This is a genomic window from Streptomyces sp. CB01201 (assembly GCF_002803085.1).
Taxonomy (GTDB): Bacteria; Actinomycetota; Actinomycetes; order Streptomycetales; family Streptomycetaceae; genus Streptomyces; species Streptomyces hundungensis.
In genome coordinates, this window is the sequence record NZ_NNBJ01000011.1 from 317,543 (window position 1) to 430,078 (window position 112,536).

Below are 112,536 nucleotides of genomic sequence, written 5' to 3' on the forward strand. Positions count from 1 at the left end.
GGCGGCACGTCATCGGTACCGCTCTTGGGCGCCAGCCGATGAATGTCATCGGGGACAGGCAGCTGGTCAATTGGCAGAAGGAGCTGCGCGCGCGTGGGTTGGAGGCCTACACGATCGAGGTGATCTGGAATCACCTCAGCTCCATCTTCAAGTCGGCCACCGGATCGCGGATCGCGAAGAATCCGTGCAGGGAGGCCGGCTCCGAGACTAGGCCGCCGAAGGCCGGAGAAACCAAGGCGCGCGCCTGGTTGCCAGAGGAGGTGCTGGCGATCCGCAACGGCCTGGCCGACCGGTACCAGGTCGTCGCCGACCTTGGCATGGGCGCAGGCCTGAGGCAGGCTGAGGTGATCGGGTTCAGTTTGGACGACATCGACGAGAGCCGGATGCTGATCACGCTGCGGCGCCAGCTGCTGTGGGAGAACTCCTCCCGCCCCTATTTCAAGCTGCCTAAGGGCAAGAAGGAGCGGAACATCCCTCTCTCCGCCGGGCTGCTCAAGGCGATCAAGGCCCACGCGGAGAAGTACCCGCCGGTCACCGTCACCCTGCCGTGGCAGGGGCCTGGGAACGACGGGCGAAAAGAAGCATCGGTCGGCCTGTTGGTCACGACGGCCTATGGGAATCGGATCAACCCGAGCGTCTACAACAACAAGAACATGAAGCCTGCCCTCGTGTCCGCCGGCCTTCTGGCGCCGCGGAGCGAGGATGGCAAGGAGGGCTGGGGCTGGGAGCCGTCGCGGGAGAGGATGCATCACCGCTTCCGCCACACCTACGCGAGTGTTCAGTTGCAGGCTGGTGAGGATCCGGTGTCGCTGTCACACTGGATGGGTCACGCCTCGCCAGAGACGACCTTCCGGATTTACGCGCACTTCATGCCTGACCGGGGGCAGCGGGGGCGGACCGCGATTGACGCCTGGTTGCAGGCGAGCACCCGCTGAAACTCCCTGAGAACTCCCTGGGCTTGTTCTGGATCTTGTTTGGGCCGCCAGTCAACTCGTGACTGGCGGCCCTTTGTTGTGCCTGCGGGAGAGTCGGCGAGACCCGGGAATCTTGCGTTTCAGCAGGTCAGGCGTAGGAGTAGAAACCGGACCCGGTCTTGCGGCCGAGGCGCCCGGCGTCGACCATCCGCTGGAGCAGCGGGGGAGCGGCGTACAGGGGCTCCTTGAACTCGTCGTACATCGAGTCCGCGACGGAGGCCACGGTGTCCAGGCCGATGAGGTCGGACAGCTTCAGCGGGCCCATCGGGTGGGCGCAGCCCAGCTCCATGCCGTTGTCGATGTCCTCACGGCTGGCGATGCCCGACTCGAACATCCGGATCGCCGAGAGCAGATACGGGATGAGCAGCGCGTTGACCACGAACCCCGAGCGGTCCTGGGCGCGGATCGCGTGCTTGCCGAGGACCTTCTCGACCAGGACCTGGGCGCGGCTGATGGTGCCCTCGGACGTGGTGAGCGCGGGGATCAGCTCGACCAGCTTCTGCACCGGGGCCGGGTTGAAGAAGTGGATGCCGATGACCTGGTCGGGCCGCGAGGTGGCGACCGCGAGCTTGACCAGCGGGATCGAGGAGGTGTTGGACGCCAAGATCGCGTCCGGGCGGGTCACCACCTGGTCGAGCACCTGGAAGATCTCGGTCTTGACCTGCTCGTTCTCCACGACGGCCTCGATCACGAGGTCGCGGTCGGCGAACTCGCCCAGGTCGGTGGTGAAGCTGAGCCGGCCGAGCGTCGCGTCGCGCTCCTCCTCGGTGATCTTGCCGCGCTCCGCGGCCTTCGAGAGGGAGTTGTGCAGCCGGGTCCGGCCGATCTCCAGGGCCTCGCCGGTGGTCTCGGCGACCATGACGTCCAGGCCGCTGCGGGCGCACACCTCCGCGATGCCCGCGCCCATCTGGCCACAGCCCACAATTCCGACGCGTTCGATGTCGGTCACATCGTGCCTTTCGCTTCGCTCTACTGCCGTCCCCGGCGGGTCCCCCGTGTGATTCCGGCGCCCGCCTTCGGCCCCTGACGTTACTCCGGACGCGCGTGTGCCAGTGGGGCCGGGGCGGGCATGCTGTCCGGTACACCTGGGCCGATGGGATCCGAGCGAGGGGTGTGACGTGGGGCGAATCACGCGCAGGAGCTTTGTGGCGGGCACGGCGGGGGCCGTCAGCGGCCTGATCACGGCGGGCGGCGCGGCGGCCGCCGACCGGGACGGGACGCTGGAGCGGGCGGTGCGGGAGGTGGCGGGCAGGCGGCCCCGGCGCGAGTTCCGCGGAGTGTGGCTGGCCACCGTCGCCAACCGGGACTGGCCCTCGCGGCCGGGCCTGACCGCCGACGCCCAGCGCACCGAGCTGCTGGCCCATCTCGACAAGGCCGTCGAGCGGCGGCTGAACGCGGTGGTCCTCCAGGTCCGCCCGACCGCCGACGCGCTGTGGCCGTCCCCCTACGAGCCCTGGTCGCAGTGGCTCACCGGGACGCAGGGCCGGGATCCCGGCTGGGACCCACTGGGCACCGCCGTGCGCGAGGCGCACCGGCGCGGCCTGGAGCTGCACGCCTGGTTCAACCCGTACCGGGTCGCCAACGACACCGACCTGTCGCGTCTGGCGCCCACCCACCCGGCGCGGCTGCACCCCGACTGGGTCGTCCCCTACGGCGGGAAGCTCTACTACAACCCGGGGCTGCCCGAGGTCCGCCGGTTCGTCGAGGACGCGATGCTGGACGCGGTGCGCCGCTACGCCGTCGACGGCGTGCACTGGGACGACTACTTCTACCCGTACCCGGTGGCGGGCCAGAGCTTCGACGACGACGCGGCGTACGTGCGGTACGGGTCCGGCTTCCCCGACCGCGATGCCTGGCGGCGGCACAACATCGACCTTCTGGTGCGCGAGACCGGCGCCCGGATCAAGCGGATCCGGCCCCGACTCCGGTTCGGCATCAGCCCGTTCGGGGTGTGGCGCAACAGGTCGAGCGACCCGCGGGGCTCGGCGACCACGGCCGGCGTCCAGACCTATGACGACCTGCACGCCGACACGCGTGCCTGGGTCCGCGAGGGCATCCTCGACTACATCTGTCCGCAGCTGTACTGGAACATCGGCTTCGCCGCCGCCGACTACGCGGTCCTGGTGCCCTGGTGGGACGAGGTCGCCCGGGGCACCGGCGTGGACCTGTACATCGGCGAGGCCCTGTACAAGGCGGGGGATCCGGCGCAGCCCGCCGCCTGGCAGGACCCGGCCGAGCTGTCCCGCCATCTGACCCTGGCGGCGCGCCACCCCTCGGTGCGCGGGCACTGCTTCTTCGCCGCGAAGGAGGTGGCCGAGGACCGCATCGGGGCCATGGCCCGCGTCGTCGCCGACCACTACCCGGGCCGGGCCCGCTGAATGGGCTCGGTCCCCTGAACGGGCTGCGTCCGCCGAACGGGCCGGAAGCGCCGAACGGCCCGGGCCCGCCGAACGGGCCGGAAGCGCGGTCTCTCAGGACCGGGCCCGCTGGGTCACCGCGATGCACACCAGGACCCCGGCCGCGGCGAGCGGAGCGGCCGGCGAGAGGTGCTCGCCGAGCAGCAGCACCGACCAGAAGAGGGTGAGCAGCGGCTGGGCGAGCTGGAGCTGGCTGGCCCTCGGCACGCCGACCGCGGCGAGCCCCCGGTACCAGACGTACAGGCCGAAGCAGTTGGACCCGGCGGCCAGCCACAGCAGGCCGGCCACGCCGTGCCCGGTGAGCCGCCAGGGCTCGTGGACCAGCGCCACCGCGGCGCCGGCCAGGGCGAGCGGCAGGCACAGGACCAGCGACCAGGCGACCACCTGCCAGCCCGGCATCAGCGCGGCGAGCCGGCCGCCCTCGACATACGCGGCGGCGCAGACGAGCAGCGCCGCGAACAGATAGACATCGCCCGAGGACAGCGCCCCGCCGCTCTGCTGCACGGTGAAGACGGCGACCACGGCGGCCCCGGCGAGCGAGGCCGCCCAGAACGCGGGGGAGGGGCGGCGCCCGGTGCGTACCGCGCCGAGGGCCGCCGTGGCCAGCGGAAGCAGCCCGATCACCACGGCGGCGTGCGAGGTCGTCGAGGTCTCCAGGGCGAGCGTGGTGAGCAGCGGGAACCCGACGAGGGAACCACCCGCGACCACGGCGAGCCCGGCCCAGTGCGCCCGCGCGGGCAGCGGCACCCGCCGCCCGGCCAGCAGTGCACCCGCGATCAGCGCGGACAGCACGATCCGCAGGCACACGAGCGACCAGGGCCCGAAGCTCTCAAGTCCCCAGGCGGTGCCGGGGAAGGTGAGCGAGAAGGACACGACCCCGAGCGCGGCGAGCAGGGCTCCGCGGGGCAGGGGGGCGGGGGCGGCGGGGGTGGCGCCCGGCCCGGCGGCCCGGACCCCGACGGTGCCGGTCCCGGGCCTTGCGCCGACATCCCCGGCGGTGCCGTCCGTACCGGGCCCGGTACGGCCGAGGCCGGTGCCGGTGCGGCGGCCGATGCCGGTCGGGTCGGCGCCCGCAGTGGTCCGGCCGGGTCCGGCGGCTTTGGGCCGGCTGCGCCTGCCGCCCGCGGCGGTGCCGGTGGTGGGTCGGCCGGCCGGGTCGCCCCCGACCGCGGTGGATCCGGGTCCGGTGCCGTCGGCCGCGCCGACCGCTATCGGGCCGAGGGGAGTAGCGCTATCCTGTGCTGTCATGCACGAGCGTAGCAGCGTGGTTGAACTGGCGGAATCCCTGCGGAGTGAGCTCAACCGCTACTCGGTGGGTGGGAAGTTGCCGTCGAGCCGGGTGCTCGTCGAGCGGTACCGGGTGTCCCCGGTGACGGTCTCGCGCGCGCTCGCCCAGCTCGTCGCCGAGGGGCTCGTGGTCACCCGGCCCGGTGCCGGTGCCTACCGGGCGGAGCCGCGCCCGGTCACCCCGCGCGCCGGCGACACCTCCTGGCAGGAGGTCGCACTCAGCGCCGACGGGGCCACCGAGCCCGCCCCGCGTGCCGTCGACGCGAGCGGAGTCCTGGCCACCCTCGGCATCCCGGCGACCGGCGTCATCGACCTCAGCGGCGGCTACCTCGACGCCGGCCTCCAGCCCGAGCGGGCCATGGCCGCCGCGCTCGGCCGGGCCGGCCGCCGCCCCGGCGTGTGGAGCCGGCCGCCCGTCGACGGGCTCACCGAACTGCGCGCCTGGTTCGCCCGCGAAGTGGGCGGCGCGGTCGCCGCCGCCGACGTCCTGATCACCGCGGGCGGCCAGACCGCCCTGACCACCGCCCTGCGCGCGCTCGCCGCGCCCGGGGCACCCGTGCTCGTCGAGTCACCCACCTACCCCGGCCTGCTCGCCATCGCCCGGGCCTCGGGCCTGCGGCCCGTCCCCGTCCCGGTCGACCCCGACGGCATCCGCCCCGAGCTCCTCTCCCGCGCCTTCGCCGCCACCGGCGCCCGCGTCCTGATCTGCCAGCCGCTCTTCCAGAACCCGACCGGCGCCCTGCTGTCCCCGGACCGGGGCCGCGAAGTGGTCCGCATCGCGCACGCCCACGGCGCGTTCGTCGTCGAGGACGACTTCGCCCGCAGGCTCGCCCACCAGGACGCGGGCCCCCTGCCCGCCCCGCTCGCCGCCGACGACCCCGACGGCGTCGTCGTGCACGTCTCGTCGCTCACCAAGGCGACCTCGCCGAGCCTGCGCGTCGGCGCGCTCGCCGCCCGCGGGCCGGTCCTGGAACGCCTGCGTGCCATCCAGGTCGTCGACTCGTTCTTCGTGCCGCGTCCGCTCCAGGAGACCGCCCTCGAACTCGTCGGCTCCCCGGCCTGGGGCCGTCATCTGCGCGCCGTTTCGGCCGAGTTGACCGCGCGCCGGCAGTCCCTCGCGGCCGCCGTGCTGCACGGGCTCCCCGAACTCGCCCTGCCGCACGTCCCGTCCGGCGGCTACCACCTCTGGCTCCGGCTGCCCGACGGCGCGTCGGAGACCGCCGTCGTGTCCGCCGCGCTGCGCGCGGGCGTCGCCGTCGCCCCGGGGCGCCCCTACTTCAGCGCCGAGCCCCCGGCCGGGCATCTGCGCCTCAGCTTCGCCGGCGTGACCGGCGGTGCGGAGATCTCCGAGGCGGTGCGCAGGCTGCGCACCGCCCTGGACAGTGTGCTGGGTTACTGACAACCGGCCCGCCGCCTGCGAGGCTCCCGGCATGAGTGAAGTGATCTTCCGCGACTACACGATTTCCAGCGATCCCGGCCGCCTCGACGCCGCCCGGGTCCACCACTGGCTCTCCACGGACACCTACTGGGCGCTCGGCCGCACCCGCGAGAAGCAGGACGCCGCCATCGCCGGCTCCCTCAACTTCGGTGCCTACGAAGCCGGTTCGGGCGAGCAGGTGGCGTATGCGCGGATCGTCACCGACCACGCCACCTTCGCCTGGCTCTGCGATGTGTACGTGGACCCCGCCGTGCGCGGCGAGGGTCTCGGCACGGCCCTCGTCACCGCCGTACGGGACCACTTGGCGCCGGCCGGGCTGCGCAGGATCCTGCTCGCCACCGCGGACGCCCACGGGGTCTACGAGAAGATCGGCTTCCGCACCCTGGAGACCGCGGACAAGTGGATGGCCCTCGGCGTGCAGTAGGCCCGCGCCGCGTGCAGTAGGCCCGCGCCGCGGCCCCGGCTCAGGTCAGCTCGCGGACGACCCGGGCCGGGTTGCCGACCGCGAGCACGCCCGTGGGCAGGTCCCGGGTGACGACCGCACCCGCGCCCACCACCGTGTTCGCGCCGATGTCCACGCCCGGGCAGACGATCACCCCGCCGCCCAGCCACACATTGTCCCCGATGGTCACGGGGAGCGCCCTCTCCCACCCGGCCCGCCGCCGCTCGGCATCCAACTCGTGGCTGGGCGTGAGCAGTTGGACGTTCGGACCGATCTGGACATCGGCTCCGACGGTGATGGCGCCGGTGTCGAGGAAGACCGCCCCGAAGTTCACGAACGTCCCCGGGCCGATGCTGATGTTGTAGCCGAAGTCGCACCGGAACGGTGCCCGCACGTGGACGGACGCGTCGACCTTGCCGAGCAGCTCGGCGAGGATCGCGTGCCGCTCGGCGGCCGGGGCCGTCACGGCCGCGTCGTAGGCCGCGCACAGCCGGACGCGGCGCTCGGTGTCGGCGCGCAGCTCCGGGTCGTCGGGCAGGTACCACTCGCCGGCCAGCATCAGACGCTTGTTCTCACCCATGGACGTCCTTCCGGCTCTGCCGCCCCACCGCACGGTCGCCCAGACCGTACGCCATCCGGCGCCGGGCGCGACGGAAAAACGTCGGCGCGCGGCCGCGATCCGTGTCGATCCGGCCGGTTCCCGTTCGTATAGATGGTGAGGGCCGCCCCGCCGGGGCCGCCACCGTCCGAGGAGAACGCCATGACGAACGCCCTGCACTACCTGCTCAGCGTAGTCACGCCGAGCGAGGGGACCCCGCCGAACGCCGACGAGATGGCCAGGATCACCGGAAACCTCCAGGCCTTCCACCAGGAGCTCAAGGACGCCGGGGCCTGGGTCTTCGCCGGGGGCCTCGCGGCACCGTCCACGGCCACGGTGCTGCGCGAGAAGAACGGCGATGTGCTCACCACCGACGGGCCGTACATCGAGAGCAAGGAGTACCTCGGCGGCCTGTGCATCGTGAAGGCGCCCGACCTGGACGCGGCCCTGGAATGGGGCCGCAGGGCGGTGCTCGCGACGACGCTGCCCATCGAGGTGCGGCCCTTCTACGGCGAAGTCCAGGAGTGAGCGGGACGGGGCCGGGCGCACCGGGGAACGACGAGGTCGAGCGGGTCTTTCGCGCCGAGTACGGCCGGGCGGTCGCCGTACTGGTCCGGGTGCTCGGGGACATCGACCTCGCCGAGGAGGCCGTGCAGGACGCGTTCGCGACCGCGCTGGTGCGCTGGCCCGCCGACGGGCCGCCGCCGAGCCCGGCCGGCTGGATCATCACCACCGCCCGCAACCGGGCCGTGGACCGGCTGCGTCGGGAGTCGACCCGCGCGGACCGGCAGGCCGAGGCCGCCCGGCGCGAGCGCCTGTACGCGAGCGACAAGCCCGCCGAGGAGGGCCCCGTGCACGACGACCGGCTCCGCCTGGTCTTCACCTGCTGCCATCCCTCGCTCGCCCCCACCGCCCAAGTCGCCCTGACCCTGCGGCTGTTGGGCGGCCTGAGCACCGCCGAGATCGCCCGGGCCTTCCTGGTGCCCGAACCGACGATGGCCCAGCGTCTGGTGCGGGCCAAGGGCAAGATCCGCGAGGCCCGCATCCCCTACCGGATCCCGCAGGAGGCGGAACTCCCGGACCGGCTCCGCGCGGTGCTCGCCGTCGTCTACCTGATCTTCAACGAGGGGTACGCGGCCCGTTCGGGTGACCGGCTCGTCCGCGACGACCTGTGCGCGGAGGCCCTGCGGCTCGGCGGGCTGCTGGTCGAGCTGATGCCGGACGAGCCGGAGCCGCTCGGGCTCCTCGCGCTGATGCTGCTCACCGCGTCGCGCCGGGCCGCGAGGACCGGCCCGGCGGGCGAACTGGTCCTCCTCGCGGACCAGGACCGCACCCGCTGGGACCCCGAACTCATCGCACAGGGGCAGGAGTTGGTGCGTCGCTGTCTGCGCGGCGGCCGGCCGGGTCCGTACCAGATCCTGGCCGCGATCAACGCCGTGCACAGCGACGCCGCGACGGCGGGCGGGACGGACTGGCACCAGATCCGGCAGCTGTACGACCAGCTGCTCGCCCTCGCGCCGACACCGGTCGTGGCCCTCAACCGGGCGATCGCCGTGGCCGAGACCGAGGGCCCGGCCACGGCCCTCGCCCTCGTCGACGCGCTCGACCTCCCGGCCTACCACCTCCTGCACGCCACCCGGGCGGACCTGCTGCGCAGGCTCGGCCGGTGCGAGGAGGCGGCGCGCGCCTACGAGGAGGCGCTGGCCCGGACGGACAACGCCGCGGAGCGGGCCTTCCTGGAGCGGAGGCTGGCGGAGCTGAGGGCCGCATAGGGGGCCGGCTCCCGCCGCGCTCAGGCCGAGGCCTTGGCTGCCGCGCCCGCCGAGTCCGCCGTGCGGGCCGCCCCGGCCGTCCGCGCCACCACATGGCGGCGCCGGGCCGGCATCCCCAGCAGCGGGTTGGCGACGGCCCAGGCCGCGCCCTTGCAGACCACCTCCTTGTACAGGGCGGCGAACCGCCCGGTCAGCACCCCGCGCACGGCCCGGTCGTCGGCGGTCACGTACTGGATCAGGCCCTCCCTGCGGCCCAGCGAGACGCACTGGTTGACGTAGCGCAACGGCACGTCCGGGAGCTTTCCGCCGGTCAGCCGGGCCGCGATCGCGTCGGCGGCCTGCCAGGCCATGGGGGTGCCGGACGCGCACGACATCCGCAGCGGCTTGCCGCCGGCGCCCGTCGTCACCGCCGCGTCACCGACGGCGTACACATCGGGGTGCGAGAGCGAGCGCATGGTCGCGTCGACCGCGATCCGGCCGTCGGCGCCGGTCTCCAGGGCGGACGCCCCGGGGATGGCGTGGACGGCGAAGCCGGTCGTCCACACGGTGGCCGCGGACGGGATAGTGCTGCCGTCGGCGGTGGTGACGTGGTCGGCCGTGACGCCCGTGACGGCCGCGTGCTCGTGGACGGTGATGCCGAGGGTGGCGAAGACCTTGCGCAGATGGGCCCGGCCCCTGGGCGAGAGCCAGTCGCCGAGGCCGCCGCGGGCGACGAGGGCGACATCGAGGTCCGGGCGGGCCTCGGCGATCTCGGTGGCCGCCTCCAGGCCGGTGAGGCCGCCGCCGACCACGACCACCGGCTGCCCGGCGCCGAGGCGCGCGAGCCGGTCGCGCAGCCGCAGCGCCCCGGCGCGCCCGGCGATCTCATGGGCGTGCTCGGCCGCGCCGGGGACGCCGTGGTCACTCCAGCCGCTGCCGAGGGCGTACACGAGGGTGTCGTACGGGAGGTCCTCGGCCGCGCCGTCGGTGTCGATGCCGTGCGCAGCCACGACGCCGACGGTCTTCCGGTCGACGTCGACGCCAGTGACCTCGGCGAGCCGCACCTCGACGCCGGTGCCCGCGAACATCTCGCTCAGCGGGCGGGGCCTGAGGCCCTGACCGGTGGCGAGCTGATGCAGCCGGACGCGCTCGACGAAGTCGGGCTCGGCGTTGACGAGGGTGACGGCGACGTCGTCGCGGTACAAGCGCCTGGCGAGCCGTCCGGCGGCGATCGCTCCGGCGTATCCGGCTCCGAGGACGATGATGCGGTGCTGCATATCCCTGCTCCTGTCTCGCGCGGTGTCGCCCCTTGAACCGAGCGGCCCGCCGTTTCCTGACAGGCACGGGATGTGAAGCGGGTCACAGAAGTCAGAAGGCGTGGAGCAGCGGCTCTCCGTGCTCGATGGCCGCCCACTGCCGGGTCGCGCGTTCCAGCTTGTCGGGGTTGCCCTGGCTGCGGAACGCCACGATGCCGTCGGCGCCGATCTCCAGGGACATGACGCCGACGACCCGGCCGTCCACGACGGCCACGACGGCGGGCGCCCCGTTGGCGTTCGCGGCGTGGATCTCGGCCGAGCCGCCCACCAGGGCGCGCTTGGCCTTGCCGGGCTTGAACAGGCCCCGCATGAACGTAGCGACCGCGAGCGCCCCCTCGAAGGCACGGGTCCGCGCCGGGACCTTGCCGCCGCCGTCGCCGATCGCGGTGACGTCCGCGGTGAGCAGCCGCACCAGCGGCTCGGTCCGTCCGCTGGCCGCGGCGGCCAGGAACTCCTCGACCACCCGCCGCGCCGCGGCCGCGTCGATCTCGGTCCGGGCGGTGCCCGCGGACACGTGCTTCTTGGCCCGGTGGAGGATCTGCTGACTGGCGGCCTCGGTGAGGTCGAGCATCTCGGCGATCTCCCGGTGCGCGTACCCGAACGCCTCGCGCAGGACGTACACCGCCCGCTCGTTGGGGGAGAGCCGCTCCAGCAGGGTGAGCACCGCGTACGACACCGATTCGCGCTGTTCGGCCGTGTCGGCGGGGCCGAGCATCGGATCCCCGTCGAGCAGCGGCTCGGGCAGCCACTGGCCCACGTAGGTCTCGCGGCGGGCCCGGGCCGAGGTCAGCTGGTTGAGGCAGAGCCGGGTCAGCACCTTGGTCAGCCAGGCCTCGGGCACCTCGATGCGTTCCACGTCGGACGCCTGCCAGCGCAGGAACGTCTCCTGCACCATGTCCTCGGCCTCGCTCGCGGACCCGAGCATCCGGTAGCCGATGGCCTGGAGCCGGGGCCGGGCGGCCTCGAACCGGTCCACGTCGTTCACGGTCAGCGCCATGGCCCGGATATTAGCTCCCGGCCGCGGCCGGGAGCCCGGCGCGGGCCCCTCGGCGAAGCTCCGGGCCCGCGGCCGAGCCCTCGCGGCGGGGCGTCGTCACGCAGGGGTGACGAGCGGCGGGTGGTCGAGCACGCGGGGCGTGTACTCGACCAGCTGGGTACGGCCGTCGAAGGTCCGGTGCCCGATCATCTGGAGGGCGACATCCGGATAGCCGTCGTAGATGCGTTCCTCACCCGTGGCCCCGGTGATCACCGGGAACATGACGACCCGGAAGCGGTCGACGAGTCCGGCTCGTAGCAGGGACCGGCAGAGGCTGAGGCTGCCGATCGTGGTGAGGAGCCCCGAGCCGCTCGCCTTCATCGCACGGACCGCCTCGACGGCGTCGTCGCGGACGAGCGTGGAGTTGGCCCAGGTCAGTGGCTCCGTGAGGGAGGAGGAGAACACCACCTTGGAAGCTCGCGTCAGCTCGTCGACGGACGCCTCCTCCTCGGGCCTGAACTCGTCCTGGCCCTCGGGGACCTCGCCCGCGGCGAAGCCCGACATCAGGCGGTAGGTGTTCGCTCCCATCAGGTAGGTGGCCGGGGGCTGCTCGCCGAGCCATGCGAAGTACTCCGGGCCTTCGAGGCCCCAGAATCCGGGCCACCCCTCTCCTGAGGCGTAGCCGTCGAGGGAGGTGATGAAGTCGACGAGAAGCTCCGACATGGTGGTGTCCCTTCCTTGGGTGTCACGAGCTTGGACCGGCCGGGAGCCGCGAACTCATCGGTCGGGTGCCGCGAACTCATCGGTCGGGCCGGAGAACTCTTTGCATAAAACTGCATGCCTGCGTATAGTCATGCCATCACCGAGGAGGAACGATGGCAGCGGTACGTGCGGCAGTGGCGGGGGCCAGTGGGTATGCGGGCGGCGAATTGCTGCGTCTGCTGCTCGGGCACCCGGGGGTCGAGGTCGGGGCGCTGACCGCGAACTCCAACGCCGGACAGCCGCTCGGGGCGCTTCAGCCGCATCTTGTCCCGCTGGCCGGGCGGGTTCTTCGGGCCACCACGGCCGAGGTGCTCGCGGGGCACGACGTCGTCTTTCTCGCGCTGCCGCACGGGCAGTCCGCGGCCGTCGCCGAGCAGCTCGGCGACGACGTGCTGGTCGTCGACCTGGGCGCCGACTTCCGGCTGCGTGACGCCGCTGACTGGGAGAAGTTCTACGGCTCGGCGCACGCCGGGTCCTGGCCCTACGGGCTGCCCGAACTGCCGGGCGCGCGCGCCGCGTTGGAGTCGACGCGGCGGATCGCCGTGCCGGGCTGCTACCCGACGGCCGTCTCCCTCGCACTCTTCCCCGCGTACCGGGACGGACTCGTCGAGCCGGACGCCGTGATCGTCGCCGCCACCGGCACCTCCGGCGCGGGCAAGGCGCTCAAGCCGCATCTGCTGGGCAGCGAGGTGATGGGCTCGATGTCGCCGTACGGCGTCGGCGGCGGGCACCGGCACACCCCCGAGATGATCCAGAACCTGAGCGCCGTGGCCGGCGAGGACGTCACCGTGTCCTTCACGCCCACCCTCGCGCCGATGTCCCGCGGCATCCTCGCCACCTGCTCCGCCAGGGCGAAGGCCGGTGTGAGCGCCGAGAGCGTGCGGGCCGCGTACGAGAAGGCCTTCGCGGACGAGCCGTTCGTCCATCTGCTCCCCGCCGGGCAGTGGCCGGCCACCGCCTCCGTGTACGGGTCCAACTCCGTTCACGTACAGGTGGCCTACGACGAGAGCGCGCAGCGCGTCATCGCCGTCAGTGCCATCGACAACCTCACCAAGGGCACCGCCGGCGGCGCGGTGCAGAGCATGAACATCGCCCTCGGACTCGACGAGTCGACGGGCCTTTCCACGATGGGAGTTGCGCCGTGAGCGTGACGGCAGCCAAGGGATTCACGGCGGCGGGCATCGCCGCCGGGATCAAGCAGAACGGCAACCCGGACCTGGCCCTCGTGGTCAACACCGGGCCCCGCCGCGCCGCCGCGGGCGTCTTCACCTCCAACCGCGTCAAGGCCGCGCCGGTCCTGTGGTCCGAGCAGGTCCTCAAGGGCGGCGAGGTGAGCGCCGTGGTCCTCAACTCCGGTGGCGCCAACGCCTGTACGGGCCCCCAGGGCTTCCAGGACACCCACGCCACGGCCGAGAAGGCCGCCGAGGTGCTCGAAGGGCACAGCGCGGGCGAGGTCGCCGTGGCGTCCACCGGCCTGATCGGGGTGACCCTGCCGATGGACAAGCTGCTTCCGGGCATCGAGCGCGCGGCCGCCGAACTCTCCCCGCACGGCGGCGAGAAGGCCGCCATCGCCATCAAGACCACCGACACCGTGCACAAGACCAGCGTGGTCACCCGGGACGGCTGGACCGTGGGCGGCATGGCCAAGGGGGCCGGGATGCTCGCCCCGGGTCTCGCCACCATGCTCGTCGTGCTCACCACCGACGCGGACCTCGACGCCGCCACCCTGGACCGGGCGCTGCGCGACGCGACGCGGCAGACCTTCGACCGGGTCGACTCCGACGGCTGCATGTCCACCAACGACACCGTGCTGCTCCTCGCTTCCGGCGCTGCTCAAACGGCACCGGAATACGGGGAGTTCGCCGAGGCCGTCCGGGCCGTCTGCGACGACCTGGCCCGCCAGCTCATCGGGGACGCGGAGGGCGCCTCCAAGGACATCCGCATCGAGGTCGTGAACGCCGCGAGCGAGGACGACGCCGTCGAGGTCGGACGCTCCATCGCCCGCAACAACCTCCTCAAGTGCGCCATCCACGGCGAGGACCCCAACTGGGGCCGGGTCCTGTCCGCCATCGGCACCACGCAGGCCGCCTTCGACCCGGACCGCCTCAACGTCGCCATCAACGACGTCTGGGTCTGCAAGAACGGCTCCGTCGGCGAGGACCGCGACCTCGTCGACATGCGCTACCGGGAGGTCAGGATCACCGCCGACCTCGCGGCCGGCACCGCAGGGCCCGTCGTCATCTGGGCCAACGACCTCACCGCCGAGTACGTCCACGAGAACAGCGCGTACAGCTCATGAGCACGCGCAAGCACACCGCCCTGCCCAAGGCGCAGATCCTCATCGAGGCGCTGCCCTGGCTGACCCGGCACCACGGCAAGACCGTCGTCATCAAGTTCGGCGGCAACGCCATGGTCGACGAGGGTCTGAAGGCCGCGTTCGCCCAGGACGTGGTGTTCCTGCGGCAGTCCGGGCTCAAGCCCGTCGTCGTGCACGGCGGCGGACCGCAGATCAGCAAGCAGCTCGACAGGCACGGCCTGGTCAGCGAGTTCAAGGCGGGCCTTCGGGTGACCACCCCCGAGGCCATGGACGTCGTCCGCATGGTGCTCGCCGGGCAGGTGCAGCGCGAACTCGTCGGGCTGCTCAACCAGCACGGACCGCTCGCCGTCGGCATGACCGGCGAGGACGCGCACACCATCACCGCCACCCAGCACCGCCCGGAGATCGACGGCGAGCTGGTAGACATCGGCCGGGTCGGCCAGATCACCGCGATCGATCCGGGCGCCATCGAGGCACTCCTGGACGACGGCCGGATCCCGGTCATCTCCTCGATCGCCCGCTCCCAGGACGACGGACATGTCTACAACGTCAATGCTGATACGGCGGCTGCGGCACTTGCGGCTGCGCTGGGCGCCGAGACCCTGATGGTCCTGACCGACGTCGAGGGGCTGTACGAGGACTGGCCCAACAGCGACGACGTGATCAGCCGACTGACGGCGAGTCAGCTGGAGACGCTGCTGCCCGAGCTCTCCAGCGGCATGGTCCCCAAGATGGAGGGCTGCCTGTTCGCCGTGCGCAACGGGGTCAACACCGCGCGCGTGATCGACGGACGGGTCCCGCACTCGATCCTGCTGGAAATCTTCACCGACGAAGGCATCGGCACCATGGTCGTGCCCGACGGACCGCACGTAAGCGATGGACAAGGGGGAGCGCGGTGACCAACCAGGAGCTCGCACAGCGCTGGCAGCAGGTCATGACGGACAACTACGGCACGCCCGGGCTGTCGTTGGTGCGCGGCGCGGGCGCGACCGTGTGGGACGCGGACGGCACCGCCTACACCGACTTCGTCGGCGGCATCGCGGTCAACGCGCTCGGCCACGCCCACCCGGCCGTCGTGCAGGCCGTGTCCCGGCAGATCGCCTCGCTCGGCCATGTCTCGAACCTGTTCGTGGCGGAGCCGCCGGTGGCGCTCGCCGAACGGCTGGTCCAGCTCTTCGGCCGGCCCGGCCGGGTGTTCTTCTGCAACTCCGGCGCCGAGGCCAACGAGGCCGCCTTCAAGATCGGCCGCCTCACCGGGCGCACCCACATGGTCGCCACCGACGGCGGCTTCCACGGCCGGACGATGGGCGCGCTCGCCCTCACCGGCCAGGAGGGCAAGCGGACGCCGTTCCTGCCGCTGCCCGGCGAGGTCACCCACGTACCGTTCGGGGACGTCGAGGCGCTGCGGGCGGCCGTCACCGAGGAGACCGCCCTCGTCGTCATCGAGCCCATCCAGGGCGAGATCGGTGTCGTCGTCCCGCCGCCGGGATACCTGGAGGCGGCCCGCGAGATCACCCGCGCCACCGGCACGCTGCTCGTCCTGGACGAGGTGCAGACCGGCATCGGGCGGACCGGCAGCTGGTTCGAGTACCAGCAGCACGAGGGCGTCGAACCCGACATCGTCACGCTGGCGAAGGGCCTCGGCGGCGGTCTTCCGCTCGGCGCGACGGTCGCCTTCGGCGCGGCGGCCGAGCTGTTGAAGCCCGGGATGCACGGCACCACCTTCGGCGGGAACCCGGTCGCCTGCGCCGCCGGACTCGCCGTGCTCGCCGTGCTGGCCGCCGACGGCGCGCTCGACCGGGTCAAGTCGACGGGCGAGAAGCTGCGCGCCGGAATCGAGGCGCTCGGGCACCCGCTGGTCTCCCATGTCCGTGGTGCGGGGCTGCTGCTGGGTATCGTGCTCAACGAGCCCCTCGCACCCCAGGTGCAGCAGGCGGCTCAGGACGCCGGCTTCCTGGTCAACGCGCCCGCCCCCGATGTCGTACGGCTCATGCCGCCGCTCATCATCGGTGACGCGGAGGTGGACGCGTTCCTCCGGGCACTGCCCGGCGTCCTCGGCACAGTCAACGGGGACGGACGATCCGGAGAATGAGACGACGATGACCGACGAGGCGCAGGACTTCGACCCGGGCGGCCCCGCCGTACCGCAGACCCGCACCGCCCGCCACCGCCGGATCGTGGACATCCTCAACCGGCAGCCGGTGCGGTCCCAGAGCCAGCTCGCCAAGCTCCTCGCGGACGACGGGCTGAGCGTCACCCAGGCGACGCTCTCCCGCGACCTCGACGAGCTGGGCGCGGTGAAGATCCGCAACACCGGCGGCGAGCTGATCTACGCGGTACCCAGCGAGGGCGGCTTCCGCACGCCGAAGGCGCCGCTCGGCGAGTCGGCGAAGGAGGAGCGGATGCGCAGGCTGTCCGCGGAACTCCTCATCTCCGCTGAGGCCTCCGCCAACCTGGTGGTCCTGCGCACGCCGCCCGGCGCCGCCCAGTTCCTCGCCTCGGCCATCGACCAGGCCGAACTGCACGACATCCTCGGCACGATCGCGGGGGACGACACCTTGATGCTGATCAGCCGCGACCCGTCGGGCGGCCAGGCGCTGGCCGACCATCTGCTGCGGCTGGCCCAGAACGACCATCGCTGACTGAGGAGTTGGGGGCCACGGCCCCAACTGTGCGGCGCTGTGGTCACGTTCAGTAGCGCGTGATCGCGGTCGCGCCCCCGTTCGTGCCGATCGCGATGTGCGGTCGGCGCGCCGGGTCCGCCCAGGCGAGGACCCGGTCCATCGCCTCGGCCGGTACCGACACACAACCCGCCGTCGCGCCGCGCCCGTTGACGTGCAGGAAGATCCCGGCCCCCCGACCGCGCACGGGCCGGGTGTAGTTGAAGCCGATGACGAGCGCCCGGGCGTACTGGCTCGCGTACGCCGTCAGATGCTCCGACTCGCTCGCCCGGCAGTCCGGGGGCAGGTCCTCCACCCAGCGGTTGTAGGCGCGGGACTCGTTGTCCTCGCACCACCAGGACCGGTCCGTGGCGCGCCGGTACGGATAGCGGGTGCCGGGCGGCGCGGCCGCCACCCCGAAGGCGTACGGCAGCGAGTAGAGGCCGGTCGGCGTGGTGTCGGTGCCCTGGACCCGGGAAGCGCCCTCCACCAGTCCCTTCGCGCCGAACCTGGCCGGCGCCGAGCCCGCCTCCACCCAGCTTCCGTCGCGCCGGTCCCACCAGGTGAGCCGGCCCGTGGTGGCCCCCGTGTCGAGCGCCTGGGCGGTCAGGAGCTGACTGCCGCCCCCGGTGTCGGCCAGTCGCTCGGGCAGCGGCCCGGGGGCCGCGGGTGCGGCGAGCGGGAACAGCAGGGACGCCAGGAGCACGGCAACGATGCGCATGTTCCGGACCGTATGCGCCCGCGCGCCGCCCGGCCGCCCGAACCGGCGGGAGTTGCTCCGTACGTGCGGCCGGCCCGGACGCCGCGGGCTGTCCGCGGGGCGCGGGCGGGCGGCGACTCACCTCGACTCGTTGACAAAACATACAGAGGATTGCATAGTTATGCCTATGGACGAGAAGGTCGCCCGGCGCGACTCCGGGTGAGCCCGGCTCGTTATACGGCCGCCTCCCCGTTCCTCCGCGGCGGGGCGGCGGCCGCACATCCACTTCTGAGGAGCTTGAGCTGTGAGCAGCAACAACGGTGACGTCCGGCTCTGGGGAGCCCGGTTCGCCGACGGCCCCGCCGAAGCGCTGGCGAAGCTGTCCGCCTCGGTCCACTTCGACTGGCGGCTCGCCCCGTACGACATCGCCGGCTCGCGCGCCCACGCCCGTGTGCTGCACAAGGCGGGACTGCTCACCGCCGACGAGCTCCAGCGCATGACCGAGGGCCTGGACCAGCTGGAGGCCGATGTCGCCGACGGCTCGTTCGTCGGCACGGTCGCCGACGAGGACTGCCACACCGCCCTGGAGCGCGGCCTCCTGGAGCGGCTCGGCGCCGACCTCGGCGGCAAGCTGCGTGCGGGCCGGTCCCGCAACGACCAGGTCGCCACGCTCTTCCGGATGTATCTGCGCGACCATGCCCGCACCATCGGCGGCCTGATCGCGGAGCTCCAGGACGCCCTGGTCGGCCTCGCCGAGGCGCACGCGGATGTCGCGATGCCGGGCCGCACCCACCTCCAGCACGCCCAGCCGGTCCTCTTCGCCCACCATGTGCTGGCCCATGCGCAGTCCCTCTCCCGGGACGCCGAGCGGCTGCGGCAGTGGGACGGGCGGACCGCGGTCTCGCCGTACGGCTCCGGCGCGCTCGCCGGCTCCTCCCTCGGGCTCGACCCGGAGGCGGTCGCGGCCGACCTCGGCTTCGAGCACGGCTCGGTCGGGAACTCCATCGACGGCACGGCCTCGCGGGACTTCGTCGCCGAGTTCGCCTTCATCACGGCGATGATCGGCGTGAACCTCTCGCGGATCGCGGAGGAGATCATCATCTGGAACACGAAGGAGTTCTCCTTCGTGACCCTGCACGACGCCTTCTCGACCGGCTCGTCGATCATGCCGCAGAAGAAGAACCCGGACATCGCGGAGCTGGCGCGGGGCAAGTCGGGCCGCCTCATCGGCAACCTCACCGGCCTGCTGGCGACGCTGAAGGCGCTGCCGCTCGCGTACAACCGGGACCTCCAGGAGGACAAGGAGCCGGTCTTCGACTCCTGCGACCAGCTGGAGCTGCTGCTCCCCGCCTTCACCGGCATGATGGCCACCCTCACCGTCAACCGTGACCGGATGGAGGAACTGGCCCCGGCCGGGTTCTCGCTCGCCACCGACATCGCCGAGTGGCTGGTCAAGCGGGGGGTGCCGTTCCGGGTCGCGCACGAGGTCGCGGGCGAGTGCGTCAAGGAGTGCGAGGCGCACGGCATCGAGCTCGACCAGCTCACGGACGAACAGTTCGCGAAGATCTCCGAGCATCTGACCCCCGAGGTCCGTACGGTCCTCAACGTCAAGGGTGCGCTCGCCTCCCGCAACGGCCGGGGCGGTACGGCCCCGTCGGCGGTGGCGGTCCAACTGGCCGAGGTCAAGGCCGACTTGGCGGTCCAGCACGCGTGGGCGACCGCGAAGCGGTAGCACCCGGCGCAGACCGGTCCACTGGCCCTGATGAGACGTTCGTGTCTCATCAGGGCTAGACTTGTCTCATGACCGTGGACCGAGACCAGGTACTCCGCACCGCCGCCGCCCTCCTCACCCGCAAGGCCACCGCCACCATGGACGAGGTGGCCCGCGCCGCCGGAATAGGCCGGGCGACCCTCCATCGCCATTTCGCGGGACGCGAAGCGTTGGTCAGGGCCCTCGAAGAACTCGGCATCCGCGAACTGGAGGCCGCCCTCGACACGGCCCGGCTCGACGAGGACGGCGCCCCCGACGCGCTGCGCCGCCTGGTCACCGAGGTCGAGCCGGTGGCGGGTCTGCTCGCCTTCCTCGTCACCGAGAACCAGCTCTTCGAGACCGAGCAGATGAACGAGGGCTGGGCCCGCATCGACGCCCGCGTGTCCGCCCTCTTCCGGCGCGGCCAGGAGCAGGGCGAGTTCCGGATCGACCTCACCCCCGCCTGGCTGACCGAGGCCCTGTACGGGCTGATCGGCTCCGGCGCCTGGGCCGTGCAGGACGGCCGGGTCGCCGCCAAGGACTTCCAGTACATGATCGTCGAGTTGCTGCTCGGCGGTGCACGACGGAGCGTGGAGAAGTGACCGCAACCGAACAGCGGGCGCCCCAGGCCATCGGCCCGATGGGCCGCTGGCTCGCGCTCGCGGTACTCGTACTGGCCGTGCTGCTCGTCGCCGTCGACGCGACCGTGCTCGGCCTCGCCACCCCCTTCCTCAGTGAGGACCTCAAGCCGACCGGCACCCAGCTGCTGTGGATCGGCGACGTCTACTCGTTCGTCATCGCCGGACTGCTGGTCTCGATGGGCAGCCTCGGCGACCGCATCGGCCGCAAGAAGCTGCTGCTCATGGGTGCCGTGGCGTTCGGCGCGGTGTCCGTGCTCAACGCGTACGCCTCCAGCCCCGAGATGATGATCCTGGCCCGGGCGCTGCTCGGTGTCGCGGGCGCGACGCTGATGCCGTCCACGCTCGCCCTGATCCGCAACATCTTCCACGACCCGCGCGAGCGCAGCCTGGCCGTGGGCATCTGGGGCGCCGCCGCGTCCGCGGGTGCGGCGGTCGGGCCGGTGGTCGGCGGGTTCCTCCTGGAGAACTTCTGGTGGGGCTCGGTCTTCCTGATCAACCTGCCCGTGATGGCCGTCCTGGTCCTGGTCGGCATCAAGCTGCTCCCCGAGTCCCGCGACCCGAACCCGGGGCCCTGGGACCTCATCAGTGTCGGGCTCTCGCTCGTCGGCATGGTCGCCGTGGTGTACGCCGTCAAGGAGGCCGCGGTCAACGGGTTCCGCTGGGACATCCTGGTGGCGGGCGTGCTCGGCATCGCGGCCCTCGTCTGGTTCGTACGCCGCCAGCGCACGCTGGCCTCGCCGCTCCTGGACATCCGGCTGTTCCACCACCGGGGCTTCTCGGGAGCCGTGCTCGCCGATCTGCTGACCATCCTCGGGCTTTCGGGCCTGGTGTTCTTCCTGTCCCAGTTCCTCCAACTCGTCCAGGGCCGCTCGCCGTTGCAGGCGGGGCTGATCGAACTGCCCGCCGCGGTCGGCGCGGTGGGGGCCGGGCTCGCGGCCGGCACGATCGCGCGGCGGGCCTCGGTGCGCAGCGCGGTCGCCGGGGGCCTCGCGGCGGTCGGCGTCTCGCTCGCCGCGTGCATGCTGCTCGGCGCCGAGACCAAGGTGTTCTCGCTCGGGCTCGCCCTGTTCGTGGGTGGCCTCGGGGCGGGGCTCGCCTTCACGGTGACGGCCGACGTGATCCTCTCCAGCGTGCCCAAGGAGCAGGCGGGGGCGGCGTCCGCGGTCTCCGAAACCGCGTACGAGCTGGGCGCGGCCCTCGGGATCGCGCTCCTGGGCTCGGTGGTGACCGGCATCTACCGGGGCTTCGTGGTCCCGGCGGGCGTCCCCGCGGACGTCGCGGCCGAGGCGCACGATTCGCTCGGCGGTGCGGTGGAGGCGTCCGCGAAGCTGCCCTCCGACCAGGCGGACGCGCTGCTGTCCGCGGCGCGGGACACGTTCACCCAGGGCTTCCAGACGGCGGCCGGGGTGGGGGCGGTGGTGCTGTTCGCCACGGCTACGGCGGCCTGGTTCCTCCTGCGCGGCCAGAAGCTGGCCGAGGGCCTGGAACACCCCTGACGCCCCGAGCGCCGCACCCCTGAGCGGGCTGGGGGTGCGGTCGGGGTTGCGTGGGCTGCGGCCCGGCTGTTCGGGGGCGCGGGGAACTGCGCGACCGGCCACGCACGGTGTGCAGGCGAACGATCGCCGTTCGGGCGCAGCCTGTGCGTCTTCGTCTGCGGGCCGCCGGGGGCTGGTCGCGCAGTTCCCCGCGCCCCTGGTGGGGCCGGCGGCAGCTGAGTTGGTGCGGGTCTCGGTGCTGCGAGATGCGGTGCTGGCATCTTGGGGGCGCGGGGAACTGCGCGCTCAGCCATGCACGGTGTGCGGGTGAGGGGTCGCCGTTCGGGCGCGGCCTGTGTGTTTTCATCTGCGGACCGTCGGGGGCTGGCCGCGCAGTTCCTCGCGCCACTGGCGGGGCTGGGCCCGACTCCCCTTCGGGGCAACGGAAATGGGCCCGACCCTCGCGGGTTGGGCCCAAGGCCCGTCAGGGCAGGGGAGTTGGGGCGTGCCCCGAGCCGATGGGGGCTAGGCCGCCTTGGCCTTGGTGGCGTACATGTCGACGTACTCCTGGCCGGACAGCCGCATGACCTCCGCCATCACCGAGTCCGTGACGGCCCGCAGCACGTACCGGTCCCGGTCCATGCCCTCGTACCGCGAGAACTCCATCGGCTCCCCGAAGCGGACCGTCACCTTGCCGGGCCGCGGCATCCCCGAACCGCCCGGCTGCAACTTGTCCGTGCCGACCATCGCGAAGGGGACGACGGGCGCGCCCGTCATCAGGGTGAGCCGGGCGACGCCCGTGCGGCCGCGGTACAGGCGGCCGTCGGGGGAGCGGGTGCCCTCCGGGTAGATGCCGAACATCTGGCCGTCCTCCAGGACCCGGCGGCCGGTCATCAGCGCCGCGACCCCGCCGTTCGCGCCGTCCCGGTCGACCGGGATCATGCCGACCCCGGTGAAGAACCACGCCATGAGGCGGCCCTTGAGCCCCTTGCCCGTGACGTACTCGTCCTTGCCGATGAAGGACACCTGACGGTCGCACACGATGGGCAGCACGATCGAGTCGATGAACGTCACGTGGTTGCCGGCGAGGATGACTGGACCGGTGCCCGGAATGTTCTCGGCGCCTTCCACCTGTGGGCGGAACATCAGGCGCATGATCGGTCCGAGCACTGCCTTGATGAGCGCGAAGCGGGACAACGGGCCCTCCGGAGTCGTCTGGGTGGGGGTGGGATGTCTGTGCAGGTGAGGACGATACTCGCGGGCCGCCGCTGATCGCACATCGGGTTCACGAAGTGGATACGCGCTGTTGACATGTGTTTGCGCCAGGTTCGGCCCGCATTCGTCCCCGGGTACCCATAAAGCATCCCTCTCTTCAGGTCCGTCCGCCTACGCTCGACTCCCCGCTTTGACAGGTGCGGGACACGCGGAATTCGCCCGTGGGAAACGATGACTGAGGAGTGTTCATGACTGAGGGTGAGCGGAAGAGCCCCGGACGCCGGACCGTGCTCGGAGCGGCGGGCGCGGCCGTGCTCGGCACCGCGGCCACCGGGCTCGCGGCCGCACCGGCCGGAGCCGCCCCGCGCCACGGCGGCGGGCGCGGCGGCTACCGCGACCTGCCCGTCCCGTACGTCATCGGGCACCGCGGCACCGCCGGGTACCGGCCGGAGCACACGCTCGGCTCCTACCAGCACGCCCTCGACCTCGGCGCCCATGTCATCGAGCAGGACCTGGTGCCCACCAAGGACGGGCACCTGGTCTGCCGGCACGAGAACGACATCTCGGCCACCACCGACGTCTCCGACCACCCCGAGTTCGCCTCCCGCAAGGCGACCAAGACCGTCGACGGGGTCGCGATCACCGGCTGGTTCACCGAGGACTTCACGCTCGCCGAGCTGAAGACGCTGCGGGCCAAGGAGCGCATCCCGGGCAACCGGCAGCACAACACCCTGTACGACGGCCGCTGGGACGTACCCACCTTCGAGGAGGTGCTGCGCTGGGCCGAGGAGCAGGGCCGCCGCCTCGGCCGCCGGATCTGGCTGCACTCCGAGACCAAGCACCCCACCTACTTCCGCGGCATCGGACTGCCCCTGGAGGACCGGGTCGCGGCCCTGCTGCGCCGCTACGGACGCCACCGCGCGGACTCCCCGCAGTTCCTGGAGTCCTTCGAGCCCAGCAGCATCCAGCGCCTGTCGCGCCTGGTCGACACCCCTTCGGTGGTGCTGCTCTCCAACGCCGGCACCAGGCCCTGGGACTTCGTGGTCGGCGGCGACCCGCGCACCGTCGACGACCTGGTCGCACCGGCCGGCCTGAAGTGGATCGCCTCGTACGCCCAGGGCATCGGCCCCACCCTGGACCTGATCATCCCCAAGGACGCCTCGGGGCGCCTCACCAAGCCGACCACCCTCGTCCGGGACGCGCACGCGCGCGGCCTGATCCTGCACCCGTACACGATGCGCAACGAGAACACCTTCCTGCCCGCGGACTTCCGGCGCGGCACCGACCCCAATGCCTACGGGGACGCCTTCGGCGCCTTCCGGACGTACTTCGCGACCGGCATCGACGCGGTGTTCTCGGACAACGCCGACACCGCGCTGCTGGCCGCCGCCGACTTCCGGGGGCGCTGAGTCCGTCCTCGTACGAGTGAGAAGTGCCCGCCGCGGAAACCGGCGCCCGCGGCGGGCGCGTCCCGCCCGGCATGGATCTCGTCACACAGCTCAGCCCGCTGCTCGCCGCCGAGGCCGCCGCCGAGGCACCCGGTACCGGAGTGGACGCCGCCGACCTCGAACAGGCCGTCTGGCTGCGGCTGTTGGAGCAGCACCCGGCCGACCCCGCGCACTGGGTGCGCACCGCCGTGCGGGCCGAGGCCCGCCGCGCCCGCAGGCTGCGCCGCCAGGAGAGCCCGTACGGCAGCGCGCCCGCCGCCGATCCGGACCCGGGGCCCGAACTCGCCGCGATCACCGCCGAGCGTCGCCGTGTGCTGCGCGCCGCGGTCCGCCGCACGCCGGGCAACTGCCCCCGGCTGCTGACCGCGCTGCTGTCGCCGAAGGACCCCACCTACCGGGAAATCGCAGGGGAGTTGGATATCTCACAGGGCAGCCTGGGGCCGATGCGTTCCCGTTGCCTGGGATGCCTGCGCAGAATGCTGGCGGCGGAGGTTGCCGCTCCTGAACTCGGGGGAAAGGAGCGGTAGACAATCGGGGACCAGTTGAGCGAGAGGCATGCACACATGGGCATGAGCGTGACCATCTCTGCGGCCGGCGCACAGGATGCCGAGCAGATATTGAAGCTTCAGTACCTGTGCTACCAGAGCGAGGCCGAGCTCTACGGCGACTACTCGATCGAGCCCCTGACCCAGAGCCTGGACCAACTGCGGGACGAACTCTCCACGGGATACGCCCTGGTGGCCCGGCTCGGTGACGAGATCGTCGCCTCGGTGCGGGGCCGGGTGGACGGCTCGGGCACGGGCCGCATCGACAAGCTCATCGTGCACCCGCGGATGCGGGGGCACGGTCTGGGCGGCCGGCTCCTGGACGCCATCGAGGCGCACTGCGCGGCCGAGCTCGCCGCCAAGCGCTTCCAGCTCTTCAGCGGCCACCGCAGCGAGTCGAATCTGCGGCTGTACCGACGGCACGGTTACGCGACCGTGGCCACCGAGCCGGTGAGCGCGCGGCTGTCCCTGATCACCCTCGAAAAGGACGCGGCGGCCCGGGAGTTCGTGGCGAGCGCCTAGCGCCTAGCGCCTGGCGGCCGGCGCCTGCTGAGCGTCAGCGCTTGTTCCGCCGCAGCCACAGCATGCCGAGGACCGGCAGGATCACCGGGATGAAGAGGTAGCCCATCCCGTAGTCCGACCAGACCGTCTTGTCGGGGAAGGCCGAGGCGTCCGCCAGGGTCCAGGTGCCGACGACGAGGACGAAGAGGAGCTCCGCCGCGCAGCACACCAGGGCTGCCCGGCGGGCCTTCTCGCCGCCGCGCACCAGCGAGTACGTGATGAAGCCGTACACGCAGGCCGCGACCGCGGACAGCACGTACGCCAGCGGGGCCTTGCCGAAGTCCATGATCATCTGGACGATCGAGCGGGACGCCGCGGCCACGGTGAACACCCCGTAGAACCAGACGAGTACCCGGCCGGGCCCGGAGCCCAGCTCGTCGCCCTCGTCGGCGGGCGTGGTGTCAGTGGCGGACTCGGTCACGGTCAGCCTCCCCAGATGTCGTAGAGACGCACTTCGAGCACGGCGAGCACCACGGCACCCGCCGACACCGTCACCGAGCCCCACTTGGTCCGCTCGGAGAGCGAGAGGAATCCCGCGGCCGGTACGGCCGCGAACGCTCCGGCCAGATACGCGACGAAGATCGCGACGCCCTGTTCGGGCCGCTCGCCCCGGCCGAGCTGCACCAGCCCGACCACCAGCTGGGCCAGCGCGAGGACGGCGACCACGGCCATGCCGATGAAGTGCCAGTCCTTGGTGGGCTGGTCCCGGTATGCGGCGAAACCGCACCAGGCAGCGAGGGCGAGCGCGGCGGCGGCGACCGCGACCGTCAGGGCATCGAGCATGGGGTCGAGGGTATTACGGGCCGAAAGGCCCGATGCGCCGACCCCCACCCCCGCCCGTAGGCTCGGGAGACATGAAGATCCATGCCGAAGCCCTCCTGTTCGACAACGACGGAACGCTCGTCTCCTCGATGGCGTCCGTCACCCGCTGCTGGACCCGCTGGGCGCAGGAGTACGGGATCACCGCCGAGGACTTCGCCCGCGTGGAACTGCACGGCCGCCCGGCCGTGGAGATCGTGGCCGACCTGCTGCCCGCCGACGCCGTGCCGGGCGCCCTCGCCCGCATCGAGGAGCTGGAGGTCGAGGACGTCGCCGGGGGAGTGGTGCTGCTGCCCGGCACCGCGGCCCTGCTCGCCTCGCTCCCCGCGGACCGCTGGGCCGTGGTCACCTCCGCGACCGCCAGGCTCGGTGCTGCCCGGCTGCACGAGGCCGGCATCGAGCCCAAGCTCCTGGTCTCCGCCGACGACATCACCCGGGGCAAGCCCGACCCCGAGCCCTTCCTGCTCGCGGCCGCCCGGCTCGGGGTGGACCCGGCCCGCTGTGTGGTGTTCGAGGACGCCCCGGCGGGGCTCGCGGCCGGGCGCGCGGCGGGCATGACGACCGTGGCCTTGACCACAACGCACCAGGCCGGGGAACTGGTCGCGGACGTGGTCGTGAAGGACCTGTCGGCCGTGTCCGCGCAGGCCACGGCCGGTGGCGTGGAGATCACCACCGCGGAGTGAGACCGTCCGCATGCCAGTCCAGGGATGTCCGGTATTCGGACATCCCTGATCTGTTCCTGACCGGTTCTGCTTTACTTGCCCTATGACCACGACGAGCAGCCGCACCCTTGCGACCGAGGCGATGATGACGCCCGGTGCTCGTTGTATGTGTCGAATGTGCGCCTTCTGAGGGCCCCCGCCTGAGCCTCGCGCCCCGAAGCGAGACTGTCGGCCGTGCCCGGTTCCGTATCGAACATGCGAAGCCGGCCCGCCCCCGCGCACACCGTGCCCCCGGTACCCACCGATGAGGCCGAGCCGCGCCCCGAACACGTTTGCCCCGTGCCCGGCATACCCCGCGCCGCGCACTCGACAGTGACGGAAATCCTGTGATCACCACAACGGGCCTGACCAAGGTCTACCAGTCGCGTGGACGAGATATCACCGCGCTCGACGGCGTCGACCTGCACGTCCGCGAGGGCGAGGTGTACGGCGTCATCGGCCAGAGCGGCGCCGGCAAGTCCTCCCTCATCCGCTGCGTCAACCTCCTTGAGCGCCCCACCACCGGCACGGTCACCGTCGACGGTGTCGACCTCACCGCACTCGCCGGCCGCGGCCGGCGGGCCGGCAAGGACCTGCGCCGGGCCCGCTCCCGCATCGGCATGGTCTTCCAGCACTTCAACCTGCTGTCCTCGCGCACCGTGCAGGACAACGTCGAGCTGCCCCTGGAGATCCTCGGCGTCTCCGGCAAGGAGCGCTCCCGCAAGGCCCTCGACCTGCTCGACCTCGTCGGTCTCGCCGACAAGGCCAAGGCCCACCCCGCCCAGCTCTCCGGCGGCCAGAAGCAGCGCGTCGGCATCGCCCGCGCCCTGGCCGGCGATCCCAAGGTGCTGCTCTCCGACGAGGCGACCAGCGCGCTCGACCCCGAGACCACCCGCTCGATCCTCCAGCTCCTTCGCGACCTCAACCAGCAGCTCGGCCTCACCGTCCTGCTCATCACGCACGAGATGGACGTCGTCAAGACCGTCTGCGACTCGGCCGCGCTGATGCGGAAGGGCAGGATCGTCGAGTCCGGGACCGTCGGCGAACTGCTCGCCACCCCCGGCTCGCAGCTCGCCGCCGAACTGTTCCCGGTGACGGGCGACGCCAGCGGCCCCGAGCACACCGTCATCGACGTCACCTTCCACGGCGAGGCCGCCACCCAGCCGGTCGTCTCGCAGCTGGCCCGGACGTACAACATCGACATCTCGATCCTCGGCGCGGCCATGGACACCGTGGCCGGCAAGCAGATCGGCCGGATGCGGATCGAACTGCCCGGACGCTACGAGGACAACGTCGTCCCGGTCGGCTTCCTGCGCGAGCAGGGCCTCCAGGTGGACGTCGTGGACGACAGCCGGGCCACCGCCCTGGTGAAGGAAGGTGCCAAGTGACCTGGTCGGAAATGCAGCCGCTGCTGTCGCAGGGCACGTACGACAGCCTCTACATGGTGCTGTGGGCGACCGTCGTCACCATCGGGCTCGGGCTGCCGCTCGGTGTGCTGCTCGTGCTCACCGACAAGGGCGGGCTCCTCCAGAACCGTCCGGTGAACAAGGTCATCGGCGTGATCGTGAACATCGGCCGCTCGCTGCCGTTCATCATCCTGCTGATCGCCCTGATCCCCTTCACCACCTGGTTCGTCGGCACCTTCATCGGCCCCAGCGCCATGATCGTGCCGCTGTCCATCGGCGCCATCCCGTTCTTCGCGCGCCTGGTGGAGACCTCCGTCCGCGAGGTCGACCACGGGCTCGTCGAGGCCGTGCAGTCCATGGGCGGCGGCATCCCCACCATCGTGTGGAAGGTGCTGCTCCCGCAGGCGCTGCCCTCGCTCGTCTCCGCGATCACCACCACCGTGATCACCCTGGTCAGCTACTCCGCGCTGGCCGGAGCGGTCGGCGGCGGCGGGCTCGGCTCGGTCGCCATCACCTACGGCTACCAGCGCTTCGAGACCAACTTCATGCTCATCACGGTGGCCGTCCTGATCGCCATCGTCACCGTGGTCCAGCTGCTCGGCGACGGCGTCGTCCGCCTGATCGCCCGGCGCGGCCGGACCTCCTGAACTTCCTTCCCCACAGCCCGCACTCCTTGTCCGGGCGTCCCACCGCACCACCGGAAAGAGGCACTTTTCGTGCGTAAGAACACCAAGATCACCGCTGCCGCCCTCGTCACTGGCGCGCTCGCCGTCGGCCTCACCGCCTGCGGCTCCTCCTCGGACCCGAAGCCCGCGGGCGCCAAGGCGGACGACTCCAAGGCGCTGGTCGTCGCCGCGTCCCCGACGCCGCACGCCGACATCCTCAAGTTCGTCAAGGACAACCTGGCGGCCAAGGCCGGACTCAAGCTGGAGGTGAAGGAGTTCACGGACTACGTCCTGCCCAACACCGCCACCGAGCAGGGCCAGGTCGACGCCAACTTCTTCCAGCACAAGCCCTACCTGGACGACTTCAACAAGAAGAACGGCACCCACATCGTGCCCGTCGTCAATGTGGAGCTGGAGCCGCTCGGCGTCTACTCGCACAAGGTCAAGTCGCTGAAGGACCTCGCCTCCGGCCAGACCGTCGCCGTCCCCAACGACACCACCAACGAGGGCCGCGCCCTCCAACTGCTCGCCGCCAACGGCCTGATCACGCTGAAGGACGGCGTCGGCTCCGGTGCCAAGCTCTCCGACATCAAGGACAGCAAGGGCCTGAAGTTCAAGGAGCTGGAGGCCGCCACGCTGCCCCGCGCCCTGAACGACGTGGACGCCGCGGTCATCAACGGCAACTACGCGATCGAGGCGAACCTGAAGCCCGCCAAGGACTCCCTCGCCCTGGAGAAGGCGGACGGCAACCCCTACGCCAACTTCCTCGCCGTCAAGCAGGGCAACGAGAACGACCCCCGCGTCCAGAAGCTCGCCAAGCTCCTGAACTCCGACGAGGTCAAGAAGTTCATCACCGACAAGTACGCGGGCTCCGTCGTCCCCGCGTTCGGCGCCGCCAAGTAGCCCTGCCCGTACGGCAGGACGAAGGTCCCGGACACCCCGCCAGGGGTCCGGGACCTTCGGCGTACCGCCCACCCGGCCATGCGCGCCGGGGGCCCGATGCTGCATGCTGTGCCTTTACGGTCCTTATAGGTTGACGGGCCACGGAGGTCCCAGGACCTCCCCGGTCCCCACGGCGGTCCACGGCATGGAGCGGCACATGACTACCCCCCTTCCGGTCTTCCCGGACATCTCCATCAGCACGGACCGCCTGGTGCTGCGCCCCTTCGAGGACGCCGACAGTTCCGCGCTGATCGAGATGATGAACGACGAGCAGGTCGTCGCGTGGACGTCGGTGCCGCACCCCTACTCGGCCCGCGACGCCGACGACTGGGTCCGCCACCTCGCCCCGCGCGAGCGCACCGAGGGCCGAGGAATCGTTTGGGCGGTCACCGAGTTCCTCACCCAGCGCCTGGTCGGCATCGTCCACTTCCAGAACACCAACTGGCGCACCCTGGCCACCGAGGTCGGCTATGTCGTGGCGCCCTGGGCGCGCGGCGAGGGCTATGCGACCGAGGGTGTGCTCGCCGCCGCCCAATGGCTGTTCGGGGACCAGCACTTCGAGCGCCTCGAACTGCGCACCGCCGCCGACAACACCGCCTCCCAGCAGGTCGCGCAGAAGATCGGCTGCATCAGCGAGGGGGTGCTGCGCAACGCCTGGATAGCGCGTACGCAGACGGAGGACGGCGGCTGGACGGACATCCGCACCGACCTCATCGTCTGGAGCCTGCTCCCCGAGGACCTCGACGGGGTCGCCGACCAGCTCGCGGACGCCGGATACGCCTCCTACACCGACTGGAACTGAACCCCCGGGCCGACGGCCGGAACGGAAATCCGGAGCTACCCTCAAGTCCGTACCCGGCGCGCATCCGCCGCCCCGACCAGCCACACCCCCTGGAGTCTGACGAAGATGGCCGACCGCGTCACGGTGATCGGCTGGGACGGCTCGCCCCTCACCCCCGCGGCCACCTCCGCCCTCTCCGCGGCCACCCTGGTGGCCGGCGCCGCCCACCACCTCGCGCTCCCCGAGGTGCCGGCCGGCGCCGAGCGCATCCGGCTCGGCAGCGTGAGCCTGGCCGCCCGCCGCATCGCCGGGCACCGCGGCAGCGCGGTCGTCCTGGCCGACGGGGACCCGGGCTTCTTCGGGGTCGTCCGCACGCTGCGGGCCCCCGAGCACGGCCTGGAGGTCGAGGTCGTGCCCGCCGTCTCGGCAGCCGCCGGAGCCTTCGCCCGGGCCGGGATGCCCTGGGACGACGCCCGGATCGTCGTCGCCCACCCCCGCACCCTGCGCCGCGCGGTCAACGTCTGCCGCGCCCACGCCAAGGTCGCCGTCCTCACCTCGCCCGGCGCCGGGCCCGCCGAACTCGCCCTGCTCCTCGAAGGAGTGCACCGCACCTTCGTCATCTGCGAGGAACTCGGCAGCGACCGCGAGCAGGTCACCGTCCTGACCTCCGAGAACGCCGTCGACCACGCCTGGCGCGACCCCAACGTCGTCATCGTCCTCGGCGGCGGCCCCGCGAGCGAGGGCGACGGCTGGCTCGCCGGACCCACCCCCGGCTACCCCTCCGCGCCGCGCGGCTGGGCGCTGCCCGACCGCGAGTACGGCGCCGGGCTCGGCCCGGGGGAGTCCACCGATCTGCGCGCCGCCCAACTCGCCCGGCTCGGCCCGCGCGTGGGCGACCTCGTCTGGGACATCGGCTGCGGCAGCGGCGCGCTGTCCGCGGAGGCTGCCCGGTTCGGCGCCGCCGTCATCGCCGTCGACGCCGACGCGGAGGCCTGCTCGCGCACCCAGTCCGCGGCCCGCCGCTTCGGCGTGCAGGTCCAAGTGGTCCGCGGCCGGGCCCCGCACGTCCTGGAGTCGCTGCCCGAGCCCGACGTCGTACGCGTCGGAGGAGGCGGCGCCGCCGTGGTGGAGGCGTGCGCCGACCGCAGGCCGGAGCGCATCGTGACGCACGCGGCCACCCGGGACGAGGCGGAGGCCGTGGGAGCCGCGTTGAGCGCCGGCGGCTACGACGTCGAGTGCGCGCTCCTGCAATCGGTCGACCTCGACACGAGCGCCTGGTCGGAGCGCGAACGCTCGGTCGTCTTCCTGCTCTCCGGAAGGCGGAAAGAAAGATCCCTGTGACTTCTCCGGCGCGTCGCGGGGGGTAGGCTGGCCGATCGTTGTACCGCACCCGGCCGTTCGGCACCCAGGTCGCCAAGGGCCGGAAGAGGGGCCCGCTTTGGGACCCCTTCGCGGTACGGCACATCCGGGGGACGCGCAACGTGGCGCAGCCCACACGGGCCGTGGTCGAGACTGAGCGCCACGGCGGCGAAGGCCCGCGACAATGCATGGTGTCGTTGATGCCTGCGGGCCGTTCGCAACCGCGCGGCGCACTCGTTCTTGGCGACGGGTGACGTACGCGTCCTGCGCGTGCGGCTCCCGGGCGCAGGCCGAAGGAGCACTACAGATGGGCAAGGGGTACGCATGACTGACACCGGCCAGGTCCCGGGCGAGGGACTGCCGGAGAACGCAGGCATGGTGGAACAGCCGGGCGTCCCCGCTCCCGGCGCCTACACCTTCCTCGACCCCTCCGAGAACGTGGCGGACGACGACGATCTGCTTCTGATGCCGGGCGCCCAGGGCGCCTGGATCGACCCGCAGTCCGCGCCCGCCCCGGCGCCCGTCATGGCTCAGGCGCCGCCCGCGCCCGGCCAGGCCGAGCCCGGCGCGCACGAGGCCGGCGGCCGCGACACCGGCTCCGTCGAGCTCGGCGGCGTCCGCGCCGCGCAGCAGCCCGTGGCCACCCCGCCGCCGTCCCGCCGCCCCCTGCACCTCGGCCCCCAGGTGCCGGACGCCTCCGCCGGGGTCGTACGCTCCCTCGCCGACCGCGGCCCGGCCGGCGCCCCCGTGAACCCGATGCCGACGCGCACCCAGGGACCGCCGACCACGGGTCCCGAGTACCTGGACATCCCGCGTGACGAGAGCGCCGCCCAGCAGCCGGGAGCCCCGCTCGGGGATCTCGCGCCCGGGCCCGGGATGGCATGGACGCCTCAGCAGCGTTCCGCGCCCCACCCGTCACTCAACACCCCTATGCCCCCTGCAGAAACGGTCGTCCCGGAGGAGTTCGCGGTGCGGACCGCCGCTCCGGCCGCCCAGCCGCAGGCCGCCGAGCACGCGGCGCCGGCGCCCCAGGCCGTCGCGCAGTCCACCCTCCTGGTGGACCGGCTCGTCGCCCAGCAGGCCCAGGAGGTCCAGCAGGTCCAGGAGGCGCAGGAAGCCCAGGAGGCCCAGGAGCAGGCCGCCGAGCAGACCTCGCCGCAGCCCTCCCCGGCGCAGCCCGGACAGCCGGGGCCCGTCGGCCAGTTCGTGCCGGTGGAGGGCTCGGTGCCGACCGGCCCGCATCTCGCGCCCGCCCCGAGCCGCCCCGAGCCCGTCCACCCCGAGCCCGCGCAGGACGCTTCGGCCGCACCCCGTACCGCCGACGTGCCGCAGCCGGCCGCCGAGCCCGTGGGCCCGATCGGCCCGATCCCCGCCGAGCCCGCCGCCCCGGTCGCGCAGCCGGAGGCGGTCGCTTCCGCCGAGCCGGCCGCTCCGACCGCCGCCGAGCCCCTCGCAGCCGATCCCGCCCCCGCGGATCCCGCCTCCACCTCCACCGGGGCCCCGGTGGCAGAGGCGGCCGTGGCCGAGCAGGCACCCGCGGAGCCGGTCGCCGCCGAGCCCGCCGTGGGGGAGCCCGCCGCCGAGGCCGCCCCGGTGGCCCCGGCCGCCGCCGAGCCGGTCGCCCCGGAGCCGGTCGTGGCCCAGGCCGCCCCGGCCGAGGCCCCGGTGGCCGAGCCGGTTGCCGCCGAGCCGGTGGTCCAGCTTCCGCAGCAGCCTGCGGCCGGCGAGCCCGCTCCGGCGGAGGCGCCCGAGGCGCAGCCCGTCGCCGTCCCGCAGGGGCAGGCGACCACGCATGTCGCGGTGCCCGTGCCGCAGATCCCGGCCGAGGAGCAGGCGACCGCCGTCGCTCCCGAGGCGCCGGCAGGTGAGCCCGTGCTCGTACCGCAGGAGCAGCAGGAGCAGCCGTTGGCCGCCGAGGCGCCGGCCGCCGAGACGGCCCCTGAGCCCGTCGCTGAGCCTGTCGTGGAAGCGGCCTCCGAGACGGCGATCTCAGAAACGGCCCCCGAAACCGACACCGCAGCCGCCGCAGCCGTGGCGGCCGTCGCGCAGGCACCCGCGCCCGAGGCTCCCGAAGAGGCTCCGGCCGGGGAACCGCCGCTCGAAGTGATCGCCGCACCGCAGCCGGCCGCCGCGCCGGAGCCCGCTGCCGAAGAGCTCGCCGAGATCGTCGAGACGGCCGAACAGGGCCCCGCCGCCCCGGCCTACGACGACGCCGAGCGCGAGGCGGTGCTGCGCGTCATGCGCGAGCGCCGCGACATCCGCAACGGCTTCCGCGGCGACCCGATCCCGCACGAGGTACTGCTCCGGGTCCTGGAGGCGGCCCACACCGCCCCCTCCGTCGGGCACTCGCAGCCCTGGGACTTCGTCGTCATCCGGTCCGCCGAGACCCGCCGCACGATGCACGAACTCGCCCAGCGCCAGCGCGAGGCGTACGCCAAGTCGCTGCCCAAGGCCCGGGCCAAGCAGTTCAAGGAACTGAAGATCGAGGCCATCCTCGAAACCCCGGTGAACATCGTGGTCACCGCGGACCCGACCCGCGGCGGCCGGCACACGCTCGGCCGCTACACCCAGCCGCAGATGGCCCCGTACTCCTCCGCGCTCGCCGTCGAGAACCTGTGGCTCGCGGCCCGCGCCGAAGGGCTCGGCGTCGGCTGGGTCTCCTTCTTCGACGAGCGCGAGATGGTCCGCGCCCTCGGCCTGCCCGAGCATCTCGAAGTCGTCGCCTACCTGTGCGTGGGATACGTCGACGAGTTCCCCGAGGAGCCCGAGCTGATGCAGGCGGGCTGGTCCAAGCGCCGCCCGCTGTCCTGGGTCGTCCACGAGGAGACGTACGGCCGCCGCGCGCTGCCCGGCGAGGACCCGCACGACCTGCTCCAGGAGACCCTCTCGGGCATCCGCCCGCTGGACGCCAAGGCGCTCGGCGAGGCCTGGGAGCGGCAGAAGCGGATGACCAAGCCCGCGGGCGCGCTCGGCATGCTGGAGATCATCTCCGCCCAGCTGTCGGGCCTCTCGCGCAAGTGCCCGCCGCCGATCCCGGAGCCGGCCGCCGTCGCGATCTTCGCCGGTGACCACGGGGTGCACGCCCAGGGCGTCACCCCGTGGCCCCAGGAAGTCACCGGCCAGATGGTCGCCAACTTCCTCGGCGGCGGCGCGGTCTGCAACGCCTTCGCCAACCAGGTCGGCGCCGAGGTCTGCGTCATCGACGTGGGCGTCGCCACCGAACTCCCCGCCACGCCCGGCCTGTTGCCCCGCAAGGTGCGGGCCGGAACCGGTGACATGACGACCGGCCCCGCGATGACCCGCGAGGAGGCGATCGCCGCGATCGAGGTCGGCATCGAGACCGCCCGAGACTTGGTGGCCGCCGGCAACAAGGCGCTTCTCACCGGCGAGATGGGCATCGCCAACACCACGGTGTCGGCCGCCCTGATCTCCCTCTACACGGGCGTCGACCCGGCCGAGGTCACCGGCCGGGGCACCGGCATCAACGACGAGACGCACGCCCGCAAGGTCGACGTCGTACGCCGTGCCCTCGAACTGCACCAGCCGGACCCGGCCGACCCCATCGGCGTGCTCGCCGCGGTCGGCGGCCTGGAGCACGCGGCCCTGGTCGGCTTCCTGCTGGGCGGCGCCTCGCTGCGCACACCGGTGATCCTGGACGGCGTCAGCACGGGAGCGGCCGCCCTGGTCGCCCGCGCGATCGCCCCCGAGGTCCTGTCCGCCTGCATCGCGGGCCACCGCAGCGCCGAGCCCGGCCATGTGGCCGCCCTCAACAAGCTGGGCCTGCGTCCCCTGGTGGACCTCGACCTCCGCCTCGGCGAGGGCACCGGCGCGCTGCTCGCCCTGCCGGTGGTGCAGAGCGCTGCCCGCGCGATGCACGAGGTCGCCACGTTCGACTCGGCGGGCGTCACCGAGAAGTAGCCCGTACGCACCGGGCGGGAGCGGGGGCCGGGGTCGCTGACCCCGGCCCCCGCTCGTGCCGCGACACCCGCCCGCCCCTTAGGCTGTCCGTGGGACCGCGTACCCCCTCCCACCAGCCGCTTCATCGCAGCAGCGGCTCACCGCACGCCACTCCGCCCGAGGAGCACCGCCCGCCATGGTCGAACACCCCGCGTACCCCGTTGGCCTCCGCCTCACCGGCCGCCGTGTCGTCGTCGTCGGCGGCGGCCAGGTGGCCCAGCGTCGGCTGCCCGCGCTCATCGCCGCCGGGGCCGACATCACGCTGGTCTCCCCGAGCGCCACCCCGTCCGTGCAGGCCATGGCGGACGCGGGCGAGATCCGCTGGGAGCGCCGCCGCTTCCAGGACGGCGACCTCGCGGACACCTGGTACGCCTTGGTCGCCACCGCCGACACCGCGGCCAACGAGCGCATCTCCGCCGAGGCCGAGCGCTCGCGCGTCTGGTGCGTACGCGCCGACGACGCGGGCGCCGCCACCGCCTGGACCCCGGCGACCGGCCGCTCCGAGGGCGTCACGGTCGCCGTCCTCACCACCGACACCCCCGACCCGCGCCGCTCGGCCGCGATCCGCGACGCGATCGTCGAGGGCCTGCGCGACGGCACCCTGGTCGCCCCGCAGCAGCGCACCCGCACGCCGGGTGTCGCGCTGGTCGGCGGCGGTCCCGGCGACCCGGACCTGATCACCGTGCGCGGCCGCAGGCTGCTCGCCGAGGCGGACGTGGTCATCGCCGACCGGCTCGGCCCGCGCGACCTGCTCGACGAACTCCCGCCGCACGTCGAGGTCATCGACGCCGCGAAGATCCCGTACGGCCGCTTCATGGCCCAGGAGGCCATCAACAACGCGCTGATCGAGCACGCCAAGGCGGGCAAGGCGGTGGTACGGCTCAAGGGCGGCGACCCGTACGTCTTCGGGCGGGGCATGGAGGAGCTCCAGGCGCTCGCCGCGGAGGGGATCACCTGCACGGTGGTGCCCGGCATCTCCAGCTCCATCTCGGTGCCGGGAGCGGCCGGCATCCCGGTCACCCACCGGGGCGTGGCCCATGAGTTCACCGTGGTCAGCGGCCACGTGGCGCCCGACGACCCGCGCTCGCTCGTCGACTGGAAGTCGCTGGCGCGGCTGCGCGGGACGCTGGTGATCCTGATGGGCGTGGACAAGATCGGAAAGATCGCCGAGGCGCTCGTGGCGCACGGCAAGGACGCCACGACCCCGGTCGCGCTCATCCAGGAGGGCACCACCGCCGCGCAGCGCCGGGTGGACGCCACCCTGGGCAGCGTCGGCGAGGTCGCCAGGGCCGAGGAAGTGAAGCCCCCGGCCGTGATCGTCGTCGGCGACGTCGTCACCGTGAACACCCACCCGTAACGAGGAACACCCACCCGTAACGAGCCGGCCCACGACCGCCGGCGACGGATCCGATCCCCAGCCGTTGGCACCTCACCCAGGACAAGGCAGTATCACCCTGTGGCCGATCTCATCACCGTCGAGGACCCCGACGACCCCCGTCTGCGCGATTACACGGGCCTGACCGACGTGGAACTGCGGCGCCGCCGCGAGCCCGCCGAAGGCCTCTTCATCGCCGAGGGCGAGAAGGTCATCAGACGGGCCAAGGACGCCGGTTACGAGATGCGCTCGATGCTGCTCTCGGCCAAGTGGGTCGACGTCATGCGGGACGTCATCGACGAACTCCCGGCGCCCGTGTACGCGGTGAGCCCGGAGCTCGCCGAGCGCGTCACGGGCTACCACGTGCACCGCGGCGCGCTCGCCTCGATGCAGCGCAAGCCGCTCCCGGCCGCGGAGGAACTCCTGACCACCGCCCGCCGGGTGGTGGTCATGGAGGCCGTCAACGACCACACCAACATCGGCGCGATCTTCCGCAGCGCGGCCGCCCTCGGCATGGACGCGGTCCTGCTCTCGCCGGACTGCGCCGACCCGCTGTACCGGCGCTCGGTGAAGGTGTCGATGGGCGCCGTCTTCTCGGTCCCGTACGCCCGCCTGGAGTCCTGGCCCAAGGGCCTGGAGACGGTCCGCGGGGCCGGCTACCGCCTGCTCGCCCTGACCCCCGACGAAAAGGCCTCCAGCATCGAGGACGCCGCCCCGCACAAGCTGGACAAGGTGGCCCTGATGCTGGGCGCCGAGGGCGACGGCCTCTCCACGCAGGCCCTGGTGGCGGCCGACGAATGGGTCCGCATCCCGATGGCCCACGGAGTCGACTCCCTGAACGTGGGAGCGGCAGCGGCGGTGGCCTTCTACGCGGTGGCGACGGGCCGCCCGACGACCTAGCCGACCGAAGCCCGTCAACCCCGCCGGGGGCGCGGGGAACTGCGCGAGCAACCCGGGCCGGCCCGCACCCGAAACGCAGGCGCCCCCAGAACCCCCAGAGCCGCCAGAACCCCCAGAGCCGCCAGAACCCTCAGAACTGCTTGACCGCGGCGATCCCCAGCAGAACGATCAGCGTGACCAGTACGAACACGGTGAGCCGCTGCCGCAGCAGCCGCGGGTTCGCGGGCCGCAGCCCGCCGCCCGACGTGCGCGCCCCGGGCCGCGTGCCCGGCCGTCCTCCGGGCCGGGACCCACTGCGCGGCCCACCCGGACGAGAGCCACCCGTACGCGGCGCCGAACCCGAACCGGACCCCGTACGCGGCACGGAACCCGAACCGGCACCCGACCCCGTACGCGGCACGGAACCCGTCCCCGACCCCGTACGGGCCCCGGTCCCGGACCGCGGCCCGGCCGAAGAACCCGGGCCCCGCCCCGCCTCGGTGTACCGCTGGGTCCGCTCGTCCAGCCGCCCCGTGGGCCGCTCGATCTCGGCCCGCTCCCGCTGGGCCGGAGGCCGGATGTCCCGGCCCTCGTGCAGACCGCCCTGGGCCTCCCGCGCCGCGATCTCCTTGAGCCGCATGGAGAGCTGGAGCGTGCTGGGCCGCTCCTCGGGGTCCTTTGCCAGACACGCCCGTACCAGCGGCGCGAGCGCGTCCGGAACGCCCCGCAGCTGCGCCTCCTCGTGCACCACGCGGTAGAGCATCACCTCGGAACTGCCGTGCCCGAAGGGCGAGTCGCCCATCGCGGCGTACGCGAGGGTCGCGCCGAGCGAGAAGACATCGGTGGCCGGTGTGACCGCGGCGCCCCGGACCTGCTCGGGGGCGAGGAAACCGGGGGAGCCGACCGCCGTGCCCACATGGGTCAGCGTCGAGGCCCCGGTGGCCCATGCGATGCCGAAGTCGATGATCCTGGGCCCCTTCGGGGACAGCAGGATGTTGGACGGCTTGAGGTCGCGGTGGACCACCCCCGCCTCGTGCACCGCGACGAGCCCCTCGGACAGCGCCGCCCCGATCGCCGCGGCCTCGGCGGCCGTCAGCGGGCCCTCCTCGGCGACCTTGTCGTGCAGCGAGGGTCCGGGCACGTACTGCGTGGCGAACCAGGGCCGCTCGGCCTCCAGGTCGGCGGCCACGAGCCGGGCCGTACAACCGCCCCGGATCCGCCGCGCGGCCGAGACCTCGCGGGCGAACCGGGAGCGGAACTCCTGGTCCTCGGCGAGGTCGGGCCGGATCACCTTCAGGGCCACCCGCTGCCCGCGCCGGTCCGAACCGAGGTACACGACCCCCATGCCGCCCGCGCCGAGACGCCGGTGGAGCCTGAACGAGCCGACGACACGCGGGTCCTCGCGCCGGAGCCGCATCATCGCCATTTCCATCCCCGCTGCCAGTCCTGTTGACGTGGCACAGCTTACGTACCCGTCGCCCGGTGTGCTCATAGGCCGCGCCCTCGCGGCCCGGGCGATTGTCAGTGCCGGGTGGGAAACTTGAAGAGTGGTCAGAAGGCCGCGGATCCATGGCCGCTGACCCGTGCGAGATCTCAACGGTCCGTCGCAGAAGGGGGTTTGGATCTATGAAGGGTGACCGCGTGGAGATAGTGGTGGACGCGGGAGACACGACCCGGACGTACGAAGTGGTGGCAAGCCGGGCGGGTCGCAGGGTGGAAACAGCCGTCCGCCGCGGGGTGGTGGAAGTGAGCGAAGTCACCCGCAGCGGCACGGTCGTGCGCACCGCGCGCTTCATGGCGACCCGGGTGCTCGCCCTGGTCGAGCAGCCGGTCCCGAGGGAGGACGCGGGGGAGGCGGAGGCCCGCGCCCAGGGCCGACCCCTCCGGGAAGACCCCAAGGTGTAGGGGCTCGTCTCCACCCTGGGGAGTAGTCCCGGGGGTGACGGCTCATCCCCTGGGAGGCCAGCAGATCGATACGAGGGCATGACGTCCGGCACCCTCCGGATCCCTACTGTTGAAGACAAGCGGCGGGTGCTGCACTCGTCCCCCGAGGTCACACACCCGCCGCTGCAAGCAGACAACCGAATGACCGGGCAACCGAACGACCGGGCCATGAACGAACAGGAGAGGACCATGGCGGACACCGCTGCGCGGACGATGATCCGCACGCAGGGACGCAGAGCGTTCGGCGCCGCATTCGGCGCCCGCCGGTCCGGCCCGCGCCACCCCTTGGTGGCGACGGCCATGGTCCTTCCCCTGGCGGCCCTGCTCGTGGTCGTCTTCGGCGGCTGGGACGCGGTGGTCACACAAGCGTCGTCCGTGGGCGTGATGCTGGGGCGCTGAGCGGCGCTCCGGACCCGGTAGAGCGGACCGGGTCGGGGACATCGAGCCCTTTCAACCCCGTGGGGACGGGGGTGCGGCGGACGGCTGTAAAAGGCGGTGCCCGATCGGCTGGGGAGCCGATCGGGCACCGCCTTTTGCGTCGGCGGCGAGCAATGGCCGGCCTGGCCACTCGACGGGCAACGGGGCTTCCCCGCGCGGGTGTTGGCCAGGAGGCACCGACGGCGGGACGAACGACGGAACCCCCGGCCTGATGAAGGCCGGGGGTTCCGGATGGTGCGCGATACTGGGATTGAACCAGTGACCTCTTCCGTGTCAGGGAAGCGCTCTCCCGCTGAGCTAATCGCGCGGGACGATCCCACATCTTACAGGACCGGTTACTTCGTGTTACTGCGTGCGCGATACTGGGATTGAACCAGTGACCTCTTCCGTGTCAGGGAAGCGCTCTCCCGCTGAGCTAATCGCGCGGGACGATCCCATATCCTACAGGACCGGTTACTTCGTGTTACTGCGTGCGCGATACTGGGATTGAACCAGTGACCTCTTCCGTGTCAGGGAAGCGCTCTCCCGCTGAGCTAATCGCGCTTGGAGGTGGAGACGGGATTTGAACCCGTGTAGACGGCTTTGCAGGCCGTTGCCTCGCCTCTCGGCCACTCCACCAGGAGTGCATATGGGGGTTCGGGAAGATCCCCCACACCGAGCGGACGACGAGATTCGAACTCGCGACCCTCACCTTGGCAAGGTGATGCTCTACCAACTGAGCCACGTCCGCTTGTCGTTTCCGTTTCGCTTGCGCGTCCCGGCGACGTGTTGAACTCTAGCGGATTCCCGGGCCAGCACAAAAACGCGTTTGTGCAGCGTGCTGCGTTACGCCTGGTCCGGACCGCGGCCGGAGTCCGGGCCGGTGTTCGCCTCCAGGTCACTCAGGGGCACCCCACCTGCACCGGCTCTAGACTCGCAACCGTGCACGACCTCACTCCGCTGGCACGCTTCGGCCAGCTCGTCGCCTCGGACCTGCGTGATGTCACCAGCGACCCCGAGGCCCTGGACTCCGCCGGCTTCTGGGCCGTCTCGCACGACTTCGAGGGCCGCCTGGTGTGCGCCCGCTTCGCGGACGTCCGCACCGAGCCGGTCCCCGCGCCCGTACCCGGCGCCTGGCGGGGGCCCGCCGAGGGCGACTGGACGTCCTCCCTGGACCGGGCCGCGTATACGGCCGGAGTACGGCGCATCCGCGAGCACATCGCGGCCGGCGAGGTCTACCAGGCGAACCTCTGCCGGGTGCTGAGCGCACCGCTGCCCGACCCCGCGGCGGCCGACGTGGACGCGCTCACCGCACTGCTCGCCCGCGGCAACCCGGCGCCCTACGCAGGAACGATCCGGCTGCCCGCGCACGGCGTCGAGATCGCGAGCGCATCCCCCGAGCTGTTCCTGAGCCGGGCGGGCCGCGTCGTGGAGTCCGGGCCCATCAAGGGGACCGGGCGGACGGCGGCGGACCTCGCGGAGAAGGAGCGCGCCGAGAACGTGATGATCGTGGACCTCGTCCGCAACGACCTGGGCCGCGTCTGCGCCACCGGTTCGGTGACCGTGCCCGCGTTGTGCGCGGTCGAGGAGCACCCGGGCCTCGTCCACCTCGTCTCCACCGTGCGCGGCGAACTGCGCGCGGGCGCGGGCTGGCGCGAGCTGCTCGGGGCCACCTTCCCGCCCGGCTCGGTCACCGGGGCGCCGAAGTCCAGCGCCCTGCGGATCATCGAAGCCCTGGAGACCTCGCCGCGCGGTCCCTACTGCGGCGGCATCGGCTGGGTGGACGCCGACCGGGGCACCGCGGAGCTCGCCGTGGGGATACGCACCTTCTGGATCGACCGGCCCCACGGGGTGCTCCGCTTCGGTACCGGCGCGGGCATCATCTGGGGCTCCGACCCGGAACGCGAGTGGGCCGAGACCGAGCTGAAGGCCTCGCGTCTGCTGGCGGTGGCCTCGGGTGCGTACGCCCTGGGCGGACCCGGCGGACCCGGCGGACCCGGCGGACCCGGCGGACCCGGCCGCCCCGCAGGACACGGCGCCCCTGGCGCCCCCGTAGGACATGGCGGCCATGGCGGCCACGGCGGACGTACTGACCACAGCGGAAGGACCGTGTAAATGCAGATCTGGGTCAATGGCGCACTGCGGGACGCCGACGCCGCACGGGTGTCGGTCCTCGACCACGGGCTCACCGTGGGCGACGGCGTCTTCGAGACGGTGAAGGCGAGCGGCGGGAGCCTGTTCGCGCTCACCCGTCATCTCGACCGGCTGACGCGCTCGGCCCGCGGCCTGGGCCTGTCCGACCCGGACCTCGACGAAGTGCGGCACGCCTGTGCGGCCGTCGTCGACGCCAACCCCATGCCGCTCGGCCGGCTGCGGATCACCTACACCGGCGGCCTCTCGCCGCTCGGCTCCGACCGGGGCGACGCCGGGCCGACGCTGGTCGTCGCGATCGCCGAGAGCACGCGCAGGCCCGACAGCACCGCTGTGATCACCGTCCCGTGGACCCGCAACGAGCACAGCGCGGTGGCGGGCCTGAAGACGACCTCGTACGCCGAGAACGTGGTCGCCCTCGCGAAGGCGCACGGGGCCGGTGCCTCGGAGGCGCTGTTCGCCAACACCGCGGGGCAACTCTGCGAGGGAACCGGCTCCAATGTCTTCGTGGTCGTCGACGGCCGGCTGCACACCCCACCGCTCGCCTCCGGCTGCCTCGGCGGGATCACCCGCGCCCTCGCCGTCGAATGGACCGGGGCCCACGAGAGCGAGCTCCCGATGGACGTACTGGAGCGCGCCGAGGAGATCTTCCTGACCTCCACACTGCGGGACATCCAGGCCGTACACCGGGTCGACGGGCGGGAGTTGGCGGGTGTGCCCGGTCCGGTCACGGCGAAGGCCATGCGGATCTTCGACGAGCGGGCCGGATCGGATCTCGACCCGTAAATACTGATGACGGGCGGCGCCGGGGCGGGTACAACGGCCTTGATGACCACCACCATTCGGCCGACCGAGCCGCTTCAGCAGGGCGCCGACGGCGCCAAGTCGCGTACCTACGACGTGTGTGTGAACAGCCGGCGCGTGGGCCGGATCGCGATCGCCGCCGACACCTCGCTCGGGCACGCGGTGGGCCGGATCGACGAGCTGTGGATCGAGGAGGCGGACCGGGGCCGCGGCCGGGGGACCGTCGCCGCGCTCGCCGCCGAGGAGGTGCTGCGCGGTTGGGGCTGCGGCCAGGTCCGCCTCTCGGTCGGAGCCGACGCCGAGGCGGCGCTGCGGATGGCGGCCGCCCTCGGCTACCAGGAGCGCAGCCGGAACATGGTCAAGCAACTCCCGGACACCGCACCGGAGTTGCCCGCCGGGACGACCGGGCGCGCCATGAGCGCGGACGAGTACGAGCAGTGGCGGCGCGAGGCGGTCGAAAGCTATGCGCGGAGCCGCATCGAGGAGGGCATGCCCGCGGAGCGTGCCCTGGCCTGGTCGGAGGGGGAACACCGCGCACTGCTGCCGGACGGGGCCGCCACCGCCGGGATGTGGCTGATGGTCCTGGAGGACCGGGGGAGCGTGGTGGGGACCCTGTGGGTGGCCCGGGCCAGGCCGCCCGCCGAGGGGGCGTACGTCTACGACGTCCTGGTGGCCGAGGAGCACCGCGGACGCGGCCACGGCCGCTCACTGCTGCTGCTCGCCGAGCGGGTGGCGCTGGCCGACGGTCAGGACATCGTGGGGCTGCACGTCTTCGCGGGCAACACCCCGGCGCGGCGCCTGTACGACTCGCTCGGGTACCGGACCGTCCGCCACAACCAGTACAAGGAGCTGCTCTGAGCGTACGGGGCCGCGTCGGGCCGCCGGAGCTACTGGGCGAGCAGCCGGTCCGCGATCTCCTCGATGCGCTCGCGCAGACCCTCCTGGCTCTTGCCGCCGTCCAGCCGCTGGTCGTCGATGACGTACGTCGGCGTGCCGGTCACGCCGATCGCCTTGCCCTCGGCCTGGTCGGCGTCGACGATCAGGATGTGCCGCCCGTCGATGAGGGCGGTCTCGAACTCCTCGGCGTCCAGGCCGAGTTCGGCCGCCGTGTCCACCAGGACCGGCTCGCCGCGCTCGGCCAGGCGCTCGGTGCGCGCGAGCACCGCCTCCACGTACGGCCAGCCCTGCCCCTGCTCGAAGGCCTCCTCGGCGGCCTGGGCCGCGGCGAAGGCGTGCTTGTGCTTCTCCAGCGGGAAGTGCCGCAGCCGGATGTCGAGGCGGTCGCCGTAGCGGGCGCGCAGGGCGCGGATGTCGTCGAGGGCGGTGCGGCAGTCGGGGCACTGCAACTCGCACCACACGTCGAGGACGACGGGGCCGGCGGTGCTGGAGGGGGTGGTCTCGCTCATGGGGTCAGTCTCCCAGCAACCGGGACCTGGGGAGGATCCCGCCCCGGAGATCTCCCTGAGGTCCTGCCCGGCCGTGGCCCGAGGGGCGGGTTCCGGTGCACGATGGAAGAAGCCATACCACCCATGCCTGGAGGAACCGGATGCTCGCCGAGACCGTCTGCTCCGCCGTTTCCGCGGCCGGACTGGGCATCGCTGCCATCACGGCGTACCGCAAGCGCTTCCTCGCGGCTACGCGCATCGCCGCCTATTCGCTGGTGCCGGTCGGCCTCGTCATGACCGGCGTCGTGCAGTGGGTGTCCGGGATCGTCTTCAAGCCGAGCGTCTGGCTCGGCTTCGGGCTGCTCGGGGTCGCCTGGCTGCTGTTCATGACGACCCGGGCCGTCGAGCGGCGCACGGGCGGCACCCGCAAGGAACGCAGGGCCGCGGAGCGTGACGCGGTGGCCCCGAGGGCTTCCGCGCCCTCGCTCGGCGGGGGTCCGGCGCCGGCCGCCCAGCCCGCCGCGAAGGCCGCCGCGAAGGCCAAGGCGCAGCCCGCTCCGAGCGAGGACTTCAGCGATATCGAGGCCATCCTGAAAAAGCACGGCATCTGAGCTTTTGACCCTGTTCCGCCGGGAGCGCGAAGGCGTGTGAACCGCGCGCTTCCGCTCCCGTACGCGCTACAAGATCGGGCGAACTCCCGCTGTTTATGGGCGTGTTGGTATACCCATGCGGTGTGGCTGAGTCATCATCGCCCCGAGATGCTGGACACTTCCCAGGGCTCCACCCCTGCACCGACCGACGGGCCGAGCGCGCCCGACCCGCAAGCGCGGGGCTGTCTCTTCGCGCTCTCGCAGCCACCCCTGATGATCTTCCTGGGGGTGATCGGCTTCCTCCTGCTCATGGCGGCCGTGCATGACCTGTTCCTGCTGTGAGGTCCTGGGCGCGCGGGGTCAGCGCGCGGCCTCGGCCTCCTTGCGGCGGGCCCGGTACGCGGCCACGTGCAGGCGGTTCCCGCAGGTGCGGCTGTCGCAGTAGCGTCGGGAGCGGTTGCGCGAGAGGTCCACGAAGGCCCGGCCGCAGTCCGGCGCCTCGCACCGGCGAAGGCGTTCCTGCTCGCCGGTGACGACGATGAAGGCGAGCGCCATGCCGCCGTCGGCGGCCAGGTGGTCGGCCACCGAGGCGCCCGGCGCGAAGTAGTGGACGTGCCAGTCGTAGCCGTCGTGGTCGGTCAGCTGCGGGGTGGTGCCGGCGGCCGCGACCAGCTGGTTGACGAGCTCGGCGGCGCTGCGGGCGTCGGGGGCCGCGAAGATCTCCGCGAACCTGTTGCGCACCGCCTGGACGCCCACGAGGTCACCGATGGAGAGCCGCTCCACACCACTGACGCTGTGGTCGTGGACGAAGCCGTACAGCGCCTCCACATCGGCGAGGCGGTCGGTGGCCTCGCTCTCCGGCGCGGTGTTCACCAGATCGACCACCATGTCGAGCGCGCTTCGGGTGTCGTGAGGGATCAGCACGATTCGCTCCCTGGCCTGCGTCGGGCGGGCGCCCGTCGATGGGGGAGGACTCTAGCGGCTCGTGCCGTACGCGCACCGGTGCCGTCCCCCACGACGGCTTTCGTGGGGGACGGCACCGGTGACTGCCGTTATGTGGTTGTCCGCGCGGCGCCGTCGCCCCGAGTCGGACGGCGCCGTGCGGCTCTCTGCCTGGCCTCAGTTGTTCTCGGCCAGGATGTGCGAGAGTTCCGTGTCGAGATCGAAGTGACGGTGCTCGGTGCCGGGCGGCACCGCGGCGTCGGTCCGTTTCAGGAACGACTCCAGGGCCCGCGCCGGGGCTTCGAGCAGGGCTTCTCCTTCCGGCGAGCTCAGGGCGATACAGACGACACCCTGACCGTGACTGCGTGACGGCCAGACTCTGACGTCGCCGGTTCCGGTGGGCCGGTGCAGGCCCTCGGCGAGGAGGTCGCGAGCGAAGACCCACTCGACGGTTTCCTCGGCTCCGGTGTGGAAGGTGGCGTGCACGGCATAAGGATCGGCCGTGTCATACCGCAGGCCCGCGGGTACAGGCAGTGAGGACTCGCTCGACACAACGAGGCGCAGGTGCAGCTCGCAGCTGACCGTGGTGTTCATAAGCGCCAGGGCCTTTCGCTCAGTGTGCGCTCGGGGATTCGCACGTCGGCGAAATCGACATGCCACCTACGGTGCCGTTGTAAACCCCTCTGACCGTTTTGCGGGCCTTCATGTCGCTCGTACAGCGGACTATTACTTTGGGTTATAGGTCCATTTCGGTGAACGCGTTTCCGGACACCGTTCCGGTAGGTTGGGCCCATGGATACGGGGAGTGACGAACAGGGCGCCGCGGCCCTCGGCTCGCGTGCGCCGGAGTTCATCAAGGCGTCACGGCCGCTGCACCTGAGCTGGCAGGTCGGCGTTTTCGTGGTGGGTCTCGCGGTGGTGGCCGCCGGAATCGTGATGCTTCCGCTGCCGGGCCCCGGCTGGCTGGTGATCTTCGGTGGTATGGCGATCTGGGCGACCGAATTCGTCTGGGCCCAACTGGTGCTCCGCTGGACGAGGCGCAAGGTCACCGAGGCCGCGCAGAAGGCGCTCGACCCCAAGGTGCGGCGGCGCAACATCATCCTGACGGCGGTCGGCCTGGTGATCATCGCCGTGCTCGTCGGCATCTACGTGTGGAAGTTCGGCATGGTGATGCCGTGGCGGATCAACGAGTGACCGCGCGTGGTCAAAGGCCCCGCTGACATGCGGTAATGTTTGCGGTGCGCCCGGGCGATTAGCTCAGTGGGAGAGCGCTTCGTTCACACCGAAGAGGTCACTGGTTCGAACCCAGTATCGCCCACCCGGACCGAAGGCCCCGGAGATCATCACGATCTCCGGGGCCTTCGTCGTCCCCGGGTGTTCCGCGCCCGGGGCCCTGCACGCAGACTGACGGCATGAACTGGTGCCGCTACCGCTTCCGCAGCGTCTGGGACCTGCGGGCCGCTCCTGGTGCCGTCTACGCCGCCCTGGAGCGCGTCGAGGAGTACCCGCGCTGGTGGCGCGAGGTCCGCGAGGTGACGCCGGTCGACGACCGCACCGGCACCGCCCGGCTGCGCTCGCTCGTCCCGTACGACCTGTTCGTCACCGCCCGCGAGCGCCGGCGCGATCCCGTGGCGCTGGTCCTGGAGGTCGAGCTCCGCGGCGATCTCGAAGGCTGGGCGCGCTGGACGCTGTTGGCGCACCGCGGTGGGACGCGCGCCGTCTACGAGCAGGAGGTCGAGGTGCGCAAGCCGCTCATGCGACGGCTCGCGGTGCCCGGCCGCGCGGTGTTCCGGGCCAACCACGCGTTGATGATGAGGTCGGGCAGGCGAGGCCTGCGGCATCACCTGGGGAAAGGGAACCCGCGCGGAGCGCGGCGCTGAGGGGTGGCCGTCGGGCGACGGGCGGGCGGTTTGAAAGCTGGGCCCGGGGGCCTGTATTGTTCAGTCCGTTCCCGGGCGATTAGCTCAGTGGGAGAGCGCTTCGTTCACACCGAAGAGGTCACTGGTTCGAACCCAGTATCGCCCACCGGGAAAGGCCGGTCCGTCATCGACGGACCGGCCTTTTTGCTGTCGGTGCCGCTGTCGGTGCCGCTACCGCGGTCGCCCCCAACGCTCAGGCGGCCGCCGGGACTTCGGGCCGCAACGGCCACGCGGTGTCCACCACCTCGGGAGTGCCCTGCCGGCTGAACCAGGCCTGGAGACCGCGCGCCTGCGCGGCGTGCCAGGTCGCCTGGAGCGTGTGCAACTCGGTCGGCGTCAGGCGCTCCAGGCGGGTCGCGAACCTGCGGCCCACCGCCCGTACGACCTCCAGGGCGGCCAGCGCGTCGGCGGCCGCGTCGTGCGCCCCCTCCAGCGTCACGCCGTAGTGCTCGCACAGGTCGGTGAGGGTGCGGCGGCCCTTGCGATAGCGGTCCAGATGCTTGTCCAGGACCCGCGGATCGAGCACCCGCATCGGGTTCTGACCCAGGTAGTGGGCCAGGGAAGCCGCGCGGTGCCGCTTCAACTCCCGGTCGAGGAGCGTCAGATCGAACGGCGCGTTCATGATGACCAGCGGCCGGCCCGCCACGCACTGTTCGGCCAGGCCCCTCGCCATCTCGTCCATCACGGGTGCCGGCCAGCGCCCGTTGCGCTGGAGGTGCTCGTCGGTCAGGCCGTGCACCGCGGTCGCGCCCGCCGGTACGGGTATGCCCGGGTTCACCAGCCAGCGCGTCTCCCGGGGCCGCGCCCCGGGGCCGTCCTGCACCACCAGGGCGGCCGACACTATCCGGTCCCCTTCGACGTCCACCCCGGTCGTCTCCGTGTCGAACGCCGCCAGGGGACCTTCGTACCAGCACGTCATGACTACTCAACTCCTCGCGCACTACCGGCAGATGGCGTGCATCCCCTGCCCGTTTCCGTGATACCCGGGCTGTTTGCGACATACGCCGTTTGCGGGGAGTCGAGTACGGAGACAACACTCTTGACGGCAATGGTGTTTGATGCGCCGTCAGGAAAAAGTTCGGCACAGTTCCGGAAGGCATACGACAGCCATGGCGCTCGCGCAGCCCGATCCGGCCGCGCCCGGGCACGGTCTGCTGCCCGAGCGGATCGCACCGCTGCGCGGCTCGCTCGCCACCACCGCCTGCATGGAGACCCTTCAGGTGGGCTACCTGCACGCGGTGGCGGCTGCCGCGGGGTGTTCGCTGTCGCAGCCCTTTCCGGACAACGGCATCGACTGGCACGTGAGCCACAGCGCTCCCGGGCACACCGTCGACGACGAAGTGACGATCAAGGTGCAGCTCAAGTGCACGTACCAGATTCCGCCGCATCCGCCGGGCGGGGCCTTCTCCTTCACGCTGGACAACGACCATCTGGTGAAGCTGGCCCGCACACCCGTGTCGGTGCACAAGATCCTGGTCGTGATGCTGGCGCCGAGGATCCGGGACGAGTGGCTGCGCGCGGGCCACGACCGCCTGGCGCTGCGGCACTGCTGCTACTGGACCAACCTGGCCGGGCATCCGGTGACCGGCCGGCGCAGGACCACGGTGCGAATACCGACCTCGCGGATCTTCGACGACCGCGCGCTCTGCGAGATCATGACGCGGGTCGGGGTGGGAGGGAGGCCCTGATGCGCTGGACCGACGACGATCCCGGTGGCACGCCGCCGGTTCCCGGCCAGGTCGATCCGGCGGTGCTCGGGGTGCTCCTGCACCGGCACGGCTGGCGGCGGCGCGGGGGAGCGGCGGGGCGCTACGCGCGCTGGACGCCGCCCGGCGCGATCGGTTCCGGCACCAGCCTGCTGGTCCCCGAGAGCCGTGCCTACCCCGACTGCGACGACCTGCTCGGCGAGGCCCTCACCGCGCTCGCCCACAGCGCCGCGCCCTCCGCGCGCGAGGTCCTGGTCTCGCTCGCGCTGCCCAGCGACGAGGTGCGCTGGCGGCGCGAGGTCCCCGAGGGGCCGGCCGGTGCCGCCTCCTGGAGCGAGCAGGACCGGCTGCGCGGCGCCGCCCACCGGATGCTGCTCGCGGGCGCGCTCGCGGTGCGCGGGGCCGCCGGGTACTACGGGGCCCGCCACCGCAGGCAGGCCCTCGCCTCGCTCGAAGGCGTCCTGGTCGAGCCGGGGCCCGGCGGCGGCCTCACCGCGTTCGTGCCGGCCGCCTCCGGGCGGCCCGCGGTGGTGCGGCTGTACGCGGCTCTCAACGCGGTGCGGGACGCGGTCGACTACCAGCGCGCCACGGGCGGCATGGAGGCCTTCGACGCGGCCGTGCGCGCCGGGGTGAGCCGGGAGCTGACCGAGGCCGTCGTCGCCCTCGTGCACGGCACCGAAGGCGTCCGGGTCGCCCTGGAGTGGGCCCCCGCGGCCGGCGTGCCCGCCGGGTGCGCGGCCCGCCCCGAGCCCGTCGACTTCTCGCCCGGCGACCTGCCCGCCCTGCGCGCGGCCGGCGCCCGCTACCTGAGCGACGAACCGTCCGTGCCGGTGCGGATCACCGGCGCCGTGGTGCGGCTGCGCCGCTCGGGCCCGCGCGGGCCCGGCGTCGTACGGCTGCGGGTGCTCGCCGGGGCGGAGGTCCCGCACGTCCGCATGGAGCTGGACGAGGAGGCGTACCGCATCGCCGGGCACGCGCATCTGGTCGGGCTGCCGATCCGGGTCGTGGGCCGCCTGGAGAGCCGGGGCGGATTCCGCAGGCTGTCGGCGGCCCGCGAGGTCACCCCGGTCCAGGTCGACGACGCCGAGCGGGACCGGCTGATGAAGTCGCTCCAGGAGAACCTCGACTTCTTCGAGGAGGCCTGCGGGGCGGATCCGGAGGCGGCGGCGGACTGAGCGCCGGCAAACCGTTTCGCGGCGTACCCCACCGGCTCGGTAGGATCGTTCCGCGTACGCGACACGCGCTGCGCGCCCCCTACGGCAGGAGAAGTCCGGTGTCAGACGTCCGTGTGATCATCCAACGCGATTCCGAGCGGGAAGAGCGCGTGGTGACGACGGGCACTACGGCCGCCGAGCTCTTCGCCGGCGAGCGCACCATCGTCGCGGCCCGGGTGGCCGGTGAGCTGAAGGACCTCGCGTACGAGGTGCGGGACGGCGAGGAGGTCGAGCCCGTCGAGATCTCCTCCGAGGACGGCCTCAACATCCTGCGTCACTCCACCGCGCACGTCATGGCCCAGGCCGTCCAGGAGCTCTTCCCCGAGGCCAAGCTGGGCATCGGCCCGCCGGTCCGGGACGGCTTCTACTACGACTTCGACGTCGAGAAGCCGTTCACGCCCGAGGACCTCAAGGCCGTCGAGAAGAAGATGCAGGAGATCCAGAAGCGCGGTCAGCGCTTCTCGCGCCGCGTCGTCACCGACGAGGCCGCCCGCGAGGAGCTCGCGGACGAGCCGTACAAGCTGGAGCTCATCGGCATCAAGGGCGCCGCCTCCACCGACGACGGCGCGAACGTGGAGGTGGGCGGCGGCGAGCTGACCATCTACGACAACCTCGACGCCAAGACCGGCGAGCTGTGCTGGAAGGACCTCTGCCGCGGTCCCCACCTGCCCACCACCCGCAACATCCCCGCGTTCAAGCTGATGCGCAACGCCGCGGCCTACTGGCGCGGCAGCGAGAAGAACCCGATGCTCCAGCGCATCTACGGCACCGCCTGGCCGTCCAAGGACGAGCTGAAGGCGCACCTGGAGTTCCTCGCCGAGGCCGAGAAGCGCGACCACCGCAAGCTCGGCAACGAGCTCGACCTGTTCTCCATCCCGGAGCAGATCGGCTCGGGCCTCGCCGTCTTCCACCCCAAGGGCGGCATCATCCGCCGGGTCATGGAGGACTACTCGCGCCGCCGGCACGAGGAGGAGGGCTACGAGTTCGTCTACACCCCGCACGCCACCAAGGGGAAGCTCTTCGAGACCTCGGGCCACCTGGACTGGTACGCCGACGGCATGTACCCGCCCATGCAGCTCGACGAGGGCGTGGACTACTACCTGAAGCCCATGAACTGCCCGATGCACAACCTGATCTTCGATGCGCGCGGGCGCTCCTACCGTGAACTGCCGCTGCGGCTCTTCGAGTTCGGCACGGTGTACCGGTACGAGAAGTCGGGCGTGGTGCACGGTCTGACCCGGGCCCGGGGCTTCACCCAGGACGACGCGCACATCTACTGCACCAAGGAGCAGATGGCCGACGAGCTGGACCGGACGCTCACCTTCGTCCTGAACCTGCTCCGCGACTACGGTCTGAACGACTTCTACCTGGAGCTGTCGACCAAGGACCCGGAGAAGTTCGTCGGCTCGGACGAGATCTGGGAGGAGGCCACCAACACGCTGCGCGAGGTGGCCGAGAAGCAGGGCCTCGAACTGGTCGCCGACCCGGGTGGCGCGGCCTTCTACGGCCCGAAGATCTCGGTCCAGGCGCGGGACGCCATCGGCCGTACCTGGCAGATGTCGACCGTCCAGCTCGACTTCAACCTGCCCGAGCGCTTCGACCTGGAGTACACCGGCCCCGACGGCACCAAGCAGCGCCCGGTCATGATCCACCGCGCCCTGTTCGGCTCCATCGAGCGCTTCTTCGCGGTGCTCCTTGAGCACTACGCGGGCGCGTTCCCGGCGTGGCTGGCCCCCGTCCAGGCGGTCGGCATCCCGATCGGTGACGCGCACGTCGAGTACCTCCAGGAGTTCGCGCGCCAGGCCAAGGCCAAGGGGCTGCGGGTCGAGGTCGACGCGTCGTCGGACCGGATGCAGAAGAAGATCCGCAACCAGCAGAAGCAGAAGGTCCCGTTCATGATCATCGCGGGTGACGAGGACATGGCCGCCGGCGCCGTCTCCTTCCGCTACCGCGACGGTTCGCAGGAGAACGGAGTCCCGGTGGCCGAGGCCATCGCGAAGATCGAGAAGGTCGTGGCGGAGCGCACCCAGGTCTGACGCCGCCGCACGCCGAGGGCCCCCGGGGAGACGCCTTCCCGGGGGCCCGCGCGCGTTCTGCCACCGGCGACCCGGGCGACGCCCCGGGCCGCCGAAGTCATATGCTGCACACCATGACGACTGAGCCGGAGCAGCAGATCGGAGTGGGGACGCAGGACGCGTTCCAGCGCCTGTGGACGCCCCACCGGATGGCCTACATCCAGGGCGAGAACAAGCCGACGGGACCGGAGTCCGGCGACGGATGCCCGTTCTGCTCGATTCCGGCGAAGTCGGACGAGGACGGCCTGATCATCAAGCGCGGCGAGCACGTGTACGCGGTGCTCAACCTCTACCCGTACAACGGCGGGCACCTGATGGTGGTGCCCTACCGTCATGTGGCCGACTACACCGAGCTGGACGAGGCCGAGACGCTGGAGCTCGCCGACCTCACCAAGCGGGCGATGACCGCGCTGCGCGCCGCCTCCGGTGCCCACGGGTTCAACATCGGGATGAACCAGGGCGCGGTGGCCGGCGCCGGGATCGCCGCCCATCTGCACCAGCACGTGGTGCCGCGCTGGGGCGGCGACACCAACTTCATGCCGGTCGTCGGCCACACCAAGGTGCTGCCCCAACTCCTCGCGGACACCCGCCAGATGCTGGCCGACGCCTGGCCCGCGTAGGCCTCACGCGTCGTACAGGTCCGCCTTGCGCGGTGCCGGGTCCTGGACCAGGCCGCTCAGGATCATCGAGCGGTTGGTGAAGCGGTCGGTGTTCACTCCGTGCTCGTCGAGCACCTTCATGGCGGCGGAGTGGACCACCCGCAGGACCGGCGTCGCGGCCCGCATCGCGTCGTCGGCCATGAAGCGGTGGCGCCAGGGCTTGTCGGCCCAGGCGTGCCGCAGCCCGAACGGCTCGGGCAGCGCTATCCGCCCGCCCAGGTGGTCGAGCAGCGGCGGATACCAGGTCAGCGGCGCGCGGGCGGCGAGCCGCACCACCTCGGTCGCGTCGACCAGGGGCAGCTGGATCGTCTTCTTCTCCCAGAACTTGAAGGTCTTGTCGACCTCCCTGGTCTTGGGCGACGGCTTGGTCGTGAACAGGGAGTGCACCGGGCCGAGCGCGTGCCCGGTCACCTCGATGCGCAGCGTCTCGTGCAGCACGGTGACGGTGACCATCATGGTGATCACCAACTGGCCGTCCCAGAGCGTGAATTGGATGCCCAGGTAGTGGCGGTTGCCGCTGGAGAACTGCTGCTCGTTGCAGATGCGCTGTATCTCGTGCTGGCGCACCTGGAAGTTGTCGATGTCCTGGCCGCTGGGCCGCGAGACCTCCTTGGCACCCTCGCCGATCGGTGACACCACCCAGTTCTTGATGGACGGGGTGGGGAAGCCGCCGGTGTGCAGGGGGCCGCGCTCCAGGAGCTGGAGGCGGTCCTGGATGGCCCGTATGACGTCCCAGCTGCGGAAGCCGTGGATCTCCTTGCCGGCTTCCTTGGGCTCCAGTTCCTCGGCGAGTTGCCAGCTGCCCCACCGGGTGCCCATCCCGAGTATGCCCTTGGGCCCCGCGTAGAAGACGACGTTGCTCTGGTCCTCGGCGGCCAGCTTGACCAGCGACTGGCGCAGCTGCTCCGCGGAGCCGGCCGCCGAGCTCTTGGGCACCGCCTCGGGGATCTTGGCTCCTATGCCGCCGCCGCCGAGCAGGCTGTCCCAGCGCGAGCGCAGATCGCGCGCGGTCCGCTCGCAGATGACCTTCGCCCAGTACCAGCCGATGACCGGGGCCACCAGCATCGCGCGCAGATAGAGCGCGAGTATCCCGTGGAAGGGCAGCTTGAGCAGGAAGAGCACGGCGAGCCCGGCCACCGCCACCATCAGGACCGTGCCGAGCGCGCCGGCCCGCCGGTCCTTGGCGCCGGCCAGGGTGCGGCGCAGCTGGAAGACGGCAAGCCAGAGCAGCATCCCGGGCAGGAAGAGCACCCCGAAGACGCCCATGACCAGGGTCAGTTTGGTGTCCCGCTCCTTGCGGATGCGGATCGAGGCCAGGCAGTGCTCGACGATGGTGCCGGGCTCGGTGCCGAAGGACTGGATGATGCCCTTGCGGGTGGCCCCGAGCATCCGGTTCTGCACGGCCCGCGAGAAGGCCTCGCCGAGATTCGGTTCGAAGAGGGACAGTTTGCCCTTCGTCACCACCGACTCGTGCCACTCGCCGTTGGCCTTCAGGATGTCCTCGACCGGGCTGTCCCGGTACGCGGCCGAGGCGAGCGCCTGGGTCGCCGCGGTCTGGCCCGCGGAACCCTGGAGCGGCACCTGCGGCCTGGGCAAGAAGTCGAAGAATGGCTCTTCCGTGGTCACTGCCGCCCCCATCGCCGCGCGTCCTTGCTCTGCGGCCCGTTCCCGGTCACCGCTCCCCGCACACCTGCTGAACCGGGACCCCAGCGTATCGGGGACGCGGCCCGCCCGTCAGGGGACATCGCAAGGCCGCCCATCGCGATCTCCGTGCGATGGGCGGCTTTCTGATGCTCTGTCAACTATCGACCCGCTTCTGCCTGTTCACGCATTTTTTCGGCGATCTGGGGTGGCATCGGCTCGTGCCGGGCGTAGCTGCGGCTGAACCGGCCGGTGCCGTGCGAGAGCGACCTGAGGTCCAGGGCGTACCGGCCGATCTCGATCTCCGGGATCTCGGCCCGCACCAGCGTGCGTCCCGGGCCCGCCTGCTCGGTGCCGACCACCCGGCCGCGCCGCCCGGACAGGTCGCTCATCACCGGGCCCACGTAGTCGTCGGCCACCAGGACCTGGACCTCGGCGACCGGTTCGAGCAGGTCGATGCGGGCCTCGGCGGCCGCCTCCCGCAGTGCGAGGGCGCCCGCGGTCTGGAAGGCGGCGTCCGAGGAGTCCACCGAGTGCGCCTTGCCGTCCAGGAGCGTGACCCGCACGTCGACGAGCGGATAGCCCGCGGCGACGCCCCGGGCCGCCTGTGCCCGTACGCCCTTCTCGACGGACGGGATGAACTGGCGCGGGACCGAGCCGCCGACCACCTTGTCCACGAACTCGATGCCGCTGCCCGGCGGCAGCGGCTCGACGTCGATCTCGCAGATCGCGAACTGGCCGTGGCCGCCGGACTGTTTGACGTGCCGGCCGCGCCCGGCCGCCTTCGCGCCGAAGGTCTCGCGCAGCGACACCTTGTGCGGCACGACGTCGACCTGGACGCCGTACCGGCTGCGCAGCCGCTCCAGGGCCACCTCGCGGTGCGCCTCGCCCAGGCACCAGAGCACCAACTGGTGGGTGTGCGCGTTCTGTTCGAGCCGCATCGTCGGGTCCTCGGCGACCAGCCGCGCCAGCCCCTGCGAGAGCTTGTCCTCGTCGGCCTTGCTGTGTGCCTCGATGGCCAGCGGCAGCAGCGGGTCGGGCATGTCCCACGGTGTCATCAGGAGCGGGTCGTCCTTGGCCGACAGGGTGTCCCCGGTCTCGGCCCGCGTCAGCTTCGCCACGCATGCCAGGTCGCCCGCGACGCACTGGGCGAGGGTGCGCTGCTGTTTGCCGAACGGCGAGGACAGGGCGCCGACGCGCTCGTCGACGTCGTGGTCCTCGTGGCCGCGGTCCGCCATGCCGTGCCCGGACACGTGCACCGTCTCGTCGGGGCGCAGGGTCCCGGAGAAGACCCGGACCAGGCTGATGCGGCCGACGTACGGATCGGACGAGGTCTTGATCACCTCGGCCACCAGCGGGCCGTCCACCGCGCAGGCGGGCGCGGGGCGCGGCTTGCCGTCGGTCGTGGTGAGGTCGGGAGCGGACCGCTCCAGGGGGGAGGGGAAGCCGCCGGTGACGAGTTCGAGCAGCTCGACGGTGCCCAGGCCCTGTTTGGCGCCGTCGGCGGCCGGGGCCGCGGCGAGGACGGGATGGAAGGTGCCGCGCGCCACCGCGCGCTCCAGATCGCTCACCAATGACGCGAAATCGATGTCCTCGCCGCCGAGGTAGCGGTCCATGAGGGTCTCGTCCTCGCTCTCCGCGATGATCCCCTCGATGAGCCGGTTGCGGGCCTCCTCGATCAGCGGGAGCTGGGCCTCGTCGGGCCCGGTCTCCTTGCGCTCGCCGGACTGGTAGTCGAACACGCGCTGCGAGAGCAGCCCGATCAGGCCGGTGACCGGCGCATGGCCGTCCGGTCCCGCAGTGCCGTGCACCGGCAGGTACAGCGGGAGCACCGCGTCGGGGTCGTCGCCGCCGAACGCCTCGGCGCAGATCCCGGTCATGGCGGAGAAGTCGGCGCGCGCCGCCTCCAGATGCGTGACCACGATGGCCCTCGGCATCCCGACCGCCGCGCACTCGTCCCAGACCATCCGGGTCGAGCCGTCCACGCCGTCGGCGGCCGAGACGACGAAGAGGGCCGCGTCCGCCGCCCGCAGACCGGCCCTGAGTTCCCCGACGAAGTCGGCGTATCCGGGGGTGTCCAAGATATTGATCTTGAAGCCGCCCCATTCCACCGGCACCAGCGACAGCTGTACGGAGCGCTGCTGCCGGTGCTCGATGTCGTCGTAGTCGGAGACGGTCCCGCCGTCCTCGACCCGGCCCGCGCGGTTGACGGCGCCCGCCGCCAGCGCGAGCGCTTCCACCAGCGTGGTCTTCCCGGATCCGCTGTGGCCGACCAGCACCACGTTCCGTACGGATGCGGGGTGGTCGGCCGTCGTCGCCCTGCCGGCGGCTCCGGGGTGTGCGTTCGCCTTGTCGCCCATGTCCGTTCCTCCCGGTTTCGTGCGCGGTGAGGTGGTGAGGGGGCGCGGACACGCGGACTCCGCGTGCCGAGAGGCGGCATCTGCGACGCCCGCGGTAATTCGAGCTTTCCACTCCCGTCACGGTGCGTCCATACGTCGTACGGGTCCGCGCGCGCCAAGTGGCCCGAAGCCCGCCCGGCGGGTGCCCGGCGGTGCGGTGGCGCAGTCGTGGCTACGATGGGTCGGCCGGTGGCCAGCAGGGGCCGCGCGGCCACACCGACCCCTCGGGAAGGCCATGCTGAACAAGTACGCGCGTGCATTCTTCACGCGTGTCCTCACGCCGTTCGCCGCATTTCTGCTCCGCCGCGGAGTGAGCCCGGACGCGGTGACCCTCATCGGCACGGCCGGAGTGATGGCGGGTGCGCTGGTCTTCTTCCCCCGGGGAGAGTTCTTCTGGGGCACCATCGTCATCACCCTCTTCGTCTTCTCCGACCTGGTCGACGGCAACATGGCCCGCCAGGCCGGGATCTCCAGCCGCTGGGGTGCGTTCCTCGACTCCACGCTCGACCGGGTCGCCGACGGCGCGATCTTCGGCGGCTTCGCCCTCTGGTACGCGGGGCAGGGCGACAACAACGTCCTGTGCGCGGTGGCGATCTTCTGCCTGGCCAGCGGCCAGGTGGTGTCCTACACCAAGGCGCGCGGCGAGGCGATCGGCCTTCCCGTCGCCGTCAACGGCCTGGTCGAGCGCGCCGAGCGGCTCGTCATCTCGCTGGTCGCGGCCGGCCTCGCCGGACTGCACAACTTCGGGGTGCCGGGCATCCAGGTGCTGCTCCCCATCGCCCTGTGGATCGTCGCCGCCGGCAGCCTCGTCACGCTGATCCAGCGCGTGGTGACCGTCCGCCGGGAGTCCGCCGAGGCGGATGCCGCCGCCGCGCGGGCGGCCGGCGAGGCGGGCGCATGAAGGACAGGCTGACCGACGCGCTGTACGGCCTTGGCTGGTCCACCGTCAAGAAGCTCCCGGAACCCGTCGCGAACGGGCTCGGCCGGCGCATCGCCGACCAGGTGTGGAAGCGGCGCGGCAAGAGCGTGCTGCGCCTTGAGTCCAACCTGGCCCGGGTCGTCCCCGACGCCTCGCCCGAGCGGCTCGCGGCCCTCTCCCGGGCGGGCATGCGCTCCTACATGCGGTACTGGATGGAGTCCTTCCGGCTGCCGTCGTGGAGCAGGGACCGGATGGCGAACGGTTTCGTGCCCGAGGACGTCCACCATCTCGTCGACGGGCTCGCCTCCGGGCGGGGCGTCGTCATCGCCCTGCCCCACATGGGCAACTACGACCTCGCGGGCGCCTGGGTCACCACCAAGATGGACACCCCGTTCACCACGGTCGCCGAGCGCCTCAAGCCCGAGACGCTGTACGACCGCTTCGTCGCCTACCGCGAGAGCCTCGGCATGGAGGTGCTGCCGCACACCGGCGGCTCCGCCTTCGGCACGCTGGCCCGGCGGCTGCGTGCGGGCGGCCTGGTCTGCCTGGTCGCCGACCGCGACCTGTCGGCGTCCGGCGTCGAGGTCAAGTTCTTCGGCGAGACGACCCGGATGCCGGCGGGGCCGGCCATGCTGGCCCAGCAGACCGGCGCGGTGCTCATGCCGGTGACGCTCTGGTACGACGACTCGCCGATCATGAAGGGCCGGGTGCACCCGCCCATCGAGGTGCCCGAGACAGGCGACCGGGCCGCCAAGACCTCCTCGATGACCCAGGCGATGGCAGACGCCTTCGCCACCGGTATCGCCGACCACCCCGAGGACTGGCACATGCTGCAACGCCTGTGGCTCGCCGACCTGGAGGAGCGCCGGACGTGAAGATCGGCATCGTCTGCCCGTACTCGTGGGACGTCCCGGGCGGGGTCCAGTTCCACATCCGCGACCTGGCGGAGCACCTCATCCGCCTGGGCCACGAGGTGTCGGTGCTCGCCCCCGCCGACGACGAGACCCCGCTGCCGCCGTACGTCGTCTCGGCCGGCCGGGCCGTACCCGTCCCGTACAACGGCTCGGTCGCGCGGCTCAACTTCGGGTTCCTCTCGGCGGCCCGGGTGCGGCGCTGGCTGCACGACGGCACGTTCGACGTGATCCACATCCACGAGCCGGCCTCGCCCTCGCTCGGCCTGCTGTCCTGCTGGGCAGCGCAGGGGCCCATCGTGGCGACCTTCCACACCTCCAACCCGCGCTCCCGCGCGATGATCGCGGCGTACCCGATCCTCCAGCCCGCCCTGGAGAAGATCAGCGCGCGCATCGCGGTCAGCGAGTACGCGCGGCGCACGCTCGTGGAGCACCTGGGCGGCGACGCCGTCGTCATCCCCAACGGCGTCGACGTCGACTTCTTCGCCAAGGCCGAGCCGAAGAAGGAGTGGCAGGGGCAGACCCTGGGCTTCATCGGCCGCATCGACGAGCCCCGCAAGGGCCTGCCGGTCCTGATGAAGGCCCTCCCCAAGATCCTCGCCGAGCGCCCGGACACCCGGCTCCTCGTGGCCGGCCGCGGCGACGAGGAGGAGGCGGTCGCATCGCTGCCGGCCGAGATGCGCTCGCGGGTCGAGTTCCTCGGCATGGTCAGCGACGAGGACAAGGCGCGGCTGCTGCGCAGCGTGGACGTGTACGTCGCCCCCAACACCGGCGGTGAGAGCTTCGGGATCATCCTGGTCGAGGCGCTCTCGGCCGGTGCCGCGGTCCTCGCCAGCGACCTGGACGCCTTCGCGCAGGTCCTGGACCAGGGCGCGGCGGGCGACCTCTTCGCGAACGAGGACGCCGACGCGCTGGCCTCCGCCGCGGTACGGCTGCTCGCCGACCCGGACCGCCGGGCCGGCCTGAGCGAACGCGGCTCGGCGCATGTGCGGCGCTTCGACTGGGCGACGGTCGGCGCGGACATCCTCGCGGTGTACGAGACGGTGACGCACGGCGCGGCGGCGGTGGCGACGGACGAACGCACGGGATTCCGAGCGCGGTTCGGGCTGGCGCGCGACTGACCCCGCCCCGCCCCGCCCCGCACCGCCCCGCGGCGACAGAGGCGGCCTCGCCTGCCGACCTTGCCGGGGTGTGGTTCGTCGGGGGGCGGAGGAGCTGGGCTGCTCGGTCGGGGGTGCGTTCCCCCTCGGGGTGCGGGAGCTGGGCTGGTCGGTCGGGGTGTGTTTCGCCCGGGGTGGGGGAGCTGGGCTGCTCGGTCGGGGTGCGCTTCGCTGGGGGTGCGGGAGCTGGGCTGTTCTGTCGGGGTGCGCTTCGCTGGGGGTGCGGGAGCTGGGCTGTCTGTCGGACGTGCCCTTCGCCGGGTGTGCGGCGGCTGGGCTGCTCGGTCGGGGGTGCGTTCCCCCTCGGGGTGCGGGAGCTGGGCTGGTCGGTCGGGGTGTGTTACGGCCAGGGTGGGGGAGCTGGGCTGTTCTGCGGAGGTGCACTTCGCCGGGGGCGCGGGGAACTGCGCGAGACGCGGGCGCGGTCCGCAGACGTAAGCGGGGTTGCTGGGGCTCTGCCCCCGACCCGGCACGCGCCCTGAGGGCGCTCGTCCTCGGACCTCCCCAAGCTCCCCCAAGGCGTTGAGGGCCAAGGGGACCAACATGACCGGCGGGGGCGCACCGCGGCGGCCGGCGCCGAGCAGCCGGATGGGCCGGGGTGGGCCGCACGGGCCGCCCTGGCAAGGCTTCGCCCCGGTAGCCGTGCCCGGTAGCCTTGCGGCCCGTGACCGTAACCCTCATCTGGATCGTCGTCGCCCTGGTCGGGATCGGCCTCTACCTCAGCTGGACCGCCGGCCGGCTCGACCGGCTGCACACCCGCATCGACGCGGCCCGCGCCGCCCTGGACGCCCAACTCCTGCGCCGTGCCTCGGTCACCCAGGAACTCGCCACCAGCGGGGTGCTCGACCCGGCCGCCTCCATCGTCCTGTATGAGGCCGCGCATGCCGCGCGCCAGGCGGAGGAGGAGCACCGGGAGGTCGCCGAGAGCGAGCTGAGCCAGGCGCTGCGAGCGGTGTTCGGGGAGCCCGCACAGGTCGACGCCGTACGGGAGGCGCCGGGGGGCGTGGAGGCCGCCGAGGAGCTGGCGCAGGCCGTGCGCAGGGTGCCGATGGCGCGTCGCTTCCACAACGACGCGGTACGCGCGGCACGGGCGCTGCGCCGGCACCGCACGGTGCGCTGGCTGCGCCTCGCCGGGCACGCACCCTTCCCGCTCGCGTTCGAGATGGACGACGAGCCGCCGACGGCGCTGGCGGACCGGCCGGGCACCTGATCGCGGGGGCACCGGCGCGGCCTGCGGTGCTGGGCGGGCGGACCTGGGCGGGCACGGGCGGCCCCCGGGGGACCTGGGCGGGCCGGGCAGGCCCCGGACGGATTGCGGCAGGCCGGGCAGGCCGAACGGACCGCGGCAGGCCGGGCAGGCCGAACGGACCGGCTGACCGGCGAAAACGATCCACCGGGTACGCATTGGCCCTTGATGTGGACTGCTCCGCCGGGGTTCTCTCGGGACAGCAGAATCCCTTCTTCGCCCAGTGAGGTCGCTCCGTGTCCACCACGCCTTCCAGCACCCCCCAGTCCGACAGCCCCGCCATCGGCACCGCGCGCGTCAAGCGCGGCATGGCCGAGCAGCTCAAGGGCGGCGTGATCATGGACGTCGTCAACGCCGAGCAGGCGAAGATCGCCGAGGACGCGGGCGCCGTGGCCGTCATGGCCCTGGAGCGGGTCCCGGCCGACATCCGCAAGGACGGCGGCGTGGCCCGGATGTCCGACCCGAACATGATCGAGGAGATCATCGGCGCGGTCTCCATCCCGGTGATGGCCAAGTCCCGCATCGGCCACTTCGTCGAGGCGCAGGTCCTTCAGTCCCTCGGCGTCGACTACATCGACGAGTCCGAGGTCCTGACCCCGGCCGACGAGGTCAACCACAGCGACAAGTTCGCCTTCACCACGCCGTTCGTCTGCGGCGCCACCAACCTGGGCGAGGCCCTGCGCCGCATCGCCGAGGGCGCGGCCATGATCCGCTCCAAGGGCGAGGCCGGCACCGGCAACGTCGTCGAGGCCGTCCGCCACCTGCGCCAGATCAAGAACGAGATCGCCAAGCTGCGCGGCTTCGACAACAACGAGCTGTACGCCGCCGCCAAGGAGCTGCGCGCCCCGTACGAGCTGGTCAAGGAAGTCTCCGAGCTCGGCAAGCTCCCCGTGGTGCTGTTCTCCGCCGGTGGCGTGGCCACCCCCGCCGACGCCGCGCTGATGCGCCAGCTCGGCGCCGAGGGCGTCTTCGTCGGCTCCGGCATCTTCAAGTCGGGCGACCCGGCCAAGCGTGCCGCCGCCATCGTGAAGGCCACCACCTTCTTCGACGACCCGAAGATCATCGCGGACGCCTCCCGCAACCTGGGCGAGGCGATGGTCGGCATCAACTGCGACACGCTGCCCGAGACCGAGCGCTACGCCAACCGCGGCTGGTAATCACTCATGAACACACCCGTGATCGGTGTCCTGGCCCTCCAGGGCGACGTACGGGAGCACCTCATCGCCCTGGCCGCGGCGGACGCCGTGGCCAGGCCGGTCCGGCGCCCCGAGGAGCTCGCCGAGGTGGACGGCCTGGTCATACCCGGCGGCGAGTCCACCACCATCTCCAAGCTCGCCGCGCTGTTCGGCATGCTGGAGCCACTGCGCGAGCGGGTGCGGGCGGGCCTGCCCGTGTACGGCACCTGCGCCGGGCTGATCATGCTCGCCGACAAGATCCTGGACCCGCGTTCGGGCCAGGAGACCATCGGCGGCATCGAGATGATCGTGCGCCGGAACGCCTTCGGGCGGCAGAACGAGTCCTTCGAGGCGACCGTCGAGGTGGCCGGCGTCGGCCCGGTGGAAGGCGTGTTCATCCGCGCCCCCTGGGTCGAGTCGGTGGGCGCCGAGACCGAGGTGCTCGCCGAGCACGGCGGCCACATCGTCGCGGTCCGTCAGGGCAACGCCCTGGCGACCTCGTTCCACCCCGAGCTGACCGGCGACCACCGTATGCACGCCCTGTTCGTGGACATGGTGCGCGCCGCCTCCTGAGAGAGGCGCCGGAAAGGGCCCGACGACGGGCGGGGGCCGGGCGACGCGTGCGCCGGGTCCCGGTAGGATCTCTGCCGAACGACGCAGAATGGGTTACGCGAAGGAGACAGGCAGATGTCCGGCCACTCTAAATGGGCTACGACGAAGCACAAGAAGGCCGTGATCGATGCCAAGCGCGGCAAGCTCTTCGCGAAGCTGATCAAGAACATCGAGGTCGCGGCGCGCACCGGTGGCGCCGACATCGACGGCAACCCGACGCTCTTCGACGCCGTGCAGAAGGCCAAGAAGCAGTCGGTGCCCAACAAGAACATCGACTCCGCGCTCAAGCGCGGTGCCGGTCTCGAAGCGGGCGGTGCCGACTACGAGACGATCATGTACGAGGGTTACGGCCCCAACGGTGTCGCGGTGCTCATCGAGTGCCTCACCGACAACCGCAACCGTGCCGCCTCCGACGTACGTGTCGCGATGACCCGCAACGGCGGCTCCATGGCCGACCCGGGTTCGGTCTCGTACCTGTTCAACCGCAAGGGCGTCGTCGTCCTGCCCAAGGGCGAGCTGTCGGAGGACGACGTCCTGGAGACGGTGCTGGAAGCGGGCGCCGAGGAGGTCAACGACCTCGGTGACTCCTTCGAGATCATCTCCGAGGCCACCGACATGGTCGCGGTCCGCACCGCGCTCCAGGGGGCCGGCATCGACTACGACTCGGCCGAGGCCAACTTCGTCCCGACCATGCAGGTCGAACTGGACGAAGAGGGCGCGCGGAAGATCTTCAAGCTGATCGACGCGCTGGAGGACAGCGACGACGTCCAGAACGTCTTCGCCAACTTCGACGTCTCCGACGAGGTCATGGAGAAGGTCGACGCGTAGTACTGCCGCGGGCGACGCGTTTTCGGCGGGCCGATGGGACACGTCCCATCGGCCCGCCGCCGTTGTCAGTGGCAGCGGCTAGCCTGGCAGCGGATCAAAGATCACTGACAGACAGCGATCACCGACGGGCGAGGGGGAGGGGTCGTGCGCGTACTCGGGGTTGACCCCGGACTGACGCGGTGTGGCGTGGGCGTCGTCGAGGGAGTCGCCGGACGACCGCTCACCATGATCGGAGTCGGCGTCGTACGCACGCCCGCCGACGCCGAGTTGGGCCACCGCCTCGTCGCCATCGAGCGCGGCATCGAGGAGTGGCTCGACGCGCACCGGCCCGAATTCGTCGCCGTGGAGCGAGTGTTCAGCCAGCACAACGTGCGTACGGTGATGGGCACCGCCCAGGCGAGCGCGGTCGCCATGCTGTGCGCCTCGCGCCGCGGCATCCCCGTCGCCCTGCACACCCCCAGCGAGGTCAAGGCCGCCGTCACCGGCAGTGGCCGGGCCGACAAGGCACAGGTCGGCGCGATGGTGACGCGGCTCCTCCGGCTCGACGCCCCGCCCAAGCCGGCCGACGCGGCGGACGCGCTGGCCCTCGCCATCTGCCACATCTGGCGCGCCCCCGCGCTCAACAGGCTCCAACAGGCCCACGCCCAGCACTCCGTACGGAAGGTCACCCGATGATCGCGTTCGTCAGCGGCCCGGTCGCCGCCCTCGCCCCCGACACCGCGGTGGTCGAGGTCGGCGGCATCGGCATGGCCCTCCAGTGCACGCCCAACACCCTGGCCGAACTGCGCATCGGACAGCACGCCAAACTCGCCACGTCACTGGTCGTGCGGGAGGACTCGCTGACCCTGTACGGCTTCGCCGACGACGACGAGAAGCAGGTCTTCGAGCTGCTCCAGACCGCGAACGGCGTCGGCCCCCGGCTCGCCCAGGCGGTGCTCTCCGTGCACACCCCGGACGCGCTGCGCCGGGCCTTCGCCACCGGCGACGAGAAGGCGCTCACCGCCGTGCCCGGCATCGGCAAGAAGGGCGCGCAGAAGCTGCTCATCGAGCTGAAGGACCGGCTCGGCGCGCCCGTCGGCAACGCCCCGGCGATCGGCGCCCCGGTCACCTCCGGCTGGCGCGACCAGCTCCACGCGGCCCTGATCGGGCTCGGCTACGCGACCCGCGAGGCCGACGAGGCGGTCACGGCCGTGACCGCCCAGGCCGAGGCCGCGGACCAGCCGAACATCGGCGCGCTCCTCAAGGCCGCCCTCCAGACCCTCAACCGAGCCCGCTGAACCAGCCCGCAGGCCCCCCACCGCGACCACGATCCGAGGCACACGTCATGAACTGGGAAGACGGCTCCGACACGGCGGATCTGTCCGCGACGGCGGGCGACCGGCTGGTGGGAGCCGACGCCGACGGCGAGGACACCGCGGTCGAGGCCGCGCTGCGGCCCAAGGACCTGGAGGAGTTCGTCGGCCAGGAGAAGGTGCGCGAGCAGCTCGACCTGGTGCTGCGGGCGGCCCGTGCCCGCGGCGCCACCGCCGACCACGTCCTGCTCTCCGGCGCCCCGGGCCTCGGCAAGACCACCCTCTCGATGATCATCGCGGCCGAGATGGGCGCCCCGATCCGCATCACCAGCGGCCCCGCGATCCAGCACGCGGGCGACCTCGCGGCGATCCTGTCCTCCCTCCAGGAGGGCGAGGTCCTCTTCCTCGACGAGATCCACCGCATGTCGCGGCCCGCCGAGGAGATGCTCTACATGGCGATGGAGGACTTCCGGGTCGACGTCATCGTCGGCAAGGGCCCCGGCGCCACCGCCATCCCGCTGGAGCTGCCGCCCTTCACCCTGGTCGGCGCCACCACCCGGGCCGGCCTGCTGCCGCCCCCGCTGCGCGACCGGTTCGGGTTCACCGGCCACATGGAGTTCTACGAGCCGTCCGAGCTGGAGCGGGTCCTCCACCGCTCGGCCCGGCTGCTCGACGTGGAGATCGACAGCGCGGGCGCCGCCGAGATCGCGGGCCGCTCCCGGGGCACCCCGCGCATCGCCAACCGGCTGCTCCGCCGGGTGCGCGACTACGCCCAGGTCAAGGCGGACGGCGTCATCACCCCCGAGATCGCCTCGATGGCACTCGCGGTGTACGAGGTTGACGCCCGCGGCCTGGACCGGCTCGACCGGGCGGTCCTGCAAGCCCTGCTCAAGCTGTTCGGCGGCGGCCCGGTGGGCCTGTCCACCCTCGCGGTGGCGGTGGGCGAGGAGCGCGAGACGGTGGAGGAGGTGGCCGAGCCGTTCCTGGTCCGGGAGGGTCTGCTCGCCCGCACCCCGCGCGGCCGGGTGGCCACGCCCGCGGCCTGGGCCCACCTCGGTCTCGTACCGCCGCAGCAGGGCGGCGGCGCGACAGGAAGCGGACAACAGGGGCTCTTCGGGGCGTGACGGCGCGGAGGGTCGCACAGCGAGGAACCCCGGTGGGATGCTGGGCGTTGTTCCATCTGTGCGGACTCGCTTAGACTCCGCCGATGCCGCCCTTCCAGGCCGGCGTACCCACCCCCAGATCAGGCCCCGCCCCACAGGCGCGGTCATGCGAAGGAAGTTCCGTCCCGTGAGCCCTATTACTCTCCTCCCCTTCATTGTGCTTATCGGGGCCATGTTCCTGATGACCCGGTCCGCCAAGAAGAAGCAGCAGGCCGCCGCCGCCATGCGCAATGAGATGCAGCCCGGCACCGGTGTCCGCACCATCGGAGGCATGTACGCCACCGTCAAGGAGATCGGCGACGAGACGGTCCTCCTGGAGGTGGCTCCCGGCGTCCACGCCGTCTACGCCAAGAACGCCATCGGCGCGGTCCTGGACGACGCGGAGTACAACCGGATCGTGCACGGCGACACCGAGGAGGAGCTCCCGGTCGTTCCGGACGACGCCTCCTCGCTGACCGCGGGCACCGAGGCCGCCGAGGCCGACGCCGAGGTCGCCAAGGACGCCAAGATCGACCTGGGCAAGAAGGACGAGGCGGAGGACGCCGCCGCGCCCAAGGACGGCAAGGACGGCAAGGCCGACGGCGGGGCCGACACGAAGTAGTCACGCACCGGGACCGTCGCGCCCGACCGGCGCGGGCGGTCCCCGGAGCGCGCCCACTTCCACGGGGGACGTCCCCACAACACTTCGTGGCTGTCCCGCGCACATCCGGCGCAGGGCGGTTGGACAGGGAGAAACGACAAGGTGGCAGCACCGAACAAGGGCCGAAGGCCGGCGGCGGGGGGTCAGAGCAAGCCGGGCCGCGCCCTGGCCTTGATTCTCATCGCCATGGTCGCGCTCGTCGGTGGGATGTTCATTTCCCACACCACCACCCCGAGGCTCGGCATCGACCTCGCGGGCGGCACGAGCATCACGCTCAAGGCCAAGGCCGAGCCGGGCCAGCAATCGGCGATCAACAAGAAGAACATGGACACAGCGGTCGGGATCATGAACCGCCGTGTCAATGGTCTTGGTGTCACCGAGGCCGAGGTCCAGACCCAGGGCAGTGACAACATCATTGTCAACATCCCCAAGGGCACGAACTCGGAGCAGGCCCGTCAGCAGGTCGGTCAGACCGCCAAGCTGTACTTCCGGCCGGTGCTGACCGCCCAGCCGACCGCCGCCCCCGCCCCGAGCGCTTCCCCGAGCTCCTCCGGCAAGGGCACGCCGACTCCCTCGGGCACCCCGGGCGCGTCCGGCAAGGCCACCCCGACCGCCTCCGGCAAGGCGACGCCCAGCGCGGGCAAGCCGAGCGGCACCCCCCAGGGCCGCGCGCTCACCGACGCCCTGAAGGCCTCCGGCTCGCCCACGCCGAACGCGAGCAAGCCGAGCACCCCGGCGCCGAACCCGTCGGCCTCCGCGGGCGAGGCCGCCGCCGCACAGCTCCAGGCCAAGTTCGCCGCGCTCGACTGCTCCACCAGGGAGTCCCGCGCCAAGGCCGGCGAGGGCGCCAAGTCCAGCGAGCCGACCGTGGCGTGTGACAAGGACGGCGCCGAGAAGTACATCCTCGGCCCGGCCGAGGTCGACGGCACCGACGTCGCCAAGGCGCAGGCCGTGATCAACCAGCAGAACGGTCAGTGGATCGTTCAGATGGACTTCACGGGCGGTGGCTCGAAGAAGTTCGCGGCCATCACCGGCAAGCTGTCGCAGCAGCAGTACCCGAACAACCGCTTCGCCATCGCGCTCGACAATCAGGTCGTCTCGGCCCCCACCGTGAGCTCCACGCTCAGCGGCTCCGCCGAGATCTCCGGCAGCTTCAACCAGACGACCGCCCAGGACCTGGCGAACGTGCTGTCCTACGGCGCGCTGCCGCTTTCCTTCCAGGAGCAGAGCGTCACCACCGTGACCGCCGCCCTCGGCGCCGACCAGCTGCACGCCGGTCTGATCGCCGGTGCCATCGGCCTCGCGCTGGTCATCATCTACCTGGTGGCCTACTACCGCGGCCTCGCGATGATCGCGATCCTCAGCCTCGTCGTCTCGGCGATCTTGACGTACGCGATCATGACGCTGCTCGGCCCGGGCATCGGCTTCGCGCTGAACCTGCCCGCGGTCTGTGGCGCCATCGTGGCCATCGGCATCACCGCGGACTCGTTCATCGTCTACTTCGAACGCATCCGTGACGAGATCCGCGAGGGCCGCACCCTGCGTCCCGCCGTCGAGCGGGCCTGGCCCCGCGCCCGGCGCACCATCCTGGTCTCCGACTTCGTGTCGTTCCTCGCCGCCGCGGTCCTGTTCATCGTGACCGTCGGCAAGGTCCAGGGCTTCGCGTTCACGCTGGGTCTGACCACCCTGCTCGACGTGGTCGTCGTCTTCCTCTTCACGAAGCCGGTGATGACGCTCCTGGCCCGCCGCAAGTTCTTCGCGAGCGGCCACCCGTGGTCCGGCCTCGACCCGAAGCGGCTCGGCGCCAAGCCCCCGCTGCGCCGCACCCGCCGCACCACCTCCGCCCCCGTCGACAACCCGAAGGAGGCGTGAGATGTCGAAGCTCGGCACTCTCGGCGCCAGGCTGTACCGCGGTGAGGTCGGTTACGACTTCGTCGGCAAGCGGAAGATCTGGTACGGCATCTCGATCCTGATCACCATCACGGCCATCGTCGGCCTGGCGGTACGGGGTCTGACGATGGGCATCGAATTCGAGGGCGGCGCGGTCTTCACCACCCCGAAGACCTCCATCTCGGCCCAGCAGGCCGAGAAGGACGCCCAGGCCGCCTCCGGCCACGACGCGATCGCCCAGAAGCTCGGCGACGGCACGATCCGCATCACCATCGGCGGGGTCGACACCGGCAAGTCCGACCAGATCAAGACCCAGCTCGCCAAGGACCTCAAGGTCGACGCGGACACCATCAACGCCGACCTGGTGGGCCCCAGTTGGGGGCAGACGATCGCCAACAAGGCCTGGACGGGCCTGATCATCTTCATGGTGCTCGTGGTGATCTATCTGGCCATCGCCTTCGAATGGCGGATGGCGGTCGCGGCCCTGATCGCCCTGATCCACGACCTCACGATCACGGTCGGCATCTACGCCCTGGTCGGCTTCGAGGTCACCCCGGGCACCGTGATCGGTCTGCTCACGATCCTCGGTTACTCCCTCTACGACACCGTCGTCGTCTTCGACGGACTCAAGGAGGGCCAGAAGGGGATCACCAAGCAGACCCGGCTCACCTACAGCGAGATGGCGAACAAGAGCCTCAACGGCACCCTGGTCCGTTCCATCAACACCACGGTCGTCGCGCTGCTCCCGGTGGCGGGCCTGCTGTTCATCGGTGGCGGCGTCCTCGGCGCCGGCATGCTGAACGACATCTCGCTCTCGCTGTTCGTCGGCCTCGCGGCCGGTGCGTACTCCTCGATCTTCATCGCCACTCCGCTGGTCGCCGACCTGAAGGAGACCATGCCGGAGATGAAGGCCCTCAAGAAGCGGGTGCTCGCCAAGCGCGCGGCAGCCGCCGCCAAGGGCGAGACCGAGGAGCAGCAGGACGCGGCGCCGCTCGACGAGGACGACGACTCCGAGACCGCGGGCGCGGTCGTCGGCCAGCGCCGCCAGCCGAGCCGCAACAACCGGGGGAAGCGCCGATGACCAGCGTCTCCACCGAGACCGTGGATCTGCTGCTCAGCCGCATCCGTGATGTGCCGGACTATCCGAAGCCGGGCGTGATGTTCAAGGACATCACCCCGCTGCTCGCGGACCCGGAGGCGTTCACGGCCCTCACCGACGCGCTCGCCGCGCTGTGCGTGGAGCACGGCGCGACGAAGATCGTCGGCCTGGAGGCGCGCGGCTTCATCCTGGCGGCTCCCGTCTCGGTCCGCGCCGGGATCGGCTTCATCCCCGTACGCAAGGCGGGCAAGCTCCCCGGAGCCACGCTCAAGCAGGCGTACGAGCTGGAGTACGGCACGGCGGAGATCGAGGTGCACGCCGAGGACCTCAGCGCGGGCGACCGCGTCATGGTCATCGACGACGTGCTCGCCACCGGCGGCACCGCCGAGGCGTCCCTGGAGCTGATCCGCCGGGCCGGGGCCGAGGTCGCCGGGGTCGCGGTCCTGATGGAGCTCAGCTTCCTCAGCGGCCGCGAGCGCCTGGAGCGCGCCCTGGACGGCGCCCCGCTCGACGCGCTGATCACGGTGTGAGCGGGCGGCCGAGCAGCGTCTGAGCCGGCCGTAGTACACCGCCGAGGCGGGCCCGGAGGAATCCGGCGCCCGCCTTCGGCGTTTCTCCTGCCGGAGCCCTCCTACCGGCCCGGGGCGAGCGGAAGCCGCCGGCTCGATACCATGGGTACTTCCGGGCCTGACCGGGGGACCCGGACCCTCCCCCCAGACTCCGTTCGGGGGATCCCCAGAGGAGCGCTTTTGCCAGACGAGGCCCAGCCACTCTCCGCCGCGCAGCCGGACAAGCAGCAGCCGGACAAGCAGGCCGCAGAGGCCGCGGCGGCCCCGGCCACGCCCACCGAGCCCGAGGCGAAGCCGAAGCCGGCGGCGCCCGAGCGGGCGGAGGCCAAGGCCCCGGCCCCGGCGCCGGTCGCCAAGCCCGTGGTCCCGGCCGGCTCGGTGTCCCGCTCCGGCGGCTCCTCCAACCGCGTCCGCGCGCGCCTCGCCCGTCTGGGCGTGCAGCGCTCCTCCGCGTACAACCCGGTGCTCGAACCGCTGCTGCGGATAGTGCGCAGCAACGATCCCAAGATCGAGACGGCCACGCTGCGCCAGGTCGAGAAGGCCTACCAGGTCGCCGAGCGCTGGCACCGCGGCCAGAAGCGCAAGAGCGGCGACCCGTACATCACGCACCCCCTCGCCGTGACCACGATCCTCGCCGAGCTGGGCATGGATCCGGCCACGTTGATGGCGGGCCTGCTGCACGACACCGTCGAGGACACCGAGTACGGCCTGGACACCCTGCGGCGCGACTTCGGGGACCAGGTCGCCCTCCTCGTCGACGGCGTCACCAAGCTCGACCGGGTGCAGTTCGGCGATGCCGCACAGGCCGAGACCGTCCGCAAGATGGTCGTGGCCATGGCGAAGGACCCCCGCGTCCTGGTCATCAAGCTCGCCGACCGCCTGCACAACATGCGCACCATGCGGTACCTCAAGCGCGAGAAGCAGGAGAAGAAGGCGCGCGAGACCCTGGAGATCTACGCGCCGCTCGCCCATCGCCTGGGCATGAACACCATCAAGTGGGAGCTGGAGGACCTCGCCTTCGCGATCCTCTACCCCAAGATGTACGACGAGATCGTGCGGCTCGTCGCCGAGCGCGCGCCCAAGCGCGACGAGTACCTCGCCATAGTGACCGACGAGGTCCAGTCCGACCTGCGCGCGGCCCGCATCAAGGCGACCGTCACCGGCCGCCCCAAGCACTACTACAGCGTCTACCAGAAGATGATCGTCCGCGGCCGTGACTTCGCGGAGATCTACGACCTGGTGGGCATCCGGGTCCTGGTCGACACGGTCCGCGACTGCTACGCGGCCCTCGGCACGGTCCACGCGCGATGGAACCCGGTCCCCGGCCGGTTCAAGGACTACATCGCGATGCCCAAGTTCAACATGTACCAGTCGCTGCACACGACGGTGATCGGCCCCAACGGCAAGCCGGTCGAGCTCCAGATCCGCACCTTCGACATGCACCGCCGGGCCGAGTACGGCATCGCCGCGCACTGGAAGTACAAGCAGGATCCGTCCGCCGGCGCCTCCAAGGTGCGCACCGACGCACCCAAGAAGACCGGCAAGGACGACCACCTCAACGACATGGCGTGGCTGCGCCAGCTCCTCGACTGGCAGAAGGAGACCGAGGACCCCAGCGAGTTCCTGGAGTCGCTGCGCTTCGATCTGTCGCGCAACGAGGTCTTCGTCTTCACGCCGAAGGGCGACGTCATCGCGCTGCCGGCGGGCTCGACGCCCGTCGACTTCTCGTACGCGGTCCACACCGAGGTCGGTCACCGCACCATAGGCGCACGGGTCAACGGGCGGCTCGTGCCGCTCGAATCCACCCTGGACAACGGGGACTTGGTGGAGGTCTTCACCTCCAAGGCGGCCGGCGCCGGACCCTCGCGGGACTGGCTCGGCTTCGTCAAGTCGCCGCGGGCCCGCAACAAGATCCGTGCCTGGTTCTCCAAGGAGCGCCGCGACGAGGCCATCGAGCAGGGCAAGGACGCCATCGCGCGCGCCATGCGCAAGCAGAACCTGCCGATCCAGCGCATCCTGACCGGCGACTCGCTCGTCACCCTGGCCCACGAGATGCGCTACCCCGACATCTCCTCGCTGTACGCGGCGATCGGCGAGGGCCATGTCGCGGCCCAGGGCGTCGTGCAGAAGCTGGTGCAGGCGCTCGGCGGCGAGGAGGCGGCCAACGAGGACATCGCCGAGTCGGCGCCGCCCTCGCGCGGCCGCAGCAAGCGCCGCAAGAACGCCGACCCCGGTGTCGTCGTCAAGGGCGTCGACGACGTGTGGGTCAAGCTGGCCCGCTGCTGTACGCCGGTGCCCGGCGACCCCATCATCGGCTTCGTGACCCGCGGCAGCGGCGTCTCGGTGCACCGGGCGGACTGCGTCAACGTGGACTCGCTGTCCCAGCAGCCCGAGCGGATCCTCGAAGTGGAGTGGGCACCGACCCAGTCCTCGGTCTTCCTGGTCGCCATCCAGGTCGAGGCCCTGGACCGCTCCCGGCTCCTGTCGGACGTCACGCGCGTCCTGTCGGACCAGCACGTCAACATCCTGTCGGCGGCCGTCCAGACCTCCCGCGACCGCGTCGCCACGTCGCGCTTCACCTTCGAGATGGGCGATCCCAAGCACCTCGGGCACGTACTCAAGGCGGTGCGGGGCGTCGAGGGCGTGTACGACGTGTACCGGGTGACTTCGGCGCGGCGCCCTTAGGCGGGCTGCATGTGGGGTGCGGGGGCGCGGCGCCGCTTCCCGCCCCCCCGGCCGGGCTAGGCAGAGGCACCTTCAGCCCGTCATGGGGGTCCCCCTGGCCCTTGAGGCCTTGGGGGCGTTTGCGGAGGAGCGCCGTTCAGGCGCGAACGGGGTCTGGGGCGGAGCCCCAGCGGCCCTCCGCTTTCGGCTGCGGACCGCGCGTGGCTGGTCGCGCAGTTCCCCGCGCCCCTGCAGGGCGCCCGGTGCCGGGTGGTCGCGCCCGCCGTGGCGGAGCCGGGCGGTGTCAGAGCCCCGCGCCCGGGACTTCGGCGGGGCGGATGCGTGAGGCCCCCCGCGCCCTTTCGGGTTCGGGGGGCCTTCGGCAGGGGCGGGGGCGGGTCAGCCGCCGAACTCCTCCAGGCCCTTCAGCGCCTGGTCGAGCAGGGCCTGACGGCCCTCCAGCTCACGGGCCAGCTTGTCCGCCTTCGCGTCGTTGCCGGACGCGCGGGCGGCGTCGATCTGCCGGTGCAGCTTGTCGACGGCGTCCTGGAGCTGACCGGTGAGACCCGCGGCACGCGCCCGCGCCTCCGGGTTCGTACGACGCCACTCGGCCTCCTCGGCCTCCTGGATCGCCCGCTCCACGGCGTGCATCCGGCCCTCGACCTTGGGACGCGCGTCCCGCGGCACGTGGCCGATGGCCTCCCAGCGCTCGTTGACCGAGCGGAACGCGGCGCGAGCCGCCTTCAGGTCCCTCACCGGGAGGATCCTCTCGGCCTCGACGGCGAGTTCCTCCTTGAGCTTCAGGTTCTCGATCTGCTCGGCGTCGCGCTCCGCGAACACCCCGCTGCGGGCGGCGAAGAAGACGTCCTGGGCGCCGCGGAAGCGGTTCCACAGCTCGTCCTCGGCCTCGCGCTGGGCACGGCCGGCGGCCTTCCAGTCGGCCATCAGGTCGCGGTAGCGCGCGGCCGTCGTGCCCCAGTCCGTGGAGCCCGAGAGCGCCTCGGCCTCGACGACCAGCTTCTCCTTGACCTTGCGGGCGTCCTCGCGCTGCGCGTCGAGCGACGCGAAGTGCGCCTTGCGCCGCTTGGAGAACGCCGAGCGGGCGTGCGAGAAGCGGTGCCACAGCTCGTCGTCGGACTTGCGGTCCAGACGCGGCAGACCCTTCCAGGTGTCCACCAGGGCCCGCAGCCGCTCGCCCGCCGAGCGCCACTGCTCGCTCTGCGCCAGCTCCTCCGCCTCGGCGACCAGCGCCTCCTTGGCGTGCTTGGCCTCGTCGGTCTGCTTGGCCTTCTGGACCTTGCGCTCCTCGCGACGCGACTCGACGGTCTTGACGAGCTTGTCGAGGCGCCCCCGCAACGCGTCGAGGTCACCGACGGCGTGATGCTCGTCCACCTGCGAGCGCAGGTGGTCGATCGCGGTCTGCGCGTCCTTCGCCGACAGGTCGGTGGTCTTCACCCGCCGTTCGAGGAGGCCGATCTCGACAACCAGGCCCTCGTACTTGCGCTCGAAGTAGGCCAGGGCCTCCGCGGGAGAGCCCGCCTGCCACGATCCGACGACCACTTCGCCCTCGGCTGTACGCACATACACGGTGCCCGTCTCGTCGACACGGCCCCACGGGTCGCTGCTCACAGCGCCTCCTCCACATGATGCCTGCGCGGGGGGTTCGTCCCCCGGGGCATCGTCCACAGTTTCCCGGCGGGCCTCGCCCGCCCTCCACAGCGCGGCACGAGCCCGCGCTGCACAACGCCAATCTAGGCGACCGGCCGCCCGGCTGTCCGCACTCAGCGCGGCCGAATTCAGCGGTTCACGCTCGGTGCCGGGCGGCCGGCGGCGTCACTCCTTGGTGACGGCGGCCTTCTCGATGGTGACGGCCTTCTTGGGCGCCCCGTCGCCCGCGCCGCCCTCCACGCCTTCCTTGGCGACGTCCTGGACGGCCTTCAGACCGGCCGCGTCCATCGTGCCGAACGGCGTGTAGGTGGGCGGCAGCTTGCTGTCCTTGTAGACCAGGAAGAACTGGCTGCCGCCGGTGTGCGCCTGGCCGGTATTGGCCATCGCGACCGTGCCCGCCGGGTAGGTCACCGTGCCGTCCGCGCCCGCCTTGCCGAGACCGCTCAGGTTCTCGTCCGGGATCGTGTAGCCGGGGCCGCCGGAACCGGTGCCCTGCGGGTCGCCGCACTGGAGCACGTAGATGCCCTGCGTGGTGAGGCGGTGGCACTTGGTGTTGTTGAAGTACCCCTTGTCGGCGAGGTACTTGAAGGAGTTTACGGTGTGCGGGGTCTTCGCCGCGTCCATCGCGATCTTGATGTCGCCGGTGTTCGTCTTCAGGGCCATGTCGTACTTGGCCTTGGCGTCCACGGCCATCTTCGGCTCCGGCGTCGAACTGGCCGACGGCGAGGGGCTGTTGGAGGGCGCCGCGCTGTCCGACTTCTTGCCGTCGCTGGAGAACGCGCCCGTCGCGAAGGCGGCGCCGCCCGCCGCCACGACCACCGCGAGGGCGGCCGCGATGACCGTGTTGCGGCGCCTGGCCTTGCGCCGGGCCGTCTCCCGGCGCTGCTGCTGCCGCTCGAACTTCTCGCGCGCGAGCTGGCGCCGACGCTGTTCGCTGCTGACCACCGGTCGTCTCCTTGTGCGGTCTCGTGGGGTGCGGGTACGTGCGTACGAGCTGACTGTGACCCGTACCGTATATGGGTTCGCTGTGACCCGAGCGGCGCCGGTAGGCTCTGAACAGCCGTAATCACCCGCCGCGCAAGAAATCGAGGACGATCGTGCTGATTGCCGGGTTCCCCGCCGGGGCCTGGGGGACCAACTGCTACCTGGTCGCCCCCGCCGCAGGCGAGGAATGCGTGATCATCGACCCCGGCCACCAGGCCACCCAGGGCGTCGAGGAAACGCTGAAGAAGCATCGGCTCAAGCCCGTCGCCGTCGTCCTCACCCACGGCCACATCGACCACTGCGCCTCGGTCGTCCCGGTCTGCGGAGCCCACGACGTACCCGCCTGGATCCACCCCGACGACCGCTACATGATGAGCGACCCGGAGAAGGCCCTCGGCCGTGCCTTCGGCGCCCAGCTCATGGGCGAGCTGACGGTGGGGGAGCCGGACGACGTCAAGGAGCTCACCGACGGCGCCAGGCTGGCGCTCGCCGGTATGGAGCTCACCGTGTCGCACGCGCCCGGCCATACCAAGGGGTCGGTGACGTTCGGGCTGCCTGAGGCGGAGGACATTCCTCCGATCCTGTTCTCGGGCGACCTGCTCTTCGCCGGCTCCGTCGGACGCACCGACCTGCCCGGCGGCAGCCACGTGGAGCTCCTCGAATCGCTGGGCCGTGTGTGCCTGCCGCTCGACGACTCGACCGTGGTGCTGTCCGGCCACGGCTCCCAGACGACCATCGGCCAGGAGCGCGCCACCAACCCGTATCTGCGGCAGGTGGCCGCCGGCCAGGGAGAGGGCATCGCCTCTCCCCGACGAGGAATGTGACGAGAAGCCTTCCCATGAGCACCTTCCAGGCCCCCAAGGGCACCTACGACCTGATCCCGCCGGACTCGGCGCGCTTCCTCGCGGTGCGCGAGGCCATCTCGGCGCCCCTGAAGCGGTCGGGCTACGGCTACATCGAGACCCCCGGCTTCGAGAACGTCGAGCTCTTCGCGCGCGGTGTCGGCGAATCCACCGACATCGTCACGAAGGAGATGTACGCCTTCGAGACCAAGGGCGGCGACCGGCTGGCACTGCGCCCCGAGGGCACCGCCTCCGTGCTGCGCGCGGCCCTTGAGGCCAATCTGCACAAGGCGGGCAACCTCCCCGTCAAGCTCTGGTACTCGGGCTCGTACTACCGCTACGAGCGCCCGCAGAAGGGCCGTTACCGCCACTTCTCGCAGGTCGGTGCCGAGGCGATCGGCGCCGAGGACCCGGCGCTCGACGCCGAGCTGATCGTCCTGGCCGACGACGCGTACCGCTCGCTCGGCCTGCGCGAGTTCCGCATCCTGCTGAACTCGCTGGGCGACAAGGAGTGCCGCCCGGTCTACCGCGCCGCGCTCCAGGAGTTCCTGCGCGGGCTCGACCTCGACGAGGACACCCTGCGCCGGGCCGAGATCAACCCGCTGCGGGTGCTCGACGACAAGCGGGAAGCGGTGCAGAAGCAGCTCGCGGACGCCCCGCTGCTGCGCGACTACCTGTGCGACGCGTGCAAGGCGTACCACGAGGAGGTGCGCGCGCTCCTGACCGCGCAGGGCGTGGCCTACGAGGACGACCCGCGCCTTGTGCGCGGCCTCGACTACTACACCCGCACGACGTTCGAGTTCGTCCACGACGGCCTCGGCTCGCAGTCCGCGGTCGGCGGCGGCGGCCGCTACGACGGTCTCTCCGAGATGATCGGCGGCCCCGCGCTGCCGTCGGTGGGCTGGGCCCTCGGCGTCGACCGTACGGTCCTGGCCCTGGAGGCCGAGGGCGTCACCCTCGAACTCCCCGCCGCCACCAGCGTGTTCGCGGTCCCGCTCGGCGAGGAGGCGCGACGCGTGCTCTTCGCCAAGGTGACGGAGCTGCGGCGGGCGGGCATCGCGGCGGACTTCTCCTTCGGCTCGAAGGGCCTCAAGGGCGCGATGAAGAACGCGAACCGCAGCGGGGCCCGGTTCACCCTGGTCGTGGGCGAGCGCGATCTCGCCGAGGGCGTGGCCCAGCTCAAGGACATGGAGTCGGGTGAGCAGGGCCCGGTGCGCCTCGACGACATCCTGACGACCCTTCAGGAGCGGCTGGCCTGACCGGCGGCTCGGGTACGGCCCCGGCATGGCGCCGTACCCGACCGTCCCCGGCCGCACTTATCCCCATCGAACGGTGGACAGAGTGTCCCGTGCGGCAGAATGAGGCCCCGGCAGCACAGGCAACCACGATGACGGGATGACGGACCGGCGCTATGACCACAACACTTGACGACGTCTCCTCCGACTCCGGCCACTCCGAGGTCAGCGGCAAGGGGGCGATCGGCGGCAGCCGCGCCTTCGCCTGGCTGCTCGTGATCACGGGTGCGGCCGGCCTGGTGGCGGCCTGGGTCATCACGCTCGACAAGTTCAAGCTCCTGGAGAACCCGAACTTCGTGCCGGGGTGCAGCCTCAACCCGGTCGTCTCCTGCGGCAACATCATGAAGAGCGAGCAGGCGGCCGCCTTCGGCTTCCCGAACCCGATGCTGGGCCTGGTCGCCTACGGCATGGTCATCTGCGTCGGCATGAGCATCCTCGCGGGTGCCCGCTTCCGCCGCTGGTACTGGCTCACCTTCAACGCCGGCACCCTGTTCGGCGTCGGATTCGTCACCTGGCTCCAGTTCGAGTCCCTGTACCGGATCAACTCGCTGTGCCTGTGGTGCTGCCTGGCCTGGGTCGCCACCATCTTCATGTTCTGGTACGTCACCTCGTTCAACCTCCGCAAGGGGCTGCTGCCGGCGCCGGGCTGGGCGAAGAACTTCCTGGCCGAGTTCACCTGGGTCTTCCCGGTGCTGCACGTCGGCATCATCGGCATGCTGATCCTGACCCGCTGGTGGGACTTCTGGACCAGCTGACGGGCCCGGGGGCGTTTTCGCAGCTCGGACGGCGTTGTCAGTGCGGTGCCATAAGGTCGGTGGCGTGGAACCCGATCTTTTCACCGCAGCAGCGGAGGACCGCCAGGAGAAAGACCCGGCGGGCAGCCCTCTGGCCGTACGGATGCGCCCGCGCGTCCTCGACGAGGTGGTGGGCCAGCAGCACCTCCTGAAACAGGGCTCGCCGCTGCGCCGCCTCGTGGGGGAGGGGGCCGGCGGCCCGGCCGGTCCGTCCTCGGTGATCCTGTGGGGCCCGCCCGGTACGGGCAAGACGACGCTCGCGTACGTGGTGTCCAAGGCCACGAACAAGCGGTTCGTGGAGCTCTCGGCCATCACCGCCGGGGTCAAGGAGGTCCGCGCGGTCATCGACGGCGCGCGCCGCGCCATCGGCGGCTTCGGCAAGGAGACCGTCCTCTTCCTCGACGAGATCCACCGCTTCTCCAAAGCCCAGCAGGACTCACTGCTCCCCGCCGTCGAGAACCGCTGGGTCACCCTGATCGCGGCCACGACGGAGAACCCGTACTTCTCGGTGATCTCCCCGCTGCTCTCCCGCTCCCTCCTGCTCACGCTCGAACCGCTCACCGACGACGACCTGCGGGCCCTGGTGCGGCGGGCGCTGAGCGAGGAGCGCGGCCTGGGCTCCGCGGTCACCCTGCCGTCGGACGCGGAGTCGCATCTGCTGCGCATCGCGGGCGGCGACGCCCGCCGTGCGCTGACCGCCCTGGAGGCGGCGGCCGGTTCGGCACTCGCCAAGTCCGAGCAGGAGATCACGCTCCAGACGCTCGAAGAGACCGTCGACCGCGCGGCGGTGAAGTACGACAAGGGCGGCGACCAGCACTACGACGTGGCGAGCGCCCTGATCAAATCGATCCGCGGCTCGGACGTGGACGCGGCGCTGCACTATCTGGCCCGGATGATCGAAGCGGGCGAGGACCCCCGCTTCATCGCCCGGCGCCTGATCATCTCCGCCAGCGAGGACATCGGGCTGGCGGATCCCACCGCGCTGCCGACGGCGGTGGCGGCCGCCCAGGCCGTGGCCCTCATCGGCTTCCCCGAGGCGGCCCTGACACTGAGCCACGCCACGATCGCGCTGGCGCTCGCCCCGAAGTCCAACTCCGCGACGACGGCGATCGCCGCCGCGCTGGCGGACGTGCGGGCCGGCCTCGCGGGCCCGGTCCCGGCCCATCTGCGCGACGGCCACTACAAGGGCGCGGCCAAGCTGGGCCATGCCCAGGGCTATGTCTACCCGCACGACGTCCCCGGAGCGATCGCCTCCCAGCAGTACGCGCCGGACGCGGTGGCCGACAAGCGCTACTACGAGCCGACGCGGTACGGCGCGGAGGCGCGGTACGCGGATGTGGTGGAGAAGGTCCGGGGGCGCCTCCGGCAGGGCGAGGACTGACGCCCTCGACTCCGGACGGGGCTGCCGTGTCCTGCCGGGGAATGACCCACCTTCGGTGGCGTGCGCCGGTTCGGCTGCGGGCCGGTGGTGTCCGGCCGCGCCCACGCGGCGGAGCCGCACATGTCACAGCCCCGCGCCTCTGACAGTGCCCATGTGGGCGCGTGCCGGGACGGGCGGGCGCCCCTCGGGGGGCGGGGCTCCCGGGCCGCGCCTACGCTCGGCGCATGACCTCGCCCCGCTCCGCGGTCGTGCTCACCGCCGCGCTGCTGCTCGCGGCGGCGACCGGATGCGCGGGCCGGGCCGCCGAGAGCACGGCGTACGCCGACGCTCAGGCGCGGGTGTCGGCCGTTCCCCTCACCAGCGCGGGCTTCCCGCCGGATCCCGCCACCGCCCGGGACCAGTTGGGGCGACTCGAAGTCGGCTGGGGCCAGCACTGGGAGACGTACCGCCGGGCCGAGTTCGGCGAGACCTGGTCCGACGACACCGACGCCCCCGGCGGACGCAACGGCTGCGACACCCGCGACGACGTACTGCGGCGCGACCTGTCCGACCTGAAGCAGGGGGACCGCAATCCCTGTGTGGTGGTCTCCGGCACGCTGCACGCCCCGTACACCGGGAAGTCGCTGCCGTACTACTACCGCCGGGCCTCCCAGATCCAGACCGACCACGTCGTGGCACTCGGCGCGGCCTGGCGGGCGGGCGCCTGGGCCTGGAGCCCGCAGCGCCGCCTGGAGTACGCCAACGACCTGGACGTACTGCTCGCCACCGACAAGCAGACCAACTACGACAAGAGCAGCCTGACCCCGGACAAGTGGAAGCCGCCGCGCCACGCGTACTGGTGCGAGTACGCGCGCCGCTGGGTCGGCATCAAGGCGAAGTACCGGCTGACGGTGACCCCGCCGGAGAAGGCGGCCCTCCAGGACATGCTGGCCGGCTGCGGCCGGCCGTAGCTCAGCCCGCCGCGGCCTCGAAGAGCCGGTGCATCGCACGGCGCAGGCCGGTGATGTCGGCCACCGGTTCGGGGAAGTCGAAGCGCGCGTCGAAGGTGTGACCGTCGGCGTGACCGAAACGCACCCGCAGCCCGAACCGGTCGAGTGCCAGTGGAGTGGCCCGTGCCACGCCTGCGCGCTCGACCAGCCCGCACAGCAGACCCAGCTGCTCGCCGTGGACGGCCGCGAGGTGCTGGAGGAGTTCGGGCTCGTGCCGTACCAGCGGATCGGGCGTCGCCCGGGCGAAGTCCTCCGGGTCCACCGCCTCGGCGCCCCACAGATCGTCGACGTAGGCCTCGCCCACTTCGAGCCGGAGCGTCATGCGCCCGGGCGCTGCCCGGCCGGGCACCAGGGTCAGCCAGCCGGAGACCCAGGCGCGGCCCCGGATACGGTGGGGGACGGAGACCGGGGCCACATCCGCGAGTTCCAGGACGGCCGGGACCTCGTCGGCCTGCGCGTGCGTGGCGGCCCGTACCGCCGGGGAATCGGCGGGGTAGGTCAGGAACAGATCGCCGTCCGGGTCGACGCCGCGTTCGTCGGCCACGAGCTGCTCCGGACGGGCGCTCACAAGGCCCGGTACGAGCAGCATCGCCGAGCAGGTACTATGTACGAGAGTTCGTGTGCGTTCGGCTGCTGACGGCAGCCGCGCGATTTCAAGTCCGCTGGGACGCGGCTGACCACGATCTGATCGGACCTCCGTCACGTGCCCGGCTCCTGAGGAGTCGGGAGAGTCGGCCTCCCGCGAAAGCGGCGTTTGGCCGACCTTCTTCGTGCTGTCCGTGATGTGACTGGTGTTCCCCGGACGAGACATGCGATCTCCTTGAGTAAGGTGAGCCTAACCTAACCCAACCATGGAGGTTTGGAGAACGTGCCTAACCAGTCGCGTCCCAAGGTCAAGAAGTCTCGTGCGCTCGGCATCGCGCTGACGCCGAAGGCCGTCAAGTACTTCGAGGCCCGCCCCTACCCGCCGGGCGAGCACGGCCGTGGCCGCAAGCAGAACTCGGACTACAAGGTCCGTCTGCTGGAGAAGCAGCGCCTGCGCGCCCAGTACGACATCAGCGAGCGCCAGATGGCGCGTGCCTACGACCGCGCCAAGAAGGCCGAGGGCAAGACGGGCGAGGCGCTGGTCGTCGAGCTTGAGCGTCGCCTCGACGCCCTGGTCCTGCGTTCGGGCATCGCCCGCACCATCTACCAGGCCCGCCAGATGGTCGTCCACGGTCACATCCAGGTCAACGGTGGCAAGGTCGACAAGCCGTCGTTCCGCGTCCGTCCGGACGACGTCGTGACCGTCCGCGAGCGCAGCCGCGAGAAGGTTCCCTTCCAGGTTGCCCGCGAGGGTGGCTACGCCGGCGAGGGCGAGACCCCGCGCTACCTCCAGGTGAACCTGAAGGCCCTGGCCTTCCGCCTGGACCGCGACCCGAACCGCAAGGAAATCCCGGTCATCTGCGACGAGCAGCTCGTCGTCGAGTACTACGCCCGCTGATCCAGGCGTAACACCGGAGCCTCAGCGCTTCAGCCCGCCGTCCCCCCGCTCCGCACGGAGCGGGAGGCGGCGGGCTTTCGCGTGGCCGGGCTCCGCCGGCCCCCGGCCCTCCCGTGCGGATGCCAACTCCCCTGCCCCGTCGGCCGGTTGGCGCGCTCCCAGCGCCCGTGCCACCGCGGTCTCCAGATCGATCGAGCTGCCGCGCCGCCGGTGCTCCTCGTACGCCGTGTCTCCGAGCCGCTCGCGGGTGCGCTCCTCGCACAGCACATGCGCGGCGTAGAAGTACGCCGAACCGAACAGCGGCAGGCCCACCGACGGCCAGATCCGTTCCGCCGCGCCCTGGAGCACGGCCGCCTCCACCGGGTCCCCGGTGTCCACCTCGACGAGTGCGAGCAGCTCCAGGCTGAGCACCGTGGCCACCAAGTCGTGGAAGGCATGGCTGATCGCGAGGGTCTCCCGCAGCAGGGCGCGCGCCCGCTCCGGATCGCCGCGGTACCAGGCCGCGTACGCCAGGACGTACAGCGCATACGCGCGAACCCAGCGCTCGCCGTGGTCCTCGCAGACCTCCAGGACCTGCTCGCACGCCGCGACGGCCTCGTCCAGGCGGCCCCGGAAGCCCACCGCCATCGCCATCTCGACCCGGCCCATCAGCACATTGCTGTTGAGCTCGCCGGCCTCCTCGTACCCGGCGAGGGCGGCGCGGATGAGCTCCTCGGCGCGCGGCATGTCATCGGTGACCAGGGCCAGACACCCCGTGCGGTGCACGGCGTACGCCACCGCCACCGGGTCGCCGTGCAGCTCGGCCGCCTCGCGGCACTCCTGTAGCGCGGCGATCGCCGCGACCGCGTCGCCCTGGAGCACCGCCACATAGCCGAGCACCCACAGCGCCTTGAGCCGGGAGCTGTCGTGCTCGCCCCGGGCGTCCAGGACCTGGGTCAGCCAGTGCCGTCCCTCGGCGAGCCGCCCGCAGCCGGTCCAGTAGAACCAGAGCGTGCCTGCCAGGTACTGGGCCAGGTGCACGTCCTCGGACGCGCCGAGCGAGAACTCCATCGCGGCCCGCAGATTGGGCAGTTCGCCCTCCACCCGGGCGGCCGCCTCCGCCTGGCGGGGGCTGAACCAGTCCAGTTCGCACCAGGTGGCGAGCCCCAGGTACCAGTCGCGGTGGCGCCGGTGCAGCCGTTCCGCGTCCCCGGTCGCCGCCAGCCACTCGGCTCCGTACGCGCGAACCGTGTCGAGCAGCCGGTAGCGGATGCCGGCCGGGCCGTCCTCGCGCACCACCACCGACTGGTCGAGCAGTTCGCCCAGGACGTCCAGGACGTCGTGCTGCGGCAGATCGGCGCCCACGCAGATGTACTCGACGGCCTCCAGATCGAAGGAGCCCGCGAACACCGCGAGCCGCGCCCACAGCAGCCGCTGCGCTCCCGTGCACAGCTCATGGCTCCAGCCGATGGCCGTCCGCAGCGTCCGGTGGCGCGGGAGCGCACCCCGGCCGCCGCCGGTGAGCAGCCGGAACCGGTCGTCGAGGCGGTGAAGGAGCTGCTCCACCGAGAGCGTCCCGAGCCGGCCGGCCGCGAGCTCCAGGGCCAGCGGAATCCCGTCGAGCCGCCGGCACAGCTCGGCCGCCGCCGTACCCCGGGCCTCGGCCGCCCGCTCCCCGCCCCGGGCCTCGGCCGCGCGCTCGGCGAAGAGCAGCAGCGCATCGTCCTCGTCCATCGGCGCCAGCGCGCAGACCCGCTCGCCCTCGATCCGCAGCGGCAGCCGCCCGGCGGCGAGCACCCGCAGCCGCGGGCAGCCCCGCAGCAGCTCCCGCAACAGCTCGGCGCAGCCCTCCACCAGCTGCTCGAACCCGTCGACGACCAGCAGGAGTTCACGCTCGGCGAGGTGGTCGAGGAGCAGCCGCCGCGGCGCTCTGGCCGTGTGATCGGTCAGGCCGAGCGCCTCGACGACCGCGTGGTCGAGGAGCGCGGGATCGGTGAGCGCGGACAGCTCCACCAGGCGGACGCCCCCGCAGTACCGTTCCTGCTCCACCGCCACGGCCGCGGCACGCAGGGCGAGGCGGGTCTTGCCGACCCCGCCGACGCCGGTCACCGTGACCATGCGCGCATCGCTGAGCAGCCGGTCGAGACGGGCCAGTTCTCGTTCTCGCCCGACGAAGCGGTTCAACTCCGCGGGCACATGGGAGCGCATGGAACACGCAGCGTACTCAAGGGTATGCACTGCGTACAATCGGCCTGCTCGACTCCGCCGGTGGTGGGCGGGAACGCGGTACGGGAAGCCATCCGCGGCGCGATAGGGTCGGAGGACTACCTTTTTCGAGGTTTTCGGGTTCCGACGGGTTGCGGGGAGCGGTGCAAGTGTCCGGTGGAGAGGTGGCCGGGATCCTGGTGGCCGTCTTCTGGGCGATCCTGGTGTCCTTTCTCGCGGTCGTTCTCGTGAGGCTGGCCCAGACGCTGAAGGCGACGACCAAGCTGGTCGCGGACGTGACCGACCAGGCCGTCCCGCTGCTCGCGGACGCGTCCGGCGCGGTGCGCTCGGCACAGACCCAGCTGGACCGCGTGGACGCGATCGCGTCCGACGTCCAGGAGGTCACCTCCAACGCCTCCGCGCTCTCCACCACCGTCGCCTCCACCTTCGGCGGCCCCCTGGTGAAGGTGGCCGCCTTCGGGTACGGGGTGCGCCGGGCCATCGGCCGCAAGGGCGCCGCCCCCGCCGAGGCGCCCACCCGGGAGGGCCGACGTACCGTGATCGTCGGGCGGACCGTGCCGTCCGCGCGGCGCTCCAAGCGAAAGGGCTGACGCTGCGATGTTCCGCCGTACGTTCTGGTTCACCGCGGGCGCTGCCGCCGGAGTCTGGGCGACCACCAAGGTCAACCGGAAGCTGAAACAGCTGACCCCCGAGAGTCTGGCCGCGCGCACCGCCGACAAGGCGGTCGAGGCCGGCCACCGGCTCAAGGACTTCGCCCTCGACATCAAGTCCGGCATGGCCCAGCGCGAGGCCGAGCTCAACGACGTCCTGGGCATCGGCGAGGGCGAGCCGCCGCGCGAACTGCCCGCGCAGCGCCGCCTCGTCGCCATCGAGACCACACCACAGCAGCACACCAAGCATTCGTACAACCGGAATGAGGACCACTGATGGAGTCGGCCGAGATTCGCCGCCGCTGGCTGAGCTTCTTCGAGGAGCGCGGGCACACCGTCGTCCCTTCGGCGTCGCTCATCGCGGACGACCCGACTCTGCTGCTCGTCAACGCGGGCATGGTCCCCTTCAAGCCGTACTTCCTCGGTGAGACCAAGCCGCCCGCCCCGCGCGCCACCAGCGTGCAGAAGTGCGTGCGCACGCCGGACATCGAAGAGGTCGGCAAGACCACCCGGCACGGCACGTTCTTCCAGATGTGCGGCAACTTCTCCTTCGGGGACTACTTCAAGGAAGGCGCCATCAAGTACGCCTGGGAGCTGCTCACCAGCTCCGTGGCGGACGGCGGCTACGGCCTGGAGCCCGAGAAGCTCTGGATCACCGTCTACCTGGACGACGACGAGGCCGAGCGCATCTGGCACGAGGTCGTCGGTGTGCCGAAGGAGCGCATCCAGCGCCTCGGCAAGAAGGACAACTTCTGGTCCATGGGCGTGCCCGGACCCTGCGGGCCCTGCTCCGAGATCAACTACGACCGCGGCCCCGAGTTCGGCGTCGAGGGCGGCCCGGCCGTCAACGACGAGCGGTACGTGGAGATCTGGAACCTGGTCTTCATGCAGTACGAGCGCGGCGCCGGCGAGGGCAAGGAGGACTTCCCGATCCTCGGTGACCTGCCCTCCCAGAACATCGACACCGGCCTCGGCCTCGAACGCCTCGCGATGATCCTCCAGGGCGTACAGAACATGTACGAGACCGACACCCTGCGCGTCGTCATGGACAAGGCCACCGAGCTGACCGGTGTCCGCTACGGCGACAAGCACGAGTCCGACGTCTCGATGCGCGTGGTCGCCGACCACATCCGTACGTCCGTGATGCTCATCGGCGACGGTGTGACGCCGGGCAACGAGGGCCGCGGCTACGTGCTGCGCCGCATCATGCGCCGTGCCATCCGCAACATGCGCCTCATGGGTGCCACCGGCCCCGTGGTCCAGGACCTCATCGACGTCGTCATCAAGACGATGGGCCTCCAGTACCCGGAGCTCGTCACCGACCGCAAGCGCATCGAGACGGTGGCCCTCGCCGAGGAGGCCGCCTTCCTCAAGGCGCTGCGCGGCGGCACCAACATCCTGGACACCGCCATCACCGAGACCAAGGCCACCGGTGGCACGGTCCTGGCCGGCGACAAGGCGTTCCTGCTCCACGACACCTGGGGCTTCCCGATCGACCTCACCCTGGAGATGGCCGCCGAACAGGGCCTCTCCGTGGACGAGGACGGCTTCCGCCGTCTGATGAAGCAGCAGCGCGACCAGGCCAAGGCCGACGCCCGCGCCAAGAAGACCGGTCACGCCGACCTGTCCGCCTACCGCGAGGTGGCCGACGCCTCCGGCGCGACCGACTTCACCGGGTACACCTCCACCGAGAACGAGTCGACCATCGTCGGCCTCCTCGTCGACGGCGTGCCCTCGCCCGCCGCCACCGAGGGCGACGAGGTCGAGGTCGTCCTCGACCGCTCGCCGTTCTACGCCGAGGGCGGCGGCCAGCTCGCCGACCAAGGCCGCATCAAGCTCGACAGCGGCGCGGTCATCGAGGTCCGCGACGTGCAGAAGCCGGTCCCCGGCGTCCACGTGCACAAGGGCGTCGTCCAGGTCGGTGAGGTGACGGTCGGCGCGTCCGCGTACGCCGCCATCGACACCAGGCGGCGCCGCGCCATCGCCCGCGCGCACTCCGCCACCCACCTCACCCACCAGGCGCTGCGCGACGCGCTCGGCCCGACGGCCGCCCAGGCCGGCTCCGAGAACTCGCCGGGCCGCTTCCGCTTCGACTTCGGTTCGCCCGCCGCCGTCCCCGGCACGGTCCTCACCGACGTCGAGCAGAAGATCAACGAGGTCCTCGCCCGCGAGCTCGACGTGCAGGCCGAGGTCATGTCGATCGACGAGGCCAAGAAGCAGGGCGCCATCGCCGAGTTCGGCGAGAAGTACGGCGAGCGGGTCCGCGTGGTCACCATCGGAGACTTCTCCAAGGAGCTGTGCGGCGGCACCCACGTCCACAACACCGCCCAGCTGGGTCTGGTGAAGCTGCTCGGAGAGTCGTCCATCGGCTCCGGCGTGCGCCGCATCGAGGCTCTGGTCGGCGTCGACGCCTACAACTTCCTGGCCCGCGAGCACACGGTCGTCGCCCAGCTCCAGGAGCTGGTCAAGGGCCGCTCCGAGGAGCTGCCGGAGAAGATCTCCGCCATGCTCGGCAAGCTGAAGGACGCCGAGAAGGAGATCGAGAAGTTCCGCGCCGAGAAGGTGCTCCAGGCCGCCGCCGGTCTCGTCGACTCCGCCAAGGACGTCCGCGGCACCGCGCTGGTCACCGGCCAGGTGCCGGACGGCACCTCCGCGGACGACCTGCGCAAGCTGGTCCTGGACGTGCGCGGCCGGCTGGATCAGTCGGCGGGGGCGGGCGACCGCCCGGCCGTCGTCGCCCTGTTCACCACGGCCAACGGCCGCCCGGTGACCGTCATCGCCACCAACGGGGCGGCCCGCGAGCGCGGTCTCAAGGCCGGCGAGCTGGTCCGTACCGCCGCCAAGACCCTCGGCGGCGGTGGCGGCGGCAAGCCGGACGTCGCCCAGGGCGGCGGCCAGAACCCGGACGCGATCGGCGACGCCATCGACGCCGTCGAGCGCCAGGTCGCCGAGACCGCCTGATGCGACGAGGACGCCGACTCGCGATCGATGTCGGGGACGCCCGGATCGGGGTCGCCTCGTGCGACCCCGACGGGGTGCTCGCCACGCCGGTGGAGACCGTGCCGGGACGTGATGTCCCGGCCGCCCACCGGCGGCTGCGCCAGATCGTCGAGGAGTACGAACCGATCGAGGTGGTCGTCGGACTGCCCCGCTCCCTCAACGGGGGCGAGGGCCCGGCGGCGGCCAAAGTCCGCCTCTTCGCCAAGGAGTTGGCGCGCGGCATCGCCCCGATCGGGGTGCGGCTGGTGGATGAGCGCATGACGACGGTGACCGCGAGCCAGGGGCTGCGCGCCTCCGGAGTGAAGTCCAAGAAGGGACGTTCCGTCATCGATCAGGCCGCGGCCGTGATCATCCTTCAGACCGCACTTGAGGCCGAACGGGTGTCAGGTAACGCACCGGGCGAAGGCGTCGAAGTGGTTATCTGATCGCGATACGGTAACGTTCCGGCCGATGCGGAGGCATTCGAACAGTCGCCGCACAGCACAAGAGGCGGACCGTCCGGATGCCTCGCGGCTCTAGGGGACCGATGACTGAGTATGGCCGGAGCCAAGGCTCCGAACCGTGGCACCCAGAGGATCCCCTCTACGGGGACCAGGGGTGGGGAGCGCAGCAGGCTGCCTCCGGTCAGGCTCCGTACGACGGCTCGCAGCAGGGCCACTACCAGCAGCAGGAGCAGTACCAGCAGCAGCCCCAACACCAGGGCCAGCAGCAGTACTACCCGCAGCAGCCGCAGGACCCGTACGGGCAGCAGCACTACGGCGACCAGCAGGCCCAGCAGCACTACGCGGACCAGCACGCGCAGCAGGGCTACGTCGAACAGCCCCAGCAGGGCTACCCCCAGCAGCAGTACGCGGAGCAGTACGCGGCCCAGCCGCGGCAACCGCAGCAGTACGACGGTGGCTGGAACACGACGGGTCAGCAGGCGGCCATGCCGTACGCGGGCCAGCAGCCCGACCCGTACCACAACGGCTATGCCGACGAGGGTCATGACCTCTACGGCACGCCCGAGGCGTATCCCCCTCCGCAGCCGCCGGGCCAGCGCCAGGCGCCCGCCGCGCCCGAGGTGCCCGAGCAGGGCCATGAGTGGAACGCCGAACCGCAGGAGGAAAACCACCCCTTCTTCACCGGCGCGGGCGACCGCGAAGGCGACGGGGACGAGCCGCGCGACTCGCGCCGGGCGGCCGGCGGCGGTGGCCGTGACCGCCGGAGCAAGACCAAGAAGAAGGGCAAGAGCGGGCGTGCCTGTCTGGTTCTCGCCGTAATCTTCGCCGTCGGCGCCGGCGGAATCGGCTATGTGGGCTACGACTTCTACCAGAAGAAGTTCGGCGCGGCCCCGGACTACGTGGGCGAGGGCAGCAGCGAGACGGTCACCATCGAGGTGCCGACCGGCGCGGGCGGCTCCGAGATCGGCCAGCTGCTCAAGCAGGCCGGCGTGGTCAAGAGCATCGACGCCTTCGTCCAGGCCCAGAACGACGACCCCAAGGGCAAGACGATCCAGGCCGGCGCCTACACCCTGAAGAAGGGCATGTCGGCGGCGAACGCGATCAAGCTGATGCTCAACCCGAGCAGCCGGAACTCGCTCATCATTCCCGAGGGCAGACGCAACAGCTGGGTCTACGCAGAGATCGACAAGCGTCTGGGGCTGTCGGAGGGCACCACCAAGGGCATCGCGCTCAAGCAGGCCGACAGCATGGGCCTGCCCGACTGGGCCAAGAACCACAAGGACGTCAAGGATCCGCTGGAAGGGTTCCTCTACCCGGCGAGCTACCCGGTGGCCAAGGGCATGAAGCCCGAGGACATCCTGCGGAAGATGGTCAACCGGGCCACCTCCGAGTACGGCAAGCAGGACCTGGCCGCCGAGGCCAAGAAGCTGAACCTGGACGGCCCCTGGCAGCTCATCACCGTGGCCAGCCTCGTGCAGGCCGAGGGCAAGACGCACGACGACTTCCGCAAGATGTCCGAGGTCGTCTACAACCGCCTCAAGAAGACCAACACCGAGACGAACCAGAAGCTCCAGTTCGACTCGGCCTACAACTACCTCCGGGACAAGAGCAACATCAAGATCGGTCTGGCCGAGATCAAGAGCAACACGGACCCGTACAACACCTACCACTGGCCCGGACTGACCCCGGGGCCGATCGACAACCCCGGCAGCGAGGCGCTGGCCGCCGCGCTGGATCCGACGAGCGACGGCTGGCTGTACTTCGTGGCCACCGACGGCATGCACAAGACCGAGTTCGCCAAGAACCTGGCCGACTTCAACAAGCTGAAGGAAGAGTTCAATGCCCAGTCCGGTCAGTGAGGGCGCGCGTCGGGCGGCCGTGCTCGGGTCGCCCATCGCGCACTCGCTGTCCCCGGTGCTGCACCGGGCCGCGTACGCCGAACTCGGCCTCGACCACTGGTCCTACGACCGGTTCGAGGTCGACGAGGCCGGGCTCTCCGGCTTCTTCGCGGGGCTCGACGGTTCCTGGGCCGGGCTCTCGCTCACGATGCCGCTGAAGCGGGCGGTCATCCCGCTGCTCGACGCGGTGAGCGCCACCGCGGCCTCGGTCGAGGCGGTCAACACCGTCGTCTTCACGGACGACGGCCGCCGCCTCGGCGACAACACCGACATCCCGGGCATGATCGCGGCCCTGGAGGAGCGCGGGGTCACCCGGGTCGAGTCGGCCGCGGTCCTCGGCGCGGGCGCGACCGCGTCCTCCGCGCTCGCCGCGCTCGCCAGGATCTGCACCGGGCCGGTCACCGCGTACGTACGCAGTGCGTCGCGGGCCGAGGAGATGCGCGGCTGGGGCGAGCGCCTGGAGATCGACGTGCGTACCGTCGACTGGTCGCGCGCGGCCGAGGCCTTCGAGACGCCGCTGGTCGTCGCCACCACCCCGGCCGGCGCCACCGACGCGCTGGCCGCGGCCGTCCCCGAAACGGCGGGTACCCTCTTCGACGTGCTGTACGAGCCCTGGCCGACCGCGCTGGCGGCGGCCTGGGCGGAGCGCGGGGGAGCGGTCGTCGGCGGGCTCGACCTCCTGGTGCACCAGGCCGTGCTCCAGGTCGAGCAGATGACCGGCTGCCCGACAGCCCCGCTGGACGCCATGCGCAAGGCGGGCGAGGCGGCCCTGACCCACCGCTGAGCCCTCCCGCCCGCTGGCGGGAGGCCGTCCGCCGCCCCCATCACAGTCCGCCTGATGGACCAGGGCCCGGTCCATCACCTGGGACGTGGGAGGATCAGGGGTGGCGGGCCAGGGCCGCGCATCCTGGACGCGCCAGTCGTAGGAGTACCAGGACGCGCGAGCAACGAGGAGCACCGTTGAGCAGGCTGCGTTGGCTGACCGCTGGGGAATCCCACGGACCCGCACTTGTCGCGACGCTGGAGGGCCTTCCCGCCGGCGTACCGATCACCACGGACATGGTGGCCGACCACCTGGCCCGGCGGCGGCTCGGCTATGGACGCGGCGCCCGCATGAAGTTCGAGCGTGACGAGGTCACCTTCCTCGGCGGTGTGCGGCACGGTCTGTCCATGGGGTCGCCGATCGCGATCATGGTGGGCAACACCGAGTGGCCCAAGTGGGAGCAGGTCATGTCGGCCGACCCGGTCGCCCCCGAGATCCTCGCGGAGCTGGCCCGCAACGCGCCGCTGACCCGCCCGCGCCCCGGCCACGCCGACCTCGCCGGGATGCAGAAGTACGGCTTCGACGAGGCCCGGCCGATCCTGGAGCGCGCCAGCGCCCGGGAGACCGCGGCCCGGGTCGCGCTCGGCGCGGTGGCCCGCTCCTACCTCAAGGAGACGGCCGGGATCGAGATCGTCAGCCACGTGGTGGAGCTGGCCGCGGCCAAGGCCCCCTACGGCGTGCTGCCGACCCCCGCCGACGTCGAGAAGCTGGACGCGGACCCGGTGCGCTGCCTGGACGCCGACGCGTCGAAGGCGATGGTCGCCGAGATCGACCAGGCCCACAAGGACGGCGACACGCTGGGCGGCGTCGTCGAGGTGCTCGCCTACGGCGTGCCCGTCGGGCTCGGTTCGCACGTGCACTGGGACCGCCGTCTGGACGCGCGGCTCGCCGCCGCCCTCATGGGCATCCAGGCGATCAAGGGTGTGGAGGTCGGCGACGGCTTCGACCTGGCCCGGGTGCCCGGCTCGAAGGCGCACGACGAGATCGTCAACACCGCCGACGGCGTCAAGCGCACCTCCGGCCGCTCCGGCGGCACCGAGGGCGGCCTGACCACCGGTGAACTGCTGCGGGTGCGGGCCGCGATGAAGCCCATCGCGACCGTGCCGCGCGCGCTCGCCACCATCGACGTCGCCACCGGCGAGGCCGCCAAGGCCCACCACCAGCGCTCCGACGTGTGTGCCGTGCCGGCCGCGGGCATCGTCGCCGAGGCCATGGTCGCGCTCGTCCTCGCGGACGCCGTCGCCGAGAAGTTCGGCGGCGACAGCGTGCCCGAGACCCGCCGCAACGTCACCTCCTTCCTCGACAACCTCCAGATCCGGTGAGCGCCGGACCCCTGGTCGTCCTGGTCGGGCCGATGGGCTCCGGCAAGTCCACCGTGGGCGCGCTGATCGCCGAGCGGCTCGGTGCGTCCTACCGGGACACCGACGCCGACATCGTCGCCGCCGAGGGCCGGCCCATCTCGGACATCTTCATCGAGGATGGCGAGCCGCACTTCCGCGCCCTGGAGCGGGCCGCGGTGCGCGCCGCGCTCGCCGAGCACCCCGGTGTGCTCGCGCTCGGCGGCGGTGCCGTCCTCGACGACGACACCCGCGCGCTGCTCGCGGCGCACCCCGTCGTCTATCTCTCGATGGACGTCGACGAGGCGGTCAAGCGCGTCGGCCTGAACACGGCCCGGCCGCTGCTCGCCGTCAACCCGCGCCGGCAGTGGCGCGAGCTGATGGAGGCGCGCCGCCATCTGTACACCGAAGTCGCCCGTGCGGTCGTCGCGACCGACGAGCGCACCCCCGAAGAGGTCGCGCAGGCGGTCCTCGACGCACTGGAGTTGAAGGACGCATGACGGAGCAGGCACCCACCCGGATCCAGGTCGGCGGCACCGCCGGCACTGACCCGTACGAAGTGCTCGTCGGCCGCAACCTGCTCGGCGAGCTGCCCGGGCTCATCGGTGACGGGGCGAAGCGGATCGCGATCATCCACCCGGAGGCCCTGGCCGGTACCGGGGACGCGGTCCGACTGGACCTCGCCGCCGAGGGCTACGAAGCCATCGCCATCCAGGTGCCCAACGCCGAGGAGGCCAAGACCGCCGAGGTCGCCGCCTACTGCTGGAAGGCGCTGGGCCAGTCCGGCTTCACCCGCACCGACGTCGTCATCGGCGTGGGCGGCGGCGCCACCACCGACCTCGCGGGCTTTGTCGCGGCCACCTGGCTGCGCGGGGTGCGCTGGATCTCGGTGCCGACCACCGTGCTCGGCATGGTGGACGCGGCCGTCGGCGGCAAGACCGGCATCAACACCGCCGAGGGCAAGAACCTGGTGGGCTCCTTCCACCCGCCCATCGGCGTCCTGTGCGACCTGGCCGCGCTCGACTCGCTGCCGGTCAACGACTACGTGTCGGGCATGGCCGAGGTCATCAAGACCGGCTTCATCGCGGACCCGGCGATCCTCGACCTCATCGAGTCCGACCCGGCAGGCGCCCGCACCCCCGAGGGCCCGCACACCGCCGAGCTCATCGAGCGCGCCATCCGGGTCAAGGCCGAAGTGGTCTCCAACGACCTGAAGGAATCGGGTCTGCGCGAGATCCTCAACTACGGCCACACCCTGGCGCACGCGATCGAGAAGAACGAGCGCTACAAGTGGCGGCACGGCGCGGCGGTCTCCGTCGGCCTGGTCTTCGCGGCCGAACTCGGCCGTCTGGCAGGGCGGTTGGACGACGCGACCGCCGACCGGCACCGGGCGGTCCTGGAGTCCGTCGGTCTGCCGCTCACCTACCGCGGCGACCAGTGGCCCAAGCTCCTGGAGAACATGAAGCTGGACAAGAAGTCCCGCGGCAACCTGCTGCGCTTCATCGTCCTGGACGGCCTCGCCAAGCCGACCGTCCTGGAGGGCCCGGACCCGGCGGTGCTGCTCGCCGCCTTCGGGGAGGTCTCCGCGTGACGCGGCGGGTGTTCGTCCTCAACGGCCCCAACCTGGGCCGCCTGGGCTCCCGCGAGCCCGATGTGTACGGCGCCACCTCCTACGCGGGCCTCGTCGAGGTCTGCGAAGGGCTCGGCAAGGAGCTGGGCTTCGAGGTCTCGGTGCGCGAGACCAACGACGAGGGCGAGCTCATCCGCTGGCTCCACGAGGCGGCGGACGGTCGAATTCCGGTCGTCATCAACCCGGGCGCCTTCACCCACTATTCGTACGGAATGCGCGACGCGGCGGCACAGCGCACCGCGCCGCTCATCGAGGTGCACATCTCGAACCCGTACGCCCGTGAGGAATTCCGCCACACCTCGGTGATCGGACCCGTCGCCACCGGCACCGTCGCGGGCTTCGGCATCGGCTCCTACCGGCTCGCGCTGCGCGCGCTCGCCGACGAGCTGGCCGACCAACTCGGCTGACGGGCACTGTTGCCGCCCTCCGGCCGTTCACACTGTGGCGGCCGGGGGAGGTACGGTTCTGCACCGGGCCGCCCACACCGACGGGCGCCCGACCAGCGCCAGTTGCCTGTACGAGACGGAGTGGCACCGGATGCAGCACGCAGGGGGGGCTCCACCGCCGCCGCCCCACGCCCCGGGGCGGTCCCCGCACGACTGGGCCCCGGGCATCGAGTCGGAGGGCACGGCTCCGCTCAGGCCGAGCGCGCCGGGCACCCCGCCGTTCCAGCCAGGTCCCGTGGCCGGCCAGTTGCCGGCCCACCCGCCGACGCCCCCTGCCCAGGCCCCGCACCACCCCGGCGCCCAACAGCCGCCCGCCCAGGGCTGGCAGGGGCCCGCGCCCCAGCACGCCTCGGCCCGGCCACCGTCCCGGGACACCACCGGGCACGTCGCGCTGCCGCCCGGCGGCCCGGTACCGCTGCCGCAGGCCCCCGAGGGGACCGGCGCCACCACGCTGGCGGTGCTCCTCATCGGCCCCGCCGGCGCCGGCAAGACGACCGTGGCCCGGTACTGGGCACAGCACCGCCGGGTGCCCACCGCGCACATCAGCCTCGACGACGTACGCGAATGGGTGTGCTCGGGGTTCGCCGACCCGCAGTCCGGCTGGAACGACCACTCCGAGGCCCAGTACCGCCTGGCCCGCCGCACCTGCGGCTTCGCCGCGCGCAACTTCCTGGCCAACGGGATCTCCTGCATCCTCGACGACGCGGTCTTCCCCGACCGGCCGGTCGTCGGCCTCGGCGGCTGGAAGCGGCACGTGGGCCCCGGCCTGCTGCCGGTCGTGCTCCTGCCGGGCCTGGAGGTCGTCCTGGAGCGCAACGCGGAGCGCAGCGGCAACCGGCGCCTCTCGGACGAGGAGGTCGCGGGCATCCACGGCCGCATGGCCGGCTGGTACGGCTCGGGCCTCCCGATCATCGACAACTCCCAGTACGACGTCCCCACCACGGCCCGCCTCCTGGACGACGTCCTGGCCAGAACCATCGCAAGCCCCCCGAGCTGGTAGCCCTTCCCGCCCGGCGCGCGTTCGTCGGCTGCGTGCCTTGGGTGGCCGTCCACGCAGTTCCCCGCGCCCCTTGGGGGTTCGGGTTGCGAGTGCGGGCCGTGGGTGGCCGTTCGCGCAGTTCCCCGCGCCCCTGATGGGGTCGGTTTTCGGCTGTGGGTGGTGTGTGGCTGGTCGCGCAGTTCCTCGCGCCCCTGATCGGGCCCGTTTTCGGCTGCGGGCTGCGTGGCCGTTCGCGCAGTTTCTCGCGCCCCTTTAGGGAACTGCCTCCGGCCGGCACCGGGCCCGCCAGGGGCTAGGGGAACTGTGCGACCCCGGTCCCGCCAAGGGGGCGCGGGGAACTGCGCGACCAGCCCCGAACGGCTCGCAGCCGAAGAACCGGGGAGCATGGGTGCAGCCCCCGAGCCCGTCCGGCGATTGAGGGCAAGGGCGGACCGACTACCGGGGCGGCCCCCGGTCGGACGCGCTGAGACAGCCAACCCGCGCCCCCCCTCATACGCTCGGGGCATGTCAGAGGTGTTCGCGGTACGCCGCGGCTGGCTGCGGGACCGCTGCGCGGCCGCAGGCAGTGCGGCCGCCCTGGTCTCCCGCCCGGCCAATGTCCGCTATCTCTCCGGCGGCGCCCCGCCGGGCGCGGTCCTGCTGCTCGGCCCCGCGGAGGACGTCCTGCTCTGCCCGCAGACACCCTCCGGCGACCTCATCGAGGGGCATCTGGACGAGCAGCTGCGGCTCACCGTGCTGCCCGCTCCCGGCGGCGACCCCGCCGTCGCGGCCGCCGACCTCGCACTCGCGAGCGGCGCGGACTCGCTGGCCGTGGAGGAGCACCACCTCTCCGTGGCCCGCCACCGGGCACTCGGCTCGGTGGCGCCCGGACTGCTCCTGAGTGATCTGGGCGGCGCCGTCGAGCAGCGCCGCCTGGTCAAGGACGAGGACGAGATCGCCTGTCTGCGCATCGCCGCCGAGATCGCCGACCAGGCCCTGGGTGAACTCCTGGAGTCGATCCTGGTGGGCCGTACCGAACGGCACCTGGCCCTGGAGCTGGAACGCCGACTGGTCGACCACGGCGCCGACGGGCCCGCCTTCATGACCTCGGTCGGCACCGGCCCCAACTCCGGGCGGGCGGGCCACCGTCCGGCCGACCGCCGGGTCGAGGAGGGCGACTTCCTCTCGGTCTGCCTGGGCGCGACCTACCGCGGATACCGCTGCGAGATCGGCCGCACCTTCGTGATCGGCACCACCCCCGCGGACTGGCAGATCGAGCTGTACGACGCTGTTTTCGCAGCCCAGCGGGCCGGCCGGGAGGCCCTCGTACCGGGCGCCGAGTACCGTGCCGTGGACCGCGCGGCCCGTCAGGTACTGGACGCCGCGGGCCACGCGGAGGCCTTCGGACCGCTCACCGGACACGGTGTCGGGATCGAAATCGACGAGGAGCCGCAGCTCGCACCTGGAGCCATGGGTAAACTGGACACTTGCGTGCCGGTCACCGTCGAACCGGGGGTCCACCTCCCGGGCCGGGGCGGAGTCCGGATCGATGACACGCTCGTCGTACGCCCCGAGGCGGACGGCGGCCCCGAGCTACTCACCATCACGACCAAGGAGCTGCTAGCGCTCTAGCACGCGTACGCGCCCCGGGTGCGTACCCTCGGTCGTCCACCAGCTTTCAGTCCAGGAGATTCCGCAACCGTGGCTTCCACGAACGACCTCAAGAACGGCCTGGTGCTCAAGCTCGACGGAGGCCAGCTCTGGTCCGTCGTCGAGTTCCAGCACGTCAAGCCCGGCAAGGGCCCGGCCTTCGTGCGCACCAAGCTCAAGAACGTGCTCTCCGGCAAGGTGGTCGACAAGACCTTCAACGCCGGTGTGAAGGTCGAGACGGCCACCATCGACCGCCGCGACATGCAGTTCTCGTACATGGACGGCGAGTACTTCGTCTTCATGGACATGAGCACCTACGACCAGCTGATGGTCGACCGCAAGTCCGTCGGCGACGCCGCCAACTTCCTCATCGAGGGCTTCACCGCCTCGGTCGCCCAGCACGAGGGCGAGGTGCTCTACGTCGAGCTCCCCGCCGCCGTCGAGCTGACCATCGAGCACACCGACCCGGGCGTTCAGGGCGACCGCTCCACCGGCGGCACCAAGCCGGCCCGCCTGGAGACCGGTTACGAGATCGGCGTCCCGCTCTTCATCACCACCGGTGAGAAGATCAAGGTCGACACCCGCACCGGCGACTACCTCGGCCGGGTGAACAGCTAACCGTGGCTGCCCGGAACAAGGCCCGCAAGCGCGCCTTCCAGATCCTCTTCGAGGCCGACCAGCGCGGTGAGTCCGTGCAGACGGTCCTCGCGGACTGGGTGCGGCACTCGCGGTCCGACGACCGTCAGCCGCCGGTCGCCGAGTACACGATGCAGCTCGTCGAGGGCTACGCGGGCCATGTGGACCGCATCGACGACCTGATCTCCCAGTACGCGGTGGGCTGGACGCTCGACCGGATGCCGGTCGTCGACCGGAACATCCTGCGCCTCGGCGCGTACGAGCTGGTCTGGGAGGACGAGACGCCCGACGCGGTCGTCATCGACGAGGCCGTGCAGCTGGCCAAGGAGTTCTCCACGGACGACTCCCCGGCCTTCGTGAACGGCCTGCTCGCCCGTTTCAAGGACCTCAAGCCGAGCCTGCGCCGGGACTAGCACCTGGCGGGGGCCAAGGCCCACGAAGGGCCCACGACACGATCCGTGCCGCGGGCCCTTCGGCGTACTCGGGCGCGCGCGTGCGAGTACGCCGAACCTTGCGCGAAAGCCGAAGGGCCCGCCGGGAGCGAGTGCTCCCAACGGGCCCGACGGCACGTTTCTGCTGAAGGGGTGTCAGCCCTCTTCGTGGGCGACCGCACGGCGGGCGTCCGCGTCCAGGACGCCCCAGCTGATCAGCTGCTCGGTCAGCACCGAGGGGGACTGGTCGTAGATGACGGCAAGCGTGCGCAGATCGTCCTGGCGGATCGAAAGGACCTTGCCGTTGTAATCGCCGCGCTGCGACTGGATGGTCGCCGCGTAGCGCTGCAACGGGCCCGCCTTCTCCGGCGGCACGTGCGCGAGGCGCTCAAGGTCGAGGACCAGCTTCGGCGGCGGCTCGGCGGCCCCGCCCGGCGTGGTGCCCGGCAGCAGTTCCTGCACCGGAACGCCGTAGAAGTCCGCCAGCTCGGCAAGGCGCTGTACGGTCACGGCGCGGTCGCCGCGCTCGTACGAGCCGACCACGACGGCCTTCCAGCGGCCCTGGGACTTCTCCTCCACGCCGTGGAGGGAGAGGCCCTGCTGGGTGCGGATGGCGCGGAGCTTGGCCCCGAGCTGTTTTGCGTATTCGCTGGACATATAGCTCCCCGGACGCTGTGACAACGTGCGGCTCCGCCGCGCGGCTGTAACTCACTGTGAGGTTACGCAGCGTTACTTGGCCGCGTCAAGCCGAATGGTCCACACCCCCGCCCCGCAGGAGTGACAGGCTCGTCGTACGGCGGGCCGTACAGGTCACGGCGATTCCCCGGCCCGGCTCACCCGTTCGAGTGATGGCCCGGGTGTCGGGCGGCTCCGGGCCCCTGGTACCGTTGGTGACGCAATTCCGACGTCCTTTAAGGTCCGTCCCGTGAGGCGGAGAAGGAGGTCCGTTTCATATGGACACGCAGCACCCGCACCACCAGCAGGATCAGACGCACGCCGATGCGGCGCGGCCCGTGCTCGAAGGCCCCGACATCGCCCGCGTCCTGACCCGTATCGCCCACGAGATCGTCGAACGTGCCAAGGGCGCCGACGACGTGGTGCTCCTCGGCATTCCGACCCGCGGGATCTTCCTCGCCGAGCGGCTCGCCGTGAAGCTCGAAGGCATCACCGGGCGCAAGACCCCGGTCGGCTCCCTCGACATCACCATGTACCGCGACGATCTGCGGATGAAGCCGGCCCGTGCGCTCGGCCGCACCGAGATCCCCGGCGAGGGCATCGACGGCCGTCTGGTCGTCCTCGTCGACGACGTCCTCTTCTCCGGCCGCACCATCCGCGCCGCGCTCGACGCGCTCGGCGACATCGGCCGCCCGCGCGCCGTCCAGCTCGCGGTCCTCGTCGACCGGGGCCACCGCGAACTCCCGATCCGCGCCGACTACGTCGGCAAGAACCTCCCCACGTCGCTGCGGGAGACGGTCAAGGTCCAGCTCGCCGAGGAGGACGGCCGCGACGCCGTGCTGCTCGGCGTCAAGCAGACCGCTCCGGCCGGCGAGCAGTAGCTCCCACCACCCCGTACGGACCGCACCGACCCGTACGGGCTGCTTCTGCGCGCCCGCACGCCCAAAACCTCCACCACACCTGGAGAACCCCCAGATGATGCGTCACCTCATCTCGGCCGCCGACCTCACCCGCGACGACGCCGTGCTCATCCTCGACACCACCGAGGAGATGGCCCGCGTCTCCGACCGGCCGATAAAGAAGCTCCCCGCCCTGCGCGGCCGGACCATCTGCAATCTGTTCTTCGAGGACTCCACCCGCACCCGGATCTCCTTCGAGGCCGCCGAGAAGCGCCTGTCGGCCGATGTCATCAACTTCGCCGCCAAGGGCTCGTCGGTCTCCAAGGGCGAGTCCCTCAAGGACACCGCGCAGACCCTGGAGGCGATGGGCGTCGACGCCGTCGTCATCCGGCACAGCGCCTCCGGCGCCCCCTACCGGCTCGCCACCTCCGGCTGGATCGACGCCCCGGTCATCAACGCCGGCGACGGCACCCACCAGCACCCCACCCAGGCCCTGCTCGACGCGTTCACCATGCGCCGCCGCCTGGTCGGCAAGGACGCGCTCGGCCAGGACCTGGCCGGCAAGCGCATCACCCTGGTCGGCGACGTCCTGCACAGCCGGGTCGCCCGCTCCAACGTGGACCTCCTGCACACGCTCGGCGCCGAGGTCACCCTGGTGGCCCCGCCGACGCTGCTCCCGGTCGGCGTCGAGCACTGGACCTGCGACGTGTCGTACGACCTGGACGCCGTGCTGCCGAAGTCCGACGCGGTGATGATGCTGCGGGTGCAGCGCGAACGCATGAACGCCGCCTTCTTCCCGACCGAGCGCGAGTACTCGCGGCGCTACGGGCTCGACGGCGAGCGCATGGCCAAGATGCCCGAGCACGGCATCGTGATGCACCCCGGCCCGATGGTGCGCGGCATGGAGATCACCGCCGAGGTCGCCGACTCCGACCGCTGCACGGTCGTCGAGCAGGTGGCCAACGGCGTCCACACCCGCATGGCGGTCCTGTACCTGCTGCTCGGCGGCAACGAGCCCGCCGTCAGCCACGCCCGTCCCACCGACTCGGAGAACAAGTAACCATGAGCAAGATCCTGATCCGTGGTGCGAAGGTCCTCGGCGGCGACGTCCAGGACGTCCTGATCGACGGCGAGACCATCGCAGCGGTCGGCACCGGCCTGGACGCGGGGGACGCGACCGTCGTCGACGCCGAGGGCCAGATCCTGCTGCCCGGCCTCGTCGACCTGCACACCCACCTGCGCGAGCCCGGCCGCGAGGACTCCGAGACCGTCCTCACCGGCACCCAGGCGGCCGCACGCGGCGGCTACACCTCCGTCTTCGCCATGGCCAACACCTTCCCCGTCGCCGACACCGCGGGCGTCGTCGAGCAGGTGTGGCGGCTCGGCAAGGAGTCCGGCTACTGCGACGTGCAGCCCATCGGCGCCGTCACCGTGGGCCTTGAGGGCAAGCAGCTCGCCGAGCTGGGCGCCATGCACGACTCCGCCGCCGGCGTCACCGTGTTCTCCGACGACGGCAAGTGCGTCGACGACGCCGTGATCATGCGCCGTGCCCTGGAGTACGTGAAGGCCTTCGGCGGCGTCGTCGCCCAGCACGCCCAGGAGCCCCGCCTGACCGAGGGCGCCCAGATGAACGAGGGCGTCGTCTCGGCGGAGCTCGGCCTCGGCGGCTGGCCCGCCGTCGCCGAGGAGTCGATCATCGCCCGCGATGTGCTGCTCGCCGAGCACGTCGGCTCCCGCGTGCACATCTGCCACCTCTCCACGGCCGGCTCGGTCGAGATCGTCCGCTGGGCCAAGTCGCGCGGCATCGACGTCACCGCCGAGGTCACCCCGCACCACCTGCTCCTCACCGACGAGCTGGTCCGCTCCTACAACCCGGTCTACAAGGTCAACCCGCCGCTGCGCACCGAGCGCGACGTGCTGGCCCTGCGCGAGGCGCTCGCCGACGGCACGATCGACATCGTCGCCACCGACCACGCCCCGCACCCGCACGAGGACAAGGACTGCGAGTGGGCCGCGGCCGCCATGGGCATGGTCGGCCTGGAGACCGCGCTCTCCGTCGTCCAGCACACGATGGTGGAGACCGGCCTGCTCGACTGGGCCGGCGTCGCCGACCGCATGGCCCACAAGCCCGCCGAGATCGGGCAGGCGACCGGCCACGGCCGCCCCGTCTCGGCAGGCGAACCCGCCAACCTGACCCTGGTCGATCCGGCATACCGTGGTGAGGTGAACCCCGCGGGCTTCGCGTCCCGCAGCCGCAACACCCCGTACGAGGGCCGTGAGCTGCCCGGACGCATCACCCACACCTTCCTGCGGGGCCGGGCAACGGTCGTGGACGGGAAGCTGGCGTGACGTACGCATCACTGATCAATCTGGCCGCCGAGGAGAAGTCCGCCGAGGTGACCGACTGGGGCGGACGCATCGGCTGGGTGGTCGGGCTCGCGCTGTTCGTGGCACTCGTCTACTGGCTGATGCGCCAGGGCTGGCAGTGGCGCGGCCGCCTCCAGTCCGACCTGCCCGACCTCCCCACCGCGCCCGAGACGCCCGGCGAGGCGAAACTGGAGCTGAGCGGCCGCTACCACGGCTCCACCACCGCCGGACAGTGGCTCGACCGCATCGTGGCGCACGGCCTGGGCGTCCGCAGCAAGGCCGAGCTCACCCTGACGGACGCGGGCCTTGAGGTCGTACGCCCCGGCGCGAACGACTTCTTCGTCCCGGCCGCGCAACTGCGCGAGGCCCGGCTCGACAAGGGCATCGCGGGCAAGGTCCTCACCGAGAGCGGACTGCTCGTCGTCACCTGGAGCCACGGCGACCAGCTCATCGACTCGGGCTTCCGCTCCGACCGGGCCGAGCAGCACCCGGCCTGGGTCGAAGCCATCAACTCCATGACCGGGACCTCTGAACGGTCCACCCCCTCGACGGAAGGCGCCGCACGATGACCACCTCCACCCGGGGAGCCGCCAAGGCTCCCGCCGTACTCGTCCTGGAGGACGGCCGGATCTTCCGCGGCCGCGCCTACGGGGCCGTGGGGGAGACCTTCGGTGAGGCCGTGTTCTCCACCGGCATGACCGGCTACCAGGAGACCCTCACCGACCCGTCGTACCACCGACAGGTCGTCGTGATGACCGCCCCGCACGTCGGCAACACCGGCGTGAACGACGAGGACCCGGAGTCCGGACGGATCTGGGTCGCCGGGTACGTCGTACGCGACCCCGCCCGCCTCCCCTCCAACTGGCGCTCGCGCCGCTCCCTGGACGACGAGCTGGTCAAGCAGGGCGTCGTCGGCATCTCCGGCATCGACACCCGCGCCCTCACCCGCCACCTGCGCGAGCGCGGCGCCATGCGCGTCGGCATCTTCTCCGGCGAGGCGTGGCAGGGCGTCCGCGACGAGGCCCTGCTGGCCCGCGTCAAGGAGGCCCCGCAGATGGAGGGCGCCGACCTCTCCGCGGAGGTCGCCACCAAGGAGACCTACGTCGTGCCCGCGATCGGTGAGAAGAAGTTCACCGTCGCCGCCGTGGACCTCGGCATCAAGGGCATGACCCCGCACCGCATGGCCGAGCGCGGCATCGAGGTGCACGTGCTGCCCGCGACCGCCACCGCCGAGGACGTCTACGCCGTCAACCCCGACGGCGTGTTCTTCTCCAACGGCCCGGGCGACCCGGCCACCGCCGACGGCCCCGTCGCCGTGATGCGCGCGGTCCTGGAGCGCAGGACCCCGCTGTTCGGCATCTGCTTCGGCAACCAGATCCTCGGCCGCGCCCTCGGCTTCGGCACCTACAAGCTGAAGTACGGCCACCGCGGCATCAACCAGCCGGTGCAGGACCGCACGACCGGCAAGGTCGAGGTCACCGCGCACAACCACGGCTTCGCCGTGGACGCGCCGCTCGACCGGATCTCCGAGACGCCCTTCGGGCGCGCCGAGGTCTCCCACGTCTGCCTGAACGACCAGGTCGTCGAAGGCCTCCAGCTGCTCGACCAGCCGGCCTTCAGCGTCCAGTACCACCCCGAGGCGGCCGCGGGCCCGCACGACGCCGCGTACCTCTTCGACCGCTTCGTAACTCTGATGGAGGCCGAGCGTGCCTAAGCGCACCGACATCCAGTCCGTTCTGGTCATCGGCTCCGGCCCGATCGTCATCGGCCAGGCCGCCGAGTTCGACTACTCCGGCACCCAGGCCTGCCGCATCCTCAAGGCCGAGGGCCTGCGGGTGATCCTGGTCAACTCCAACCCGGCCACGATCATGACCGACCCGGAGATCGCCGACGCCACGTACGTCGAGCCGATCACCCCCGAGTTCGTCGAGAAGATCATCGCCAAGGAGCGCCCCGACGCGCTCCTGCCCACCCTCGGCGGCCAGACCGCGCTCAACACCGCGATCTCCATGCACGAGCAGGGTGTCCTGGAGAAGTACGGCGTCGAACTGATCGGCGCCAACGTCGAGGCCATCAACAAGGGCGAGGACCGCGACCTGTTCAAGGGCGTCGTCGAGGCCGTCAAGGCGAAGATCGGCTACGGCGAGTCCGCCCGCTCGGTCATCTGCCACTCCATGGACGACGTCCTCAAGGGCGTCGACACCCTCGGCGGCTACCCCGTCGTGGTGCGCCCCTCCTTCACCATGGGCGGCGCCGGCTCCGGCTTCGCGCACGACGAGGAGGAGCTGCGCCGCATCGCCGGGCAGGGCCTCACGCTCTCGCCGACCACCGAGGTGCTCCTGGAGGAGTCCATCCTCGGCTGGAAGGAGTACGAGCTGGAGCTGATGCGCGACAAGAACGACAACGTCGTGGTCGTCTGCTCCATCGAGAACTTCGACCCGATGGGCGTGCACACCGGCGACTCGATCACCGTCGCCCCCTCGATGACGCTGACCGACCGCGAGTACCAGCGGCTGCGCGACATCGGCATCGCGATCATCCGCGAGGTCGGCGTCGACACCGGCGGCTGCAACATCCAGTTCGCGATCAACCCCGACGACGGCCGGGTCATCGTCATCGAGATGAACCCGCGCGTCTCGCGGTCCTCCGCGCTCGCCTCGAAGGCCACCGGCTTCCCGATCGCCAAGATCGCGGCCAAGCTCGCCATCGGCTACACGCTCGACGAGGTCCCCAACGACATCACCGAGAAGACGCCGGCCTCCTTCGAGCCGAGCCTCGACTACGTCGTGGTGAAGGCCCCGCGCTTCGCGTTCGAGAAGTTCCCCTCCGCCGACTCCACCCTCACCACCACCATGAAGTCGGTGGGCGAGGCCATGGCCATCGGCCGGAACTTCACCGAGGCCCTCCAGAAGGCCCTGCGCTCCCTGGAGAAGAAGGGCTCGCAGTTCGACTTCACCGGCCCGGTCGGCGACAAGGACGTCCTGCTCGACGAGGCCAGGCGGCCGACCGACGGACGCATCAACACCGTCATGTACGCGATCCGCGCGGGCGCCACCCAGGAAGAGGTCTTCGAGTCCACGAAGATCGACCCCTGGTTCGTCGATCAGCTCTTCCTGAGCAAGGAGATCGCCGACGAGCTGGCCGCCGCCGAGAAGCTCCACCCCGAGCTGCTCGCCGAGGCCAAGCGGCACGGCTTCTCCGACGCCCAGATCGCCGGCATCCGCGGCCTGCGCGAGGACGTCGTCCGCGAGGTCCGGCACGCCCTCGGGGTGCGCCCGGTCTACAAGACGGTCGACACCTGCGCCGCCGAGTTCGCCGCCAAGACCCCGTACTTCTACTCCTCCTACGACGAGGAGAGCGAGGTCGCGCCGCGCACCAAGCCCGCGGTGATCATCCTGGGCTCGGGCCCCAACCGCATCGGCCAGGGCATCGAGTTCGACTACTCCTGCGTCCACGCCTCCTTCGCCCTGAGCGACGCCGGCTACGAGACCGTGATGGTCAACTGCAACCCGGAGACCGTCTCGACGGACTACGACACCTCCGACCGCCTGTACTTCGAGCCGCTCACGCTTGAGGACGTCCTGGAGATCGTGCACGCCGAGACCCTCGCGGGCCCGGTCGCGGGCGTCGTCGTCCAGCTCGGCGGGCAGACCCCGCTCGGCCTGGCGCAGGCGCTCAAGGACAACGGCGTCCCGGTGGTGGGCACTTCGCCCGAGGCCATCCACGCCGCCGAGGACCGGGGCGCCTTCGGCCGGGTGCTCGCCGAGGCCGGCCTGCCCGCGCCCAAGCACGGCACCGCCACCACCTTCGAGGGCGCCAAGGCCATCGCCGACGAGATCGGCTACCCGGTCCTCGTACGCCCGTCGTACGTGCTCGGCGGACGCGGCATGGAGATCGTGTACGACGAGGAGCGGCTCGCCTCGTACATCGCCGAGTCCACCGAGATCAGCCCCACCCGGCCGGTCCTGGTCGACCGCTTCCTCGACGACGCGATCGAGATCGACGTGGACGCCCTGTACGACGGCACCGAGCTCTACCTCGGCGGCGTCATGGAGCACATCGAGGAGGCCGGCATCCACTCCGGCGACTCGGCGTGCGCGCTGCCCCCGATCACCCTCGGCGGCTTCGACATCAAGCGACTGCGGGCCTCGACCGAGGCCATCGCCAAGGGCGTCGGCGTCCGCGGACTGATCAACATCCAGTTCGCGATGGCGGGCGACATCCTGTACGTCCTCGAAGCCAACCCGCGTGCCTCGCGCACCGTCCCCTTCACCTCGAAGGCGACCGCGGTGCCGCTCGCCAAGGCCGCCGCCCGCATCTCGCTGGGCGCCACCGTCGCCGAGCTGCGCGCCGAGGGCATGCTGCCGAAGGAGGGCGACGGCGGCACCCTGCCGCTGGACGCGCCGATTTCCGTCAAGGAGGCCGTGATGCCGTGGAGCCGCTTCCGCGACGTCCACGGGCGCGGCGTCGATACGGTGCTCGGCCCGGAGATGCGCTCCACCGGTGAAGTCATGGGCATCGACTCGGTGTTCGGCACCGCGTACGCCAAGTCGCAGGCGGGCGCCTACGGTCCGCTGCCGACCAAGGGCCGCGCGTTCATCTCGGTCGCCAACCGGGACAAGCGCACGATGATCTTCCCGGCGCGTGAACTGGTCGCCCACGGCTTCGAGTTGATGGCCACCTCCGGCACCGCCGAGGTGCTGCGCCGCAACGGCATCAACGCCACCGTGGTGCGCAAGCTCAGCGAGGGCGAGGGCCCGAACGGCGAGAAGACCATCGTCCAGCTGATCCACGACGGCGAGGTCGACCTCATCGTCAACACGCCGTACGGCACCGGCGGCCGGCTCGACGGCTACGAGATCCGCACGGCGGCCGTCGCCCGCTCGGTGCCCTGCCTGACCACGGTCCAGGCGCTCGCCGCCGCCGTCCAGGGCATCGACGCGCTCAACCGCGGTGACGTGGGGGTGCGTTCCCTCCAGGAACACGCGGAACACCTGATCGCGGCACGCGACTAGCAGGCGGGGAAGCAGGGGGACACCGGAAACGGTGTCCCCCTCTTCATGAGTCCCCTTCTTCATGAGCCCCCACCCAGAGCCCCTGAGGACAACGAACATGTACAAGCTCTTCTTCAACCTCGTCTTCAAGCGGATGGACCCCGAGCAGGCCCACTACCTGGCCTTCCGCTGGATCCGCCTCGCGGCCCGCGTCCCCGTCCTGCGCACCTTCGCCGCCGCCGTGCTCGCGCCCCGCCACCACGAGCTGCGCACCGAGGCCCTCGGCCTGCGGATGCACGGCCCCTTCGGCCTCGCGGCCGGCTTCGACAAGAACGCGGTCGCGATCGACGGCATGTCCATGCTGGGCTTCGACCACATCGAGATCGGCACGGTCACCGGCGAGCCCCAGCCCGGCAACCCGAAGAAGCGCCTGTTCCGGCTCGTGCCGGACCGCGCGCTCATCAACCGCATGGGCTTCAACAACGAGGGTTCGGCGGCCGTGGCCGAGCGCCTGGCGGCCCGCAAGGCCGTGTTCCGCACCACGGTCGGCGTCAACATCGGCAAGACCAAGGCGGTCCCCGAGGCCGAGGCCGCCGCCGACTACGTGAAGTCGACCGAGCGCCTGGCCCGGCACGCCGACTACCTCGTGGTGAACGTCTCCTCGCCGAACACCCCCGGCCTGCGCAGCCTCCAGGCCACCGAGTCGCTGCGCCCGCTCCTCACCGCCGTGCGCGAGGCCGCCGACCGCAGCGTCACCGGCCGCCGCGTCCCGCTGCTCGTCAAGATCGCCCCCGATCTCGCCGACGCGGACATCGACGCGGTCGCCGACCTCGCCGTCGAGCTGGGCCTGGACGGCATCATCGCCACCAACACCACCATCGCCCGCGACGGGCTCGGCCTGAAGTCCCCGGCCGGCCTCGTCAAGGAGACCGGCGGCCTGTCCGGCGCCCCGCTCAAGGAGCGCTCCCTTGAGGTGCTCGGCCGCCTGTACGCCCGCGTCGGCGACCGTCTCGTCCTGATCGGGGTCGGCGGCATCGAGAACGCCGAGGACGCGTGGCAGCGCATCCTGGCCGGCGCCACCCTCGTCCAGGGCTACAGCGCCTTCATCTACGAGGGCCCCTTCTGGGCCCGCGCGATCCACAAGGGCCTCGCGGCCCGGCTCGCCACCTCCCCGTACGCGACGCTCGCCGAGGCCGTCGGCGCCGAGACCCGGAAGAAGGCCGCCGCATGACCCCCTTCGGCACCCGACTGCGCGAGGCGATGGACACCCGCGGGCCGCTGTGCGTGGGCATCGACCCGCACGCCTCCCTGCTCGCGGACTGGGGCCTGAACGACGACATCGCGGGCCTGGAGCGCTTCACCCGCATCACCGTGGAGGCCCTCGCCGACCGGGTGGCCGTCCTCAAGCCGCAGTCGGCGTTCTTCGAGCGGTTCGGCTCGCGCGGCGTCGCCGTCCTGGAGAAGGCGGTCGAGGAGGCCCGCGCGGCCGGCGCGCTGGTCCTGATGGACGCCAAGCGCGGCGACATCGGCTCCACGATGGCGGCGTACGCGGCCACCTACCTGGACCCCGCCGCCCCGCTGTTCTCGGACGCGGTCACCGTCTCGCCCTACCTGGGCTTCGGCTCGCTGCGCCCCGCGCTCGACCTCGCGGCCAAATCCGGCTCGGGCGTCTTCGTGCTCGCCCTGACCTCCAACCCGGAGGGCGCCGAGGTGCAGCGCTCGACCGCGGCCGACGGCCGGCCGCTCGCCCAGCTGATGCTGGACCACATGAAGGCCGAGAACGCGGGCGCCTCGCCCCTGGGCTCGGTCGGCGCGGTGGTCGGCGCCACCCTCGGCGACGCCGGGGTTGACCTGGACATCAACGGCCCGCTGCTCGCCCCCGGCATTGGGGCCCAGGGCGCGACCCCGGCCGATCTGCCGGGCGTGTTCGGCCCGGCCGCGCACAACGTGATTCCGAGCGTCAGCCGCGGCGTGCTGCGGCACGGTCCCGATGTCGGTGCCCTGCGCGAGGCCGCGATCCGCTACGCCGACGAGGTCCGCGCTGCCATCCCGCGGGCCTGATCGCCGCGCGACCGCCCCGGTGTGACATGTGTCGCACCGGGGCGGCGCGCATTCCGGACACCCGGCCGACATGCGACGACGGCCGATGCGCCGCGTACGCGACGGGGAAAGGGGCGGTCGCGGGAGGCTGTGCGGTGCCCGCACACCCGGCGTTGACAATTTCCTTACTCAAAACCGGGGTGTTTTGTCCGAAAAGTCCTGGTCGGCTGAGGCTGACCAGGACTTTTCGTCTGTTCTCGCTGACTGGAGCGGCCTTGGCCGCTAGTCTCCGACGAGAGCAGACGAGCACGTGCGCGAGTGCGTTGTTCGTTGCTCGCCTGGTGTGGGGCGATTAGGTTCCTCACCGGTCCGTATCCGACAGTTCGACATCCGAGGTGACGTAGGCGTGGCTCTTCCGCCCCTTACCCCTGAACAGCGCGCAGCCGCGCTCGAAAAGGCCGCCGCGGCTCGCCGGGAGCGGGCCGAGGTCAAGAATCGACTCAAGCACTCCGGCGCCTCGCTCCACGAGGTCATCAAGTCGGGCCAGGAGAACGACGTCATCGGGAAGATGAAGGTCTCCGCCCTCCTTGAGTCCCTGCCCGGCGTGGGCAAGGTCCGCGCCAAGCAGATCATGGAGCGGCTCGGGATCTCCGAGAGCCGCCGCGTGCGGGGGCTCGGCTCCAACCAGATCGCGTCCCTTGAGCGCGAGTTCGGCGGCTCCGGGGCCTGACGTCTCGGGCATACCCGAGAAGCTGGAATAATCGCCGCATGGCAGCAACACCCCGGGGGACCACCCCCGTACCCCCGGACGCACGTCCGCGGCTGACCGTGCTCTCCGGCCCCTCCGGGGTCGGCAAGAGCACGGTCGTCGCTCATATGCGCAAGGTCCACCCCGAGGTCTGGCTCTCGGTGTCGGCGACGACCCGCAAGCCGCGGCCCGGCGAGCGCCACGGCGTGCAGTACTTCTTCGTGGACGACGAGGAGTTCGACAAGCTCGTCGCCAACGGCGAACTGCTGGAGTGGGCCGAGTTCGCGGGCAACCGCTACGGCACCCCGCGCACGGCCGTACTCGAACGTCTCGAAGCGGGTGAGCCCGTCCTCCTGGAGATCGACCTCCAGGGCGCCCGGCTCGTGCGCGAGTCGATGCCCGAGGCGCAGCTCGTCTTCCTCGCGCCGCCGAGCTGGGACGAACTGGTCCGCCGGCTCACCGGCCGGGGCACCGAGGCGCCCGAGGTCATCGAGCGCCGGCTCGCCGCCGCGAAGGTCGAACTGGCCGCCGAGGCGGAGTTCGACACCACCCTGGTCAACACCTCGGTCGAGGACGTGGCCCGCGAGCTGCTAGCCTTGATGCGAGTTGTTTGATCGAGTCGTATGACGTCATCCGTTCGACGTCCTTGCGATCCGCTCGACCCGGCTCACATCTTCGATCCCCATCGGAAGGCAGAGAGTGTCCTCTTCCATTACCGCGCCCGAGGGCATCATCAACCCTCCGATTGATGAGCTCCTTGAGGCAACCGACTCGAAGTACAGCCTGGTGATCTACGCGGCCAAGCGGGCCCGTCAGATCAACGCGTACTACTCGCAGCTCGGTGAGGGCCTGCTTGAGTACGTCGGCCCGCTGGTGGACACCCACGTCCACGAGAAGCCGCTCTCGATCGCGCTGCGCGAGATCAACGCCGGTCTGCTGACCTCCGAGGCCATCGAGGGCCCCGCTCAGTAGGCGACGATACGTTTCCACCACAGGCCCGGCAGCGCGACTGCCGGGCCTGTGGTGTGTCATGGGTACGTACACGCATCAGGCGCGCGGGGAGAGGCAGTTTTCGATG

The 112,536-nt window shown here is 71.6% G+C and carries 108 protein-coding genes and 7 tRNA genes (2 of these 115 only partly in view); 88 read left to right on the forward strand and 27 right to left on the reverse strand.

All coding sequences use genetic code 11. From position 1 onward, the window contains the following. A protein-coding gene (locus CG740_RS23495) for a site-specific integrase (protein ID WP_100577213.1) crosses the window boundary here: on the forward strand, positions 1–935 show its 3' portion. 313 nt of this gene lie to the left of the window's left edge; 935 of the gene's 1,248 nt are visible here — the last part of the coding sequence; its start codon lies beyond the left edge, outside the window; the stop codon is at positions 933–935. Between the two features lie 127 nt (positions 936–1,062). Here CG740_RS23495 and CG740_RS23500 read toward each other — a convergent pair whose 3' ends face one another. Next, positions 1,063–1,923, reverse strand: a complete 861-nt coding sequence (locus CG740_RS23500) for a 3-hydroxybutyryl-CoA dehydrogenase (protein WP_100577214.1) — start codon at positions 1,921–1,923, stop codon at positions 1,063–1,065. A gap of 169 nt (positions 1,924–2,092) precedes the next feature. Here CG740_RS23500 and CG740_RS23505 point away from each other — a divergent pair, with 169 nt between their 5' ends. Beyond that, entirely contained in the window at positions 2,093–3,352 is a 1,260-nt protein-coding gene (locus CG740_RS23505) for a glycoside hydrolase family 10 protein (protein WP_100577215.1), read from the forward strand. Positions 3,353–3,445: 93 nt separating this feature from the next. On the opposite strand, the gene CG740_RS23510 is transcribed toward CG740_RS23505, so the two are convergent. Next, a complete protein-coding gene (locus CG740_RS23510) occupies positions 3,446–4,300 on the reverse strand; it encodes a DMT family transporter (protein ID WP_234376462.1) in 855 nt (284 codons plus the stop codon). Positions 4,301–4,637: 337 nt separating this feature from the next. On the opposite strand from CG740_RS23510, the gene CG740_RS23515 reads away from it, so the two are divergent. Together CG740_RS23515 and CG740_RS23520 are read left to right on the forward strand one after the other, a co-directional pair. Then, positions 4,638–6,077: an aminotransferase-like domain-containing protein gene (locus tag CG740_RS23515; RefSeq protein ID WP_100577216.1), complete on the forward strand. Its 1,440-nt coding sequence runs from the start codon at positions 4,638–4,640 to the stop codon at positions 6,075–6,077. Positions 6,078–6,108: 31 nt separating this feature from the next. Continuing rightward, complete coding sequence (locus CG740_RS23520) at positions 6,109–6,540, forward strand: GNAT family N-acetyltransferase (RefSeq protein ID WP_100577217.1); 432 nt, start codon at positions 6,109–6,111, stop codon at positions 6,538–6,540. A gap of 40 nt (positions 6,541–6,580) precedes the next feature. Here CG740_RS23520 and CG740_RS23525 read toward each other — a convergent pair whose 3' ends face one another. Further along, positions 6,581–7,138, reverse strand: coding sequence for a sugar O-acetyltransferase (locus CG740_RS23525; RefSeq protein ID WP_100577218.1), 558 nt, complete (start codon positions 7,136–7,138; stop codon positions 6,581–6,583). A gap of 180 nt (positions 7,139–7,318) precedes the next feature. On the opposite strand from CG740_RS23525, the gene CG740_RS23530 reads away from it, so the two are divergent. Then, positions 7,319–7,684: a YciI family protein gene (locus tag CG740_RS23530; protein ID WP_100577219.1), complete on the forward strand. Its 366-nt coding sequence runs from the start codon at positions 7,319–7,321 to the stop codon at positions 7,682–7,684. Further along, complete coding sequence (locus CG740_RS23535; protein ID WP_234376444.1) at positions 7,681–8,928, forward strand: RNA polymerase sigma factor; 1,248 nt, start codon at positions 7,681–7,683, stop codon at positions 8,926–8,928. Before CG740_RS23530 ends, CG740_RS23535 begins: the two co-directional genes overlap by 4 nt. Positions 8,929–8,948: 20 nt before the next feature. Here CG740_RS23535 and CG740_RS23540 read toward each other — a convergent pair whose 3' ends face one another. From CG740_RS23540 to CG740_RS23550, 3 genes are all read right to left on the reverse strand, one after another. Further along, positions 8,949–10,184, reverse strand: coding sequence for an NAD(P)/FAD-dependent oxidoreductase (locus CG740_RS23540; protein WP_100577221.1), 1,236 nt, complete (start codon positions 10,182–10,184; stop codon positions 8,949–8,951). A 91-nt stretch (positions 10,185–10,275) separates the two neighbouring features. Beyond that, complete coding sequence (gene sigJ / locus CG740_RS23545; protein ID WP_100577222.1) at positions 10,276–11,220, reverse strand: RNA polymerase sigma factor SigJ; 945 nt, start codon at positions 11,218–11,220, stop codon at positions 10,276–10,278. A gap of 96 nt (positions 11,221–11,316) precedes the next feature. Continuing rightward, positions 11,317–11,922 (reverse strand): dihydrofolate reductase family protein, encoded by a 606-nt coding sequence (locus CG740_RS23550; RefSeq protein ID WP_100577223.1) that lies wholly within the window; start codon positions 11,920–11,922, stop codon positions 11,317–11,319. Between the two features lie 152 nt (positions 11,923–12,074). Between CG740_RS23550 and argC the strand changes: the two genes are divergently transcribed. Genes argC through CG740_RS23575 form a run of 5 tightly spaced genes read left to right on the forward strand, consistent with a single transcriptional unit; the run spans position 12,075 to position 16,920 of the window. Then, a complete protein-coding gene (gene argC, locus CG740_RS23555) occupies positions 12,075–13,106 on the forward strand; it encodes an N-acetyl-gamma-glutamyl-phosphate reductase (protein ID WP_100577224.1) in 1,032 nt (343 codons plus the stop codon). Then, positions 13,103–14,260 (forward strand): bifunctional glutamate N-acetyltransferase/amino-acid acetyltransferase ArgJ, encoded by a 1,158-nt coding sequence (gene argJ / locus CG740_RS23560; protein WP_100577225.1) that lies wholly within the window; start codon positions 13,103–13,105, stop codon positions 14,258–14,260. The genes argC and argJ overlap by 4 nt, the downstream gene beginning before the upstream one ends. Continuing rightward, on the forward strand, positions 14,257–15,177 hold the full coding sequence (argB, locus tag CG740_RS23565; RefSeq protein ID WP_100577226.1) for an acetylglutamate kinase: 921 nt from the start codon (positions 14,257–14,259) through the stop codon (positions 15,175–15,177). The genes argJ and argB overlap by 4 nt, the downstream gene beginning before the upstream one ends. 35 nt (positions 15,178–15,212) lie before the next feature. Further along, complete coding sequence (locus tag CG740_RS23570) at positions 15,213–16,370, forward strand: acetylornithine transaminase (RefSeq protein WP_234376463.1); 1,158 nt, start codon at positions 15,213–15,215, stop codon at positions 16,368–16,370. 7 nt (positions 16,371–16,377) lie between these two features. Then, entirely contained in the window at positions 16,378–16,920 is a 543-nt protein-coding gene (locus CG740_RS23575; RefSeq protein ID WP_100577228.1) for an arginine repressor, read from the forward strand. A 49-nt stretch (positions 16,921–16,969) separates the two neighbouring features. On the opposite strand, the gene CG740_RS23580 is transcribed toward CG740_RS23575, so the two are convergent. Beyond that, complete coding sequence (locus CG740_RS23580) at positions 16,970–17,659, reverse strand: L,D-transpeptidase family protein (RefSeq protein WP_100577229.1); 690 nt, start codon at positions 17,657–17,659, stop codon at positions 16,970–16,972. Positions 17,660–17,942: 283 nt separating this feature from the next. Here CG740_RS23580 and argH point away from each other — a divergent pair, with 283 nt between their 5' ends. From argH to CG740_RS23595, 3 genes are all read left to right on the forward strand, one after another. After that, a complete protein-coding gene (argH, locus tag CG740_RS23585; protein WP_100577230.1) occupies positions 17,943–19,370 on the forward strand; it encodes an argininosuccinate lyase in 1,428 nt (475 codons plus the stop codon). Between the two features lie 68 nt (positions 19,371–19,438). After that, complete coding sequence (locus CG740_RS23590) at positions 19,439–19,990, forward strand: TetR/AcrR family transcriptional regulator (RefSeq protein ID WP_100577231.1); 552 nt, start codon at positions 19,439–19,441, stop codon at positions 19,988–19,990. A gap of 38 nt (positions 19,991–20,028) precedes the next feature. After that, positions 20,029–21,525, forward strand: coding sequence for an MFS transporter (locus tag CG740_RS23595; protein ID WP_100577413.1), 1,497 nt, complete (start codon positions 20,029–20,031; stop codon positions 21,523–21,525). A 504-nt stretch (positions 21,526–22,029) separates the two neighbouring features. Here CG740_RS23595 and CG740_RS23600 read toward each other — a convergent pair. Further along, positions 22,030–22,650 carry a lysophospholipid acyltransferase family protein gene (locus CG740_RS23600; RefSeq protein WP_234376445.1) on the reverse strand — a complete coding sequence of 207 codons (621 nt, stop codon included), beginning with the start codon at positions 22,648–22,650 and terminating at the stop codon, positions 22,030–22,032. 317 nt (positions 22,651–22,967) lie between these two features. Here CG740_RS23600 and CG740_RS23605 point away from each other — a divergent pair, with 317 nt between their 5' ends. The 3 genes from CG740_RS23605 (at position 22,968) to CG740_RS23615 (ending at position 25,234) form a co-directional block, all read left to right on the forward strand. Beyond that, a complete protein-coding gene (locus CG740_RS23605; RefSeq protein WP_100577415.1) occupies positions 22,968–24,128 on the forward strand; it encodes a glycerophosphodiester phosphodiesterase in 1,161 nt (386 codons plus the stop codon). Positions 24,129–24,199: 71 nt separating this feature from the next. Continuing rightward, positions 24,200–24,694 (forward strand): RNA polymerase subunit sigma, encoded by a 495-nt coding sequence (locus tag CG740_RS23610; protein WP_100577416.1) that lies wholly within the window; start codon positions 24,200–24,202, stop codon positions 24,692–24,694. A gap of 36 nt (positions 24,695–24,730) precedes the next feature. Then, positions 24,731–25,234 carry a GNAT family N-acetyltransferase gene (locus tag CG740_RS23615; RefSeq protein ID WP_100577232.1) on the forward strand — a complete coding sequence of 168 codons (504 nt, stop codon included), beginning with the start codon at positions 24,731–24,733 and terminating at the stop codon, positions 25,232–25,234. Between the two features lie 34 nt (positions 25,235–25,268). Here CG740_RS23615 and CG740_RS23620 read toward each other — a convergent pair whose 3' ends face one another. Both CG740_RS23620 and CG740_RS23625 read right to left on the reverse strand, forming a co-directional pair. Next, positions 25,269–25,694 carry a hypothetical protein gene (locus tag CG740_RS23620; RefSeq protein ID WP_100577233.1) on the reverse strand — a complete coding sequence of 142 codons (426 nt, stop codon included), beginning with the start codon at positions 25,692–25,694 and terminating at the stop codon, positions 25,269–25,271. A 2-nt stretch (positions 25,695–25,696) separates the two neighbouring features. Further along, positions 25,697–26,056 (reverse strand): hypothetical protein, encoded by a 360-nt coding sequence (locus CG740_RS23625; protein WP_100577234.1) that lies wholly within the window; start codon positions 26,054–26,056, stop codon positions 25,697–25,699. Between the two features lie 71 nt (positions 26,057–26,127). On the opposite strand from CG740_RS23625, the gene CG740_RS23630 reads away from it, so the two are divergent. The 9 genes from CG740_RS23630 (at position 26,128) to CG740_RS23670 (ending at position 38,178) form a co-directional block, all read left to right on the forward strand. Further along, positions 26,128–26,775 carry an HAD-IA family hydrolase gene (locus CG740_RS23630; RefSeq protein ID WP_100577235.1) on the forward strand — a complete coding sequence of 216 codons (648 nt, stop codon included), beginning with the start codon at positions 26,128–26,130 and terminating at the stop codon, positions 26,773–26,775. Positions 26,776–27,140: 365 nt separating this feature from the next. After that, positions 27,141–28,181 carry a methionine ABC transporter ATP-binding protein gene (locus CG740_RS23635; RefSeq protein ID WP_100577236.1) on the forward strand — a complete coding sequence of 347 codons (1,041 nt, stop codon included), beginning with the start codon at positions 27,141–27,143 and terminating at the stop codon, positions 28,179–28,181. Then, positions 28,178–28,846 (forward strand): methionine ABC transporter permease, encoded by a 669-nt coding sequence (locus CG740_RS23640; protein ID WP_100577237.1) that lies wholly within the window; start codon positions 28,178–28,180, stop codon positions 28,844–28,846. The genes CG740_RS23635 and CG740_RS23640 overlap by 4 nt, the downstream gene beginning before the upstream one ends. Positions 28,847–28,915: 69 nt before the next feature. Next, on the forward strand, positions 28,916–29,767 hold the full coding sequence (locus CG740_RS23645; protein WP_100577238.1) for a MetQ/NlpA family ABC transporter substrate-binding protein: 852 nt from the start codon (positions 28,916–28,918) through the stop codon (positions 29,765–29,767). 184 nt (positions 29,768–29,951) lie between these two features. After that, the gene (locus CG740_RS23650; protein WP_100577239.1) at positions 29,952–30,608 is read left to right on the forward strand and encodes a GNAT family N-acetyltransferase; all 657 of its coding nucleotides are present in this window, start codon (positions 29,952–29,954) and stop codon (positions 30,606–30,608) included. A 105-nt stretch (positions 30,609–30,713) separates the two neighbouring features. Further along, positions 30,714–31,928, forward strand: a complete 1,215-nt coding sequence (cbiE, locus tag CG740_RS23655; RefSeq protein ID WP_100577240.1) for a precorrin-6y C5,15-methyltransferase (decarboxylating) subunit CbiE — start codon at positions 30,714–30,716, stop codon at positions 31,926–31,928. 342 nt (positions 31,929–32,270) lie between these two features. Further along, positions 32,271–35,864 carry a nicotinate-nucleotide--dimethylbenzimidazole phosphoribosyltransferase gene (gene cobT / locus CG740_RS23660; RefSeq protein ID WP_100577241.1) on the forward strand — a complete coding sequence of 1,198 codons (3,594 nt, stop codon included), beginning with the start codon at positions 32,271–32,273 and terminating at the stop codon, positions 35,862–35,864. A 175-nt stretch (positions 35,865–36,039) separates the two neighbouring features. Continuing rightward, positions 36,040–37,260 carry a uroporphyrinogen-III C-methyltransferase gene (cobA, locus tag CG740_RS23665; protein WP_100577242.1) on the forward strand — a complete coding sequence of 407 codons (1,221 nt, stop codon included), beginning with the start codon at positions 36,040–36,042 and terminating at the stop codon, positions 37,258–37,260. A gap of 99 nt (positions 37,261–37,359) precedes the next feature. After that, positions 37,360–38,178 carry a TrmH family RNA methyltransferase gene (locus tag CG740_RS23670; protein ID WP_100577243.1) on the forward strand — a complete coding sequence of 273 codons (819 nt, stop codon included), beginning with the start codon at positions 37,360–37,362 and terminating at the stop codon, positions 38,176–38,178. A gap of 130 nt (positions 38,179–38,308) precedes the next feature. On the opposite strand, the gene CG740_RS23675 is transcribed toward CG740_RS23670, so the two are convergent. Then, on the reverse strand, positions 38,309–39,583 hold the full coding sequence (locus CG740_RS23675; RefSeq protein ID WP_234376464.1) for a serine/threonine-protein kinase: 1,275 nt from the start codon (positions 39,581–39,583) through the stop codon (positions 38,309–38,311). Positions 39,584–39,783: 200 nt separating this feature from the next. Here CG740_RS23675 and CG740_RS23680 point away from each other — a divergent pair, with 200 nt between their 5' ends. Then, positions 39,784–40,062 carry a hypothetical protein gene (locus CG740_RS23680; RefSeq protein WP_100577245.1) on the forward strand — a complete coding sequence of 93 codons (279 nt, stop codon included), beginning with the start codon at positions 39,784–39,786 and terminating at the stop codon, positions 40,060–40,062. 228 nt (positions 40,063–40,290) lie between these two features. Further along, complete coding sequence (locus CG740_RS23685; RefSeq protein WP_100577417.1) at positions 40,291–40,500, forward strand: hypothetical protein; 210 nt, start codon at positions 40,291–40,293, stop codon at positions 40,498–40,500. Positions 40,501–40,771: 271 nt separating this feature from the next. Here the strand turns inward: CG740_RS23685 and CG740_RS23690 are convergent. The 5 genes from CG740_RS23690 to CG740_RS23710 all read right to left on the reverse strand — a co-directional run bounded on the left by CG740_RS23690 (position 40,772) and on the right by CG740_RS23710 (position 41,269). Further along, a tRNA-Val gene (locus tag CG740_RS23690) sits at positions 40,772–40,846 on the reverse strand. A 46-nt stretch (positions 40,847–40,892) separates the two neighbouring features. Next, positions 40,893–40,964: transfer RNA gene (locus tag CG740_RS23695), tRNA-Val, on the reverse strand. A 46-nt stretch (positions 40,965–41,010) separates the two neighbouring features. Continuing rightward, positions 41,011–41,082 (reverse strand) — tRNA-Val (locus tag CG740_RS23700). A 1-nt stretch (position 41,083) separates the two neighbouring features. Next, a tRNA-Cys gene (locus CG740_RS23705) sits at positions 41,084–41,157 on the reverse strand. Between the two features lie 39 nt (positions 41,158–41,196). Next, positions 41,197–41,269: transfer RNA gene (locus tag CG740_RS23710), tRNA-Gly, on the reverse strand. Between the two features lie 191 nt (positions 41,270–41,460). Here CG740_RS23710 and CG740_RS23715 point away from each other — a divergent pair. From CG740_RS23715 to CG740_RS23725, 3 genes are read left to right on the forward strand one after another with little or no spacing between them, the layout of a single operon-like run. Further along, positions 41,461–42,633 carry a chorismate-binding protein gene (locus tag CG740_RS23715; protein WP_159030399.1) on the forward strand — a complete coding sequence of 391 codons (1,173 nt, stop codon included), beginning with the start codon at positions 41,461–41,463 and terminating at the stop codon, positions 42,631–42,633. Further along, a complete protein-coding gene (locus tag CG740_RS23720) occupies positions 42,634–43,455 on the forward strand; it encodes an aminotransferase class IV (protein WP_100577247.1) in 822 nt (273 codons plus the stop codon). A 42-nt stretch (positions 43,456–43,497) separates the two neighbouring features. Next, positions 43,498–44,331, forward strand: a complete 834-nt coding sequence (locus CG740_RS23725; RefSeq protein WP_100577248.1) for a GNAT family N-acetyltransferase — start codon at positions 43,498–43,500, stop codon at positions 44,329–44,331. A 29-nt stretch (positions 44,332–44,360) separates the two neighbouring features. Here the strand turns inward: CG740_RS23725 and CG740_RS23730 are convergent, their stop codons facing one another. After that, positions 44,361–44,879 (reverse strand): DsbA family protein, encoded by a 519-nt coding sequence (locus CG740_RS23730; RefSeq protein WP_100577249.1) that lies wholly within the window; start codon positions 44,877–44,879, stop codon positions 44,361–44,363. A 140-nt stretch (positions 44,880–45,019) separates the two neighbouring features. On the opposite strand from CG740_RS23730, the gene CG740_RS23735 reads away from it, so the two are divergent. Both CG740_RS23735 and CG740_RS40430 read left to right on the forward strand, forming a co-directional pair. Next, entirely contained in the window at positions 45,020–45,469 is a 450-nt protein-coding gene (locus CG740_RS23735; protein ID WP_100577250.1) for a hypothetical protein, read from the forward strand. Between the two features lie 147 nt (positions 45,470–45,616). Continuing rightward, positions 45,617–45,790: a hypothetical protein gene (locus CG740_RS40430; RefSeq protein WP_199846548.1), complete on the forward strand. Its 174-nt coding sequence runs from the start codon at positions 45,617–45,619 to the stop codon at positions 45,788–45,790. 18 nt (positions 45,791–45,808) lie between these two features. Here the strand turns inward: CG740_RS40430 and CG740_RS23740 are convergent, their stop codons facing one another. Beyond that, entirely contained in the window at positions 45,809–46,372 is a 564-nt protein-coding gene (locus CG740_RS23740; RefSeq protein WP_100577251.1) for a CGNR zinc finger domain-containing protein, read from the reverse strand. A 195-nt stretch (positions 46,373–46,567) separates the two neighbouring features. Further along, a complete protein-coding gene (locus CG740_RS23745) occupies positions 46,568–46,984 on the reverse strand; it encodes an SsgA family sporulation/cell division regulator (protein WP_053723613.1) in 417 nt (138 codons plus the stop codon). Between the two features lie 198 nt (positions 46,985–47,182). Between CG740_RS23745 and CG740_RS23750 the strand changes: the two genes are divergently transcribed. The 4 genes from CG740_RS23750 (at position 47,183) to CG740_RS23765 (ending at position 48,415) form a co-directional block, all read left to right on the forward strand. Then, positions 47,183–47,584 carry a TIGR02611 family protein gene (locus tag CG740_RS23750; protein WP_100577252.1) on the forward strand — a complete coding sequence of 134 codons (402 nt, stop codon included), beginning with the start codon at positions 47,183–47,185 and terminating at the stop codon, positions 47,582–47,584. A 52-nt stretch (positions 47,585–47,636) separates the two neighbouring features. Further along, positions 47,637–47,708: transfer RNA gene (locus CG740_RS23755), tRNA-Val, on the forward strand. A gap of 94 nt (positions 47,709–47,802) precedes the next feature. Next, positions 47,803–48,270: an SRPBCC family protein gene (locus CG740_RS23760; protein WP_100577253.1), complete on the forward strand. Its 468-nt coding sequence runs from the start codon at positions 47,803–47,805 to the stop codon at positions 48,268–48,270. Positions 48,271–48,343: 73 nt separating this feature from the next. Beyond that, positions 48,344–48,415, forward strand: a tRNA-Val gene (locus CG740_RS23765). Positions 48,416–48,502: 87 nt separating this feature from the next. On the opposite strand, the gene CG740_RS23770 is transcribed toward CG740_RS23765, so the two are convergent. Next, positions 48,503–49,228 (reverse strand): 3'-5' exonuclease, encoded by a 726-nt coding sequence (locus tag CG740_RS23770; protein ID WP_100577254.1) that lies wholly within the window; start codon positions 49,226–49,228, stop codon positions 48,503–48,505. Between the two features lie 190 nt (positions 49,229–49,418). Here CG740_RS23770 and CG740_RS23775 point away from each other — a divergent pair, with 190 nt between their 5' ends. The 4 genes from CG740_RS23775 to CG740_RS23790 all read left to right on the forward strand — a co-directional run bounded on the left by CG740_RS23775 (position 49,419) and on the right by CG740_RS23790 (position 53,924). After that, positions 49,419–49,997, forward strand: a complete 579-nt coding sequence (locus tag CG740_RS23775; protein WP_100577255.1) for a DUF4365 domain-containing protein — start codon at positions 49,419–49,421, stop codon at positions 49,995–49,997. Next, positions 49,997–51,190 (forward strand): hypothetical protein, encoded by a 1,194-nt coding sequence (locus tag CG740_RS23780; protein WP_234376446.1) that lies wholly within the window; start codon positions 49,997–49,999, stop codon positions 51,188–51,190. The genes CG740_RS23775 and CG740_RS23780 overlap by 1 nt, the downstream gene beginning before the upstream one ends. 98 nt (positions 51,191–51,288) lie before the next feature. Beyond that, a complete protein-coding gene (gene thrS, locus CG740_RS23785; protein ID WP_100577256.1) occupies positions 51,289–53,265 on the forward strand; it encodes a threonine--tRNA ligase in 1,977 nt (658 codons plus the stop codon). A 101-nt stretch (positions 53,266–53,366) separates the two neighbouring features. Next, positions 53,367–53,924 (forward strand): HIT family protein, encoded by a 558-nt coding sequence (locus CG740_RS23790; RefSeq protein WP_100577257.1) that lies wholly within the window; start codon positions 53,367–53,369, stop codon positions 53,922–53,924. A gap of 3 nt (positions 53,925–53,927) precedes the next feature. On the opposite strand, the gene CG740_RS23795 is transcribed toward CG740_RS23790, so the two are convergent. Together CG740_RS23795 and CG740_RS23800 are read right to left on the reverse strand one after the other, a co-directional pair. Next, entirely contained in the window at positions 53,928–55,601 is a 1,674-nt protein-coding gene (locus CG740_RS23795; RefSeq protein WP_100577258.1) for a hypothetical protein, read from the reverse strand. A 164-nt stretch (positions 55,602–55,765) separates the two neighbouring features. Then, positions 55,766–57,964, reverse strand: a complete 2,199-nt coding sequence (locus CG740_RS23800; RefSeq protein ID WP_100577259.1) for an elongation factor G-like protein EF-G2 — start codon at positions 57,962–57,964, stop codon at positions 55,766–55,768. A gap of 274 nt (positions 57,965–58,238) precedes the next feature. Here CG740_RS23800 and pgsA point away from each other — a divergent pair, with 274 nt between their 5' ends. From pgsA to CG740_RS23875, 15 genes are all read left to right on the forward strand, one after another. After that, a complete protein-coding gene (gene pgsA, locus CG740_RS23805; RefSeq protein WP_100577260.1) occupies positions 58,239–58,904 on the forward strand; it encodes a phosphatidylinositol phosphate synthase in 666 nt (221 codons plus the stop codon). Next, on the forward strand, positions 58,901–59,797 hold the full coding sequence (locus CG740_RS23810; protein ID WP_100577261.1) for a phosphatidylinositol mannoside acyltransferase: 897 nt from the start codon (positions 58,901–58,903) through the stop codon (positions 59,795–59,797). The genes pgsA and CG740_RS23810 overlap by 4 nt, the downstream gene beginning before the upstream one ends. Further along, on the forward strand, positions 59,794–60,954 hold the full coding sequence (locus CG740_RS23815) for a glycosyltransferase family 4 protein (RefSeq protein ID WP_100577262.1): 1,161 nt from the start codon (positions 59,794–59,796) through the stop codon (positions 60,952–60,954). Before CG740_RS23810 ends, CG740_RS23815 begins: the two co-directional genes overlap by 4 nt. A gap of 703 nt (positions 60,955–61,657) precedes the next feature. Next, positions 61,658–62,203, forward strand: a complete 546-nt coding sequence (locus CG740_RS23820) for a hypothetical protein (protein ID WP_100577263.1) — start codon at positions 61,658–61,660, stop codon at positions 62,201–62,203. 272 nt (positions 62,204–62,475) lie between these two features. Next, complete coding sequence (gene pdxS / locus CG740_RS23825; RefSeq protein ID WP_100577264.1) at positions 62,476–63,396, forward strand: pyridoxal 5'-phosphate synthase lyase subunit PdxS; 921 nt, start codon at positions 62,476–62,478, stop codon at positions 63,394–63,396. Between the two features lie 6 nt (positions 63,397–63,402). Next, the gene (gene pdxT, locus CG740_RS23830; RefSeq protein WP_100577265.1) at positions 63,403–63,987 is read left to right on the forward strand and encodes a pyridoxal 5'-phosphate synthase glutaminase subunit PdxT; all 585 of its coding nucleotides are present in this window, start codon (positions 63,403–63,405) and stop codon (positions 63,985–63,987) included. Between the two features lie 114 nt (positions 63,988–64,101). Further along, positions 64,102–64,854, forward strand: coding sequence for a YebC/PmpR family DNA-binding transcriptional regulator (locus CG740_RS23835; protein WP_053723630.1), 753 nt, complete (start codon positions 64,102–64,104; stop codon positions 64,852–64,854). 144 nt (positions 64,855–64,998) lie between these two features. Then, on the forward strand, positions 64,999–65,529 hold the full coding sequence (gene ruvC / locus CG740_RS23840; RefSeq protein ID WP_100577266.1) for a crossover junction endodeoxyribonuclease RuvC: 531 nt from the start codon (positions 64,999–65,001) through the stop codon (positions 65,527–65,529). Beyond that, positions 65,526–66,131 carry a Holliday junction branch migration protein RuvA gene (ruvA, locus tag CG740_RS23845; RefSeq protein WP_100577267.1) on the forward strand — a complete coding sequence of 202 codons (606 nt, stop codon included), beginning with the start codon at positions 65,526–65,528 and terminating at the stop codon, positions 66,129–66,131. Before ruvC ends, ruvA begins: the two co-directional genes overlap by 4 nt. A gap of 47 nt (positions 66,132–66,178) precedes the next feature. Then, positions 66,179–67,270, forward strand: coding sequence for a Holliday junction branch migration DNA helicase RuvB (gene ruvB, locus CG740_RS23850; RefSeq protein WP_100577268.1), 1,092 nt, complete (start codon positions 66,179–66,181; stop codon positions 67,268–67,270). A 166-nt stretch (positions 67,271–67,436) separates the two neighbouring features. Beyond that, a complete protein-coding gene (yajC, locus tag CG740_RS23855) occupies positions 67,437–67,910 on the forward strand; it encodes a preprotein translocase subunit YajC (protein ID WP_100577269.1) in 474 nt (157 codons plus the stop codon). Positions 67,911–68,051: 141 nt separating this feature from the next. Next, the gene (secD, locus tag CG740_RS23860) at positions 68,052–69,821 is read left to right on the forward strand and encodes a protein translocase subunit SecD (protein WP_100577270.1); all 1,770 of its coding nucleotides are present in this window, start codon (positions 68,052–68,054) and stop codon (positions 69,819–69,821) included. 1 nt (position 69,822) lies between these two features. Then, a complete protein-coding gene (gene secF, locus CG740_RS23865) occupies positions 69,823–70,920 on the forward strand; it encodes a protein translocase subunit SecF (protein WP_100577271.1) in 1,098 nt (365 codons plus the stop codon). Then, positions 70,917–71,468: an adenine phosphoribosyltransferase gene (locus CG740_RS23870; protein WP_100577272.1), complete on the forward strand. Its 552-nt coding sequence runs from the start codon at positions 70,917–70,919 to the stop codon at positions 71,466–71,468. The genes secF and CG740_RS23870 overlap by 4 nt, the downstream gene beginning before the upstream one ends. A gap of 219 nt (positions 71,469–71,687) precedes the next feature. Further along, a complete protein-coding gene (locus tag CG740_RS23875; protein ID WP_100577273.1) occupies positions 71,688–74,192 on the forward strand; it encodes a RelA/SpoT family protein in 2,505 nt (834 codons plus the stop codon). A gap of 378 nt (positions 74,193–74,570) precedes the next feature. On the opposite strand, the gene CG740_RS23880 is transcribed toward CG740_RS23875, so the two are convergent. Beyond that, the gene (locus CG740_RS23880; RefSeq protein ID WP_100577274.1) at positions 74,571–75,800 is read right to left on the reverse strand and encodes a DUF349 domain-containing protein; all 1,230 of its coding nucleotides are present in this window, start codon (positions 75,798–75,800) and stop codon (positions 74,571–74,573) included. Between the two features lie 204 nt (positions 75,801–76,004). Further along, complete coding sequence (locus CG740_RS23885) at positions 76,005–76,784, reverse strand: peptidylprolyl isomerase (RefSeq protein WP_100577275.1); 780 nt, start codon at positions 76,782–76,784, stop codon at positions 76,005–76,007. 152 nt (positions 76,785–76,936) lie between these two features. Here CG740_RS23885 and CG740_RS23890 point away from each other — a divergent pair, with 152 nt between their 5' ends. The 5 genes from CG740_RS23890 to CG740_RS23910 all read left to right on the forward strand — a co-directional run bounded on the left by CG740_RS23890 (position 76,937) and on the right by CG740_RS23910 (position 82,085). Beyond that, positions 76,937–77,647: an MBL fold metallo-hydrolase gene (locus CG740_RS23890; RefSeq protein ID WP_100577276.1), complete on the forward strand. Its 711-nt coding sequence runs from the start codon at positions 76,937–76,939 to the stop codon at positions 77,645–77,647. Positions 77,648–77,661: 14 nt separating this feature from the next. Continuing rightward, complete coding sequence (hisS, locus tag CG740_RS23895; protein WP_100577277.1) at positions 77,662–78,924, forward strand: histidine--tRNA ligase; 1,263 nt, start codon at positions 77,662–77,664, stop codon at positions 78,922–78,924. Between the two features lie 152 nt (positions 78,925–79,076). Further along, a complete protein-coding gene (locus CG740_RS23900; protein WP_100577278.1) occupies positions 79,077–79,715 on the forward strand; it encodes a vitamin K epoxide reductase family protein in 639 nt (212 codons plus the stop codon). 64 nt (positions 79,716–79,779) lie between these two features. Beyond that, positions 79,780–81,135, forward strand: a complete 1,356-nt coding sequence (locus tag CG740_RS23905) for a replication-associated recombination protein A (RefSeq protein ID WP_100577279.1) — start codon at positions 79,780–79,782, stop codon at positions 81,133–81,135. A gap of 224 nt (positions 81,136–81,359) precedes the next feature. After that, positions 81,360–82,085: an HNH endonuclease family protein gene (locus tag CG740_RS23910; protein WP_100577280.1), complete on the forward strand. Its 726-nt coding sequence runs from the start codon at positions 81,360–81,362 to the stop codon at positions 82,083–82,085. 1 nt (position 82,086) lies between these two features. Here the strand turns inward: CG740_RS23910 and CG740_RS23915 are convergent, their stop codons facing one another. Further along, a complete protein-coding gene (locus CG740_RS23915) occupies positions 82,087–82,767 on the reverse strand; it encodes a DUF2470 domain-containing protein (RefSeq protein ID WP_100577419.1) in 681 nt (226 codons plus the stop codon). 225 nt (positions 82,768–82,992) lie between these two features. Here CG740_RS23915 and rpsD point away from each other — a divergent pair, with 225 nt between their 5' ends. Further along, complete coding sequence (gene rpsD / locus CG740_RS23920; protein WP_053723667.1) at positions 82,993–83,607, forward strand: 30S ribosomal protein S4; 615 nt, start codon at positions 82,993–82,995, stop codon at positions 83,605–83,607. A 21-nt stretch (positions 83,608–83,628) separates the two neighbouring features. Here rpsD and CG740_RS23925 read toward each other — a convergent pair whose 3' ends face one another. After that, positions 83,629–85,794, reverse strand: a complete 2,166-nt coding sequence (locus CG740_RS23925; RefSeq protein ID WP_100577281.1) for an ATP-binding protein — start codon at positions 85,792–85,794, stop codon at positions 83,629–83,631. A gap of 167 nt (positions 85,795–85,961) precedes the next feature. Between CG740_RS23925 and CG740_RS23930 the strand changes: the two genes are divergently transcribed. The 14 genes from CG740_RS23930 to nusB all read left to right on the forward strand — a co-directional run bounded on the left by CG740_RS23930 (position 85,962) and on the right by nusB (position 99,717). Next, positions 85,962–86,402 (forward strand): DUF948 domain-containing protein, encoded by a 441-nt coding sequence (locus CG740_RS23930; RefSeq protein ID WP_199846549.1) that lies wholly within the window; start codon positions 85,962–85,964, stop codon positions 86,400–86,402. Between the two features lie 7 nt (positions 86,403–86,409). Beyond that, entirely contained in the window at positions 86,410–86,739 is a 330-nt protein-coding gene (locus CG740_RS23935; protein WP_100577283.1) for a DUF6167 family protein, read from the forward strand. Further along, positions 86,739–89,423 carry an alanine--tRNA ligase gene (gene alaS / locus CG740_RS23940; RefSeq protein WP_100577284.1) on the forward strand — a complete coding sequence of 895 codons (2,685 nt, stop codon included), beginning with the start codon at positions 86,739–86,741 and terminating at the stop codon, positions 89,421–89,423. The genes CG740_RS23935 and alaS overlap by 1 nt, the downstream gene beginning before the upstream one ends. Further along, on the forward strand, positions 89,423–89,887 hold the full coding sequence (gene ruvX, locus CG740_RS23945; protein WP_100577285.1) for a Holliday junction resolvase RuvX: 465 nt from the start codon (positions 89,423–89,425) through the stop codon (positions 89,885–89,887). Before alaS ends, ruvX begins: the two co-directional genes overlap by 1 nt. A 101-nt stretch (positions 89,888–89,988) precedes the next feature. Then, a complete protein-coding gene (mltG, locus tag CG740_RS23955) occupies positions 89,989–91,764 on the forward strand; it encodes an endolytic transglycosylase MltG (RefSeq protein WP_100577286.1) in 1,776 nt (591 codons plus the stop codon). Then, positions 91,745–92,587, forward strand: a complete 843-nt coding sequence (locus CG740_RS23960) for a shikimate dehydrogenase (protein WP_100577287.1) — start codon at positions 91,745–91,747, stop codon at positions 92,585–92,587. The genes mltG and CG740_RS23960 overlap by 20 nt, the downstream gene beginning before the upstream one ends. Positions 92,588–92,763: 176 nt before the next feature. Beyond that, complete coding sequence (aroC, locus tag CG740_RS23965; RefSeq protein ID WP_100577288.1) at positions 92,764–93,948, forward strand: chorismate synthase; 1,185 nt, start codon at positions 92,764–92,766, stop codon at positions 93,946–93,948. A gap of 32 nt (positions 93,949–93,980) precedes the next feature. After that, positions 93,981–94,463 carry a shikimate kinase gene (locus CG740_RS23970; protein WP_100577420.1) on the forward strand — a complete coding sequence of 161 codons (483 nt, stop codon included), beginning with the start codon at positions 93,981–93,983 and terminating at the stop codon, positions 94,461–94,463. Continuing rightward, the gene (aroB, locus tag CG740_RS23975; RefSeq protein ID WP_100577289.1) at positions 94,460–95,554 is read left to right on the forward strand and encodes a 3-dehydroquinate synthase; all 1,095 of its coding nucleotides are present in this window, start codon (positions 94,460–94,462) and stop codon (positions 95,552–95,554) included. Before CG740_RS23970 ends, aroB begins: the two co-directional genes overlap by 4 nt. Further along, positions 95,551–96,000 carry a type II 3-dehydroquinate dehydratase gene (gene aroQ / locus CG740_RS23980; RefSeq protein ID WP_100577290.1) on the forward strand — a complete coding sequence of 150 codons (450 nt, stop codon included), beginning with the start codon at positions 95,551–95,553 and terminating at the stop codon, positions 95,998–96,000. The genes aroB and aroQ overlap by 4 nt, the downstream gene beginning before the upstream one ends. 130 nt (positions 96,001–96,130) lie before the next feature. Continuing rightward, on the forward strand, positions 96,131–97,039 hold the full coding sequence (locus CG740_RS23985; RefSeq protein WP_100577291.1) for a Pro-rich N-terminal domain-containing protein: 909 nt from the start codon (positions 96,131–96,133) through the stop codon (positions 97,037–97,039). Between the two features lie 504 nt (positions 97,040–97,543). Further along, positions 97,544–98,650: an aminopeptidase P family protein gene (locus CG740_RS23990; RefSeq protein ID WP_100577292.1), complete on the forward strand. Its 1,107-nt coding sequence runs from the start codon at positions 97,544–97,546 to the stop codon at positions 98,648–98,650. 69 nt (positions 98,651–98,719) lie between these two features. Beyond that, positions 98,720–99,286, forward strand: coding sequence for an elongation factor P (gene efp / locus CG740_RS23995; RefSeq protein ID WP_100577293.1), 567 nt, complete (start codon positions 98,720–98,722; stop codon positions 99,284–99,286). A gap of 2 nt (positions 99,287–99,288) precedes the next feature. After that, positions 99,289–99,717, forward strand: coding sequence for a transcription antitermination factor NusB (gene nusB / locus CG740_RS24000; RefSeq protein ID WP_100577294.1), 429 nt, complete (start codon positions 99,289–99,291; stop codon positions 99,715–99,717). A 174-nt stretch (positions 99,718–99,891) separates the two neighbouring features. Here nusB and bldD read toward each other — a convergent pair whose 3' ends face one another. Further along, a complete protein-coding gene (bldD, locus tag CG740_RS24005) occupies positions 99,892–100,392 on the reverse strand; it encodes a transcriptional regulator BldD (protein WP_014044812.1) in 501 nt (166 codons plus the stop codon). Between the two features lie 296 nt (positions 100,393–100,688). Between bldD and pyrR the strand changes: the two genes are divergently transcribed. The 12 genes from pyrR to coaBC form a co-directional block, all read left to right on the forward strand. Beyond that, positions 100,689–101,291, forward strand: a complete 603-nt coding sequence (gene pyrR, locus CG740_RS24010) for a bifunctional pyr operon transcriptional regulator/uracil phosphoribosyltransferase PyrR (protein ID WP_100577295.1) — start codon at positions 100,689–100,691, stop codon at positions 101,289–101,291. A 94-nt stretch (positions 101,292–101,385) separates the two neighbouring features. Next, positions 101,386–102,369 (forward strand): aspartate carbamoyltransferase catalytic subunit, encoded by a 984-nt coding sequence (locus CG740_RS24015; protein ID WP_100577296.1) that lies wholly within the window; start codon positions 101,386–101,388, stop codon positions 102,367–102,369. Between the two features lie 2 nt (positions 102,370–102,371). Continuing rightward, complete coding sequence (locus CG740_RS24020) at positions 102,372–103,658, forward strand: dihydroorotase (RefSeq protein WP_100577297.1); 1,287 nt, start codon at positions 102,372–102,374, stop codon at positions 103,656–103,658. Beyond that, the gene (locus CG740_RS24025; RefSeq protein ID WP_100577298.1) at positions 103,655–104,245 is read left to right on the forward strand and encodes a PH-like domain-containing protein; all 591 of its coding nucleotides are present in this window, start codon (positions 103,655–103,657) and stop codon (positions 104,243–104,245) included. The genes CG740_RS24020 and CG740_RS24025 overlap by 4 nt, the downstream gene beginning before the upstream one ends. Next, positions 104,242–105,390 (forward strand): glutamine-hydrolyzing carbamoyl-phosphate synthase small subunit, encoded by a 1,149-nt coding sequence (gene carA, locus CG740_RS24030; RefSeq protein WP_100577299.1) that lies wholly within the window; start codon positions 104,242–104,244, stop codon positions 105,388–105,390. Before CG740_RS24025 ends, carA begins: the two co-directional genes overlap by 4 nt. Then, a complete protein-coding gene (gene carB / locus CG740_RS24035) occupies positions 105,383–108,691 on the forward strand; it encodes a carbamoyl-phosphate synthase large subunit (RefSeq protein WP_100577300.1) in 3,309 nt (1,102 codons plus the stop codon). The genes carA and carB overlap by 8 nt, the downstream gene beginning before the upstream one ends. A 97-nt stretch (positions 108,692–108,788) precedes the next feature. Beyond that, positions 108,789–109,901, forward strand: coding sequence for a quinone-dependent dihydroorotate dehydrogenase (locus tag CG740_RS24040; RefSeq protein WP_100577301.1), 1,113 nt, complete (start codon positions 108,789–108,791; stop codon positions 109,899–109,901). Continuing rightward, on the forward strand, positions 109,898–110,731 hold the full coding sequence (pyrF, locus tag CG740_RS24045; RefSeq protein WP_100577302.1) for an orotidine-5'-phosphate decarboxylase: 834 nt from the start codon (positions 109,898–109,900) through the stop codon (positions 110,729–110,731). Before CG740_RS24040 ends, pyrF begins: the two co-directional genes overlap by 4 nt. A gap of 385 nt (positions 110,732–111,116) precedes the next feature. Beyond that, positions 111,117–111,440, forward strand: a complete 324-nt coding sequence (locus CG740_RS24050; protein ID WP_053724505.1) for an integration host factor — start codon at positions 111,117–111,119, stop codon at positions 111,438–111,440. A 38-nt stretch (positions 111,441–111,478) separates the two neighbouring features. Next, positions 111,479–112,072, forward strand: a complete 594-nt coding sequence (gene gmk, locus CG740_RS24055) for a guanylate kinase (protein WP_100577303.1) — start codon at positions 111,479–111,481, stop codon at positions 112,070–112,072. Between the two features lie 85 nt (positions 112,073–112,157). Next, entirely contained in the window at positions 112,158–112,430 is a 273-nt protein-coding gene (gene rpoZ / locus CG740_RS24060) for a DNA-directed RNA polymerase subunit omega (RefSeq protein WP_005319902.1), read from the forward strand. Positions 112,431–112,533: 103 nt separating this feature from the next. Continuing rightward, positions 112,534–112,536, forward strand: the start of a protein-coding gene (coaBC, locus tag CG740_RS24065; protein WP_100577304.1) for a bifunctional phosphopantothenoylcysteine decarboxylase/phosphopantothenate--cysteine ligase CoaBC. The gene runs 1,230 nt beyond the window's last position; 3 of the gene's 1,233 nt are visible here — the first part of the coding sequence; it begins with the start codon at positions 112,534–112,536; the stop codon falls past the right edge of the window.

Excerpts from the sequence above, each read along its gene's own strand:
- CG740_RS23990 (WP_100577292.1), top strand. The coding sequence starts at position 97,544 with ATGTCAGAGGTGTTCGCGGTACGCCGCGGCTGGCTGCGGGACCGCTGC.
- CG740_RS23910 (WP_100577280.1), top strand. The coding sequence starts at position 81,360 with ATGACCTCGCCCCGCTCCGCGGTCGTGCTCACCGCCGCGCTGCTGCTC.
- CG740_RS23650 (WP_100577239.1), top strand. The coding sequence starts at position 29,952 with ATGGAGCGGCACATGACTACCCCCCTTCCGGTCTTCCCGGACATCTCC.
- gmk (WP_100577303.1), top strand. The coding sequence starts at position 111,479 with ATGGCAGCAACACCCCGGGGGACCACCCCCGTACCCCCGGACGCACGT.
- bldD (WP_014044812.1), bottom strand. The coding sequence starts at position 100,392 with ATGTCCAGCGAATACGCAAAACAGCTCGGGGCCAAGCTCCGCGCCATC.
- CG740_RS23970 (WP_100577420.1), top strand. The coding sequence starts at position 93,981 with ATGGGCTCCGGCAAGTCCACCGTGGGCGCGCTGATCGCCGAGCGGCTC.
- CG740_RS23525 (WP_100577218.1), bottom strand. The coding sequence starts at position 7,138 with ATGGGTGAGAACAAGCGTCTGATGCTGGCCGGCGAGTGGTACCTGCCC.
- CG740_RS23685 (WP_100577417.1), top strand. The coding sequence starts at position 40,291 with ATGGCGGACACCGCTGCGCGGACGATGATCCGCACGCAGGGACGCAGA.
- CG740_RS23810 (WP_100577261.1), top strand. The coding sequence starts at position 58,901 with ATGAAGGACAGGCTGACCGACGCGCTGTACGGCCTTGGCTGGTCCACC.
- ruvA (WP_100577267.1), top strand. The coding sequence starts at position 65,526 with ATGATCGCGTTCGTCAGCGGCCCGGTCGCCGCCCTCGCCCCCGACACC.
- CG740_RS23780 (WP_234376446.1), top strand. The coding sequence starts at position 49,997 with ATGCGCTGGACCGACGACGATCCCGGTGGCACGCCGCCGGTTCCCGGC.
- CG740_RS23720 (WP_100577247.1), top strand. The coding sequence starts at position 42,634 with ATGCAGATCTGGGTCAATGGCGCACTGCGGGACGCCGACGCCGCACGG.
- hisS (WP_100577277.1), top strand. The coding sequence starts at position 77,662 with ATGAGCACCTTCCAGGCCCCCAAGGGCACCTACGACCTGATCCCGCCG.
- CG740_RS23520 (WP_100577217.1), top strand. The coding sequence starts at position 6,109 with ATGAGTGAAGTGATCTTCCGCGACTACACGATTTCCAGCGATCCCGGC.
- CG740_RS23745 (WP_053723613.1), bottom strand. The coding sequence starts at position 46,984 with ATGAACACCACGGTCAGCTGCGAGCTGCACCTGCGCCTCGTTGTGTCG.
- CG740_RS23760 (WP_100577253.1), top strand. The coding sequence starts at position 47,803 with ATGAACTGGTGCCGCTACCGCTTCCGCAGCGTCTGGGACCTGCGGGCC.
- CG740_RS23595 (WP_100577413.1), top strand. The coding sequence starts at position 20,029 with ATGGGCCGCTGGCTCGCGCTCGCGGTACTCGTACTGGCCGTGCTGCTC.
- CG740_RS23605 (WP_100577415.1), top strand. The coding sequence starts at position 22,968 with ATGACTGAGGGTGAGCGGAAGAGCCCCGGACGCCGGACCGTGCTCGGA.
- aroB (WP_100577289.1), top strand. The coding sequence starts at position 94,460 with ATGACGGAGCAGGCACCCACCCGGATCCAGGTCGGCGGCACCGCCGGC.
- CG740_RS23630 (WP_100577235.1), top strand. The coding sequence starts at position 26,128 with ATGAAGATCCATGCCGAAGCCCTCCTGTTCGACAACGACGGAACGCTC.
- argB (WP_100577226.1), top strand. The coding sequence starts at position 14,257 with ATGAGCACGCGCAAGCACACCGCCCTGCCCAAGGCGCAGATCCTCATC.
- CG740_RS23870 (WP_100577272.1), top strand. The coding sequence starts at position 70,917 with ATGACCAGCGTCTCCACCGAGACCGTGGATCTGCTGCTCAGCCGCATC.
- CG740_RS24020 (WP_100577297.1), top strand. The coding sequence starts at position 102,372 with ATGAGCAAGATCCTGATCCGTGGTGCGAAGGTCCTCGGCGGCGACGTC.
- CG740_RS23790 (WP_100577257.1), top strand. The coding sequence starts at position 53,367 with ATGCTGCACACCATGACGACTGAGCCGGAGCAGCAGATCGGAGTGGGG.
- CG740_RS23730 (WP_100577249.1), bottom strand. The coding sequence starts at position 44,879 with ATGAGCGAGACCACCCCCTCCAGCACCGCCGGCCCCGTCGTCCTCGAC.
- CG740_RS23835 (WP_053723630.1), top strand. The coding sequence starts at position 64,102 with ATGTCCGGCCACTCTAAATGGGCTACGACGAAGCACAAGAAGGCCGTG.
- CG740_RS23515 (WP_100577216.1), top strand. The coding sequence starts at position 4,638 with ATGCACGAGCGTAGCAGCGTGGTTGAACTGGCGGAATCCCTGCGGAGT.
- CG740_RS23770 (WP_100577254.1), bottom strand. The coding sequence starts at position 49,228 with ATGACGTGCTGGTACGAAGGTCCCCTGGCGGCGTTCGACACGGAGACG.
- cobT (WP_100577241.1), top strand. The coding sequence starts at position 32,271 with ATGACTGACACCGGCCAGGTCCCGGGCGAGGGACTGCCGGAGAACGCA.
- pgsA (WP_100577260.1), top strand. The coding sequence starts at position 58,239 with ATGCTGAACAAGTACGCGCGTGCATTCTTCACGCGTGTCCTCACGCCG.
- CG740_RS23580 (WP_100577229.1), bottom strand. The coding sequence starts at position 17,659 with ATGCGCATCGTTGCCGTGCTCCTGGCGTCCCTGCTGTTCCCGCTCGCC.
- CG740_RS23900 (WP_100577278.1), top strand. The coding sequence starts at position 79,077 with ATGACCACAACACTTGACGACGTCTCCTCCGACTCCGGCCACTCCGAG.
- ruvB (WP_100577268.1), top strand. The coding sequence starts at position 66,179 with ATGAACTGGGAAGACGGCTCCGACACGGCGGATCTGTCCGCGACGGCG.
- CG740_RS23680 (WP_100577245.1), top strand. The coding sequence starts at position 39,784 with ATGAAGGGTGACCGCGTGGAGATAGTGGTGGACGCGGGAGACACGACC.
- CG740_RS23590 (WP_100577231.1), top strand. The coding sequence starts at position 19,439 with ATGACCGTGGACCGAGACCAGGTACTCCGCACCGCCGCCGCCCTCCTC.
- CG740_RS40430 (WP_199846548.1), top strand. The coding sequence starts at position 45,617 with ATGCTGGACACTTCCCAGGGCTCCACCCCTGCACCGACCGACGGGCCG.
- CG740_RS23570 (WP_234376463.1), top strand. The coding sequence starts at position 15,213 with ATGACGGACAACTACGGCACGCCCGGGCTGTCGTTGGTGCGCGGCGCG.
- CG740_RS23775 (WP_100577255.1), top strand. The coding sequence starts at position 49,419 with ATGGCGCTCGCGCAGCCCGATCCGGCCGCGCCCGGGCACGGTCTGCTG.
- secF (WP_100577271.1), top strand. The coding sequence starts at position 69,823 with ATGTCGAAGCTCGGCACTCTCGGCGCCAGGCTGTACCGCGGTGAGGTC.
- CG740_RS23675 (WP_234376464.1), bottom strand. The coding sequence starts at position 39,583 with ATGGCGATGATGCGGCTCCGGCGCGAGGACCCGCGTGTCGTCGGCTCG.
- CG740_RS23615 (WP_100577232.1), top strand. The coding sequence starts at position 24,731 with ATGGGCATGAGCGTGACCATCTCTGCGGCCGGCGCACAGGATGCCGAG.
- carA (WP_100577299.1), top strand. The coding sequence starts at position 104,242 with ATGACCACCTCCACCCGGGGAGCCGCCAAGGCTCCCGCCGTACTCGTC.
- cobA (WP_100577242.1), top strand. The coding sequence starts at position 36,040 with ATGGTCGAACACCCCGCGTACCCCGTTGGCCTCCGCCTCACCGGCCGC.
- CG740_RS23750 (WP_100577252.1), top strand. The coding sequence starts at position 47,183 with ATGGATACGGGGAGTGACGAACAGGGCGCCGCGGCCCTCGGCTCGCGT.
- mltG (WP_100577286.1), top strand. The coding sequence starts at position 89,989 with ATGACTGAGTATGGCCGGAGCCAAGGCTCCGAACCGTGGCACCCAGAG.
- CG740_RS23530 (WP_100577219.1), top strand. The coding sequence starts at position 7,319 with ATGACGAACGCCCTGCACTACCTGCTCAGCGTAGTCACGCCGAGCGAG.
- pdxT (WP_100577265.1), top strand. The coding sequence starts at position 63,403 with ATGAACACACCCGTGATCGGTGTCCTGGCCCTCCAGGGCGACGTACGG.
- CG740_RS24040 (WP_100577301.1), top strand. The coding sequence starts at position 108,789 with ATGTACAAGCTCTTCTTCAACCTCGTCTTCAAGCGGATGGACCCCGAG.
- pyrR (WP_100577295.1), top strand. The coding sequence starts at position 100,689 with ATGGACACGCAGCACCCGCACCACCAGCAGGATCAGACGCACGCCGAT.
- CG740_RS23960 (WP_100577287.1), top strand. The coding sequence starts at position 91,745 with ATGCCCAGTCCGGTCAGTGAGGGCGCGCGTCGGGCGGCCGTGCTCGGG.
- cbiE (WP_100577240.1), top strand. The coding sequence starts at position 30,714 with ATGGCCGACCGCGTCACGGTGATCGGCTGGGACGGCTCGCCCCTCACC.
- CG740_RS23600 (WP_234376445.1), bottom strand. The coding sequence starts at position 22,650 with ATGTTCCGCCCACAGGTGGAAGGCGCCGAGAACATTCCGGGCACCGGT.
- CG740_RS24015 (WP_100577296.1), top strand. The coding sequence starts at position 101,386 with ATGATGCGTCACCTCATCTCGGCCGCCGACCTCACCCGCGACGACGCC.
- CG740_RS23800 (WP_100577259.1), bottom strand. The coding sequence starts at position 57,964 with ATGGGCGACAAGGCGAACGCACACCCCGGAGCCGCCGGCAGGGCGACG.
- CG740_RS23575 (WP_100577228.1), top strand. The coding sequence starts at position 16,378 with ATGACCGACGAGGCGCAGGACTTCGACCCGGGCGGCCCCGCCGTACCG.
- CG740_RS23935 (WP_100577283.1), top strand. The coding sequence starts at position 86,410 with ATGTTCCGCCGTACGTTCTGGTTCACCGCGGGCGCTGCCGCCGGAGTC.
- CG740_RS23550 (WP_100577223.1), bottom strand. The coding sequence starts at position 11,922 with ATGTCGGAGCTTCTCGTCGACTTCATCACCTCCCTCGACGGCTACGCC.
- ruvX (WP_100577285.1), top strand. The coding sequence starts at position 89,423 with ATGCGACGAGGACGCCGACTCGCGATCGATGTCGGGGACGCCCGGATC.
- CG740_RS23925 (WP_100577281.1), bottom strand. The coding sequence starts at position 85,794 with ATGCGCTCCCATGTGCCCGCGGAGTTGAACCGCTTCGTCGGGCGAGAA.
- CG740_RS23725 (WP_100577248.1), top strand. The coding sequence starts at position 43,498 with ATGACCACCACCATTCGGCCGACCGAGCCGCTTCAGCAGGGCGCCGAC.
- CG740_RS23540 (WP_100577221.1), bottom strand. The coding sequence starts at position 10,184 with ATGCAGCACCGCATCATCGTCCTCGGAGCCGGATACGCCGGAGCGATC.
- sigJ (WP_100577222.1), bottom strand. The coding sequence starts at position 11,220 with ATGGCGCTGACCGTGAACGACGTGGACCGGTTCGAGGCCGCCCGGCCC.
- CG740_RS23610 (WP_100577416.1), top strand. The coding sequence starts at position 24,200 with ATGGATCTCGTCACACAGCTCAGCCCGCTGCTCGCCGCCGAGGCCGCC.
- CG740_RS23795 (WP_100577258.1), bottom strand. The coding sequence starts at position 55,601 with ATGGGGGCGGCAGTGACCACGGAAGAGCCATTCTTCGACTTCTTGCCC.
- CG740_RS23625 (WP_100577234.1), bottom strand. The coding sequence starts at position 26,056 with ATGCTCGATGCCCTGACGGTCGCGGTCGCCGCCGCCGCGCTCGCCCTC.
- CG740_RS23735 (WP_100577250.1), top strand. The coding sequence starts at position 45,020 with ATGCTCGCCGAGACCGTCTGCTCCGCCGTTTCCGCGGCCGGACTGGGC.
- CG740_RS23985 (WP_100577291.1), top strand. The coding sequence starts at position 96,131 with ATGCAGCACGCAGGGGGGGCTCCACCGCCGCCGCCCCACGCCCCGGGG.
- pyrF (WP_100577302.1), top strand. The coding sequence starts at position 109,898 with ATGACCCCCTTCGGCACCCGACTGCGCGAGGCGATGGACACCCGCGGG.
- alaS (WP_100577284.1), top strand. The coding sequence starts at position 86,739 with ATGGAGTCGGCCGAGATTCGCCGCCGCTGGCTGAGCTTCTTCGAGGAG.
- argC (WP_100577224.1), top strand. The coding sequence starts at position 12,075 with ATGGCAGCGGTACGTGCGGCAGTGGCGGGGGCCAGTGGGTATGCGGGC.